Raw genomic sequence first — 87,587 nt, 5'->3', positions numbered from 1 at the left:
GGCACCAACGGTGCCGGGGAACATGCGCGCGCCGATCACGCACAGGATCAGCGCCGGACCCATGACCCCCGCCTCGAAAAGCCCACAGCGCCCCGCGATCGGCGGCGTCAGGCGCGTCCTCCGCCGCCCGCCGCATCTGCCCGTTGCCATCTATGTAGTCGACGGACAGCAGCGCCGAACTGGCCATCCCGTACGGGCGGGTCAAAAACCCGACCCCTCCCCCGAACGTGTAACCGGCGACGGCCACCGTGGGCGAGGTGCCGGCCAGTCCCAGCAGCCCGTCGCGTTCGGCAATTGCGTTGACCGCTGCCCAGGTTGCGCCCGCACCGACTCGGGCCACACGGGCTTGCGTATCGATGCGCACCGTGTTCAACCCGGAGGTGTCCACCAGCAACCGATCGGATTCGATCGGTGCGCCCGCCCCGTGTCCACTGGCCTGGACCGCGACCCCGAGATTGCGCTGGGCGGCCCACTGTACGGCCTGGGCGACCTCTTCGGTGCTGCGCGGGTGAGCCACGGCCGCGGGGCGCTGCAGCACCGTTGCGTTGTGCGGGTTGGTCGCGGCCCGGTATCCGGCGCTTCCCGGCGGTGAGAAGAGATCGGCTCTCATCGGGACACCAGCAGCAGCGCGGTGGTGACGAGCATGACGGCGGCGGTGCCGCCGTGGACGCCCCAGGCGATCGACTTGGAGCCGCCGTTGCGCAACACGATTGCCGCGTCGGCCAATGGAATGATGGTGGCGGCCAACATAACCCAGCCAACCAGGTGGGGCGTGCCCGCGACCATCAGTATGATGACGAACAGTCCTGTCGCGATGTCGCGCACGCCCTTGACGCTCAGGTAGGCGCCCGCGCCCGGCTGGTCGAGATCGGGCAGTACCCCATAGCCGGCGGCGGCGACGCGCGGTCCGAGCAGGAAACGCGCCCCGATGAAGATGATGCCCGCGGCGAGCAGTCCGGCGAGCGAATAGCCGATGATGGTAACGGTCATGTCGAATACCCCTTCTAGCGGATTGGTGAAAATGGCATTGCTTCAAGCAATTTCGTCTCGACATCGACGATGTCGCCGACGTCGAAGCCGGCCATGTCGGCGGCGAAGTCCGGGCTGGCCATGACGCGTCGAGTGAGGTCCTCGGGGTCGGCACCCGCTGGGTATTGGATCAACGCGACGAGTCGGTTGGCGCCACCGCTTCGCTCGGTCCACACGCCGTGGGTGGCGATCCCGAATCTCTCGAAGGTGGGCACGTGGCGTGCCCAGTGCACCGTTGCATACCGCTGCAGCGCGCCTGGTGATCGCAGCGTGTAGATCCTGAGCTGGAACATGTCTTGACTCCCTCTACTCGCACTGCTAGCGACGCTAACCCTCGGACGAAAGCGTGTCAATAGCGTCGCTAGTTTTCCTAGTCGTGCTACCATCGGGTATGGCTATCGAGGATCGGCGTGAGCGGGAGCGGGCCGCAAGGCGGAGTTTGATCGTGACGACGGCCCGCAGGTTGGCCGAGGCCGAAGGCTGGGATGCCGTCACCACTCGTCGGCTCTCGACCGAAATCGAATACAGCCAGCCGGTGCTGTACAAGCACTTCGCCGGCATGGAACAAATCGCCGACGCCGTGGCCGTCGACGGGTTTGGCGAGCTCGCCGACGCGATCCGCGACGCCCGTTCGGGAGCGGGAGCGGCCGGCGATGTCCTTACCCGAGTTGCGCAGGCATACCTTGACTTCGCCCGGGACAATCCGGCGGTATACGACGCCATGTTCACCCGCGCGACCACCTTGCGCTTCGCCGACGAAGAAACTCCCCCGGAGCTCACGGCAGGCTTTGCCGAACTGCGGCAAGCGGTACGCCTGGTCGCCGATGAGCAGCAGGCTGACGCGCTCACCGAAGTGTTGTGGGCTGCCCTGCACGGGCTAGTCACTCTCTCCCGTACCGGACGACTGCGTCCCGGGCAGGACGCGGAACGGCTCGAACTGCTCGTCGGGCGATTCACCGGCGGCGGGAAACCGTCACGCTGAGTCAAGCGGCGGACGCCGCGTGTCCTCGAGGACGAGCCGACGGGACTCTGGCGCCTGTGGTGGGGATCACGCCAAAACCGGGCATGCTTCGATGTCGAAGCGAGTTATGCCCGAGGGTAACTGCTTAGAACTTGAAGCATTTTAAGAGGCTTCGCCCGTATGACGTTGCATCGCAGCGTTTCTCGGCGCGAGCCGGCGATCGGAGGGCGTGGCGTTGTGCGCAACAGCCGCCCGGAAGGAGGCAGTGACATGACCAAGCTCGCACTCATCACGGGGGCCACCTCGGGCATCGGCAGGGCATATGCCGAACGCCTGGCCGCTGACGGGTACGACCTGGTGATCATGGGCAGGCGCGAGCGGCGCTTGGCGGCGTTCGTCGATGCTCACCCGGAGGTCAAGGTCCGAACCGTCGTCGCCGATCTTTCCAATAGCGATGACGTCGACCGGGTGGCCGAGATCTGCACCACCGAACCCCTGACCCTGCTGGTGAACAACGCCGGGGTCGCCCACTACATGCCGCTGGCCCAACTGCCCGCGAGCAAGGCCAGGGAACTGGTGAACGTCAAGGTCCTCGCCCCCACGATGCTCACCCGCGCCGCAATCAGTGGGATGCAGCAGCGCGGTACAGGCGCGATCGTCAACATGGCGGGGATGATCGCCTTCAGCGGTCCCGCGCCGCATTCCCAGATGCCCCGCCGCGCCGTCTATGCGGGGACGCTGGCCCACCTCGTCGCGATGTCCCAAACCCTCGCCGCTGAGCTCGAAGGGACCGGCGTCGTGGTGCAGGTGGTGTGCCCTGGCGTGGTGGCAACCGAGTTTCACGAGCGCCAGGACATGGACGTCAGCGCGCTGCCCCGGATGAGCGCCGACGACGTCGTCACCGCGAGTTTGCGGGGGCTGCAGTTCGGCGAGACCGTCTGCGCCCCAGGCGTAGAGGACACCAACCTGCTCGATGCCGTTTTTCAAGCAGACCTCGCGGCTTTCGCCGCACAAAGTCCAGAGCTGGCCACGCGATACCGCGGTTGAGCCGCCACCCGCCACGAAAGGATTGCGAATGAATGCACCCGCAACCCCGTTGCCCGGAGGCACCTGGACGTTGGGCGACGCGACCGTCACCCGCTTCGGCTACGGCGCAATGCAATTGGCCGGGCCGTGGGTCATGGGGCCGCCGGCCGACCGGGACGAAGCCATCGCTGTGCTGCGCGAAGCCGTCGAGTTCGGCATCACCCACGTCGACACCAGCGACGCCTATGGACCGCGGATTACCAACACACTCATCCGCGAAGGCGCTGCATCCCTACCCGCGCTCGTTGTTCATCGCGACGAAAGTTGGAGCACGCCGTGACGCGGAGGGCGGCTGGCCGACGGCAAGGCGGCCGGAGGATTTGCGCCGGCAGGTCCACGAAAACATCGACGCGCTCGGGGTCGACGTCCTCGACCTGGTGAACCTGCGCATGGGCGATGCCCAAGGCGTTCGACCCGAGCCGATCGCCGCAGCTTTCGAGACGCTGGTCGACCTGCAGCGGCAGGGCGTAATCCGTCACCTCGGCCTCAGCAACGTCACCGATGACCAAGTCGCCGAGGCGCGCGCGATGGCCCCGATCGTAAGTGTGCAGAACATGTACAACCTCGCCCACCGTGACGACGACAACCTGATCGACCGCCTCGCAGCCGACGGCATCGCCTATGTCCCCTTCTTTCCGCTCGGCGGGTTCACGCCCCTCCAGTCCGAGGCGCTTGCCAGGGTCGCGGCCCGGTTGGGGCCCCGCCGATATCGGTAGCGCTGGCCTGGTTGTTGCAGCGCTCTCCGAACATCCTGCTCATCCCCGGCACCTCCTCAAGGGCGCACTTGCGTGAGAACGTCGTTGGCGCGGGATTGCGCCTCACCGCCGAGGACATCGCCGAACTGGACGGTATCGCCGCCTGACCGGCACGCCGGGCCCCGAACGGTCTCCCGGAACGCCGGGGCAACGCTCGGGACCTCCCGCCGACACCGTGCTCGCGGTGACAACCGAACTTATTGACCGGCAACGGAATCGGATATCGGAGTCAACTCCGCATGGATCGTTCGGCCGAACTTGGACCGCATCAGCCGGTGCGCCGAAGGCACCAGCACGCCATGCAGGAGTGGATATTTCCGCCGGAGCAGACGCGCCGCATGCTGGTATTCGGCCCCCTCCAGCAGACGCGCGCGGCCGGCCAGCGCGGATCCCGTCGGCTTGCCCGACGCGGTCGCCGGGCCGAATTCGACATTTGGGTTACGGCGAATGCGGCGCACTTTGACCGCCCGTTCGAAACTGCGAAAGTAGGCGCGGTCCCCGTCCACCACGATGCTGACCGGGCTGGAGCCGGGCCTGCCGTCCTTGCGAAAGGTGGTGAGGCTGATGGTCTTTTGACGCACAAACGGCGCCAGCATCGGACTGGTCGCCGTGCTCACGGAGCCCAGCACGTGGCCGAGCTGGCGCAACCGCAGCACAAACGCCACGAGCAGGGCGGCCGACGTCCCACCGAGCACCCACGCTTGCGTGGTGGAACCACCGACGTCGAGGTCGACGATGTGGTTGACCGTGTGCACGGTGTTCGCCACCAGAAATGCGGCGAGCGCCGTCGCCAGCGCGTCCGCCCAGATCAGTGCGAGTAGCAGCGTGACGCCCAGGCCCAGCTGGAACGCACCCACGTCATGCAAGAAGTGCCGGTGCGTAGCGAAACCAACGGAATCGGCGAAGGAAGCCGGATCGACGAGGCACCAGATCCCGATTCCGGCCGTGACCGCCCCCACGGCCGCTGTCACCGCGATCAGATAGACCTGCGCAGGCGTACTCAAGCGATTCATCGTGTCGTCCTCCCGACATCCGTCGTACTCTCTGGTCGCTAGACGGGATAGGACAGCGATATGTGACGCGCGCCTACGCGCCTCAAGGATTTACGCGGAAGCGTTTGAGCCGTGACGCCGCTCCGGAGATCAATTCGACCCGGCTCCTGGGCAATTGGAGATGGGCCGCCAACAGCCGAGTGACGGCGTCGTTGGCCTTCCCGTCGACGGCCGGCTCGCGGACGTAGATCGTCAGCTCACCGTTGGGACCCACCTCGACGAGGGGTCCCTTACGGCTGCCGGGCTTGACCCTCACCACAACGGAGTCGTTCATGCGGCGAAAGCTACCGGCCGCCGTTGCACAGGCGCGAAGGCCGCGTTAGCCGGCCGGCGGTACCACCGGTGGGCGGCATTCGTTGGCGCCGGGATCCCACCACCAACCGTTGTCGCAAGCGAGCGGTTGTGGCCCGACCCCGAGGGGCCGGCACACATTCGCCGTCGGGTCCCACCATTGGCCCGGGTCGCATGCCAACGGTTGTGGCCCGACCCCGAGGGGTCGACAAACCTTGCCCGTCGGGTCCCACCATTCGCCGGCGCCGCAGTCGGCCGAACTCACGGCCGGCGTCGCGATCGTCACGGCTGCCATCGACGCGAATGCCATCATGGCGATGACCACAAGATGCCGAATGACCGTCCTCATCGCGGGCCTCCTCTCGTGATATGTGCATTATCGAACGAAGCCGGGGACAAAGGTCAATACCCGTCGTTGGGCCCGCAGCCGATCGCGCACGTCGGCGATGCGGTGTAATGCGATGCCGGAATGGAAAATGCGTCGTGTGGCGCTGTTGTAGCGTGACTCCGTGAAGTGTTCCCGGGCGCTGTTGACCATGCTCTGCACAGCGGCTGCGGTGATCGCTATTTCTCTGGCGGGCGGGCGATCTCACGCGGACAACGACGAGTTCGCCTACCCGTTCGCATGCGACAAGGCTTCCCTGACAGCGGATTTCGCGAGCCGCGACGGGTTGCCGCAAACGCAAGATCCTCCCGGCGACTGGTATCGCACGGACGCCGACGGGCATTACCTCAACCGAGGATGGGGCCCGCGGTCCGTCGCCCTGCCGCCGCCGGATATCCCGCAAGACGCGCGTTGTGATGCAAGCACCTGGAGACGGGAACGCGTCCTTGCCGTCGCCCTGCGCTACGTCTACTCCCCCGGCAACCCGCTGGGCCTGCAATACCGCCACCATCACATCCCCGGCTGGCAGCCACCAACATCGACCTATGCCGGCGCGCTCGGAGAGAATCCGGACCCCGACGCCCCGCAGGGGTTGACCGCCTGGGATCCCGGCCGCGGTCTGGACTGCTCGAATTTCACCGCCTGGGTCTACAACTACGGTCTCGGCATCAAGTTCGGCGGCGATGTCCACGAGCAGGCCGACGGCACCGCTGGTCCGATGGGCCGCCGCGTCCCGCAGGAAGGTCCGTTCCGGCCCGGAGATCTGATCTATCTGCACCCCAACGGAGATGCGAGCCGCGCCTCGCACGTCGTCATCTACGTCGACGACGGCCACATCATCGACAGCCGAGTCAACGCCCAAAACCGTCTCGGGGTCCAGGTTCGCAACCGATCGGGCTGGTACCGCGAGGCTGTCCTCGGCGGCTGGCGGCCGATCGACTGAGGCGCCCACGCGCCGGCTAGTAGCCTCGCGGTCGTGGCACTTCGCGACCATGGCGACCCCGACGGCGCGCCCTCCGCGCCCCCGCCGCTTCGGCCGCCGACCAACCCCACGCGGCCATCGGCGGCGGAGCAGGCCCGCACCATCGCGGCCGCCACCAACGCCGCCGCGCTGGCCTCGTTAACCCCCGACGGCGACCCCTGGGCGTCGCTGGTGGCCTATGGATTGCTGGGCGGGGCTCCGGTGCTGTGCGTGTCAAACCTCGCCGAACATGGTCGCAACCTGGCCGCCGACCCGCGGGCGAGCCTGTCCATCGTCGCGCCCGCCGCCGAACCTGACCCGCTGGCGGGCGGCCGCATCACCCTGGCGGGCAGGGTCGCTCCCCCATTGGCCGACGACCAAGGCGCGGCGCGGACCGCCTACCTGAACGCGGTGCCCGAAGCCCGCCATTACGTCGACTTCACCGACTTCACCCTGTGGGTGCTGAGCGTGCGCAGGGTGCGCTGGGTGGGTGGCTACGGCCGGATGGACTCGGCAACCGGCGACGAGTACGCGGCCGCCGCGCCGGATCCGGTCGCGCCGGCCGCGCCGAGGGCCCTGGCGCACCTCAACGCCGACCACAGCGACGCCCTGACGGCGATGGCGCGCGCGTTCGGCGGCTATCCGGACGCCGATACCGCGGTGTGCACCGGCATCGACCGGTACGGGCTGGACCTGCGCGTACACACTCCGCGCGGGGTGGCCTACACCCGCGTCGGGTTTCCGGAACGGCTGCATTCTGCCGACCAATTACGTTCGGCGACAGCTGATTTGGCCCGAAGTGCGGGGCGACCCGGATAACTGCCGGGCTCGGTTGCGCGGGGTCGGCAGGCCGGCCGAGGGAGCCGGTGGGTGGAGGTCCGCGGCGTGCAGCGATGAATTCTGCACGCTCCACCGGTCAGACCTTTCGGACCGACGAATTTCGAGCAAAGGTGGATCCCATGTCCGTACACACGACCCTGCCGCCCGTGGTCGATCGACAAACCTGGCGCGCGGCGCTCGACGAACTGCGCGAACGCGAGAAGGCGGCCACCCGCGAATTGGATGCGATCGCCGCCCAGCGCCGCCGTCTGCCGATGGTCGAGTTGCCCGACTACACCCTGATGGGCGCCGACGGGCCGATTCGCCTGGCGGACGTGTTCGACGGCCGCTCGCAGTTGATCGTCTACCACCACATGTGGTCCGACGGCGCGGAGTGGCAGTGCAGCGGGTGCACGGGCTTTACGTCGCAATTCACCCGCCTGGAGTTCCTGGACAACTATGACGCCCGGTTCGTCATCGTGACGAACGGCCCGATCGCAGAAGCTCTCGCCTACAAGCACAGGGTCGGCAACCGCATGGACTGGTATTCGTCCTCAGAGAGCCCGTTCGCCGCCGACATGGACGCGCCGCCCGGCGGCGGCTTCGGGGTCAACGTGTTCCTCCGCGACGGCGAGACCGTCTACCGCACGTGGCATACCAACGGGCGAGGCACCGAGCAACTGAGTCACACATTCGGGCTGATCGACATCCTGCCGTGGGGCCGCCAAGAGGAATGGCTCGATTCGCCCGAAGGCTGGCCGTCACGGCCCACCTACTCGGGGTGGCTCGACTCGCCCGCCATCGCGGCCGCCTACGGCCCCCGGACAGGTGCAGACAACGATGAACGCTGAACGCTACGTCGTTACCCGCACCATCGCCGCTACCCCGGCGGAGATCTTCGCCGTCCTCGCCGACCCGTCCCGCCACCAGAACACCGAGCCCACCGATTGGGTCCGCGATGCGGTGGACACCGACCCCATCACCACCGCGGGACAGATGTTCGCGATGAACATGTACCTCCCACAGGCCGGCGGCGACTACGTCACGCACAACCTGGTCGATGTCTTCGATGCGGAGCGCTCGATCGGCTGGAAGCCGGGCGTACGCGACGACGCCGGCAACCATACGGCCGGCGGCTGGTTCTGGCGCTACGACCTCGTCCCCAACGGCGATGGAACGGACGTCACCCTCACGTACGACTGGAGCGGCACATCGCAGGATTTTCGGGACCGCGTGGGCAAGATTCCGATCTTCGCTGAGGATTACCTCGCCGAGTCGCTGGCCTCGCTGGAGCGCTCGGTGGTGGGCTGATGACTCGGGGCGCCGATCGACTACTGTGCGGCCAGCGTGGAATTCGCTGAGACGCAGGAGATCTCGGAAGCGGGCAGCGGGCTGCAGAAGAAATTTCCTTGTACTGCATCGCATCCGTAGTCCTTGAGCCGCTGGGCGGTGGCGCTGTCCTCGACACCTTCCGCAACGGTGGCGATGCCGAACGCGGATGCCAGCTCGATGACCGAGCGTGCAATGGTGGCGGCCCGGTCGTCGTGCACGATCGGCGCTATGAATTCCCGGCCGAGCTTGATCTCGTCGGCCGGGAGTTCGCGCAGATAGGTGAGAGTGGCGTAGCCGCTGCCGAAGTCGTCGATCGCCACCCGGATGCCGTTTTCACGAAGACGATTGAGCACCGTTCGGGCCCTCGCAAAGTCGGCCACCATCAAATCCTCGGTGATCTCGATCGTGAGGCAACTGGGCGGCATCCCTCGCTCCGCGAGCACGGACATGATGCGGTCCGGCAGCGCATCATTGTCTAGAGACGGCGCCCCCAGGTTGATTGCGACCGGGATCGCTGTGCCCGCCGCGTACCACGCGGCAGCGTCGGAGACGGCCCGCGTCAGCACCAGATCGGTAAGCACATGTATCAGCCCGTGCTCGCGGACCAGCGGTAAGAACTCGTCGGGGCCCAGCACGCCGAACCGCGGGTGCTGCCAGCGCACCAGCGCCTCTACTCCGGTCACCGAACCGGTCGACATGGAGAATTTCGGCTGGTAGAGCAAGGTCAGCGAATCGTTCTCAATGGCCCGTCTCAGTTCGCCGAGCAGTTGCAATCGCGCGATGGCACCGGCATGTGGCGGCAACCCGGCGAGCTGCGCGTCCATCTCAGAGTTGAACGTCCGCACGTTGGTGGAGCTGGGCAGCCGGGCGTACGACCGTGCGGCATCGGCCTGTTTGAGAAGATCGCCCGGCGTCAGGGCCTGTGTTCCGGCCGAGGCCACGCCGATGCTCAAACGTACGTCCAGCCGGTGATCCTCGACGGCGACGGGTTCCTCGAAAGACCTTGCCAGTCCGTTGGCAACCTGCTCGGCCACGTCGGGACGGTCCTCGACCAACACCGCAAACTCGTCGCCCCCCATCCGCGCAACGGTGTGGCTGTCGCTGATGTTGGCCTGGATCCGCTCGCCGACGTCGCGTAGCAGTTCGTCGCCCACGTCATAACCCAGCGTGTCATTCACCAGCTTGAAATCGTCGACGCCCACCGTCATCACGCTGACGGGCACGTCGTGCTGAACGTGGAGGCGAAGCGCATGCGCCAGGCGATCGTTGAACAGGCGGTGATTTGCCAACCCGGTCAGCGGGTCCCGCAAAGCGGCGTCGGATACCGCGGCGAGGAGGCGTTGCTTTCGGTCCAGGAGCAAGATGTGGCGGGCCACGGTGGTGACGAACAGCACCACGCAGACCGAGAAGATGAACGCCTCACCCCGGTACGCCGGCCAAAAGTGCACGGCGGCAACGGCAATGGCCAGCAGCACGGCCAGGTACGGCAGCCAGAGCGCCGCTCGCGACGACGGTTGCGAAAACCCGAAGTCGGGCTCCGGTCCCGGCCGAGAAGTAAGACCGGACAGCGAGAAAAAGTACATGCCGACGGCCCAACCGAGAACGACGAGGTCGTTCGGTGCCCGGTCAGCATGATCCTGATAGGCGTGGACCACCCCGGCGGCGGCGATGATTCCCCATCCCAGCATCATCAGCGTCGGGGAAAGCTTGCGGCCCGGCTCGGCCTTGCGCACCACGATGAAGGCAGTGGCGACAAGCCCTAAATACACGCCGGCGGCGGCGGCCAACACCACTTGCGGGACGCTGAACGTCACTGCGAGTCGAGCCGTCCGCCCCAGCGGCAGAATGACGAGCACCACCAACAGCGACGCGGTGATGAGGATGCCGTCGAGGAGGAGGCCGATCCCGAATCGGGAGTCGTCGCGGCTGGGAATCGTGATCGCGGCGCCCAACGCGCACAGCGGCAAAATCAGGTAGCCCAGGTTGGCCGGAGAGAGGTCCGCGACCGGAAGAGCGCCTCCCAAGGCGACGTAGCACCACACCGCTTCGCCCGCGGTCCAACCGACCAATCCGGTAGACATGGCGGCCCAGGCCAGGCGCTGGCGGCCTCGAGAACCGTGGGCGGCTATGACCGCACACGCAATGGCGAGTATGCCCGCAACGACCGAGCCCGCCGGGGCGAGTACCGCCCGGCCCGGGGCGCTCGAGGTCAACAACGTCGCCGCGAACACGACGAGCCCGACGGTTGCCAACACGACCAGCACCAGTCGGCTCCGTGTCAGTGACAACATTCCCCTTACTCTGTCGGGCGTGGTTCGCAAGCAGGATAAGACACACCGCGAAAGTACTTCTGCGGATTTGCTTACCTGTTTCTCGGCCATTACGGAGCTGAACATCTCACCCGGGTCGAGTCGATTCGGCTAGCCGAAGGCCGCCTCCACGCGCTTCGCGCCGCGCGACAGGGCGCGGCCTGCGCAGCGCTGGGCGATGAGGCCCGCCCGGATCTGACTTCGACGAGAACCTTCTAGGGCTGCGGATGCGTCGGGCGGTGCCCCGGGAGCGTTGTCAGGTGCAAAGGGACGGGGCGTCGCACACATTGCCGGGGCAATAGATCGAATGTGCGGCATCGACCATGGTTCCGACGTCTAACAGGGTGACGCCCCGCGCGTTCAGGTGGGCGTGCACGTCGTCGGCGATCTGTTGGGGCGTCCAGCCCCAGGTGAGGTCGTAACAGATCAGGTGCGCCTCCCCGATGAGCGCCTCCTCCGTCTGCGGTGGCCAGGTCAGGCCGACGGCGTGCAGCTGTGCGAGGTAGGCGTCGTCCTGGGGGGTATTGGCAGTTGCGGTGGCGGCGCTGCCGACGAGGGCAGCGCCGGCCATCAACGGAATGCTCAGTGCGGCCAACCAGCGAGGTGAGGGCATTCGATTCGCTCCCTTTCTGCCGGGCCGCCATACCTGCGGGGCTCAAAGCAGCACGGATGAAGAATATCGAAAGCTCCGGAAGCTGGCTCGCTGAAATGACAGCGCGTTTGACGACCCGTGGGCCGGCTGCGCGCGATGCAAGGGGCGGTCGGTAGCGTGACGGCCGTGAAGTCTTCCGTGGTGTATTCCTGTGTCGCGGCCTGCGTCGCGGCGACCGTCTTTGCGATAGCCGCGCCGGACACCGCGCTGGCAGCCGGTTCATGCCCGACGGCGCCACCGCAGAGCGGTGGAACGCCCGACTGGACACTGACCGGGACCACCGGCAGCGTCGCGGTCACCGGATCCACCGACACGACAGCTCCGCGCGTGGACGTGACGCCCCCGTTCAGCGTGACCCAGACCCAGGTGCACACCCTGCACGCCGGAGACGGACCGGTGGTCTCACCCACGGCCACGGTGTCGGTCTGCTACATGGGGGTTAATGGGCGTGACGGGTCGGTATTCGACAGCTCCTACCAACGCGGCGCCGCCATCGATTTCCCGCTCAACGGCGTCGTGCCCGGCTTCCAGAAGGCCATCGCGGGACAAAAGGTGGGATCCACGGTCGCCGTCGCGATGACCTCGGCCGATGGCTACCCCAACGGTCAGCCCAGCGCCGGCATCGGCCCGGGTGACTCGCTCGTCTTCGCGATCAAGATCCTGAGCGCCTCGGGCTAGCTTCGCGCACCAAACCCCTTGGCGCTCAACTGTTCAGCGGTGCGAACATGAGCGCGGGATCGATGCCGAGCTGCTGAGCGACGTGCGTCGTGTCCCAATACTCCCGCCAGTACGTGATCGCGCCGTCGCGGACTCCGAAGAACGCCGTGACGTAGAACGTGACGGCGACGCCGTTCATGGCGTTCACATCGACGCGCTCGACGACGACTTCGTTCCTTGCGCGTCGGTGTTTGCCGAACTGTAGACGTAGACGCTCGTCTGCGTTCGGCTTCGCGAGAAAGCTCAGGGACGACGCAGGGCGACGATGGTGACGTCGTCTTCGATGTGGCCCGACGCCATCTCCGTCCAGATCCGGGACGCGGGTGGCTCGCCGGCGCGGCTCAGGGTCGCGGCCAACCGGTCGAGGCCATCGTCGATCGCCTCCCCGCGACGCTCCACCAGTCCGTCGGAGTACAAGACCAGCCCGTGCCCGGGCTCGATGGTGAACGTGCTCGGCGCGTAGGTCACGCCCTTGATGCCGATCGGTGGTGACAGCCGTATGGGCGCGGCGACGGCCGCCGGCACCCTGTTGGTCAGGAACGGCATCAAGTGGCCGGCCGACGCGGCCTCCACATGTCCCGAGGACAGGTCGACCCGGGCGGCGACGACGGTGGCGAATGCGCCGGGCAGCATGTGCAAGCAGAAGTCATTGAGCTGTCCGAGGGCCTCGGCCGGTTGCGCCCCGGCGAACAGCTGGGCGCGCAGGGCGTTGCGCAGCGCCGCCATGATCCCGGCGGCCGCGATGCCGTGTCCGGCGACGTCGCCGATCAGCACGATCAGCCTGCCGTCGCGCAGCTCGAACGCGTCGTACCAGTCGCCGCCGACGTTGTCGCCCGCGGCCGGCTCGTAGTGGGCGGACAGGTGCCAGCTCTCGAGCGTCGGGATCGCCTCGGGCAGCAGGCTGCGTTGCAGCGTCTCGGCCACCCGCAGCGCGCCCCGCGTGCGGCGATACAGCGACTCCACCAGATGGCGGCGCAATGCTCCGGCGGATTCGGCATCGTTCGGCGTCCACGGCTCGCAACGCCGGCGAACCACCTCGCGCCACCGCTCGAACGACTTGCGCGGGCTCAGCCTGACCGCCGCGCCCTCGCTGACCGCTATCGCCTTGTTGTGCGGGTCGCCGCCCCAGTCCACCGAGCGCAGCACCTCGCGCCGAAACCAGACGGCGTGCTGGCCATCGGGCAGGTTGATCGCGAGCGCGCCGGCGGCCAGTTGAGGATCGAGGCCGAGCCCGGGCAACTCGCGCGACAAGCAATCGGTCACGGCGACCTCGTCGTCCGCGCCGCGGGCCCAGCCCATGACGGCGGCGACCACCTCCGGCGGCGGAACCGAGCCGAGGGCCCGGCGATCGCCCTGAATCTCCACGACGACACCGTCGGCGGGCACGAGATCGAGCAGGTCGGGCGCCCCGAGCAGCGCCCCCGTCAGGGACTCGGCGTCGTTGAGCGTGGCGGCGGTCAGCTTGCCCAGCACCGCCTGTGCGGCCAGCCGCCTGTGCAGCTGCTCGTCTTCGAACCGGTCCACGAGCCGCAGCGACAGGGTGGAGCCGAGGAACTCCGCCGCCGCTCGGGTGCCGAACGGCGGCAGGTGGGCGCCGGCGTAGTGGTGGCAGGCGATGAGGCCCCACAATCTCCCCTGCCGTAGCAACGAGATCGACATCGAGGCGTGCACGCCCATGTTCTGCAGGTATTCGATGTGCATGGGCGAGACGCTGCGCAGCGTCGCGTACGTGAGGTCCAGCGGCATGCCGCTCGCCGGGTCGACGGACGGCACCAGCGGCGCCGGCGTGTAGTCGACGTCGGAGATCAGGCGAATCCAATTCTTCTCGTACAGCGCACGCGCCTGCGCCGGGATGTCGGTGGACGGGTAGTGCAAACCGAGGAAGGAGTTCAGGTCCTCCCGCTTGGATTCGGCGACGACCTCGCCGTTGTACTCCTCGTCGTAGCGGTACACCATCACCCGGTCGAACGCGGTCAGGTCGCGAACCGCCCGCGCGGCGGTGTCGTAGAGCTCGGGCAGCGTCTCGGCCCGGTTCAACTCCTCCACCGCACCCCGCACCGCCTGGTAGGTGTTCGGAAACGACACCGGCCGCTCGCCGTAGGCGATCTCGAGCTCCACCAGGAGCACACCGCCGAAGTCGTGGTGCACGATGGCGTCGAACGCGCGCGGCTCGCCGCCGACGTCGATCGAGCACTCGATCGGGTTGCGATGTCGCAAGTCGCCGTAGGTCCTGGCCGTCTGCTCGATGCGAGCGGCCTGCTCGGGACCGATCAGTGCCGACAGGTGCCGCCCCAGGACGGCATCCACTGGTCGACCGAGCAGGTCGCCGACGTTGGCGCTGACCTGCCGCACCTCGAAATCGGACTCGCGCACCACCGCGAGGACACCGCGCGGCTGGATGCTTCCCGGGACATGGATCGGCTCGCGCGCGCAGTTATCGAGGTCAATCGGCGTGCCGACCGGAAGGAGGTCGTCGCTCGGCGGGCTCTCCACCGTCCCCCGAAGGACACGGGAATCGCCGCTGTTCACGCAATCAGCTCTGTCGGTTCGCCGACGGGTGGCCGCCCGGGGCCCGATGTCAAAGCCCGATACCTAGAGCACCCAATTTATTTCCCCTCCCTACGCGCCGAGTCGAGATTCGACGACGACGCCGGTGGGGCCACCCCGTTGCTTGAGGCTCACCCGTTTCATCCGTGTCAATTACTCGAGCCTAGGCGTTGCGGTTGCCTCCGTCACCTTCATGCCCGCAATCGCCAAGGTAATCTGAGCAGGACATGCGCCCGATTGACAGTCCAACACGCGGCCGATTGTCGATCGCGATGAAGGAGGGGTCGGCGGCCGAACACGTCGCCGCCGAGCAGAGCGCTTTCATTTCCGAACTGCTGGCCGGCCGGGTGACCGCGCGCGGCTATTCCGAATATCTGCTTCGGCTACGCGTGGTGTACGCCGCCCTCGAGGACGCCATGCGGGCCTGTCGCAAGGACCCCATGGTCGCCGCCGTGTACGACCCGGCATTGGAGCGCGTCGCGGCCATCGACGCCGATCTGCGGCACTGGCGCACCGACGGCACGCGGGATGTCGACTCCCCCGCGGCGACCGCATACAGCGAGCGGATCGCCGCGCTGGCGTGGGGTGGCTCGCTTCTGGCCCACCACTACACGCGCTACCTCGGAGACCTCTCCGGAGGCCGGATCATCCTCCACGCCCTCGATCGCGCATTTGATCTTCGCGGCGTCGGGGTCGCGTTCTACGAATTCCCCATGCGGCCCAAGCCGTACAAAGACTCCTATCGTGCCCGCCTTGACGCGCTCCGCCCGAGCGCGCGCGACGTCGATCGCATCGTCGACGAGGTCAGAGTGGCCTTCGGGTTGAATCACGCACTGCTCGACGAACTCGCCGGCGACTAGCGCCCGCGGTGCCGCGATCGCGCGAGGCGCCTAGATGGGGCCCGGCAGCTCACCCAGCTCGGTCAATTCGGCGTGGACCGAACCGATAGCCGCGCGGTACTGGTCGTCAGTGAGCGTGTTGTTGTAGTAGCGGTTCATGCGCAGCTGGTATTGGAGATCCCTCAGCCGGCGAATGCGCTCCAGCCTGGCGGTGTCGCTCGCCGAGAACTTCAATTGCTCGGCGGTGATGCGGCCCGCCATGACCTGCTCGATGGGTTCGAGCCGGTATCCGCAGCCTTCGAGATACTCGAAATACGGCTTGAGGTATGGGCGTTCCCCGGCTCGCCAGTTGCCGCGGACGGCGTTCCACTCGAACGCGGAAAGAACCATCGCCAGGGTCACCACCGCCGGGCGGGTGTCGAAATCGGTTGATAGCTCGAGGTTCTCGTATCGCGCTTCGTCGGTCGTCAACAGTTGCGCGGCCACATCCATGCTGGCGGGGCAGTGCCGATCGGCCAGGTAGTAGAACTTCCGGGCGATGAACGCCTCGGTCCCGGGCGGCGGCGTGTGCCGCGAGAGGATAATCGTGCGAATCCAGTCCCGGCGCGCGGTAGCGATCGCGGCGGCGCGTCGATTCAGCTCATGCACCAGGGTCCAATCGGTATTGGCCTGTGCCGCGGCTTCGGACTGCAGCTTCGTCGGCTGGGCGCCGGTGTAGGTGGGGCCGGCCGTCAGTTCGCTGAGTGCCAGGGGGCGCGCCATATCCCAGGTCAGGTAGCGGACGTAGACGTCGAGGTCCGGGATTCGCGCCCAGCGGGCCAGCTCGCCCAACGTCGTCTTGCCTGACGCGAATCTGCAGATGTGGGGTTCTTGTTTGAGGTCATCGCGGGTGTAGATCGCGCCGAGCTCGCGTCGACGCCCCTGGTCCTCGGTGTCGACCTCGACGATCCACCCGGCCGGGCCGGCGATTCCCGGTACATAGCGGGTGATCTCAACCAGCAGGTCGTCGACGGTGGCCGACTCGGGCATGACCCAGAAGACCCGATGGGACTCGACGTCGTCGCCCATCGCCACGCTGTCGCGATCCAGCGTCACATTTACCGTGTCGGTCATGCTCGGGATTATGTCCCGGCGTCAGACGCGTACGCCATTCACTAGAAGTTGAGCCCCGAGAACATGATTCGGCCGGGATCGTACTTTTGGCGCACGGCGGCCAGCCGGGACAGGTTCGAGCTGAAATAGCGTGAGGCTGGTTGGTTCGCCTCGATGTAGTTGACGTATCCCCCGACCGAGTGCGGTTGCACGGCCTGGTGCGCGGTGTTGAGCCAATTCGTCGCCGCCGTCGCGTCGCCGGTCTCGACGTACCACTGCACCAGCGCGTACTGCCGGCGCCACGGGAAGGCCGTCGCGCCCGGTGCCACATCGGCGAGGGCGCCGTCCAGCGCGTGCATGATCGCCAACATTCGGCCTGCCCCTCGGGGAAAGGCGTTGACCGCCTGGGCGATGCCCTGGGCGGTGGCCGCATCGACGACGGGCAGCAAGTCGGATCCACCGACGTATCCCAGTGGTGCCGGGTTGAGGTTCCCGACGGCCAGGTACCTCACCAGGTCCAGGTAGTTGAACGTGTGATTCTCGGTCCCCGTCGGTTGGACGCCAACGGCTTTGGTGATGTTCGCGCCGACGGCGGCGCCCGAACCGGCCGGGCACGTCGCCATGATGCGGCAATGCGTTCCCATCGGGTCGACGGTGGCATCCGCCAGCGCCCAGCTGTTCCGGTCGGCGGTGCGAAGCCAGTTCTGCCAGCCAACCAATACCTGCGCGAGCGCCTCCGCCGGGAAGTTGAGGTTGACCACGTCGAGATCGGTGGTCGGAAACGTCGCGAACGTCAGCGCCGTCGTGACGCCGAAGTTGCCGCCGCCGCCACCGCGCAACGCCCAGAACAGGTCGGGGTTGCTGGCGTTGGACGCGGTCACCGCCTGGCCGCCGGGCAGCACCACCGACGCCGACACCAGCTGGTCGCAAAGCAGCCCCGCGTGCCGGGAGTTGGCGCCCAATCCCCCACCCAGGGCGTGCCCGGACGCGCCGACCGACGGGCACGTGCCCGTCGGGATGCCCCGGCCGGCGCCGGCCAGCGTCTGGTGCATCGCGTACAGGCTCGTCGCGGGCGTCACCGTCACCTGCCCGGTGGCGGCGTCGTAGTTGACGCCCCCGGGCAGCTGACGCAGGTCGATCACCATGACGCCGTTCGCCGTGGACGCCCCGATGTACGAATGCCCGCCGCTGCGCGGGGCGACCTTCAGGTTGTGGGCCGCGGCGAACGCCATGGCCTTCTGCACGTCAGCCGCGGACGTAGGGGTGACGATCGCGGCGGGCGTCGAGCCGTTGTAGTTGGTGTTGAACACCTGCTTCGCCGAACCGAACGCGCCGTTGTCCGGTAGTAGCACCTGCCCGCCGATAGCGGTCGACAGGCCCTCCCAGCCGGTGGGATTCGGCGCGGCGGTGGCCCGGGCAGAGCCGAAAACCGCGCCGGCGGCCAAGGCTCCGGCGGCTCCCCGCAGGAACGTCTGGCGGGATATTTCACGCGCCATTGCCGGGCACCCACGTCTGCCTCATGCCCCGCATTGTCAAACGCGCGCCGACCAAAGCCGCGGTGCACCGTGCCGTGTGACCGGATCGAGATCGATACGAGCCGCCCCGGTGATGCACAAACGCGAGCGCCCCGGACCGCCTCGGACGGACACGCCGCCCAGCGACTCGTATTCTCTTGCAGCATGACCGCCGCCTCGATGTCCGCGCCCGGCAAGCGCACCCGGTAGGCGGGGTCCAAGCGCGTGGGTGCTCTCGTGGTGGCGCTTGCCGGTCTGGCGCTTCTCGACTCGTTGAACGTCCTCAACGTGGGCGTGGTCTCGGCGGTCGTCTTCGACAGCCGGTTGCGCCGCCGGTCGCCGGTTCCGGGCGCCCTGAGCTTTATCGCGGGCGTGTTCGTCGTGACCACCACGTTCGGGCTGTGCACGGTTCTGGGTCTCAGCTTCTTGACCCATGTCGTCGGCTTCCACCTGACACCGGCCATCCGGTTCGGCGGCGAACTGGCGCTCGGCCTGCTGCTCACCGGCCTGGCATATTTCCCGCTGACCGCACAATCGTCGGCGCCGGGTTGGGCGCTGGCGGCGATGCGGGAGCGTCCCTGGCTGCTCGGATTCCTCGGGCTGGCGGTCGGTAGTGGACAAGCGCCAACCGCCATTCCGTATCTCACCGGCTTGGCCATGCTCGCGGCTTTGCACCCGCGACCGCCGCTCTGGCCATTGGCCATCATCGTCTACTGGGCGATCGCGCTCTCGCCGCCGTCGCTGATCCTTGCGCTGTCGATGAGAAAAACTATGCGGGCCAAGCGTATTCAGCGTCGGCTGGTGCGCGTACTCACCCGTTACGGCCCGATGTCGGTGCGGCTGTTGTTCCTGGTCTTCGGAATCGGGTTGGTGGCCGACGCGCTCGTCAATCACAGCGCGCTGTGGTGAGGCACAACTCTTTCTCATCTGTTGCCCAGCGAGCGGGCTTACCTTGGCGGATATGACCGATCGCCAGGAACGCGCGATGTCCTTCGGCTCGATCGCCGAGGACTACGACGGCTTTCGTCCCCGACCTCCGGAAGAAGCGGTGCACTGGCTGGTGCCGCCCCGCTGCGAGGTGGCAGTCGACCTGGGTGCGGGTACCGGTCTGTTCACCCGGGCGTTGCTGAGCAGGGCGGCGGAGGTCATCGCAGTGGAGCCCGACGCGCGCATGCGCGCGGTGCTCACCGGGCGCTCGCCCGAGGTGCGTGCCGTCGAAGGCACCGGTGAATCGATCCCGCTCCCCGATGCGGCCGTCGATGCGGTGTTCGTCTCGTCGGCATGGCACTGGATGGATCCTCGGCGCGCCGTTCCCGAGATCGGCCGGGTGTTGCGTGACCACGGACGATTCGGCCTGATTTGGACCAGCCGAGATCGTGAGGTCGATTGGGTCCGCGACCTGGACCTGCTTCCGGGCGAGGACACACCCGAGTCGGAATCCCCCGACCGCTTCCGCCGGCGACACGAGAACGTCGTGCTCCCCGATCCGCAGATCTTTCACAACGTTTCCCGCGAGACGTTCACCTTCGTGCGGACCATGACGATCGACGATGTCGTCGCGATGGTCGGCACGTACAGCAGGGTGATCATCGCGTCTGCCGACGAGCGTGCGGCGCGACTGGCCAATGCCCGCGCCGCCTTGACCGCGCGCTTCTCCGGCGCCGAAGCGATCGAGGTCCCGATGAAGTCCCGCTGCTGGCGCGCGGACCGAATCCCCCGCGGCCGCCGATAGGCGCCGCGCCTCAGGCCTGGGGCCCCTCCGACGGGGGCCAGTGCGAACCCGGCGACGCCTCGCCGGGCGAATCGTGTTCGCCACGGGCCAACGGCACCCACCGCTCGCTGGGGGCGGGCTGCTTGGACGACGGGAAGTCGCGCAGCTTGCCCGACGGCTTGGCGTCCCACTTGGCGAACGTCAGTGGCGTCTGCAGCCAGGAGTGCAGCAGGCAGTACACCGCCTGCAACGAATCCAGATGAGTGCGCTCCCACCCATGGCTTCCGTCGAGCCCGAACCCGACGAGTGCCGCGCGGGTGCCCGCACCCGCCTCGATCGCCGCGGCGGCGTCGGAGCGATAGAACCGGAATACGTCTCGCGCGCAACGGATGTCCTGCTCTTCGGCGAGCCGGCACAGTTTGCGCGTCAGGTGATAGTCGAACGGACCGTGCAGGTCGGCCATCGGTATCGTGACGCCGTCCTCGATGGAGTGTTGGCCCGGCGCGCACACCGCGTTGTCCACCGAGACCAATTCGGCGACGTCGGCGGGCAGGCCGTGGCTCGCCCCGTGGCCGACCTCCTCGGTGATGGTGATCATGACCATCGTGCGGTGCGGCAGCACCACTTTGTTCTCGGCGAAATTCTTCGCCAGCGCCAGCGCGATCGCCACGCCCGCCTTGCCGTCGAGGTGACGGGACACGATGTAGCCGTCGGCGGTCAGTTCCGGGCTGGCGATCAGCGCGACGAAGTCGCCGATCTGCAGCCCGAGACGGACCAGGTCCTCTCGCGAGTGCACCTGGCGGTCGACCCGGACCTCGACGTGTTCCCAGTCGGTGGGCTGCAGGTCGATCTCGTCACCGAAAGCGTGCCCGCTGGCCTTGAGCGGCAGGACGGTCCCGGTGATGAACTCGTCGGGATCGTCGGAAAAGATTCGCACCCGGGCGCCCGCGGCGAACCGGGCCGAAAAGGTGCCGACCGGTATCACCTCGAGACGCCCGTTGTCCTTGAGCCGACGGACCATGCACCCGATCGTGTCGGCGTGAACCACCAGCGCGCGGTCCGTCGTCGCCGACTCCCCCGGCAGCTCGGCGGTCAGCGCCCCGCGCCGCGTCAGCGAAAACGGGACGCCGAAGCCATCGAAGATGTCACCGATGAGCTGCATCACCGCGTCCGTCCGGCCCGCCGGACTTGGCGTCTGCAGCAGCGCGAGCAGCGTGTCGACCATCCACGTGCGGTCGGCCTCGGCCATGGCCGTGGTTTGGCGCACGGTATCTCCTCTCGAATCACCCGGGGACCGAATCAACCTACCGCGTGGCCGCCGTTGATCGACTGGCCCGGGCCGCGGGACCCGCGCCGTAAGAGGCGCGGCCGTCCTCCGCTGCCATCACGGTAGAGCACTTCGGATCCACGCGCCCGTTGGCGCAATCGGATTCGGCCACGCGAAGACGCGGGGCTTAGCCGACTACGCGCTGGACAGACGCGGCCGGCGTCAAGGGTTCACGTTGGGGCAGGCCTGCTTGATCCAGTTGGTGATCACGTCCCTGTTGCTGTTCAGATCGGCATCGTTGGGCTGTGCGCCGCCGGTGGTGACGAAGTGCTCGATGGCGGCCTTCACGCTGTCGGGTGGGCCGTACTTCTCCAGTGTGTCGGCGTACTTGCGCGCCTTCTCCGGGTTGTTGGCCACCATCAGGTTGTCCTTGGCGAAGGAGATGTCGAGGCAGGTGGATTGGTCGAACGACTGAGGCTGCGCGGAAGACGGCGCCGGCGACGTCGGTGACGGTGACGGCGCCTGCGAGCTCGGGGTCGCCGATTGACTGGTCGAGGAGGCCGTCGGCGACGAGTCGTTCGAGCATCCCGCTGCGATGATCGCGATCGCGACCAGTCCTGCGCATCTCATTCGGGCTCGCCGCATCGGACACTCCTCCGTCCCCCGAAGATGTGTTTGCTGCAAGCACCCTACCGGCCCGCGTATCGGATCGAAGCGGTTTGTGGGGTCTTCTTCACCTCATCGACACGTCGTGCGACAAGCGGACGGGCCATGAACCGCCCCTTTGTTGACCTAGGAAACCCTTGATCTGCGAACGCTTTCGTCACGCGGCGTCGTCCCGCGGGTGCGGTTCCGGTGTCAGATCGCCGAGTGTCCACGCGGGCTCAACCCGGAACAGCGGCTAAGTGCTGAACTGTTGAAGACTTTGCGACGAATCACGCAATTTGCTGTCGAAGCGGTTATGCTTCCGTCCACCTCTGAGCATCGGGCAGCGGATGCGCCGGTCGCGCGGGGGCCCGACGGCACGAAGGGTGAGCAACACATGCGCCAACTGACGACCGCGATGTCCGCCGCCGCCATCGGGATCCTGGTTGCCGCGTGCGGCGGCAGCAACGGCGGTGCTCCCGGCTCCTCGACCACGACGTCCACCAGGCCGCCGGTCGCGCAGGCGGCGCTGCCGGGCTTGCTGCTTACGTCCGCGGACCTCGACAGCGCCCTGGGCGCCACCGGATCGAAGAGCAAGGAAAAGAACGACAAGCTGAAGGACGACGCCGCGAAGCAGCCGTGGCCCGCGGGCTGGAAATTCCCCGACGACTGCGTCTACGCGATCGGCCCCGGGCAGGCTCCCGTGTATGCCGGTAGCGGCTACACCGCGGTGAGCGGCGACGACGAAACTGCGTCACTTCCCCCGAATTCCAACGAGCCGGACCCCGAGGTGGAACAGGTGCTGGTGCTGTTCCCGACCCCCAAGGAAGCCAACGCCTTCTACGCGACCTCGGCGCAGCGCTGGCCGGCCTGCGCCAACCGGCAGTTCACGACTCCGGCCGGGCAGGACACCCCGGAGACGGGCTGGCAGGTGGGACCGGTCTCCAACGACAACGGCACGTTGAGCACCACGCTGACGATGACAATCCGCGACAACGGCAACGTCCTGCTCACCATGACCGCTCAGCGGGCGCTGACGGTCCGCAACAACGTCGCGATCGATGTCAGCGCGATCCGCAAGGATCCCGCCGACTTGGCCGTCAAGCTCGCCGGTCAGATCGCGGGCAAGGTCGACAAGCAATAAGCCAGGACGGCTACGACGCGGATGCCACTTCCTCGATGATCTCGGCGAGGGCGAGGATCCGTTCGGCGTTGCGGACGTGCAGGCTCTCGATCATGCGACCGTCCACCGTGATGACACTCGTCCCCGCCGCCCGCGCCTCCCGGTAGGCCGTCACCACCTTGCGGGCGTCGGCGAGTTCCCGCTCCGATGGACCGAAAAGGTCGTTGGCGGGCCCGATCTGGGACGGATGGATCAAACTCTTGCCGTCGAAACCCATTTCGCGGCCCTGCCGCGCCTCGGCCCGAAAGCCGGCCTCATCGGTGATGTCGTTGAACACCCCGTCCAGGATCACCTTCCCTGCCGCCCTGGCCCCCAGCACCGCTAAGGACAACGCGGGGACGACGGGCGCGCGACCGGGCACGTGCAGGGCATGCAGGTCGTTCACCAGGTCGTTGGTGCCGATCACCAGCGCGGCCAATCGGTCACTGGCCGAGGCGATCTCTTCGGCCCGCAGGAAGGATCGCGGCGTCTCGATCATCACCCACAGCTGCAACGAATCCGGAGCGCCCAGCCTGCCCAAGGTCGCGGCCAGCGCCCGGACCTGCTCGCCCGACTCGACTTTGGGCACCAGCACGCCGTGTGCGCTCGTACCGGCCACCGCCGCCAGGTCCTCGTCGTGCCACTCGGTGTCCAAGCCGTTGATGCGCACCACGACCTCGCGGGGCGCGTAGCCGCCCGACGAGGCCGCTTCGCACACCGTCGCCCGCGAATCGGCTTTGGCGTCGGGCCCCACGGCATCTTCGAGGTCGAAGATGACCACGTCCGCGGGCAGCGATTTCCCCTTCTCCAAGGCCCGCGGCTTGTTGCCGGGCAGGTACAACGCGGAGCGGCGCGGGCGCAGGGTCGGTGCCATCGAGTGATTCGCTTCCTGTCGTCGGGCTCAACGGGTGCGTGGTGAGCGCGGCATAGGCAGAAAGTACCCTTCGGTCTTGGCGGTGTGATCGCGCAGGCGATCCGCGGGGATACAGGAGGGAGCGGCGAGTGTCATCACTTGGTTCGGCACGCACCGAAGGCGACAGCTGGGACTTGGCCTCCAGCGTCGGGGCGACCGCGACGATGGTCGCCGCGTCCCGCGCGCTGGCCTCCCGCGGGCCGGATCCGCTGCTCGATGACCGGTTCGCCGAGCCCTTGGTACGCGCGGTCGGGCACCCCTTCTTCGTCCGCATGCTGGACGGCGAAATCCCGCTCGACGACGACGATATGCCCTTCACCCTGCAGCAGCGTCGCGAGCAAATAGCCGTGCGCACCCGGTTTTTCGACGACTTCCTCACCTCCGCGAGCGGAGCCGGCATACGTCAGACCGTCATCTTGGCCGCCGGACTCGACGCCCGGGCATACCGGTTGGCTTGGTCGCCGGGCACGGTGGTTTACGAGGTCGACCAGCCCGAGGTCATCGCCTTCAAGAGCGACACGCTGGCCCGCCTCGGCGCCGAACCGACCGCCGAACGGCGGACCGTGGCTGTCGACCTGCGCGACGATTGGCCAACGGCGCTGCGCGACAACGGCTTTGACACGTCGGTGCGCACCGCCTGGATCGCCGAAGGCCTGCTTCCCTACCTGCCGCCGCAGGCGCAGGACCGGCTGTTGGACAACATCACCGCGCTGAGCGCGCCCGGTAGCCGGCTGGCCACCGAGAACATCAGGGACATGGCCGTGTTCACCGACGAGCGAGCCCGGGCGATGCGCGCCGCGTGGCGCAAGCACGGACTGGACATCGACGTCGCCGACCTGGTGTGGCACGGGGAGCGCCACCCCGCCGGGGAACGCCTGGCGGCCACCGGCTGGGTGGTCACCCCCTACCCCACCGAGCAGCTATACGCCGACCACGGCTTCGTCATGCCGGACAACGAGATCATCAAGCGGTTCCGGCACGCCATCACCTACATCAGCGCCGAGCTGGGCTGAATGCGCTCCTAGCGGTCGGGCTTGGCGTCGCGCCATTCCCGTTCGAACGGCAGCCGCCACGCGTTCGGCGCGATCAACTGGTGAATCGCGTTGGGGCCCCACGTGCCCGGCTGGTACATCTTGGCCGGCGGTGGGTCGTCGAGCAGCTCCTGCGAACGCTCCCACAGCGATTCGATGCCCTCGGCGGTATTGAAAAGTGTGTGGTCACCGCGCATCGCGTCCAGGATGAGCCGTTCGTACGCCTCCAGCACATCGACGACGGTGTCGATCTCCTGGGAGGAGAACTGCATGGACAGCTTGTCCAGCTTCATGCCGGGGCCCGGCCGCTTGCCGTAGAACGACAACGACACCTTGGAGTTGTCGGCCAGGTCGAACGTGAGGTGGTCGGGACCTTGAGTCCCCACCCCCGAGCCTGGCGGGAACATCGTTCGCGGCGCCTCCTTGAACGCGATCGAGATGATGCGGATGCCCTCGGCCATCTTCTTGCCGGTGCGCAGATAGATGGGCACGCCGGCCCAGCGCCAATTGTCGATGCCGACCTTGAGCGCGATGAACGTCTCGGTGTCGGAATCCTTGGCCACGCCTTTTTCGTCGCGGTATCCGCCGTATTGGCCGCGTACGACGTTGGAAGGCTTGACCGGCAGCATCGACCGGAACACCTTGTTCTTTTCTTCGCTGATGGCAAAGGGTTCCAGCGCCGTCGGCGGCTCCATCACCACGAACGCCATCACCTGGAACAGGTGGGTCACCACCATGTCCTTGTAGGCGCCGGTCTCCTCGTAGAAGTTAGCCCGCTGATCCAGGCCGAGGGCTTCGGGGATGTCGATCTGAATATGGTCGATGAAGTTGCGGTTCCAGATCGGCTCGAACAGACCATTGGCGAAGCGGAACGCCAGGATGTTCTGGGCCGCCTCCTTGCCCAGGAAGTGATCGATCCGAAAGATCTGGGATTCCTCGAACGTTTCGTGCACGAAGTCGTTCAGCGCGACCGCGCTCGCCAAATCGGTTCCGAACGGTTTCTCCATCACTACACGCGAGCGGTCGACGAGTTTCGCCTCACGCAACATGGAAATGACTTCTCGCGCGGCCTTCGGCGGCACCGACAGGTAGTGCAACCGCCTGACCTTGGGGCCCAGGTTGGCTTCGGCTTCGGCGACGGCCTCCGCCAGCGCCTCCGGCCCGCGGCCCTGCGGAATGTAGGTGATGATCTTCGCGAAGTTGGCCCATTGTTCGTCCGAGAGCTTGTGGCTACCGAACGAATCGATCGCCTCTTTCGCGATCTCCCGGAATTCGTCGTCGCTGATGTCTTCCAACGACGTCGCGACGATTTGGATGTCCGGTGCAAGCTCGGACTGGTCCAGATAGGCCAGCCCGGGGAGCAACTTGCGTTTCGCCAGGTCCCCCGTCGCGCCGAACAGGACGATGACGTGCGGGTCGAGCGATTCGGTTTCGTGACGGTGCGGACGCCCACCGGCCGCCGGGTACGAGATGGTCTGCGGTTTCTTATCGGCCACCCCTGCGATACTTCCATCGCCGCGGCGTTATGTCGCGTCCCTCACTCCCCGGGCCCCTTCAACGCGGCGTTTGGCGCCCGGGATGGCAGGATCACACTCCACGGCCGGTTACCGTCCGGCTGACGGGGTATGGGGTACCGGCGGGGCGGTACCCGACCACAGTCGATGGAAAGCGATATGACGAGACCGGACAAGGACCTACGGGGTCACTCGGAGGAGCTGGAAGACATCGTTGACAAGCTCGAGGAGAAAGTCGCCGACGATCGTGAGGCCGAAGGCGTCGCCGGCAAGCCCAGCGACCGCGAGCGCGCCCCCACTCGAGGCTCCACGGAGGAGCCGCCCGACTAAGGCCTGACCGCGGACGGCGCGCCGAACCAGGCGTCGAGCGCGTCCCGAAGCCCCGCACCGGTGGAACCGCCCACCCAGGCGACATGTCCGTCCGGCCGGATCAGCACCGCATCAGGGGCCTCGACCGCGCCGAGCGCCGGAAGCTCCCACCCACCGGCGTATTCCGCGTCGATCGTCTGGACCCGGCCGATATCGAATCGGCCCGGCTCACCGAGGTTGAGCAGCACCGGCCGGGCGCGGTGTAACAGCGAGTAGACCCGCAGCGGGCCGTCGGCGCTGACGACGTCGAGATCGGGCATTCGGCGTCCGAGCAGCGGGTGTCCGTCGCCGAGGTCGTAGCGGATGTCCAGGCCCGACATCATCGCGGCGAACCGTTTGCGTGGTTCGTCCATGCCGAGGACGTCGGACATGGTGTCGCGCAAGGCCTTGGTGCGGTCGTCGGGGCGCAGGAGCGCCATCTGCGCGACCGCGTTGCGCAGCACGCGCGCGGCGACCGGGTGCCGTTCGGCGTGGTAGGTGTCGAGCAGGCTGTCGGGTGACGTGCCGTCGACCACCTGTCCCAGCTTCCAGCCCAGGTTGACCGCGTCCTGTACACCGGTGTTCAGACCCTGTCCGCCCACCGGGTGGTGCACATGCGCGGCGTCGCCGGCCAGCAGGACACGCCCCGCGCGATAGCTCGCGGCCTGTCGCGCCGTGTCGGCGAACCTGGAAAGCCAAGCGGGACTGTGGATCCCGTAGTCCGTGCCGTAGACCGCGATGAGCCCCTCACGCAGGTCGTCCAGCGTGGGTTCGCTGTTTGGTCCCAGGTGCCGCTCGGTGACCATGACACGAACCGGCCCGCCGCCCTCGGACGCGGCCAGAGAATGGACGCCGAGCGCGTCGTGGCGAATGCCCCACTCGGGCGAATCGCCGGTGCCGTAATCCATTTCGACCTCTGCGAGCAGGTAGCTGGTCGTCGGCTCCCAGCCCGGGAAATCGATACCGGCGGCTTTCCGGACGACGCTACGGCCGCCGTCGCAGCCGACGAGGTATCCGCCTCGCATGGAACGGCCATCGGACAACGTGACGTCAACACCGCTGGCGTCCTGGGCGATGCCCGTCACCTCTTGTCCCCGATGCATTCGCACCCCGAGCTCGTTTGCCCAGTCGGCGAGGATGCTTTCGATCTCGTTCTGCCACAGGGCAAGACCGTACGGATGCCGGGTGGGAAAGTCGCTGATGTCCAGCCGAATCTGGGCGAACCCGGCGACCTGGGCGACCTGGCCCCGGGCGAGAAACCGGTCGGCGATGCCGCGCTGATCGAGCACCTCGATCGTGCGCGCATGCAGACCCCCGGCGCGCGCACCGATCAGATTCCGGTCGGGGCGCCGCTCGAGGATCGCCACATCGACCCCCGCCAACGCCAATTCACCGGCCAGCATCAGTCCCGTCGGGCCGCCTCCGGCTATCAGCACCGCATGTTCGACATTCCTGGGTGACAGCACTCCCAACCCCCTGCTGTAGAGCGAAAAATGGCTTCGGCCAGCGATTGTGCGGCATCACCCTGGCCTTGCCGCAAGCCCCCCAGTGCGCTATAGGTTGAGAGTGGGAAGGTAATTCACGGACTGTCGCGCAGCGCCTCGATGGCGCGGTAGATCCGCTGCTCGCTCACCGGCCGTGGCGTGCCCAGCTGCTGCGCCCACAGGCTGACCCGCAATTCCTCGATCTGCCGCGCAACGTCGCGGACGTCCTCCGCCGCCCGCCGCACGGGTGACAGCGTGTGCGCCAGTTCTTCGTAGGCGTGTTGGACGGCGTGCACCCGCCGCATCCGATCCCGGTCCGGCTCGACCGCGGACGGCAGCCGCTCGAGGCGCCGGCGGATTGCCGTCAGGTAGCGGACGAGGTCGGACAGGTGGGCGCGACCCGTGGCCGTGACGAACCCCGGCGGCAACAGCCGGCCCAGCTGAGCCTGGACGTCGGCGATCGCGTCGGTCTGTGCGGGCGCGGGCCGACCGGGCAGGAGCAGCCGCACGTCCTGCGCGGCCGCCAGCACCTGCTGCACACGGGCCACGATGTCGGCGGTCGCCGGCGCCAGAGCGCCGGCCGCGCCATCGCGCAGCGCGGCGAACTCGTCCCTATTCCACACCGGCCTCCGCAGCAGCGGGTCCGTCGCCGCGTCGGCGCAATCCTCGAGCAGCGCGGCCAGGGAGCCATCCGGGTTCGCGCCGAGGACGAGCCGTGTGCGCGGATCCAATTGCCGCTCAATGGCTTTGACCGGAGACGGCACGCTCAGCCGCACCAACCGGCGCATGCCCGGGCCCATCGCGCCGTCCCGCTCCGCCTGGTTCGCGAACACCCGCAGGCCGACGGCGCCGCCGGCGTCGACGAAACCGGGAAAGCCGCGGACGGTGCGTCCGTCGACCGTTCGCTCGATGACGGGTGGCACCGCGTCGAGGTTGTCGGGCCAGCCGCGCAGGCCGGTCCGTTCCAGCTCGGCGGCGACCGCCAGGGCGACGGCCCGGCGGGCGGGCGCGGCCAGCCGTTGTTGCAACGCGGCCAGGTCCTTCCCGCGAGCGACCTCGGTGCCGTCACCGGACTCGACCGCGAAGGTCACCCGCAGGTGCGCCGGAAGCTTGTCCGGATCGAAGGCGTCGACCGGGACCGAAACCCCGGTGCGTCGGCGTAGTTCGCGCCGCAACGCCTCCAGCAGCGGCTCCCCCGCCGGGTCGATCCCAGCCAGCACGGCACGCGCGGTGTCGGGGGCGGGAACGAAGTTGCGGCGCAGGTCCTTTGGCAGTGAACGGATGAGCGCGGTCACCAGCTCCTCGCGCAGCGCCGGCACCTGCCAGGCGAACTCGTCACCGCCCAACCGCGCGAGCACGTCGATCGGCACGTGCACCGTGACGCCGTCGTCGGGGGCGCCCGGCTCGAACCGGTAGGTCAGCGGCAGCGCGACATCACCCGAACGCCAGACGGTCGGCCGCTCGGCGTCGGCCGTGTCGCCAGTGCGCAACAGGTCGTCACGAGTGAACGTGAGCAGCTGTGGTGTCTTGTGGCGCTGCTTGCGCCACCACGCGTCGAAGTGGCGCGCCGACACGACATCCGCGGGCACGCGCGCGTCATAGAACCCGTAGACCTCATCGTCACCGACAAGTAGGTCGCGGCGGCGGGCCCGCTCCTCGAGCTCCTCGAGCTCGGCGCGCAGCCGCGCGTTGTCGCGGAGGAAGCGGTGGCGGCTCTGCCAGTCCCCCTCCACCAGCGCATGCCGGATGAACAGCTCCCGCGCCACCGCCGGCTCCACGTGGGCATACCCGACGCGACGGCGCGCGACCAGTGGCAGGCCGTAGAGCGTCACCCGCTCGTAGGCCATCACCTCGCCGCGCTTGGCGTCCCAATGCGGCTCGCTGTGGGTGCGTTGCACCAGATCGCCCGCGACCCGCTCGACCACCTCGGGCTGGATCCGCGCGGCGGTGCGCCCGTAGAGGCGGCTGGTTTCGACCAGTTCCGCCACGACCACCCAGCGCGGCGGCCGTTTGGTAAGCGCCGAGCCCGGCGCGAGCAGGAAGCGCGAGTTCCGCGCGCCCAGATACTCGCGCCCGTCCTCTCGGCGCATCCCTATATGCGACAGCAAGCCGGCCAGCAGCGCCGCGTGCACCCGCGCCGGTTCGGCCGGCTCCGCGGATGCGGCGTCTTCGACGACGCCCAGGTCACGGGCGATGCTGCGCAGTTGCCCGACCAGGTCCTGCCACTCGCGGATGCGCAGGTAGTGCAGGAACTCGTCTCGGCACATCCGGCGAAAGCCGTTGCCGGTCAGCGCTTTTCGTTTCTCTTGTAGGTATCGCCAGAGGTTGAGGTAGGACAGGAAGTCGGAACCGTCGTCGGTGAAGCGGGCGTGCTTCTGGCGCGCCGCCTCCTCGCGGTCGGTGGGACGTTCCCGCGGGTCGGGAATGGTCAGCGCGGCGGCCAACACCAGCACCTCACGCACGCAACCCTCGGCCTGGGCCTGCAAGATCATCCGGCCCAGCCGGGGGTCCACGGGCAGCCGCGCCAGTCGGCGCCCGAGGTCGGTGATGGCGCCGTGGGCGTCGAACGCCCCCAACTCCTGCAGCAGTTGCACCCCGTCGCGGATGCTGCGCCGGTCCGGCGGGTCGAGGAACGGAAAGTTCTCCACCTCGCCGAGCCGCAGCGCCGCCATCTGCAACAGCACCGCGGCGAGGTTGGTCCGCAGGATCTCGGGCTCGGTGTACCGCGGACGGGCCGCGAAGTCCTCCTCGGAATACAGGCGGATGCACACCCCGGCAGCGACGCGGCCGCAGCGGCCGGCCCGTTGCGCGGCGGACGCCTGCGAGATGGGTTCGATCGGCAGCCGCTGCACCTTCAGGCGGCGGCTGTACCGCGAGATGCGGGCGTTGCCGGGGTCGACGACGTAGCGGATGCCGGGCACGGTCAGCGACGTCTCGGCCACGTTGGTCGCCAGCACGACCCGGCGCCCGGTGTGGGGCGCGAACACCTTCTGCTGCTCGGCGGTGGGCAGCCGGGCGTACAGGGGAAGCACCTCGGTATTTCTCAGTCCGCCCAAAGCCTCTGCCGTATCACGGATTTCGCGTTCACCCGAGAGGAACACCAGGACGTCGCCGGCGGGCTCGGCCTCCAGTTCCCCGACCGCGTCGACGATCGCCTCGACCTCGTCTCGGGTCTCGGTGCGCACGACCTCGTGATCGGGGTCGTCCGGGTCGTCGCCTGTACCGCTCGACACCGGAACCTCCAACGGCCGGTAGCGAATCTCCACCGGGTACGTCCGTCCGGAAACCTCCACGATCGGCGCGCCGCCGAAGTGGTCCGCGAACCGCTGCGGCTCGATGGTCGCCGAGGTGACGATGACCTTCAGGTCGGGACGGCGCGGCAGCAGCTCGTGCAGGTAACCCAGGAGGAAGTCGATGTTCAGGCTGCGCTCGTGGGCCTCGTCGAGGATCAGCGTGTCGTAGCGCAGCAGCCGGCGGTCGCGCTGAATCTCGGCGAGCAGGATGCCGTCGGTCATCAGCTTGACCAGGGTGTGGTCGCTGACCTGGTCGGTGAACCGGACGGTGTAGCCGACCGTCTCGCCCAGCGGGCTGCCCAGTTCGTCGGCGATGCGCTGCGCGACGGTGCGCGCGGCCAGCCGCCGGGGCTGGGTATGCCCGATGGTTCCCCGGATTCCCCGGCCGGCCTCAAGGCAGATCTTGGGCAGTTGGGTGGTCTTGCCCGAGCCGGTCTCGCCGGCGACGACCACGACCTGGTTGGCGCGCAGCGCGTCGGCGATCTCCTGCCGCCGCTCGCTGACCGGGAGGTCGGGGAAGGCGATCGCCGGCACCGCGGCCCGCCGGGTGGCGACGAGTGCCTCGGCGTTCGCGATCTGCTCGGCGAATTGCCGCCGTACGTCGGGTTGCGCGCCCCGCAGGTTCCTCAGGCGCCTACCCAGGCGTGCGGCGTCGCGGGTGGTCAGACCGTCGAGGCGGGCGCGCAGTTCCGGGACGGACAATTCGGCCACTTTGGCCAGGATAGGCGCGGGCCGCATCGACCGTCGGCCGCCCTAGGGTGAACCCATGAGCCTCGTCACCTATGAGCTGGCCGACCACATCGCCACCATCACCCTCAACCGGCCCGAGGCTCGCAACGCCATCAACGGCGCCCTCCGCCGGGACTTGAATGCGGCGTGGGAGCGGTTCCGCGACGATCTGGACGCCTGGGTCGCGATCCTGACGGCCAACGGCGACGTGTACTGCGCGGGCGGCGACCTCAAGGACGGCGAGGGATCGGTCGGTACCTTCGGCGGCACCTTCTGGGAGAAGCCGACCATCAACTCCTTCGAATCCGGGATGGAGCTGTTCAAGCCGACCATCGCGGCGGTACACGGGCCGTGCATCGGCTACGGCGTGACCGGGGTGCTGTTCTGCGACTTCGTCATCGCCAGCACCGAAGCCAGCTTCTCCTTTCCCGAGGTGTCGATCGGGGTGCCGACCATAGTCGGGGCCATCCGGCTGCCCCAGCGGATCGGCTGGGCCAATGCCATGGAACTCCTGCTGACCGGTAAGCCGATGAGCGCGGCGCGGGCCAAGGAGGTCGGTCTGGTCTGGAAGCTGGTGGATCCCGACGAGCTGCAGGCCGAGGCCCGGGCGTGGGCGCGGACGCTCACCGAGGCCGCTCCCCTGGCGCAACGCGCCACCAAAGAGGTGGCGTGGCGCACGGCGAACATGGGCTGGATCGAGGCGGTCCGCTTCGGCGAGACCATGCGCAAGGTGGCCGGGGCGACCGAGGACGTCGCCGAGGGGCTGCGGGCGTGGGCCGAGAAGCGCAAGCCCCAGTGGCGCGGCCGCTAGCCGGCACAACGCGGAGCGCAACCGGCAGGACGGCAGTTCGGCCGCGAGCAGATCGGTCAGGTCCTGCACCCAGCGGCTGCACCGGCGCGCACGGACCGAGGTTTGAGGACGTGGTGGCGGACACCGCCGCGTTGCCCTTCACTGGTTGGGTGGGTGAGCGATTGCGCGCCGAACTCGGCCGGGTGCGTGATGGTGGTGGTCGCGGCGCCGACCACGCCGAGATCGCTCTCGGAGCGGGGCCGATCGGGCGGCGGCTGGAATCGTCGATCCGCGCGTTGACCGAGCATCGAGGCCCGCGGAGCAGCATCTGCCCGTCGGACGCCGCCCGGGCCGTGGGCGGCGAGAACTGGCGCGACTTGATGGCCGACGCCCGTGACGCCGCGCGGAAGCTGGCCAGATCGGGCGACGTGCAGATCACGCAGCGCGGCAACGTCGTCGATCCCGACGACGACTGGAGCGGCCCCATCCGCATCCGGCTGCCGCAGGCCGACAACCCTTGTGCTGCAAGATGATTCGGCGCGCCGAGGTGGTGGGGGCGCGGTAGCGCCAACCGCCGGGACCGCCGGGACCGGCGGTGTGACAGGATTTCCGCCATGAGTGCACGCAGATTTGGTCGTATTGTCGGTGTCTCGGTGGCGACGACCTGGGCAGCGCTGAGCGTCCCGGTCGCCCTCCCCACCGCCGCCGCCGATGCCTGCTCCGACGTCTCGGTGGTCTTCGCCCGGGGCACGCATCAGGAGCCCGGGCTGGGCAACATCGGCCAGGCTTTCGTGGATTCGCTCACCTCGCAGCTCGGCGGGAAGTCCGTCGACGTCTACGCGGTCAACTACCCGGCCAACGACGACTACCACAACAGCGCGAACGCCGGCTCCAACGACGCGAGCACCCACATCCAGGACACCGTCGCCAGCTGCCCGAACTCGAGGATCGTGCTCGGCGGGTACTCCCAAGGCTCAACGGTGATCGATCTGGCCACCAACGCGATGCCGCCGTCGGTCGCCGATCACGTCGCCGCCGTCGCGCTGTTCGGGGAGCCCAGCAGCGGGTTCTCGTCCATGCTGTGGGGCGGCCAGCCGCTTCCGACGATCAATCCGGCGTACGGATCCAAGACCCTCAGCTTGTGTGCCCCCGACGACCCGATCTGTTCCGGCGGCGGCAACATCATGGCGCACGTCTCCTACATCGACGCCGGGATGACCAACCAGGCCGCCACGTTCGCCGCCAACAAGATCAACCAGGGGCCGCCGGCGCGCGCCTGAACACGCCAGCCTTTCGCGCGCTCCCCTCGGCGCCGTTGCTTCTCGGCGCCCGCCGGCTGCGCGACGCGCTCCGCCTCGGTGCGCGTGTCGGCCCGGGCCGACTGCGTTGCCGCACGGTTGCGTTGCTCGGCGGTCTCGCAGGCCTCTTGATCCCCCGCCGGGCGGCCGCCTGCGCTTTCTTGGCGGTCCTCGACCGCCTCGTCGCGGACGCCCTTCAGCCTGGCGTCGGCCTGTTCCTTCCTGGTCGCGTCTTCGCGTCCAGGTGCGCGGCGCGGCCCAGCGCGCCGCTGCGTTCGGCGGGCGCCGTCCCGCGCTCCACCAGGCCACCGATATCGCCGATCAAACCCGGCTGTGACCTGGGTCACCACCTGTTGGTTCGCCCGGATCGGCGCTCTCGGCGAGTGAATTGCCCAGCAGCTCAACGGAAGTCGCGCGCCGGACGGTATCGCGCTGCGCAGCGCGTTTCCGATCGGTTACCGTCGAAGGCATGTCCAAAGTCTCCGGTAACGACCCCATCGACGACGTCACCCCAGGCGACATCATCGCCGTCGACCGCGGCTCTGGTGAACAGCCTTACAAGGTGGTGTTCAAGGACGCCACCGAGGGCGGCTACCTCCTCACGTTCGAGGCCGGCGACGGGGAAACCTTCCAGCTCCACCTGGCCGCCGGTACGACGGTGACCCGATCGCTCGAGTCGAAATGGGAATCGGCGCAGAGTCCCACCCCGCGCACCGACGCGTAGACGGCGGCCCCTGGCGCCGCAATTCCTCGCACACCCAACGCGATCGCGGCGGGATGTGCCGCCCATCGGCGGAGTAAACGCGGCCTCCCGTTTTGGGCCCGTCCTGGGCGGGAATGCAACGCCCCAACGGAGGGAGCGGCGTGAGCTATCTGGGTTTCGCCAAGGAACAGCGCTGCGCAATCTGGGTGCCTGACTGACGCGCGCCGGACCCGGTCGCACTGGGCGCGAATCTTTCGTGAACCCTGTGGCGGGCGCCCGCCGCGAAGTAGTCTGCCCTCAAAGAATGCTGGTAGCCGACGGGCGGAAGGTCGGGGCATGCGGCTGGTCGTCGATCTCAACAAGTGCCAGGGCTACGCGCAGTGCGTCCCGCTGGCGCCCGACGTACTGCAGCTCGTCGGTGAAGAAGCGCTCGCCTACGACCCGAATCCCGACGATTCCGCGCGGCAGCGGGTATTGCGTGCGGCGGCTTCCTGCCCGGTGCAGGCGATCATCCTCGAAGTGGATCCGCCGTCGGACCGGGACACCGTATGAGCACGGGTTCGTTGGTCAGCCAGCTGGTCGACACGTTCAGAGCCGAGGGCCGGATCGTCATCGTGGGAGCCTCCCTGGCCGGCTTGCGCGCCGCGGAAGCGCTGCGCGAGACGGGGTTTCGGGGCCAGTTGACCATCATCGGCGACGAGCCCCACGAACCCTACGACCGACCGCCGTTGTCCAAGCAGGTTCTGAAGGGCTGGGTGCCCGCCGACCACACCAAGCTTCCCCGCCTGCGTCCCGTCGACGCGCAGTGGCGGCTCGGCGTGGCGGCGGTGGGGCTGGACCGGTCCAATCGCCAGGTGTTGCTGGCCAACGGCGAGAAGGTCGACTACGACCGGCTGCTGATCGCCACCGGCACCAGGGCGCGGCCCTGGTTCAACCCCGAAGAGGCAGCTCTGGAGGGGCTGTTCACCGTGCGCACCTGCGACGACGCGGCGAAGCTGGCAGCGGCCCTGAAGGCGCGGCCGCGCCGGGTGCTCATCGTCGGCTCGGGTTTCGTGGGATCGGAGATCGCCTCGGTGTGCCGCGATCTCGATCTACCGGTGAGCGTCGCCGAGCGCGGCAAGGCACCCCTGACGGGCGCCCTGGGCGGCGTGATCGGCGACATCGCCGCGCAGATGCAGATCGAGGCGGGCGTCGACCTGCGCACCGGTGTCGCGGTCGACGGCCTCGACGGTGACGCCGACGGCCACGTCCGCGCCGCCCGCCTGTCCGACGGCACGGTGCTCGAGGTCGACGTCGTCGTGGCCTCACTGGGCTCGATCCGCAACGTTGAATGGCTCGAGGGGGCGCAGCTCGCGAGCGGATTTTGGGGGGTGGCCTGCGACGCCGGCTGCCGCGCGTTCGACATCAACGGCGTGGTGACCGACAACATCTTCGTCGCCGGCGACGTGGCGCGCGCCCCGCACGTGCTCTACGAGTACCAGTTCATGTCGCAAGAGCATTGGGACAACGCCGTTTTCGGTGCCGCGGTGGCGGCCAACAACATGATCAGCGTCGAGACGGGACGTCGGCCGCACCTGCCACTGCCCTCGTTCTGGTCCGGGCAGTTCGGCGTCAACATCAAGAGCGTCGGCGTGTGCTCGTTCGGCGACGAGATCGTCTTCACCCAGGGCTCGGTCGAGCAACGCCGCTTCGCGGCCGCCTACGGTCACCGGGGCCGCGTCGTCGGCGCGGTGACGTTCAACCACGGCAAGTGGCTGCCCTACTACGCCTCCCTCATCGAGCGATCCGCCCCGTTTCCGCCGCCGCCACCGGGCTACGACCGTCCCGCCATCTTCGAGCCGATGCCGGCCCGATTCCCCGACCCGCGCGAACGGACGGACATCCCCGACGTGGTGCTCACCGGGCACGACCCGACCTCGCGGGGCGCCGAATTCCGGCCCCGGATCCGCTGACGGGAGACGACATTGGACGCCGCGACCGCCTGGGCCGAAGCGATGAAGTTCGAGAACCGGCCGAACCCCTACCCGTATTTCGAAGAGCTGCGCAAGGCGCCGGTAGCCAAGGTCGCCGACAAGACCTACGTGGTCACCGGCTATCCCGAGTTGCTCATCCTGGCCCACGACCCGCGAATCAGCTCCGACATTCGCCGCAGCCCAGCGGATTTCGGCGTCGAGAAGCCCGACCCCGAGCCCGGCAGCGGACACATGCAGGCCTACGGCCGCGAGCCGAGCATCATCGTCTCCGACCCGCCCGATCACGACCGGGCCCGGCGCCAGGTCATGCGCCACTTCGGCCCCCCGCATTCCCCCGACGTCATTCCCGACATGGAACCGCTTGTCGTGCGGCTGGCCAACGACCTCCTCGACAAAACCAAGGCGCGCGGCGCCACCCGCGTGGACGTGGTGGAGGAATTCGCCTACCCGATCCCCGTCGCCGTCATCTGCAAGATCCTTGGCGTACCCGTCGAAGACGAGCCGATGTTTCACTCCTGGATCTTCGACTTCATGATGGGCCTCGACCTGGGTCCGGAGGGCGCCACCGAGGAAGGGCGCGCGCTCGCCGAGCGGGGCCGCGCGGGCACCGCCGCCTTGCTGGCGTATCTGGGCGACCTGGTGCGCAGGTATGCGACGAACCCGGGCGACGGCTTGCTGTCCAGTTTGCTGCACGATGACGGCCCGGACGGCCCGATGTCGTTGCAGGAGGCGACATCCAACGCGATGCTGCTGCTCGTGGCCGGTCACGACTCGACGGTCAACACCATCAGCAACTGCGTGATGACGCTGCTGCGCAATCCCGGCTCGTGGGAACTGGTTCGGCGGCGCCCCGAGCTCATTCCCCGCGTCATCGAAGAGGTGCAACGGCTGCAGTCGGCGGTGCAGTTCTTTCCCAGCCGCAGCGCGACCGCCGACATCGAGGTCGGCGGAACCGTGATCCCCGCCGGCTCGGCGGTGTATCTGATTTACGCCGCCGCCAACCGGGACCCGCGTCGGTTCGACAGCCCGGATCGCTTCGATCCGCTGCGGCCCGACAATGAGCATTTCGGTTGGGGCAGCGGCATTCACACCTGCATGGGCGGCCCGCTGGCGCGGCTGGAGGTCAACCTGGCGCTGGAGGTCTTCGTGCGTCGCGTCGACTCTCCGAAGCTGGTGGTCGACCCGCCGCCATACCGGCACAATCAGGTGTTCCGCGGGCCACGCCATCTCTGGGTGGACTTCGCGGCGATCGGTGATTGAACGGCCTACCGGCCGATCGTGACGGATTCACCGACGTGGATGACGCCACCGGTCACCACCGCCAGATATGCACCCGCGCACGGCTGAGCGCCGTGACCGCCCGTATCCCAACGGTTTTCGGCGGCGGGGGTGCGGAGCGCCTGCGCGGCGCGCGGCAGTGGGCCGTGCTCGAGCGTCGGTACGACGCAGCGCGACGTTGCCGTCAGGACATGCAGCCTCGCCTCGCCGACCGCGATCTCACCGCCGACCCAGTCGTTCTCCACATAGGGCGGGCAACCCGGCGGCGTCGCGACCACCAGGTTCGGGCGATACCGCAGGGCCTCGACGCCGATGTGTTCGAGCGTGGCGGTCGTGATCGCGTGCAGCGGGGCTTCGTCGGTGAACGAGTCGCCCGGCGTCGCCTGCGCGATCTCCAAGATGCGGCCGCCGACTTCGGCGTCCAGGCCCAGTTCGAGCAGCTGCTCGGGGTCCGGGCGCACCAACGTCGCGCCGTCGGCGCGCTGGGTGACCAGCCGGACCGATCGCCCCAACAGCTGCGAGAGCCGATCATCGATGCCAGGGTCGTCGGCCGCCACCCTCGTCCCGTCGGGCAGCTCGATGTGCACCCCGCCGTCGTGGCGGCTGGCCGTGCACTTCAACAGCTCGCGCCAGAGCCGGGCGTTCTTGGCGCTGGCCACGTGACCGGTAGTGGTGTCGAGGAGGGCAAGCCGGCGGTCCCCCTCGGCGCCGTGTTCGTCGACGAACATGCTCGGCACGGTCTCGCCGAGCATCGACTTCACCGGGTAGCGAAGCAGGCTCTCAACCCGCATCTCGCCCGCGGCTTGACCTGAAAAGGCCGTCGGCTGCTCCACTGGCTGTCCCCACCTAGCGACCCTGCCCGCATTGTCTGGATCAGACTATGCGGGCAGGGCGCGGAACTCAGGTGGTGGGTCTGAGGACGATCAGCCCGGGCAGTAGGTCGACTCCGCCGCGCTGACCCAGCCGGTCATGTCCGCGAACGAGAAGCCCTTCGCGCTCATGCCGGAATGCAGGTCGGCGGCGATCGCATCCGGCGTCTTGCCGGCCATCCGGTCGGCGCACACCGCGTGTCCCAGCGCGATCATGTCCGAGTCACTCGACGAGGGCCACGTGAACCCGAGGTTGTGCAATTTCGTCAAGTAGGCGTCGTCGGTGCTGTCGGCCGAGGCAATTGCGGTGCTCGCGGTCAGGGCAGCGCCAATCATCACGGGAATCGTCAGTTTGGCCAGCAAACGCGGTGCAAGCATTTCACGACCTTCTTTTCTTGTCGGTGTTGAGGGTGGGGTCAGTATATGAGTGGGCGGCGTGAACAGATATTAAAACTAAGAAAATTGCGGTGCCCGCACTACAGGTTGCCGGACCACTATTCCGTGGTCGTATTGCCAGCCCGATGGCGCTGTCCTGCAGCTGAACCGGCTTGGCGAGATCCAAAGTGAAAGGCACCTAGAGAGCGAAAGGCTGGCATTTCGGGTCGCCGATATAGCCAGATGATGCCGTGTTGGTGACGCGAGCGTTAGCGGCACGATAATTTCGAACTTCCTACCGACACCGACCCTAAAATGACGCACCAGCATACAAATATCATACGAAACAATTGACCGCGACATCTGTCGATATCGGACGCGTTTGTCGCCACGGAAAACGGGTGCACGACACCGTCAGTGTGGGAGCAGCCGCTGCTTCTGTTCGAGGAACTCGTCCTCCGTGATGATCCCCGCGTCCCGCAGGGAGGCCAGCTCGCGCAACTCGGCGGCGATGCTGGTGATCGGGCCACCGGCCGGGACTTGCGGCGCCGCGGGGGCACCCTCGGTCGCCTTCTGCGTGGAGGCCCTGATTCGCTCCGCGCGACCTGCGCCGCCCGTGCCGGCTATGGCACGCCCGGCCATGCTCGCCGCGGCCATCTCGCCGAACAAGCTCCCGGTGCCTGCGGACGAGGCTGGAGCGGCGGCGCCCACGTTGGTGGCGGGCAGGGCCAGAGCGGCCGGGCGCACCGCGGGGGCGGCGGCCGCCCAGGCCGGCGGCACCGACATTGCGCCGACCGTATTGGCCTCGCCCAGGGAAGCCGTCGCCGCCGAGCCCCCCGCCAGGTTGGTGATGACCGGGAAAGGCGTCGGGGGCACCGGCGCCGAGCCGGGCCAGGACTGGACCCCCGCCCAGCCGCTGACGATGTCGTCGGTGTGGAAACCGGTCAACGCCCCGGAGACGTCGTAGGGAAGCGCCACGATGGCGGCGGCGAGCCCCGCCGTGCCGACTTCTGGGTCGACGAACACCGCGCTCAGGTCGGCTGCCAGCCCCAGCAGGTCCCGCCCGCCGAAGCCGAAATCGAGGGGGCTCGCGAGGTTGAGCAGCGCATTGGGCGCCGCAGAGAAGGCTTGTGCCGACGACAGGGCGTTTTGCACCTTGCCGGCCGACGTGCCTGCGGCCTGGGTCAGGGCGGCGGCCTGCCGCACCGATCCGCCCGAATCGGTGCTCGTTTCCGGCGGGGCGAACGGCGTCAGCCTCGCCGCCGCCGCCGACGCCGCCGCGTAGGCGTACATGGCCCCGGCGTCTTGGGCCCACATCTCCGAATATTGCGCCTCCGTGGTCGCGATCGCCGGCGTGTTCTGCCCGAAGACGTTCGTCGCGATCAGGGACATCAGCAGGCTGCGGTTGGCCGCGATCACCGGCGGCGGCACCGTTTCGGCGAACGCCGCCTCGTACGCCGCCGCGGCGGCTTTGGCCTGGTTGGCGGTCTGTTCGGCCTGCGCCGCGGCGCTGCGCGTCCAGGTCACGTACGGGGCGGCCGCGGCCGCCATCGCCTCCGCCGCAGGCCCGAGCCACGACCCGCCGGTCAGCGCCGTGACCTCCGCCTGGTAGGAGGTCGCCGCGGAATGCAGGGCGACGGCCAGCGCGTCCCAGGCCATCGCGGCGGTGAGCAGCGGCGCGGCACCGGGGCCGGTATACATCCGCGCGGAGTTGATCTCCGGAGGCAGTGCTGCGAAGTCCATGTCGTCGTCTCCTCCGGACGGGTTAACAGTTAGCCACGGCGTTAACGGCTCGTTGCGGGCGGTAGGGGGATTGCCCAACGGGCAGCAAACAAATCTTGTTTCCTCTAGTAGTACAGGTCCGGCACCGGTGGATAACCGGGTGCTGCCCCCTTACCCCACATCGTCCTCCCTGAGAACACCGATAAATTACCCTCGCAGCGCAGTGGAGCCTGTCAACGCCACGGAGCGGCCTCGGGCTTTGCCCGTGCGGGCCCAGCCAATCAGAGCGGACCGGCGCGACATGGCGGGTCTGCTTGGATCGATATCGGATACCGCGAGTGAGGGCGGAGCGGATGAAGTTCGTGATGGCGAGCTACGGGGGGCGCGGCGATATCGAGCCCTGCGCCGCGATCGGCCGGGAGCTCTCCCGCCGAGGCCACGACGTCAGCCTGGCCGTTCCGCCGGACAAGGTGGGTTTCGTCGAGTCGGCGGGGCTGGCCGGGATCGCTTACGGGCCCGACACTCAACGCGCCATGATCGCGGCGAGGGAACTCCTGGGCCACTTCCATGGCATTGGCGCAGCGCCGCAAGTGGCTGACCGGGTCCACCGAATCTGGTTGGAGAAGAGCACGACCCTGACGGCACTGGCCCAGGGAGCGGACCTCCTCCTGGGGCACATGAACGACCAGGCGCTGGCGGCCAACGTCGCCGAATATCACGGGATCCCGTTCGCCGCGCTACACGTCTTCCCGGCTCGGATCATGCCCTCAAGTGATGTGTATTCGCGGATCGCCGGGGATGCGGCGGACGCGCAACGTCGTGAACTCGGATTGCCGCAGGCGGCCGCGCCGGCGCGCTCGGAAAGCGGATTGCTCGAACTTCAAACCTATGACGAACTCTGCTTGCCGGGGCCCGCGGCCGAATGGGTCGAGCCCGGCGGTCGGCGGCCCTTCGTCGGCTCCTTGACGCTGGAGTTGCCAACCCATTTTGACGACGAGGTGCTGACCTGGATCGCCGATGGGACGCCGCCGATCTACTTCGGTTTCGGCAGCACCCCGATTGATTCTCCCGCCGAGACGGTCGCCGTCATAAGCGCGGCCTGCGCGCAGTTGGGTGAGCGGGCGTTGATCTGCGCCGGCGCCAACGACTTTCGCCGCGTTCCACGGTCGCCTCACGTCAAGGTGGTGGATGCGCTGAATTACGCGGCCATCTTTCCCGCCTGCCGCGCAGTGGTCCACCACGGGGGCTCGGGCACTACGGCTGCGGGTCTGCGCGCCGGGGTTCCGACGCTGATTCTCTGGACGGTGTGGGACCAGCCGATGTGGGCAGAGGGTATCGAACATTTGGAAGTCGGTGCCGGGCGGGGCTTTTTCGATAGCACCCTGGACTCACTAGTCGCCGACCTGCGCTCGATCCTTACTCCGGAATGTGCCGCCCGAGCCCGAGAGGTGGCCGCGCGGATGACCAAACCCGCCGAAAGCGTCGCGAAGGCCGCCGATTTGTTGGAAGACGCCGCGGGGTCGGGGTGATCGGCGGGTGGATCCAATCGGTGGTGCAAAGCCGCCGGGTCGTGTAGAAGGTTCTGGTGCAGGTTCCGCCTTCTGAGCCTCTCGAGCCGTCGATCCTCTACGAGTCGATGATCAGGCGGTGGTATCGACGGACGTCGGCCGAGGGGCACATCAGAGTGCCGGCCGTCCCGAGCCTGATCGACGAGTACGTGCAATTGTGCGCCAACGTTTGCGCCACCCTGGGCGTCTGGCACACGCCAGAACAGTCCGCGCAGCTGCGGATCTCGCTGGAGGCCGAGCTGGCGAAGGGCTTCAAGGCATCCCCCCGCTCGGACGTCGTCATCTCGTTCAGCGCCCCCTTCGGGACGAGCGTCAACATCCGCGTCAAAGCCGAATGGCGGACGCTCGACGCCGCCTACGACGAATGGGTGGACGTGCGCCCGGGGCCACTGTTCGGCACCGAGCCCGACGCGCGGGTACTCGCTCTGGCCGCCGAAGCGGCTGATCCGACGACCTACCGCGTGCTGGACGTCGGGGCGGGGACCGGCCGCAACGCCCTCGCGCTGGCCCGTCGCGGCCACCCCGTGGATGCGGTCGAGATGGCCGCGAAGCTGGCCGACATCATGCGCGCGGAGGCGCAGAGCGAATCGCTGGCCGTGCGGGTGATTCAGAGCGATGTCTTCACGGCGATGGAAAGCGTCCACGACGAATACCAGTTGATGGTGCTCGCCGAGGTGGTGCCCGACTTCCGCACGACCCAGGAGCTGCGGGGCATGTTCGAACTGGCCGCCGAATGCCTGGCTCCCTCGGGACGATTGCTGTTCAGCACGTTCCTGCCCCGCGACGGCTATGTGCCCGACGATTCCACGCTGCAGTTCGGCCAGCAGTGCAACACCATGATCTACACGCGCGACCAGATGGCGACTGCGGTGGCGGGCCTGCCCCTCGAGCTGATCGCCGACGACTCCGCGTACGAATACGAGAAGGCCCACCTGCCCGCAGGCGCCTGGCCGCCCACCGCGTGGTTCGAGGGGTGGGCCAATGGCCTTGACGTGTTCGACGTCGAGCGCGAGCACTCGCCGATCGAGTTGCGTTGGCTCATCTACCGCAAGACGGACTGAGCGCCCGTTCTAGGCGGACAAGTCGCGGGTTGCCGGCCCCTCCAGCAGGGTGCCATCCGGGGCGAAGCGCGAGCCGTGCAACGGACATTCCCAGGCCTTGTCGGCGTCGTTCCAGTTCACGATCCCGCCGAGGTGCGGGCAGACCGGGGAAACGACATGTTCGGTGCCGTCTACCCGGCAGCGCGCCTCCAGATGCCACGGGGGCCCACTGACCACGCCGCCTTCGTCCGCGCCGGGGCTGCGGCGGCCGGTGCGCAGCAGCGGGGTGATCCAGCCCTTGGCCAGATCGAAGCCCACCTCGAGGTTGGCCTGCATGGCGGTCGGCAGCCCGGTCAGCTCATGGGGGCTCCAGCTGGCGAACGCCTTGGCCCAGTCCATTCGCCCGCCCAGGATGCGGCCGGACAGCGCCAGCGCCGCGGCGGCGCCGTTCGTCATCCCCCACTTGTTGAATCCCGTTGCCACAAAGATGGTTTCGGTCTTGGGCAGGATGGGTCCGACGTAAGGCAGTTGGTCGATGGGCGTGTAATCCTGCGCCGACCAGAAATGCGTCTGCTCGGCACCCGGATAGTGTTTGCGGGCCCACGACGCCAGTTCCCCGAGCGCCTGCGACGGGCTCTTCTTGCGGCCCACGGTGTGGCCGGCCCCGCCCACGATCAGCCGCTCCCCGTCCGCGACGGGTGCGTAACGCACCGATCGGGTCGGCGAGTCGGTGGAGATCATCATCGGCCGGGTGATGTTGCCGGGGACCTTGAACGCCATGCAGTAGGACCGGCTCGGCTTCACGCGCGCGAAGTATCCCCCGCGGTCCAGGATCGGGATGCCGGTGGCGAGCACCAGCTGCTGGGCCTCGAGTTCCACGTCTCGCTCGGCGGCGTCGTTGACGTGTACGCGCACGCGGTCGCCGCGGCTGGACACCCGCCGGACCCGGGTGTGCTCGACGAGGCGGCCGCCGCGGCCGAGCAGTTCCGCCGCCAGCGCGTCAAGGAATGGCATGGGATCGAACTGCGCCTGGTCGGGCAGCCGCACCCCGCCGTGGTAAGGGAACGGCACGTCAGGGTCGTCGTCCCAAACCGCGGGCAGCCCAACCGCCTGGCAGGCCTGGAGCTCCAGTCGCGCCGACGGCACGCCCTTGGCGGACTGGGCGTAGGTGTAGGCGTCCTCGCGCTGCACCGCGATGCCATGCGACTCGCAGTAATCGGTGACCCAGTCCTGGCCTTCGCGATTTCCGTCCACGTAGGCGCGGGCCAGGTCCCTGCCATGTCTGGGCAGGATCTTCGACAGGTGGGTGGCCTGCAGCAGGCTGATCTTCGCCGTGGTGTTCCCGGTGGCGCAGGCCCCGACGGTGCGAGCCTCGAGCACCAGCACGTCCTTGCCGGCGCGGGCCAACAGCACCGCGGTCATCAGCCCGGTGATGCCTGCACCCACGACGATGACATCCGCGGAGCGGGGGCCTTGGTCAAGCTGGCTTGCGGCCCAAGGCTGTTCGCCTCGGTTGGTCATCCATAACGACGTCACGGGTGGGCTAATACCCCTGCCGAACCCGGGGAAACACCGCCGCGGCCCGGCGGGCGGCGTCACGCCCGCCTCAGCTGCGCTTTCGCCTCCCTGACCGATTCTTCCGCGGCGCGGCCGGCCCGCGTGGCCCGGTCGAAGGCCGCTTCGGCGCGTTCGAGTTCGCGCTCGGCGGTCCGCAACGCGGCGAACGCCTCGTCGCGACGCCGCCGGGCCGCATCGCGCTCGGCGCGGCGGTCGGACTGCGCGGCGTCGGCGTCGGCCGCCTTGCGCTCGGCGGCCGTAACGGCCGCCGTCAGTTTTTCGAGACGCCGCTGCGCGGCGACGTCTCGCGCTGACCGCTTGCCGGATTGTGGCGGGGATTTCACCGGCCGCTTCCCGGCCTTCGCGGTGCGGGCGGAGGTCGTCGATACCGTGCTCGCGGCGCCGAGGTCGCCGAAACCCGACCACTGCTCGGGGCGCGCCAGCCGGCCGAGCCGCTGCCTGACCTCCGGTTCGGCGATGGCGGCTTGCAGCGTGCTGGCGATGTCGTCGCGGACGGCCGAGGACGGCTGTTTGACGCCGGCCGCGTCGAGTGCGGCCCGCATGAGCTCGCCGATGAGCCGGTGCTGCTGGGCCGACAAGTCCCGGATGCGTGCCCCGTCCATGGCGGCGTGCGCGGCGCGCAGCTCGTCACCCAGCGCCGCCAGCCGCCGCCCGGTGTCGCGGTGCCGCAGCGCCAGCCGATTGACGATCCACGCCGCCGTGGTTGGCTTGTTGCAAGCGGAAATTCGCTCGGCCGCCGTGTCGTCCCCGCGGCGTTTGGCCGCGGCGGTCAATCTGGTGCGCTCCGCGGTGAACTCCTTTGGCGTTGCCCAATAAAGGCTGTCCAGTTCGTCGTCGGCCATGCCGCCATGATCCACGCGCCGGGGCTCGGTCGGTTTAAAAACCGCACCTCCGTGGCACCTGAAGGACAACCTCGTCGCGCCGGGAGGCGAGCGACTTCGGCCCGGCACCAACAGAAGGCAAGGATCCCTCAGCTCGATGACGCCCAAGACCGGTGATCGGCCCGCTCCCCGGATCCCCCGGGATCGCCGGTTATTGGTCGCCGTTTCGGCGGCCGTCGTACTGGTGGGCGCCGTCGTGATCGCGGTGTCCCTCGGTTGCTTCGGCGGCGGTGGGTGCGGTCACCGCAGTGCCTCGTCCAAGGCCTCGGGGCCGGCTCGGGTGACGATCACGCCGGCCCCCGACGCGCACGACGTCGATCCGGTCGCGCCCGTGATGGTCAAGGCCGACACCGGAACGCTGACCGACGTCCGAATGGTCAACGAAAGCGGCAAATCGGTGCAGGGCGTGACGACACCCGACAACACCGTGTGGAAGCCCACCGTCCCCCTGGGCTACGGCCGCACCTATACGCTGACGGTTACCAGCCGCGGTCCCAACGGCGTTGCGTCCACCCAGGTCTCGTCCTTTTCGACGGTGAAGCCGTCCAACCAGACCAAGGTGTCGTTCACCACCACGTCGGAGGCCACCCTCAAAGATGGCGGCACATATGGGGTCGGGACGGTGATCGTCGCGCACTTCGACGAACAGATCGCCGACCGCGCCGCCGCCGAGCGCCAGCTGGCGGTGACCACCAACCCGAAGGTGGAGGGTTCGTGGTACTGGGTCGACGACCAGAACGCCCATTGGCGCCCGGAGCACTACTACGCCCCGGGAACGACCGTCACGGCCGAAGCCAAGATCTATGGAATCTCTTTGGGCAATGGCCTATTCGGGCAGGACGACACCAAAGTCTCGTTCCGCATCGGCGACGCCCACGTATCGATCGCCGACGACGCGACTCATCAGGTCAGCGTCTTCGACAACGGAGCCCTGGTCCGCACGATGCCCACCTCGATGGGGATGGGCGGCACCGAAAACGTCGGCGGCAAGAGCATCTCGCTGTGGACTCCCCCTGGCGTCTACACGGTGCTCGACAAGGGGAACCCCGTCGTCATGGACTCCTCCACGTTCGGGCTGCCGAAGAACTCCCGCCTGGGCTACCGCGAGACCATCAACTGGGCCACCAAGATCAGCACCGACGGCATTTACCTGCACGAGCTGGACGCCACGGTGTGGGCACAGGGCCATCAGGACACCTCGCACGGCTGCCTGAACCTCAACGCCGACAACGCGAAATGGTTCTACGACTTCTCCGTGCCCGGCGACGTGGTCGAGGTCCGCAACAGCGGCGGCCCGCCGCTGACGCTGGCGCAGAACGGTGACTGGACACTCAGCTGGGACGACTGGCGCAAAGGCAGCGCCCTGAAGCCCCAGACGTGACGCGGTTCATTCGTCACCGCCGGTTGTGCCCCACTTCACAGTAAAGTCTTGACTCGATCCAAATAAGTGCGTCATATTGGTGCGGTGTCATCGACGGCCGATTACGCGGAACGACTGCGCATGGCCGATCTCCGGGTGACCCGACCCAGGGTCGCGGTGCTGGAGGCCGTCGACGCCCACCCGCATTCCGACACCGAGACGATCTTCTCGGCCGTCCGCGTGGGCCTCCCCGACGTGTCCCGCCAGGCGGTTTACGACGTCCTCAACGCGCTGAGCTCGGTCGGTTTGGTGCGTAGGATCCAGCCCTCCGGGTCGGTCGCCCGCTATGAGTCGCGGGTCGGCGACAACCACCACCACGTGGTGTGCCGGTCCTGCGGCGTGATCGCCGACATCGATTGCGCCGTCGGCGAGGCGCCCTGTCTCACCCCGTCGGACGACAACGACGTTCTGGATGGCTTCGTCCTGGACGAGGCCGAGGTCATCTACTGGGGCGTCTGCCCCGATTGTTCGACTGCAGGTTCCTAGATCGCAGCCCCATCACCCCCTAAGAAAGGAATGCTGTGTCCTCCGATATCTCCCAAGGCCGGCCGCCCCATGAGGACAGCAACACGGCTAGCGCCAGCGAGAGCGAAAACCCCGCTATCCCGTCCCCCAAGCCGAAATCGAATGCGCCGCTGACGAACCGGGACTGGTGGCCCGACCAGGTCGACCCGTCCATGCTGCAGCCGCACAACCCGAAATCGACCCCTTACGGCGAGGGCTGGAACTACGCCGAGGAGTTCGCCAAGCTCGACGTCGACGCGCTCAAGGCGGACGTCATCTCGGTGATGACCACCTCACAGGACTGGTGGCCCGCCGACTACGGCCACTACGGCGGCCTGTTCATCCGGATGAGCTGGCACGCCGCGGGCACCTACCGCATTTTCGACGGCCGCGGCGGCGGCGGACAGGGCATGCAGCGGTTCGCCCCGCTCAACAGCTGGCCGGACAACGTCAGCCTGGACAAGGCCCGCCGGCTGCTGTGGCCGGTCAAAAAGAAGTACGGCAACAAGATCTCCTGGGCCGACCTGATCATCTTCGCCGGTAACTGCGCCCTGGAATCGATGGGCTTCAAGACTTTCGGCTTCGCCTTCGGCCGCGAGGACGTCTTCGAGCCCGAGGAAATCCTGTGGGGTGAGGAGGACACCTGGCTGGGCACCGACAAGCGGTACTCGGGCAAACGTGACCTCGCCCAGCCCTACGGTGCGACCACGATGGGTCTGATCTACGTCAATCCCGAAGGCCCGGAAGGCAAGCCGGATCCCATCGCCGCGGCCATCGACATTCGCGAGACGTTCGGCCGCATGGCGATGAACGACGAAGAGACCGCCGCCCTCATCGTCGGCGGGCACAGCTTCGGCAAGACCCACGGCGCCGGTAGCGGCGATCTGGTCGGGCCCGAGCCGGAGGCGGCCCCGATCGAGCAGCAGGGCCTGGGCTGGAAGAGCTCGTACGGCACCGGCGTGGGCAAGGACGCGATCACCAGCGGCCTGGAGGTGGTCTGGACGCCCACCCCGACCAAGTGGGACAACACCTTCCTGGAGACCCTGTACGGCTACGAGTGGGAGCTGACCAAGAGCCCCGGCGATGCTTGGCAGTTCGTCGCCAAGGACGGCGCCGGTGCGGGCACCATCCCCGACCCCTTCGGTGGGCCGGGCCGAGCGCCGACGATGCTGGTCACCGACATCTCGATGAGGGAGTCCCCGATCTACCGGGACATCACCCGCCGTTGGCTCGACCACCCCGAAGAGCTGACGGAGGCGTTCGCCAAGGCCTGGTACAAGCTGCTGCACCGCGACATGGGACCGATCAGCCGCTACCTCGGGCCGTGGATTCCCGAACCGCAGCTGTGGCAGGACCCGGTTCCCGCCGTCGACCACGAGTTGGTCGACGACAGTGACGTCGCCGCGCTGAAGAGCAAGGTCCTCGAGTCGGGCCTCTCGGTTCCCCAGCTGGTCAAGACGGCCTGGTCGGCGGCCGGCAGCTATCGCAACACCGACAAGCGCGGCGGCGCCAACGGCGCGCGCCTGCGCCTGGAGCCGCAGCGGAACTGGGAGTGCAACGAGCCGTCGGAACTCGACAAGGTGCTGCCCGTGCTGGAGAAGATCCAACAGGACTTCAACGGCTCGTCGTCCGGCGGCAAGAAGATCTCGTTGGCCGACCTGATCGTGCTGGCGGGATCCGCGGCGGTCGAGAAGGCGGCCAAGGACGCCGGCTACGAGATCGCCGTGCACTTCGCGCCGGGACGCACCGACGCCTCGCAGGAGAACACCGATGTGGAGTCGTTCGCGGTGCTCGAACCGCGGGCCGACGGTTTCCGCAACTACATCCGGCCCGGCGAGAAGGCACCGCTGGAACACCTGCTGATCGAGCGGGCATACCTGTTGGGAGTGACCGCCCCGGAGATGACGGTCCTCATCGGCGGGTTGCGTGCCCTCGGCGCCAACCACGGCGGCACCAAGCACGGGGTGTTCACCGACCGGACCGGCGCGTTGACCAACGACTTCTTCGTCAACCTGCTCGACATGGGAACGGAGTGGAAGCCGTCGGAGACCACCGAGAACGTGTACGAGGGCCGCGACCGGTCCTCGGGCGCGGTCAAGTGGACGGCGACCGCGAATGACCTTGTGTTCGGGTCGAATTCGGTGTTGCGCGGGTTGGCCGAGGTCTACGCCCAGGATGACAACCAGGGGAAGTTCGTGGAGGACTTCGTCGCGGCGTGGGTCAAGGTCATGAACAACGACCGGTTCGATCTGAAGTAAGACCGCCATAGCAAGCGGCGCCCCGCGGGCCATCGGGTCGCGGGGCGCCGTGCGTCAGGTGAGTGATCGGTCGATTCGCGACACATAAACGGCGCACACGACACGCCGCGAACACTCGCCGTGGTTTATGTCTCGTGGTCCTCGGGCGCCGGCCGACCGGCTGAATCAGCGGGTGCTGGTGCGGTCACCATTCGCCGCGGGCCACGAGCACCTCGCGGAGCACATCCGCCCGATCCGTGATGATGCCGTCGACGCCGCTATCGAAAAGTGCGTGCATGGTGTCCCGGTCGTCGACCGTCCAGGCGTGCACCTGGCGTCCGGACTCGTGCAGGGCGCGGACGAGTCCGCGCGTGATGATCGGTATCCGACCCAGCCGTGGCGGCAGCTGCAGGCAGTCACTGTCCCGCAACAGCTGCCAGGCATAGGCCCGGCTTGCCGGCGTTTGGGCCGCCGGCAACGCCAGGAACGCGCCGATACCCGCCGAACTGGCCACCCGCCTGGACAGCAGCCTCAGCGCCCGACGCCGACGGCGTTCGGAAAACGAGGTGATCAACACCCGGTCGTGCGCCTTCATTCGCTCGATCACCTCGACGGTGGGAACGACGGCGGACGCGGACTTGATATCGATGTTGACCCGCATGTCCGGCAGCGTGGCTAGGAGCTCCTCGAGGGTCGGGATCGATTCTCCCGCGCCCAGATGCAGGTGGCGGACGTCGCGCCAATCCCAGCGGTCGATGGCGCCGGTTGCGCCCGCGTCCGACCTGAAGGCGCGGTCGTGCAGGATCACGGCGACGCCGTCGCGTGTCGCCCGAACGTCGGTCTCGATGTATCGAAACCCAAGCTTGCCCGCCTCGCAGAACGCCCCCATGCTGTTCATCGGCCACTTGAACGACGTAAACCCCCTGTGCGCCATGGCGATTCGCCCGGCACTACGCAGAAACTGCACGGTGGGCACGCCGCGATCAGCCATCAGCCGCCTGCACGGCTCACCGATCCAGGCCCCATTGGCCGTAGTCGGCCGCCAACACCTCGTCGATGTCGACGTTGATCCCGCCAAGGAGCGGGCTTGGGTTGCTTGGGCTGTTGACCACCGACTGGTAGAGCACCGCAGCGGGTTCGCGCGCGCCGTGCGACCACGACTTCGTCTGCCAAGCCCACCGGTGCCCGGGTGTGGTCGAGTTCCCGACGACGCCGTCCCGAATCGCCCAGCCGCACGCGTTGGCATGCCCGTAGATGCCGGTGCGGCCCACGCCCAGCGCGGAGTTGATGCCCCGAAACCACTGCACCGCAACGCTGTTCCAGGTGTTCTCGTCGATGTCGTCGTCGACGCTGAAGAATATCGGCGCCGAGCCCGGGCCCCCCGCCGCGGCGTGCAACCGTTGCGCCGTCCGGGCATCGGCCACCCCGCCGTCGTAGCCGCGGGTGTAATCCGACGGGTCCGGCCACCCGGGTTTGCCGTACTGGAAATTGCTGACGATCTGCAGACCCGCCGCGCGCAGCGCGTCCGCGTACTCGCGGGTAATCGGCTTCGCCTCGAAATTCGCGCCCGGCCGCGACTCGGAAACGTAATTCACCACCCCGGCATAGCCGGCCGATTTGATCTCGTCCGGCGAAATCCTGCGCTCGGCGAAATCGATCAGCCGCAGGTCGGCGGCGAATGCCGTCGGCGCGGCGGAGTTGGCGGCCGACGTCACGAAGCTGAGGAAAGCCGGCGCCACGGCAAGTTTCAGGACGTCGCGTCGCGACGCCGATCGCCGACCGCGGCGTTCGCCTGATGCAGCCGAACCCTGCACCGCGCGATGGTAACAAACAGCTCAGGACCGGTGCTGCGACTGCGCGGCACCGACCACCGTCGGCTTGGGCCCCCCGCGGTGCGCCGGCGGAGGTGAGGAACACCCATCGCCGATTGCCGCGCGGCTGCGCAGGCGCGCGCGCATTCTCCGCCGAGTGGCCGCTCGGACTCTGGTCAACCCCGTTCGGGGCCGGGTGGCATGATCCTTAAGTGCCGGATTTCCGTGGGATCGTTTACGCGGGTGCCGGTGATGTTCGAGCTCGTTGCGCTCGATTAGGTGATCGAACTATAGTCTGGACACATGTCCAGTTTGCTGTCACGGAGTTCGGGAGTCCGTTGACCGCGATGGGTTCGGCGCTGTTCCGCGGTCATTCACCAGCAAAGAAGAGTTGAGTATGCGAATTGCCCTGCTGTCCTACCGTAGTAAAACTCATTGCGGCGGACAGGGCGTCTACGTGCGCCATCTCAGCCACGGACTGGTGGAACTCGGTCATGACGTCGAGGTGTTCTCCGGCCAGCCCTACCCCGACCTGCTCGATCCGCGGGTGCGGCTGACCAAGGTCCCCAGCCTCGACCTCTACCGCGAGCCCGACCCGTTCCGCGTGCCGCGGCCCAGCGAAATCCGTGACTCGATCGACCTGTTGGAACTGCTTACCACCTGGACCGCCGGGTTCCCGGAACCGCGGACGTTCACCATGCGCGCCGCCCGGTTGCTGGCCGGCCGGACCGCCGATTTCGACGTCGTCCACGACAACCAGAGCCTGGGCACCGGACTGCTCACGATCGCCGGCGCGGGCCTGCCGGTGGTGGCCACCGTGCACCACCCCATCACCCGTGACCGGGTGCTCGACCTGGCCGCCGCGCGGTGGTGGCGAAAACCGTTGGTGCAGCGATGGTATGGATTTCTCGGCATGCAGCAGCAGGTCGCACGCCAGATTCCCGACCTGCTGACGGTCTCCTCGTCGTCGGCCGCGGACATCGTCAGCGACTTCGGCGTCTCCCCCGACCAGCTGCACGTCGTGCCGCTGGGCGTGAACACCGAGCTGTTCAAGCCGGCGTCGCGGCCCCGGCAGGCCGGACGGATCATCGCGATCGCCAGCGCCGATACGCCGCTCAAGGGGGTGCGCACGCTGCTGCACGCGGTGGCCCGCCTGCGCACGCGCAGAGATCTCGAGCTGCGCCTCGTCGCCAAGGTGGAGCCCAACGGTCCCACCCACAAACTCATCGCCGAGCTCGGCATCTCCGACATCGTCCACATCACCAGCGGGCTTTCCGACGCCGAGCTCGCGGCGCTGTTCGCGTCGGCCGAGGTCGCCTGCATTCCGTCGCTCTACGAAGGGTTCTCGCTGCCCGCGGTGGAGGCCATGGCCAGCGGGACGCCGATCGTGGCCAGCCGGGTGGGCGCACTCCCCGAAGTCCTGGGCACCGACGGCGCGTGCGCCGAGCTGGTGCCGCCCGCCGACGTCGACGCGCTCACTCGCGCGCTCGGTGACCTGCTGGACTCGCCGGAGAAGCGGCGGAGCCTGGGCGAGGCGGGACGCACCCGCGCGGTCAACGTCTTCAGCTGGGAGGCCGTGGCCGCGCAGACGGTTCGGGTGTATGACCGCGCGATCGCCCGTAACACCGCTGCGTCGGCGACCGAGGGGGAAGCGCGATGCTGACGGTGGATTTCGACCGGCTGCGGATCGGGCCGGCCACCAAGGTCATCGACGTCGGTTGCGGGGCCGGCCGGCACGCATTCGAGGCGTATCGGCGCGGAGCCGACGTGGTCGCGTTCGACCAGGACGAGGCCGAATTGCGTTCGGTGGACACCATTTTGCGCGCGATGGCGGAAACCGGGGAGGCGCCCGCCGCGGCGTCGGCGAGGGTGGTGGTCGGCGACGCGCTGAAGTTGCCGTATGCCGACGAGACGTTCGACTGCGTGATCGCGTCCGAAATCCTCGAGCACATCCCGCATGACGACGCCGCCATCGCCGAACTGATCAGGGTGCTCAAGGTGGGCGGCACGTTGGCGGTCAGTGTGCCGCGCTGGCTTCCGGAGCGGGTGTGTTGGTTGCTGTCCGACGAATACCACAGCAACGAGGGCGGCCACGTGCGTATCTACCGGGCCAGTGAATTGCGCGCGAAGATCCTCGATGGCGGGATGCAATTGACGCATGCCCACCACGCGCACGCGCTGCACGCCCCCTTCTGGTGGTTGAAATGCGCCGTGGGAGTGTCGAACACCGAGCACCGCGCCGTGACCGCGTACCACAAACTCCTGGTGTGGGACCTGATGCGGCGACCGAGGGTGACGCAGTTGGCCGAATCGCTGCTCAATCCGCTGGTCGGCAAGAGCGTGGCCATGTACTTCGTCAAGCATCCGGCGGCAGAAAGCCAAGCGACGGTGGGATATTCAGTTGCGTCGGGTTAACCCACCCTCGGTCGCGGGCGTCCTGTCCCCCGAGCAATGCCGGCAAACCGCGCGGTCCATCGCGGCCATCCAGGAACCCTCCGGAGCCATCCCCTGGTCCGAGGGCGGCCACACCGACCCGTGGGACCATGTCGAGTGCGCGATGGCGCTCACCGCCGCCGGACTGCTGGAACCGGCGCGCGCCGCGTTCGACTGGAGCCGGCGGACCCAGCGGGCCGACGGCTCCTGGCCGATCCAGCTCCGCGGGGGGGTCGTCGAAGACGGCAACAGCGACAGCAACTTCTGCGCCTACATCGCCACCGGTGTGTGGCACCACGTGCTGGTCACCGGTGACCGGCGCTTCGCCGCACGGATGTGGCCGGTGGTGCACAAGGCGATCGACTTCGTCATCGACTTGCAGGTCGGCTATGGCGAGATCTGTTGGGCCCGAAGCGAAGCCGGTCTGCTGCAGGAAGCGCTGCTGACCGGTTGCGCGAGCGTGTTCCACAGCATCCGGTGCGCCCTGGCGCTGGCCGCCCTGGTCGGCGAGCCGCAGCCGGAGTGGGAACTGGCGCTGGGCCGGCTCGGCCATGCGATAGCCGCGCATCCCGAGGCGTTCACCGAGAAGGACCGCTACTCGATGGACTGGTACTACCCCATCCTGGGCAGCGCGCTGCGCGGACCCGAGGCGGCCGCGAGAATCCGAGAGCGCTGGGACGATTTCGTGGTCGGCGGCCTGGGCATTCGCTGCGTGGCCGACCGGCCGTGGGTGACCGGCGCCGAGACGTGCGAACTGGTGATGGCGCTGGACGCGATCGGCCAGCGGTCGGCAGCCCATCGGCAGTTCGGCGCGATGCAGCACCTCCGTGAGCAGGACGGCTCGTACTGGACCGGTTTGGTGTTCGCCGACGGGAAGCGCTGGCCCGAGGAGCGGACGACGTGGACGGGTGCGGCGATGATCCTCGCCGCTGATGCGCTGTCTAACACCACCGCGGGCGCCGGGATCTTCCGCGGGCAGGGACTACCGATAGGCCTGCAGACCGACTTCGACTGCGAATGCGTTGCCACCGGCCCCGGCTGGTGACCTGAGTTCGGTCAGATCAGCGCGCCCGGTTCGCCGCTCACGCGTTCGAGCACCCGCAGCGATCCGGCCGCCGAGACCTCCCGGAATTGGCCGGAATCGATTGCGCGGCAGTAGATGTGATACGGGGGCCGCCCCCCGTCCCGGGGATCCGGGAACACGTCATGGATGGCGAGCGCCCCGCCGACGGCGACCCACTTCGCCCAGCCGTCGAAATCCTGGTTCGCCGCGGCCTCGCTGTGGCCGCCGTCGATGAACAGAAACCGCAGCGGCGTGCGCCATCCGGCGGCCACGACCGGCGACTTGCCCACGATGGCGACGACGTGGTCGTCCAGCCCCGCGGCGTCGAGCGTGCGACGGAACGTCGGCAGGGTGTCGAACAAGCCCGTGACCTCGTCGACCAGCGAGGCGTCGTGGTACTCCCAGCCGGCCTGGTGTTCCTCGGAGCCGTGGTGGTGGTCGACCGTGTAGAGCACGCTCGCGGTTTGTCGGGCGGCCGCGCCGAGCAGCAGCGTGGATTTGCCGCAGTAGGTGCCGATTTCGACACCGACGCCGCCGCCGAGATACCGCAGCGCGGCGTCGTGAAGTGCGTGCCCCTCGTCGGCGGGCAGGAACCCCCGCACCTGCTCGGCCAAAGCGAACAGGCGCTCGGTCGATCCGACGTCGGTGTGACTCACACCGAAGAACCTATCGGCCACCCGCGGCGCCCGATCGGGGTGGTCCAAGGCGGCCGGCAACATTGACCAGCGGCGGCCGCGGGATCGCTTTACGATCATGCTGTGCTCGCCCGCAGACTCGGTGACATCGGCCTGGCCGCGGTTCTGACCGCGGCCGCGCTGGCGCTGCCAGCTGCGCTGCCGTCGCCCGCGATTCCCCGCGCCGCGGCCGCCAACTGTCCCCCGGTGCAGGTGGTGTTCGCCCGCGGCCGGATGGAATCGCCCGGAGCGGGCGCGCTGGGCAACGCCTTCATCAGTGCGCTCCGGTCCAAGGTCAACAAGAACATCGGCGTCTATGCCGTCAATTACCCCGCCGACACCGAGGTCGCTCAGGGCGCCAACGACATGAGCCGCCACGTGCAGGACATGATCACCAGCTGCCCGAACACCAGGCTGGTGCTGGGAGGCTACTCGCTGGGCGCGGCGGTGACAGACGTTGTGCTTGCCGCCCCCATCGGCGCGTTCGGCTTCGACAGCCCTCTGCCGTCGGGCGCCGACCAGCACATCGCCGCCGTGGCGTTGTTCGGCAACGGCAGCCAGTGGGTGGGCCCGATCACGAACTTCAGCCCGGTCTACAACGACCGGACCATCGAGTTGTGCCACGGTGCCGATCCCATCTGTAACCCGGCCGACCCGAACACCTGGAAAGCCAACTGGCCCCAGCACCTGGCCGGTGCCTACATCGACGCCGGGATGGCCAACCAGGCCGCCGACTTCGTCGCCGGCAAGCTCTGACCCCTCAGGCGGGGCTCCGCGCCGGCGCGTCGGCAGTCAGGAAAGCAATTGTTGCCCATCGCTTTTCGCGACCGACTTCGCTTTGTAGCGCGAAAGGCGACGGTTGCAATGCGAAAGGTCAGGAGGGTGGGGCCCGCGAGGGGCCCGATGGTCGGCGTGCCGGACGCGCAGAGTTATCGGATCGTTTTTGCGGGGCGATTAGCTCGGCCGGGCGAGTAAGACCGCTTGCCACCTTTGGCGCAATTTGCGCCCGGAAATTCTCAGGCCGAAGTGTTTGTGCTCGAGTACAGCTTGAAGTCGCGGACGAGCGGGACCACCTCGCCGCCGGATACCGCGGCGCGCTGACGGGCGTGGAAAGCGGGGTGGCGGCGCATCGCCTCGCTGCGCTCGCGCTCGTGCCGCTGGGCCGCAGTCCATCGCGGATGGGACTGAAGGAAAATAACCGTCGCTCCCGTTGTATTAGCCACGATCGTTAACTCCTCTCAGCGCAACCCGCAAAAGCTCTACGACTTGTGGTTATCGGCTTGTGATCCAGAATGCCCGGACGATCCTGAGACCAAACCACCCACAAAGTTGAGAATTGGCCGTGAATTTTGATTAATCCATCAGCCGCTTCACGCCGACGTCCGCGCTGGCCCGCCTGCGATCCGAAACGTTAGCGGCAGCCACCGACAACAATTCCGGCTTCGGCCCCCGGGCCGGCGGCTGCTATGGTCCCTTGCGTATGCCCAAGATGGATCGCCGCCGCATGATGTTGACGACCGGGATCGGCGTGCTGGCAGCGGCGCTGCCTGCGCCGGAGGCCCGGGCCCGTCCCTCGGGACGGGGCCTGCCGGCGGATCGCCCACCCGCTCCCGAAGCGCCCAGCGGCCAAACCGGCACCTACATTTTCCAGGACGAATTCGACGGTCCCGCCGGCTCGGCGCCCGACGCCTCGAAGTGGACCGTGGCCAAGGCCCGCGAGACGATCAAGGACCCGACGTACTGGGAGCAGCCCGATCGCATCGGGCAGTACCGCGACGATCGCCGCAACGTCTTCCTCGACGGCAACTCCAACCTGGTGCTCCGGGCGGCGAAGGACGGACCCACCTACTACAGCGGCAAGGTTCAAAGCCTCTGGCGGGGCGGGGTCGGCCACACCTGGGAGGCCCGCATCAAGCTGAACTGCCTGACCGCTGGCGCCTGGCCGGCTTATTGGCTGGGCAACGACGACCAGGGCGAGATCGACGTCATGGAGTGGTACGGCAACGGCAGCTGGCCCTCCGCCACCACCGTCCACGCCAAAGCCAACGGCGGAGAGTGGAAGACCCACAACATCGCGATGGACAGCGGCTGGCACACCTGGCGAACCCAGTGGGACGAGGCGGGCATCCGGTTCTGGAAGGACTATGCCGACGGCGCGCAGCCCTACTTCGACGTGCCGGCCAGCTCGCTGCCGGATTGGCCGTTCAACGCGCCCGGCTACACGGTCTATCCGGTGTTCAACCTCGCGGTGGCGGGTTCCGGTGGCGGCGACCCAGGGCCAGGGTCCTATCCCGCTGACATGCTCGTGGACTGGATGCGCGTCTGGTAGCTCACGGGGTGAGCAGCACCGTCGCGCTCCAGGGCCTGCTACCGGGATGACGCGGATCCGGCTGGGGCAACCAAGCGAGCGGCCGCATGAAAATCGGTAACCGACGGAACCGGTTCGCGGCGACAAAGAGCGACTGCGCCTGTGCGACGCGCCAGCCGAGGTCCTCGAAGAACGCCAACCCGTTCTCCGGTGCGAACTTGAACGGTGCGTTTTGGCGCATGCCGGCCATCTTCTCGTTCATCATCTTCTTCAAGCCGGGGCCGCCGAAATCAAGCATCCACCAGGCCACCTCGGGCCGCTTGAGCGCCGCGGAGAGCGCGACGACGTCGCTGGTATCCAGATACATCAACAATCCCTCGGTCAGCACCAGCGCTTTGGTCGCGCCACGCAGGGCGTCGTCAAGGAAGGCAGCGCGGGCCTGCGGTTCGGCCAGGTCGACGGCAACCCGGGTCAGCCGGCAGTGCGGTGTCTGGTCGGCGAGCGACTGCGTTTTCTCCTCGAGCAGCCTGGGCAGGTCCGCCTCCACCCACGTCAACTCCGGCGGAAGCTGCAACCGGTACGGCCGGGTATCCAGGCCCGCGGCCAGGTTCAGCACGCGGTCGCAGCCCTCGGCGATCGCTTGGGCGATGGTGTCGTCGATGATCTTCGTGCGCGCGACCAGCCACCATCCGTTGCGGCTCGACCGCGGGACGTCGGCGACGATCTCACGGCCGTGTTCGCCGGCGAGGCGCTCGGCGAGTGGGTCGTTGAACAGCGCGTCGCGGCGGGCCGATTCGGTCGCCCGGTGCAGCGCGGTCCAGCGGGCCGTGTCCGAGACGTGGGTGATCGTGTGCCTGGGGGTGGACATACCTGCGTTATAGCAGCAGCCGCGCCAGCCTATTGACCGGCCTTGCCCCCCGCGAACCACGCTTCCGCCACCGTCCGGGTTTGGGGCGGCGGCAGGGCGGCCTCCCCCGTGCCGAGCTGACCGACCTTGACGGTCCACGTCGCCGACGAGCGGTCGATGCAGCTTCCGGCGCCCTGGCTGGGCAGCCACAGCACCGAAAGGTTGGCATGTGGGTCACCGCACCAGTAGGCGCCCTCGTAGCCGTCGGCGCGCCAACCCCAGGCCCCGCCGTTTCGTAGCCGGCAACGGGTGCCATCGTCGAGCGTCAGCGCAAACGGGTCCGGGGTTGCGGGCGCGGTCACGGGCGGAAGCGGACGGTCATACGTCACGCGATGCATGCTCTTGTCCCAGGGATTATCTACGCACAGCAGCGATCCGGCCGTCGACGGCCAGCAGGTGCCGGCGCCCGCCGCGCTCGGCGAGCAGGAGTAGACGTTGTCGGCCACGGCGGACGGCGACGCCGTGCTGCAGTCGCTGGCCTCGCCGACATTGCCCGGTCCGGACGCGACCCGGTAACCGTTGATCGGCTGGCCATCGGGGCCGACGGCCACGACGGTGATCTGCTGGGTGGGCGGCGGGTCGGCGGCGGCCGTCGCGGACAGCGAGAGGACCGCGATCGGCAGCGCGACGACGGGGACAACGACGATTCGCGACATCACGTTCACCGCGCAAAACCTTTCGTTCGGCGGGCTCTTGTTGAAGGGTACGGTGCGCATATGACCGATCGAAACCGTCGTTTCCTGCTCCGCGAACGCCCCACGGGCCGCATCGGCCCCAACACTTTCGAATTGACCGAAGAGGCGATCCCCGAGCTCAACGACGGGGAGGCGCTGGTGCGCGTCGGCTGGATCTCGCTCGACCCGACGAACCGGATGTGGATCAACGACACCCCGACCTACCTGCCCCCGGTCGGGCTCGGCGAGGTCATGCGCGCCGCCGGGATCGGCGAGGTGGTCGCGTCCAAGAGCCCCTCCTACGCGGTCGGGCAGCAGGTGCAAGGGCTCCTCGGCTGGCAGGAGTACGCGGTGCTCACGGACACGGCGATGGTGAACCCGGTGGAGGTGGCACCCGGCATCTCGCCGAGCGCCTACCTGGGGGCGCTCGGGATGACCGGGCTCACCGCGTGGATCGGGATCCGCGACATCGGCAAGCCCCGGCCCGGCGAGACCGTCGTCGTCTCGGCGGCGGCCGGCGCGGTGGGCTCGGTCGCCGGGCAACTGGCCAAGGCGGCGGGCGCCCGTGTCGTCGGGATCGCCGGTGGTCCCGAGAAGTGTGCGCTGCTCACCGATCAGCTGGGCTTCGACGCGGCGGTCGACCACCGCGCCGACGATTGGGCCGCCCAACTGGCCGCGGCGACACCCAACGGCATCGATGTCGACTTCGAGAATGTCGGGGGCGACCTGATGGACGCCATCTTCGCGCGCCTCAACATCGGCGCCCGTGTCGCGCTCTGCGGCCTGATCTCCGGCTACAACGCCGAAGACCCCCCGCCCGGTCCGCGCGCGTTCGGGAACCTGCTCATCCAGCGGGCCACCGTCCAGGGCTTCATCGTCCTCGACCACTTCGGGCGCGCGGCCGAAGCGATCGGCGAGATCGCCGGCCTGATCGAAGCGGGAAAGCTCACGCCGCTCGAGACCGTCGTCGAGGGGTTCGAGCAGCTGCCGACGGCGATCAACATGCTGTTCGACGGCAAGAACGTCGGCAAGCTGGTGGTCAAGATCGGCTGATTTCAGCCGAATTCCAGGAGGGCGTAGACCCCGCGGTAGGGCTTCGCGGGCGGGAACCGCCAGAGCGCGGGGTACAGCGTCCCGAAGAACACCCCCCGCCCCGCGGGCATCGGTACGTCGTGCACCGCGCGGATTCCGGGCGTCGTGCGCGCCAGCTGCGCAAGTTGACGCACCGACAGGCTGAACGGCATCGGTGGCACCCGGTAGCGCTTGGAGGAGCGCAGCCCCTTTCGTGCGACCTTCTTGACCACCGTTGGCGGTAGGTCGAAGAACATCTGGCCGCCGGGGAAGCTCTTGGCGCACTGGGAAATGAGCCCCAGCGCCGCGTCGGGCTGCAGGTACATCAACAGGCCTTCGGCGGTGATGAACACGCCGTCGCGGGCGTCGACCTCGTCGATCCAGGTGTAGTCGAGGGCGGATTGGGCGAGATAGGTCATTCGCGGCGGATGCGGCAGCAGCCGCTGACGAAGTTCGACGACCGGAGGCAAATCCACCGAGACCCAACTGAATTGCGGGTCGGGCAGCGCGCGGTCCAAGCGCCAGAAGGACGTCTGGAAGCCCTCCGCGAGCGCGACTACGGTGGCCCGGGGGTGGGCGGTGAGGTAGTCGATTGCGCATCGGTCAACGGCCAGCGAGCGCAGCGCCATCTCCTGGCCGCGGCGGCCGAACTTCTCGAAGTCGAAGTCGATGGAATCGACGAGCTTGACTGCCATCGGATCGTCGATGATCGCGTCGGGGCGCGCCGCCTGGTGTGCCCTTCCGTAGAGCGTCAGCAGCGCCGTCTCGGAAACACCGGTGAGCAGCCGCGCGTCCACCTTCTTGTGGTCATCTCCCATCACGCGAAGCCGTAATCGCTGGGCAATGCGCCGGCCAGCAGCCCGGCTACCACGGCGCCGAGGCCGCGTCGATGGGGATTGCGATCTCGTTACGGCGCCGCAGCGGCACCGTCCAGGGCGGGTCGTAGAACCAGGCTTCCGCGTCTCCGGTGGGCTCAATCCCCTTGTCTTGCAATATCTTCAGGAGTTCCGCGGTGCGGGAGGCGACTGCCTTGGGGCTCCGGTCGCCGGTGAATCGCAGCACCGCCACGGTCGCGGGCGGCACCGTGACGAGCCGGACCTGATCGTCGTCGGGCGCGGGCAGCGTCTCCATCGTCCACTTCGCGGGCATGAAAAAGCGGATCGCCCAGCCGGCCTCGTCGCCGGCGGACTGGACGACGGGCGCGGTCATCGCGATCTGCCGGCCGCGCGGGCTCGACTGCTGGCTGACGGGCGCGGTCATCGAGATCGATGAATTGTCCCGATTGCCGCCGAATATGTAGCCCGCCAGCCGCCGGAACCCGACGTCGCGAGCGCGGTTCTCGTCGGCGTCGACGATCGTCTCGGCGGCAATCCGCGGACCGTAGCGCCGTATCTCGACGGTGTCGGTGATCCGTTTATGTGTGTACGCCGGCTCCTCGAGGCCGACCCGCACACCACCGACCGCCAGCAGCGATTCGGCCACCTGCGCGGCGATCTTGATCGGGTTCATCATCTGGTCGATCTCCTTTTGGCGTCGCGACGGCACCACGTCCGATGCCGGTAGCGCAGGGGCCGGCGCGTGCCCTGACCGCATCGACCCACCTACGCCATGGTGCCGCACGGCGGGTCCGCCCGAGCGCGACGCCGACCCGCCCTCGTCTTTCACCACGAGATGGGCGTGCGCCCGTGCCTCCGTCGTGCGGACAACGTTGGGATCGGTAGCCCGCGCCGCGATTTGTACTTGACGCAACGACGACGCCACTCCGGCGCCGCCTCACGAAAGGAAGTCAGAAATGAAGATCGTCCCGGCCAGCATCGAAGACCAGATCAATCGGGTCGACCGGCAGCGCAGCCTCTACATCGGACTCAGCGCCGGCGCGGTCGCGCTATGGAGCGCGTACCGGCTCATCTGGGCCCTCTACATCGGGATGACGTTCGGCTGGCTCTTCGGGTCGATGGTCTTCCAACTGGTGCTGTGGGGCGTGATCGGCACGGTCTCGGCGGTGGCGGCCTTCGGGTTCCTGACCCGCTACTCCAAGGGATCATGACCGCAGCCGTGAGCTGAGGAAAGCCCCGAATCCTGATGCGGTTCGGGGCTTTCCCGCGTCGAGGCGAAGTCGGTATCCGGCGGCTAGCGCAGTTGTTGGATACGGATCAAGTTGCCGGCGGGGTCGCGCACCGCGCAGTCACGGAGTCCGTACGGTTGGTCTGTCGGCTCCTGGACGATGTCGACGTCGTCGGCCTGCAACCGTTCGAAGGTGCGGTCGAGGTCATTGGTGGCCAACAGCAACGTGGCGTAGCTGCCCTTGGCCATCATCTCGGCGATCGTGCGCCGTTCGTCTTCGGTGATGCCCGGGTTGGCGGCCGGTGGGTTCAGGACGATCGAAGTGTCGGGCTGGTTCGGGGGGCCCACGGTGATCCAGCGCATCTTGCCCTTGCCGACGTCGAGGCGGACCTCGAAGCCGAGCGTGTCGCGATAGAAAGCGAGCGAGGATTCCGGGTCGTCGTGCGGCAGGAAGCTCGAGTGAATCGTGATGTCCATGGGGTCAGGCTAGGTGCGGCCCAGTGACCGGTGCTTCTCGATTCCTGACCGGTCTGGTCACCTGTCTGGCCACGCACGGCGGCATTCCGGCCAGCGCGTCCACCGCCCGGCGCCGGTAGGTGCTCGGCGGCACGCCGACCAATTCGGTGAAGCGCGTGCTGAAGGTGCCGAGCGAGGAGCAACCGACGGCGAAGCACACGTCGGTGACGCTCAGGTCGCCGCGGCGCAGCAGCGCCATCGCGCGCTCGATGCGACGGGTCATCAGATAGGAGTACGGCGACTCGCCGTAAGCCCGGCGGAATTCGCGGCTCAGGTGGCCGGCGGACATGTGCACCTCGCGGGCGAGCGCCTCCACGTCGAGCGGGCGCGCGTACTCCCTGTCGATCCGGTCACGGACGCGCCTGAGCAGCGCGAGCGTCCGCAGCCGCGCGTGGTCGGATCCTGGGCGCACCTGTCCGCCCCTAAGCGCCGACCAACTCCGGATGGAACTTGGCGGCCATGCGGCGCAGCCCGTCCCGCCAGTCGACCGTCGTGCCCCCGATGAGTTCGTGCATCCGGTCACTGGTGGTGGGATTGCCGCGCAGCGCCTGCGCGCTCACCTCGAATACCGGCTCCTTGCCGACCAGTGAGCCCAGGTGGCCACACCACTGTTGAATGCTGACCGTCTGGTCGCCACACCAGTTGACCGTCGTGGCCGGGACCGACGCCACCTCGAGCAACTTCGGGATGGTCGCGATGATGTCGTCCTCGTGAATAGGGTTGTACTGCGCCGATTCACCAGGGGGGACCGGGATCGGGATGCCCGCCAGCATCATCTCCATGTGGTAGAACGGCCACCCGCCGTTGTCGCCATAGGGAACGTTGAGCCGGGCGATGGTGGTGGGCAACCCAAGAACCCGCGCCGTAGACCGGGCGACGACCTCCCCGGCGATCTTGGAGATGGAATAGGTGGGAAACAGGCACTTGTGGTTGTCGCCCAGGGCGGAGCTTTCGCTTCGGGGAAGGTCGTCCGGCGGGTCGTAGACGGCGGCGGAGGAACAGTGCAGGAAGGCCTTCGCGCCGCGGCAGTGCGCCATCAGCAGCCCGACCGATTCCGCGTTGGCCGCGAGATCCTTGTCCCAGTTCCCGCTCTTGGCCACCGCGAGGTTCAGGACGTACTCGAAATCGCTTGGCAGAGCTGTGAAGTCGCCGGCGGCCAAGTTGACCGTCTGGCAGTGAACGCCCGCTTTCTCCAGGCCTTCGCGTGCGGCCGGGTCGGTGAAGCGGGCGATGCCCCACACCTCGTTGTCGACCGCCAGCGCCCGCGCAATGGGGGTTGCGATTTGTCCGGTCGGGCCGGTGATCAGGATCTTCGAACCGCGCATGCGCTGATAGTAGGCGACGTTGCGACAACGCCCGGGCTTTCAGGGTTCATCGGGATGGGGGCCATCGCCGGGCCGATGAAAAGTGTGGGCAGCACCCCGCCGGCGCCCTTAGACTTGTTGCATCGCCCGGCTCAGCTGGTCCTTTGACGTACCGGCGCTGAACGCCCGCACAGGAGCAGTACGCACATGGAATCGATGTCCCATGACCCGGCCGCCGGTGCCATCGGGTTGCACGTCGTCGACATCGCGACCCGCGGTTTGACTTCCGGCGCGACGGCGTCGGCGCCGGTGACCGCGCTGGTCCCCGCCGGGGCCGACGAGGTTTCGGCGCTTGCGGCCGCGGCGTTCGCCGCGGAGGGCGCCGCGATGCTGACGTTGAACACCGCGGCTCAGGAGGAGGTCGCCCGCACCGGCGTGGCCCTGACCGACATCGCCCGGATGTACACCCAGGTCGACGTCGAGGCGGCCGGTGCGTTGGACGTCAGCGGAGCCCGCATCGCCGGCCAGACCTTCGTCGGCCCGACCGGCGGCGGACTGCTGGGCGCAGAGGCGCCGGTCGCCGGCGGCCCGGTCCCCCGCACGCCGCCGCTGGCCAGCCCGGTCGCCGGAGTGCCGGTTGCCAACCCGTCACCGACGGTGCCGACCACCCCGCCGGTGACGCCGAGCCCGGTGGCGGCGATGCCCGGCGCGACCAACGCCGCGTCGACTTTGCTGGGCGCGGGCGCGGCCCCGCTGAGTTCGCTCGGCTCGGTGGCTCAGGGCGCGTCGGCCGGTAGCACCGCCGGACCGGGTCTGGCCTCGTCGCAGACCGGCGCCGAGGACGACGGCCGGCGCGACGAGCCGGGCGAACGCCTGGTGTAGGCGGGACCTCAGCGGGTCACAACCCCGGCTGGTCCTCGATGATGCCGAGCCAGATCTGCGCGACGTCGATGGCGACCTTCTCGCTGATGAAGGCGTGCTGCGTGCCGGTGTAGATGTCGCGGAAGGCCCGCTCGAGCCGGCTGCCCTCCCGGATCGAACTGGTGCCCGCGACCAGGTGCGCCCACTCGGCGCAGCCGCGGGCCGTGTCGGTCGCGAAGACCGCCGCCACCCGCATGTCCGCGCGCAGGGTGGGCGTCAGGTCCTCCCCCGCCGCGACCGCGGCCTCGGCGGTGGTGAACGCGTCGAGCACCAGCAGACGCGCGGCGCGCCAGGCCGCGCGATGGTGCGCCAGCCCTTTCTGGAAGGTCGGGCGGCTGGCCAACGACGCCATGTCGCTCATCCGGAACTTCGTCGCCGCCAGTTCCTGAACGTCGTCCAGCATGCTCTTGGCGACGCCGAGCGCCCAGGACGCGTGACCGGCTGCGGTGACCGGCATCAGCCCCATCCGGGTGGCCGGCGAAGCCCCCCGGTACGGCTGACGCACGAAGAGCTCGAAGGTGCGGCTCGCCGGGACGAACACCTCTTGGGCGCTGTAGTCGTATGAGCCAGTCCCCTTGAGTCCCTGCACGAACCAGCCGTCGTTGAAGCTGATCTGATCCCGGGGAATCACCGCGACCCGCATCTCGGGGAAGCCCTCACTGATCCAGCGCATTTCGCCGTCGTCCATCGGGAGGAACCCGGCGGCGACGTACTGGGAGTGCCCGATGCCCGAGCCGAAATTCCACGACCCGCTCACCAGGTAGCCGCCGTCGACGGCGGCCCCTTGCCCGTTGGGAAAGAACTGGCCGCCCATCGTGACACGGTTGTCGTGTGCGGTGAACACCTCGGCGAAGCCCTCGTCTGGCAGGTATGCTGCCGCGGCGAACGAGGATGGCAGGTTGGCGATGCCCACCCAACCGAAAGAGCCGTCCTGCCAAGCCATTTCGATCCACGTCTCGATCATTTCGGTGAACGAGGGCTCGACCCCGCCGGCCTCGGCCGGGTTGAACGCGGACATCAGCCCGGTCGCCCACATCTCGTCGACGATCGCCGGGGTCAGCGTGCGCGCCCGTTCGGATTCGGCGGCCTCGGCGAGCACCAGCTCGCGCATGCCGCGGGCCAGTGAGACGACCCGGTCATCGGTGTCGGCTATCGAGGTCATTCACCTGTCCCATCGTCGCGACGGCATCACCTGGTGACCGTACCAACCGCTCAGAGTCGAAAAGAATGAAATTCGCGGGTGAGCGCGAGCGCGCGCGATCGGTCGCCCTAGCGTAGGGAGCGTGCGGTGGATCGTGGACGGGATGAACGTGATCGGGAGCCGCCCGGACGATTGGTGGAAGGACCGCGCCCGCGCCATGGCCGCGTTGGTCGACAGACTCGACCGCTGGGCCGCCGCCCAGGGAGACGACGTGACGGTCGTGTTCGAGCGGCCGCCCTCGACGGCCACCCCCGCATCCGTGGTCGAGATCGCCTACGCGCCCAGGGCGGCCGCCAACTCGGCCGACGACGAAATCGTCCGTCGCCTCCGCGCCGACCCCCGTCCGCGCGACGTACGCGTGGTGACGTCGGACAAGGGGCTGAGCGAACGCGTGCTGAGCCTGGGTGCGTCCGTGCACCCCGCCGCCGGCTTCCGTGACCTCATCGAGCCGAGGGGAACATGAACACGACGACCAATCGGGTCTGCGGGTTGGCGCGGATCGACATCCCGATCATCCAGGCGCCGATGACGTACATCGCGGGCGCCCGGCTGGCCGCGGCGGTGTCCAACGCCGGGGCGCTGGGCATCATCGAGACCACCTCCGAGCAGGGCCGAGCCGATCTGCGGCGCGTGCGCGACCTCACCGACCGGCCGGTGGGCGCGAACATCGCGCTGATCATGAACCGCGACCCGGCCACCGTGGATCTGCTGGTGGACAACGACATTCGCTTCGTCACCACGTCCGCGGGCGATCCGGGACTGTTCACCGGCCGGCTCCACGATGCCGGCATCACCGTCTTCCATGTGGTGGGCACCCTCGCGGCGGCGCGCAAGGCCGTCGACGCCGGAGTGGACGGGCTGGTGGTCGAGGGTGTCGAGGGCGGCGGGTTCAAGAACCGATTCGGCGCGTCGACGATGGTGCTGCTGCCTTTGGTCGCGGCGCACGTCGACGTGCCGATCGTGGCCGCGGGCGGGATCTGCGACGCACGTTCGATGGCCGCCGCGTTCGTTCTGGGCGCCGAAGGCGTGCAGATGGGCACCCGGCTGCTCGCCTCGGCGGATTCCCCGGTGCACACCAACCTCAAGCGGGCGGTCGTCGCGGCCGACGAGACGGCCACCGTGCTACTACCCCTCGACGGCAAACGCATGATGCGCGTCATCCGGACGGCGGCCGCCGAGAGGCTCGACGCCGCAACGTCTTCCGGCGAGGGCGCCGCGGCGCTGCAGCGGGTGCAGCGGCTCTACTTCGACGGCGACATGGACGCCAGTGTCGCCAACACCGGTCAGGTCGCCGGACGGATTTCGGACCTCCCCCCGGCCGCCGACATCATCGAGCGGATGTGGGTGGGGTGTCGCGAAGTGCTGGCGGACACCGCGGGCCGGCTGGGGCAGCCGGGGCCTAGCTCGGGCGGCTCCTGACGTCGAAGACGACTTGTTCGCCCTCGACTTTGGTGATGCGCATGTGCGCGGTGTAGGGCTTGCCCTCCGGGCCGGTGAAGTGGCAGTCGAACTCCTGGCCGACCTTGGCTTCGACGCCCGACGGACAGTTCACGTCGGCCGGGTGGAATCCGGTTTGGCTCGAGACGACGTCGACGACGGATTTTGCCGCGCCGTCGGGTTTCACCGTCGTTTTCGTGCCGCACCCGGTGAGCTGCAGGCTCACCACGCCCACCAGCACCCCAGCGATAACACCGAACTTGCCGCCATTCACCGCCGGTACTCCTTTGCCGCCGAGCGTTCCACCGCCCGTCCGGCGGAACGGCCAGGCTAACACGGAAGCCGCACGATGGGACAGCTCAACGCGGCGAACGTCAGCACGTCGCAAACAGGCGAGTGGTGCGGACGGCCGCCGCTGAACGGCTTAGCTGGGTCAGCCCGCCGCGGCCAGCGCCGCGTCGTAGTCCGGCTCCTGGGCGATCTCCGGGACCAACTCGGTGTAGGTGACCTTGCCGTCGGGGCCGACCACCACGATGGCCCGCGCCAGCAGGCCGGCCATCGGGCCGTCGTTGATGGTGACGCCGTAGTCCTCGCCGAAGCTGCTGCGGAACGCCGAACCCGTCTTCACGTTGTCGATGCCCTCCGCCCCACAGAACCGGGCGAACGCGAACGGCAGGTCTTTGGACACGCACACCACCGTGGCGCCGCTGGCGGCCGCGCGCTCGTTGAAGGTCCGGACGCTGGTCGCGCAGACCGGGGTGTCCACAGACGGGAAGATGTTGAGCACCAAGGCCTTACCGCCGAGCTGGTCGCTACTGACCTCCGCCAGGTCGCCGCCCGTCAGGTTGAAGGCCGGCGCCGGGGATCCGACGGTAGGCAGCTCGCCGACGGTGTTGATCGGGTTTCCACGCAACGTTATCTGTGCCATGTCGCACAGTCTGCCAAGCCCGCCGCGGACCCGACGGGTCAGGTCCCGTGTCCTAATTGGTGGGGTGCGCGGCGTAGACGACATCCCGGGGTGTGCCGAACACTTAGATGCATGACTCGCAAGGTGGTCATCGCCGGTTTTCCCGGCGTACAGGCGCTCGACGTGGTGGGACCGCACGAGGTCTTCACCGGCGCGTCGCTGCTCACCGGGGGCGGGTACGAGGTCGCACTGGCCTCCATCGACGGTCAAGCCGTCACCACCCCGACGGGACTGGCCTTCGTCGCGGCGCCGCTGCCGGACCCGGGCGAACCCGTCGACACGGTGGTGCTGCCCGGCGGCGGCGGTGTCGACGCCGCGCGGTCGGACGCCGAGCTGATCGGCTGGATCAAAGCCGTCGCCGCGACCGCCCGCCGCGTGGTCACGGTCTGCACGGGCGCGTTCCTGGCGGCCGAGGCCGGGCTTCTGGACGGGCAGCGGGTGACCACGCACTGGGCCTTCGCCGGTCGGCTGGCCCGCGAGTTCCCCGCGATCGACGTGGACGCCGATCCGATCTTCGTCCGCAGCTCGGAAACCGTGTGGACCGCAGCGGGTGTCACCGCGGGCATCGACCTGGCGCTCTCGCTGGTGGAGGACGACCATGGCACCGAGGTCGCGCAGACCGTCGCGCGCTGGCTGGTGCTGTATCTGCGCCGTCCCGGCGGGCAGACGCAGTTCGCGGCGCCGGTATGGATGCCGCGGGCCAAACGCAATTCGATCCGCACCGTGCAGGAGGCCATCGAGGCCGAGCCTGGCGGCGAGCACAGCATCGACGAGCTGGCCCGTCGCGCGGCGATGAGCCCCCGGCACTTCACCCGCGTGTTCACCGCCGAGGTCGGCGAGGCGCCCGGCCAGTACGTCGAGCGGATTCGCACCGAAGCCGCGCGCCGGCAGTTGGAGGAGACCGACGACACCGTCGTCGCGATCGCCACCCGCTGCGGGTTCGGCACCGCGGAAACCATGCGGCGCAACTTCCTTCGCCGGGTCGGCATTCCGCCGGACCAATACCGCAAGGCCTTCGCCTGAAAGGAAAGGACGACACCCATGACCCAAATCGCGATTGTGACCTATCCGGGCTTCACCGCGCTCGACATGATCGGCCCGTACGAGGTGCTGCGCAACCTGCCGGACGCCGAAGTGCGGTTCGTCTGGCACGAGGCGGGGCCGATCACCGCCGACTCCGGTGTGCTGGTCATCGGGGCCACCCACTCCCTGGCCGAAACCCCTTCGCCCGACGTGGTTCTCGTGCCGGGTGGTCCGTCGACACCGGTGCATGCGCGCGATGAGGCGTTGCTGGACTGGCTGCGCAGGGCGCACCGAAGCGCTGCGTGGATGACGTCGGTGTGCTCGGGGTCGGTCATCCTGGCGGCCGCCGGCCTCCTCGAGGGCCGCCGCGCGACGTCGCACTGGCTGACCGTCCCGGCGTTGAAGGCGTTCGGTGCGGTGCCAGTGGGCGACGAACGGATCGTGCACCAGGGCAACGTCGTCACGTGTGCGGGAGTGTCGGCGGGACTCGACCTGGCGCTGTGGCTCGCCGCCGAGATCGGCGGCGAGGGCCGCGCCAAGGCGATCCAGCTGGCGATCGAATACGACCCGCAGCCGCCGTTCGACTCCGGCCATCTGTCGAAGGCGTCGGCGACCACCAAGGCGGCGGCCACCGCGCTGCTGTCCCGGGAGAGTGTGAAGCCGGCCAACATGAAGGCCGCCACGATGCTGGCGTGGGAGCAGGCACTGGCGGCCGTTCGGTCGCGGCGGCGGGTGCGACAGCCGGTGACGAGTTAGTCCGATGGTGGCGACACGTCCCCCGGCTTCGCGGGGGACGGGCCGCCACTAGCCTGGCTGGAGGATCTCGTCTGACGCGAGCTGTCCCCCGGCCTGCAGCCAAGCCGTCACCACGCCGGGCGCGTCCCGGTTCGGGTTGTAGATGTCCTCCTCGCTGGAGAACAGGCCGTTTCCGGCGTAGACCAGCCGCGTCCAGTTCGGGAACCAGAACGGCTCACCATTCGGATCCGTCGGGTGGTCGAGCAGGTTCTTGATCATCACCACGACGGCGTCGTTCTCCTCGTCGTAGGCAGTCCAGTCGGACGGAAATCGCATGTGCGGGAACGGCGCCATGACGGCCACGATCCAGTCCCGCACCGCCTCGCGGCCGTGAAACACTCCGTAGTGATGTTCGGTGTAGACGACATCCTCGGTGAAGAGATCGGCGAAGGGTCGCCAGTCGCCCGAGGCGCTGCACCCCTCCACCACCCGCGTGTAGTTCTCGACCGCTTGCTCGATTTCTGCCCTGGTGAATTTGCCCATGGCGGACACACTAGAACTTGTTTCGGTTCTAGGTCGCTCGTCTGGATAGGGATCTCGCATGAACGTCTTGAAGTTGTTTGATCTCCGCGGCAAACGGGCGTTGGTGACGGGGGCGTCCAGCGGCATCGGCAAGAAAGTGGCGCAGGCCTATCTGCAGGCCGGCGCCGACGTGGCCATCGCCGCGCGGCGTGCCGACGCTTTGGAACAGGTCGCCCGCGAGATCGCCGCGGACGGCGAGGGCAGGGTGGTGCCCATCCCCTGCGACGTGACCCGGCCCGACCAGGTGACCGCGCTGCTGGACCGGGTGACCGCGGAGCTGGGCGGGATCGACGTCGCCGTCTGCAACGCCGGCATCATCACCGTGACACCGGTGCTGGAGATGTCCCCGGAAGAGTTCGAACGCATCCAAAGCACCAATGTCACCGGCGTTTTCCTCACTGCCCAGGCGGCCGCCAGGGCGATGGTCCGACAGGGTCTGGGCGGCAGCATCATCACCACGGCCTCGATGTCGGGCCACATCATCAACATCCCGCAGCAGGTCGGCCACTACTGCACGTCGAAGGCGGCGGTGATTCACCTGACCAAGGCGATGGCTGTGGAGTTGGCGCCGCACAACATCCGGGTCAACAGCGTCAGCCCGGGCTACATCCTCACCGAGCTCGTGGAGCCGATGACGGAATATCACCGGCTGTGGGAGCCGAAGATTCCGCTCGGGCGGATCGGCCGCCCCGAGGAACTCACCGGCCTCTACGTTTACCTGGCCGGCGAGGCCTCCAGCTACATGACCGGATCCGACCTCGTGATCGACGGCGGGTACACCTGCCCGTAGGTCACGCGACGACGACGCGGCGGCCGAAACGGGTTCGCACACCCGGCGAGAACAGCGCGCGCAAGCGCTCGCCGGCGGGCCGCACCATGCTGGCCGCCACCAGCTCGTCGTCCAGCTCGACGACCTCGGCGGCGCACAACGGCCAGGGTTCGTGTTCGTTAGGTACCCACCAGGTTCGCCCGGCCCAGCGGGTGTGTGCGCCCCACCGGGCGGTGAGCCAGACCTCGAGCGGCGTCGGGTCCACCGGGGCGCCGACGGTGACCTCGACGCGGCTGCGCAGTCCGCGCCGCGGCCATCGGCGCACGCTGTGGTACGTGACGCGGTCGCCGCGCCGGCTTGTCCGCATCCTCGCCCAGGTGTAGGGCACGCCGAGGCCGGCCCGGACGACCGGGACGACCGCCAGCCGCGTCGTTTCCAGCGACCGGAACAGCACCCCGTGCCGGCCGGAGTCGTCGACGGAATAGAGCCGTACGTTGGTCTCCGGGAAGCGGCCGAAGTACGGAAGCGGAAGGGAGGAGCCGACTTTGGTGCTGTCCATGACGAACGGAACCAGCCCGACGTAGGTCATCCCGTCGGCGAAGACGTCGGGGCGGGTGCCGGGCGGATACATCGTTTCGACGGTGGCGGGCCGGACCGGCCAGTGGATGAACGTCAGGTCCCGCCACCGCTGGTCGAACGTGACGGGGCCGCGAAGCGGCGGTGGTGTGACCGCGAATCCCGCGACGGGTTGGCTGCCGCCGGGCTCGGCGACCGGCGGGCCGGGCACCGTGGTCATCCCTCCAGCTCCCCGAAGACCCTGCGTTCGATGCCAGCTTGGGTGGTGGCCGGCAACACGACGAGTCCTTCGAGTTCCTGACGCGCCAACTCGTAGGCGCGCCGGCGTTCCTGCGGTGCCGCGGCGGAGTCCGACGCGACCCGCAGCAGGTTCTGCGCGCGCGCAATTCGCTGCTGGTCGGCGCGGGAGAAGTCGCTGCGCCGCCTGCGCATCGCTTCCGTCTCCGCGGTGTTGAAGGCGGTCACGTAATCCTCGACGGCGGTCCGGTATTGCGCGGCGGCCTCCCGATCGTCGAGGAGATCTTCGGCTTTGCCGGGGCGCAGGAAATCGGCCCGCAGCTTGGCTTTGTGGAACGCGACCGTCAACGGATCGCGCATATCGGTCATGAGCGGGAAATCCAGGAGCTTGGCGACGTCGAGTTCATAGTCGAGCCATCGCGTGTCGGTGCGGCTGTGCTCTTCGAGGACGCGGCGCAGCGACCGCCACTGGGCGACGTGGTTGTCGCCGGTGTCCGGTGGCGTCTCCGGCCGGTCGGCGACCGGCGGTGGCTCGGCCCGGCGCCGGTTGGCGCCGAACGAGCGGGCCACGGCGACGGCGGCACCCACCAGGGGCAGGACCACGATCAACAGCTCCGCCAGCCGGATGAGCAAACCCACACGGCCAGGATGCCATCACTGTCGTCGTCACGTCTGCGGTCGCACGCCGAGGACGTCGCGAAACAGCGCCTGGCGCAACGCGAGTTCGCGCGGGTCGCTCCAGAGGTGAAACCCCAGCCGGTTCATCACGTAGGCGAACCCGACGCCGGTGTCCGGGTCGGCGCAGCCGAATGACCCACCGAAGCCCGGAGTTCCGAAAGCCCTGCCCGACGATCCGAATTCGAAGTGGGGCACGGGTTTACAGAAACCGAGGGAATACGCCACGTCGACGTTCATCACCTTGTCGCGAATGCCCCGGCTGGGCGGGAGCGCCGGCGCCGCGAGCGCCTCGACGGTATCCCCGCCCAAGCCGAGTTCGGCGCCCCCGGTGGCCGCGCTGCCGTACATGCGCGCAACCGCCCGGGCGGTGCCGATGCCGTTGGCGGAGGGGATCTCGACCGCCCGAACGTCCTCGCGGTTGTAGTCGCCGTTGAACGGGTTGACGCCGCGAGGCACCGCGATCATGCGGGCCGTCAGTCCGACGGGGTTCAGCGAGGCGCCCACGAACCCGGGCGGCATCACGTTCAGGTGCAGCAGCGATTCGGCGCGCACCCAGTGGTGGACGTGCGCGACCCGCTCGCGGTCGACCGAATCCGGCAGGCCGATGTGGAGGTCGAGCCCGAGCGGCCGGACGATCTCGTCGGCCATGAAACGGCCCAGCGTGCGGCCGGCCGGGTCCGTCCGTCGGATCAGCTCGGATTCGTACCAGCCCAGCGTGATCCCGTGGTAGCCGTGCCGCGAACCAGGTCGCCACGCCGGTGCCTGGGCCGCCAGCATGGGCGAGAGCCTGGCCGGATCGGCTACGTCGGCCAGCGTCGGCTTCGGCTTGAGCGCGCAGACCCCGGCCTGGTGCCCCAGGAGCTGGCGGACGGTCACATCGCCCTTGCCCGCCTGCGCGAACTCCGGCCAGTAGTCGGCGACCTTGGCGTCGTAGGAGATGAGCCCGCGGGAAACCGCGACGGCCACGACCAGGGCGGCAACACCTTTGGTCGTGGAGAACATGTTGACCATGGTGTCGGGCTGCCACGGCTGTTTCGCCAACCCGTTGCGGTAGCCGCCCCACAGGTCGACGACCTTGACCCCGTCGCGGTAGACGGCGACGGCCGCGCCCACCTCCGCGCCGTCGCGGAAACTCGCGCGAAAGGCGTCGGCCACCTTTCCGTAGCCGGCCTCCACGTCGCCGCCGATCAGGTCAGCGGGCACCGCAACCTTGAGAACCATTGTCCTGCCTCCGAAAGGGAGACTAAGTCAGCCGCGGCGGCCGGGGCCGTTTTTCGGGCCGTCCGCCCGGGTCAGTGTGCGCCCAGGCCGCCGCTCAGGTATTGGGCGCGGCAGGCCCGGCGCGCCAGCTTGCCGCTGGTGGTGCGCGGGATGGCGCCGGCGGGCAGGAAACACACGTCGGCGACCGGCAACCCGTGGCGGCGCGAAACGGCGGCCCGGATCGCCTCGATGGCCGGCTGCGGATCGGCCCTGCTGGTGCCCGTCGCCCGCTCGGCGATGACCACCAGCTGTTGATCGGAGTCTCCGGCCGGGACGGCGAAAGCCGTCACGTATCCGCGCCGGACGATCGGGGAAGCTTCGGCGACGGTCGCCTCGATGTGCTGCGGGTAGTGGTTGCGGCCGGCGACGGTGATCGTGTCGGCGATCCGGCCGGTGACGTACAGCTCGCCGTCGAGATAGGTGCCCAGGTCCCCGGTCCGCAGCCACGCGCCGTCGACGGCGGATCCCGCCGCGTGACTGCCCTCGGCCAACCGGCAGTGCAGCCGACCGCCGAACGCTCGCCGGGTGTCCTCGGGCAGCCCCCAGTAGCCGCGGCCGACGTTGTTGCCCTGCACCCAGATTTCGCCGACGTGACCGTCGGGCAGTTCGGTCCCGCCGTCCGGGTCGACGATGACGGCCCACTCGCTGCGGCCCACCTGGCCGCAGGACACCTGCGCGACGGCCTCCGGGGCGTCGGCCGGCACCCGCACCGCGCGACCGGCGCCCAGCTCCGCGCGGTCGAAATACGCGGCCGTCGCCTCCGCTTCGGGCGCGATGGTCGCGACGAACAGCGTGGCCTCCGCGATGCCGTAGGAAGGCTTGAACGCCGTCGGCGGCAGGCCGTATGGGGCGAACGTCTTGTTGAAGGCGTTGATCGCATCGATGCTGACCGGTTCGGATCCGATGATCAGCACCACGTTGCTCAGGTCGACGGCGTCACCCGGCGCGGGCAGCCCCCGCTGGGCCGTCCATTCGTAGGCGAAGTTCGGCGCCGCGGTGACGGCCCGGCCCGCCTCGGCCGACAGGGCTTTGATCCAGCGCTGCGGCCTGCGCACGAACGCCGCGGGCGACATCAGCGTGGAGTGCCCCCCGTACACCGCGGGGAAGCCGATCATCGACAGTCCCATGTCGTGGTACAGCGGCAGCCAGCTGACACCGTGGGTGTTGCGGTCCAACAGGTCGATCGAAAGGATCATCTGCACGAGGTTGGTGCCCACCGCCCGGTGCGTGATCTCGACGCCGACCGGGGGCCGCGTCGAGCCCGACGTGTATTGCAGATGCGAGACGTCGTCGTGGCGCAGCTCGGTGGGGGTGAACGAGTCCCGCGCCGAGTCGGGTATTTCGTCGATGACGATGACCCGCGGCCGCTGCAGCTGCGGGAGCGTGCCCAGAAATTCCTCGACCGCTCCCCTGGCCGCCGCCGTCGTCAGCACGGCGGTCGGCCGCGAATCGCGCAGGGCCGTGTCCAGACGTTCGGCGTGGCCGGGCAACTCGGGCGCGAACAGTGGCACCGCGATAGTGCCGGCCTTGATCGCCGCGTAGAAGCCCGTCACGTAGTCCAGGCTCTGCGGCGCCAGGACGGCGACCCGTTCGCCAGGGCCGGCGGCTTGCTGGACCCGCGCGCCGATCGCTTCCAGCCGCACGCCGAACTGGTTCCACGTCACCTCTTCGGCCACGCCGTCGGCGGAGCGGTTGTAGTCCAGGAAGCGGTATGCCACCGCGTCACCGACGTTGGCGATGTTGCGGTCGATGAGGGAGATGAGCGTGACGTCCGCCGGGGGCATGATGTTGCCCTCGGCATCCAGACAGTCCTCGATCTTGAGCATGCCGGGGACACCTGGGGCGTGCTGCCCGGAACCGAACTCCATGGACCCCACTGTAGGCAAGGCGGCGCGGCAACCCGTCGTGCCGCGACCGTGACGATCGGCACGGCGGCTCGCGAAGGGTGTTGTCTGCGAATCGAATCCGTCAGCTACATCCAGAGCTTCGCCAGCGCCTCGGCGAGGGCCTCCGGATCCTGTTTGTCGGTGTTGCAGGTGATGGCCACCGACGTCGCCCGGTCCTTGCTGACCCGGAAAGCCGTGACGAATCCGCCCCACGAACCATTGTGATCGAGTGCGCCGTTGGCCAGCAGGTAGATCCCGGCGCCGTAGCGGTCCCCGCCGCCCGGTTCGGTGGGCACGGCTCCGGCCAGTTGGGCACGGAGGAGCGCGGGACCGCCCACGCGGCCGGTGCGGTAGTTGTCCGCCCAGCGGACCAGTTCGCTGGGTGTGGTCTGAATGCCGCCGTCACCGACCTGCCCCCAGCCGGACGCGACCGCGTTGCCGTCCTTGTCGTAGCCGACAGCCTTCCCGGGAATCGGCCCGGTGGGATCGACGACCATGTTCAGCCCGAGGGGGCGAAAGATGTGGCCGGAGAGGAATTCCGCCAACGGTTCGCCCGAAGCGCGGTGCACGATCTCGCCGAGCAGCAGGTAATTGGAGTTGGAGTATTCGAATCGCGAACCGGGCGGGAACTCGAGCTGGTCGACGCCCGCCAGCGCCCGCAGGGCCTGATCCTCGGTCGTGCGGTCGCCGACCTGGGCGCCCTGCGCGTCGAGCAAGCCGACGTAGTCGGGAATTCCGCTCGTCTGGTGCATCAGCTGCTCGAGGGTGACGGTGTTCGCCCACGCCGGCAGCTCGGGCGCGTGCCGGGAAACGGGGTCGCCCAGCGTCAGCTGACCGGCGGCGACCAGCAGCAGCACCGCTCCGGCGGTGAATTGCTTGGACACCGACGCGATGTCGAACACCGTGTCGGGTGTGATGGCCTCGTGCGTCGAGACGTCCGCCAGGCCGCGCACCCCGGTCCAGACGATTTTGCCCTCGACGCCCGCGGCGGCCGAACACCCCGGATCGCGTGCGCCGATTGCGTCGTCGAGCACCCGTTGACTGCGGACGTGGGCGTCGGCGCGGCCGGTGGTGGAGGTGGCGCGGACGCCGTCGTGGCCGCCGCCGCACCCGCCGAGCAACAACGTGACGGCAAACATCAACAACGCCTGCCGCATTCGCCGATTGTAGGCACCACCCGATCGACGGCCGGGTGCTTTCGCCGCGCCGCCGGCGGAGGGGCCGGCGAACCCCGTCCGGCCGGGGCGCTGCGCGGGCGGTAGCCTACGCGCGAACGGCCGCCAGGGTCGGCGTTGGATCTCCCGGGGAGTGGGTCATGTCAGGCAGGACGTATTCGTTCGAGGTCACCGGTACCAGCACCGCGCCCGCGGCGACGCTGTTCCGCCTCGTGACCGACGGCGCGAACTGGTCGAAATGGGCCAAGCCCATCGTCGTCCATTCGAGTTGGGCGCGGCAGGGTGATCCCGCGCCGGGCGGGATCGGGGCGGTCCGCAAGCTCGGGATGTGGCCGGTGCTCGTGCAGGAGGAAACCGTCGAATACGAGCAGGACCGGCGGCATGTCTACAAGCTGATCGCGCCGTCCAACCCGATCAAGGATTACGTCAGCGAGGTGGTCCTCACGCCGAACCCGGCCGGCGGCACGGACATCCGCTGGACCGGCTCGTTCGTCGAGGGGGTCCGTGGCACGGGTCCGGCGATGCGGGCCGCCATGGGCGGCGCGGTCCGGTATTTCGCGCGTCGGCTGGTGGAGACGGCCGAGCGCGAGTCGACCGGCCAGCGCTAGCCGCGCCCGCGTCCACGGCAGGCGCTACGGGTTGTTGGCCTGCTGCTCGTCGAGCTGCGCCTGCTGCATGCTCTGTTCGAACTGCTGCTGCGCCTGTTCGTTTTGCTGTTCGGCCTGCTGCATTGACTGCTGCAGCTGCTGCTGAGCGAGCTGCTGCTGCAGCTGGGCTTCGTCGTCGTCGTCATCGGCGGCGAAACCGTTCCCGCCGGAAAGGTCGGGCGGTGCCTGTGGGAATGCCGCCACGTCCGTCGGGCGCGCCGATGCCTGCGCCGCGTCGAACGTGGTGAGGAGAGCGACGGCCGCGGCCGCCGCGAAGACGAGCTGCGCGATGTGTCGCCGCGGGTGGTGAGGGGTTCCGGTGGTCATCCCTCAGTTGTGCGCCGAAACCCTAGCTGCCACCTGGGAAGCGGCTGTCGCCGGAGTATGAAGCCCCCGGATCGCTACTTCGAGTCGACCTCGTCCTGGTACTTCTTCGTCATGTGCGCGACCGCATCCAACTGAGATTGCGCGAGGCTGTCCCGCGCCTGTCCGGCGCGCGCGGCGGCGTCCAGGGTCGGCTGCGCCTGGCCCTGGAAATGCGGCATCACTTCGGCGGCGAACAATTCGGCGGACCGTCTGGTGGCGGCGGGGTTGGCCCACTCGTGGCCCATCTGCAGCATGCAGCCGAATCCGCCGGATTGATCCCACAGCCGCTGGACCTGTTCCCGCGCCCGCTCCGGCGTGCCGATCACGCCCGCCCCGTTGTCGTTGATGACGTCGATCATCTCGTCGAGCTGCTCACCGGGCATCGTCATTTGCGGGAAGGCGGCCACCTTCTGGAAGTAGCGGAACCACGGCTCGATGCCGAACTTGACCTCTTCGCGCGCCTGCTTCTCCGTTTCGGCGAGGTGGAACAGGCCGACCAGGCTCCAGTTCTTGCGGTCGACCTGCGTCCGGAAGACCGCCGCGCGCTCCTCGACGATGCCCCAGTGATAGGACAGCGCGTTGAAACCCTCGACGGTCAGCGTCGCGCCGATGGACAGCAACCCGATGCCGTGCTTGCCGGCCAGCCGCGCGCCCGTCGGTGACGCGACCGCGGCCACCGACAGCGGGATCCCGCCGTCGGAATAGGGGGCGAGCTGCAACTTGGCGTCGAACAGTTGGTGCGTGGCCGTCTTGGCGCTCACGGTTTCGCCCGCGAGCAGGCGGACAACGATGTCGAGGTTCGTTTCGAGCAGCTCGCGCGTGTCGGTCGGGGTGAGTCCGATCATCGACGAGTCGCTGGGCAGGGAGCCCGGCCCCACGCCGCCGATGATCCGGCCGTGGGTGAGGTGATCCAGCAGCATCAGCCGGTCGGCGACCCAGAGCGGGTTGTGGTACGAGAGGGAAATGACCCCGGTGCCAAAGCGAATCCGCTTGGCGCGCTCGGCCGCCGCGGCGATGAAAACCTCTGGCGAGCTGATGATCTCGCTACCCGCCGAATGGTGTTCACCCAGCCACACTTCGTCGAAGCCGAGGGCGTCGAGGTGCTCGATGAAGGCGAGGTCACGCTGCAGCGCAAGCGTCGGATTCGTGCCCGCCCGATGGAACGGCGCGATGAAGTATCCAAACCTGAGCTTCGCCATCGAAGTCCCCTTGCAGCCGAGTAGGCCAGAACCATAACTCGAATGCGGACTCCCGCCTAGGCCGTCACGCCAGAAAGCCAGGTGGGCGAGAGGTTTTCAGCCGGCGGGGCCAGGTGATCCCGGCCCCGCCGACTAGGCGAGCAAGTTCGTGTTGTCGGGCGGTCAGCGCTCAGCGACGTGTCAGTAGCCGCCGCAGACGTTCCCGACGCAGCCGCCACCGCCACCCGGGCCGCCGCCGCCACCCCCGACACCGGGGATGCTGCCGCCACCGCCGCCGGGGCCGCCGCCACCTGTCGGACCGCCGGGGACGCCGCCGCCACCGCCGCCCGGGCCGCCGCCACCCGTCGGACCGCCGGGGACGCCGCCGCCACCGCCGCCGGGGCCCCCACCGCCCGTGGGGCCGCCCGTGGTGCCACCGCCCCCACCCGGGGTGGACGGGGCCACGGTGGACGACGGCGTGGTCGTGGGCGTGGTCGTGGTGCTGTTCGTCCCCTTGTTGCCGCCGCCGCATCCGACCGCGAGCACGAGCATGGCCGCGCCACCGAAGAGCGCGACCGAGTTTCTGGCTGCAGATCTCATCTGGAAGTCCCCAATCCCCACTTGCACCACGGCAACTGGTCCACTTCTCCTTACCCCGGCACACGGCCGGGCAAACGGGTCGCGGCGCGGGGGCTCCAACCCGCGGAGACGCCGATGGCCCATCACCGGGATGGGCCATCGGAGAAAAGGAGTTCGGGTTAGCAGTCGAGACCGGACACGCAGCCCGCCAGGGTGGCCGGGTGGGCACCGGACGCGACCGTCGGTGCCGCCGTGATCCCGGATGTCGCGTGCGTCGCCGCGCCGGCGGTCGGGCTGACGCCGAAACCGCCGAATCCGACCGCCAGGGCCACCGCGGCCATCCCGCCGAACACCGCAACCGCCGTCCTCATCTGCGCCTTCATCAGCCACTCCCTTCCCTTTGTGCGCGTCCGGGGGGTGGCGCGCATCCATACCCAAATTCTACACCTGTGCAACTGTTGCTCCAGACAGGTTTTTGCCGTCACCCATGCGCGGTGCACCCCGTTGGCCGCCATTAGCGGTAAGGGCTGAGGAAACGGGACTTGGCGTGACGAGACGCTTGCGCGGAACCGGGGCGCGTTAGGAGCCGATGGCCCATCTCGGGCTAATGGACCATCGGCGAGTCAAATCGTATCCGCGGACAACTGTTGCTATGCGGGATTCTGGTTATGCGCCGGTAAGAAACTTTCTTATTCGTAAATTGGATAGTCCGCTCGCGGCATGACGCCAAAGCCCCGCTCTGAGCGATGGCGTAGGCAGAACTCGAGCGAACCGCGGTTCGCTCGAGGGCCGCTCCTTAGTCTTCCTTGGTGATCAGCTTCCGTAGCGCCACGCGATCGGGCTTCAGCAACTCCTCGATGCGCGGACGGTTCACCTCGGCGACGATGATCTCGCCGACCTCCTGGTTCACCTCGGTGAAGATGCCGTGGGACTTCATCTTCGACGTTTGATACTGATTGTCCTCGGTCGGCGTCACGTAATACACCGCGTCGGCCTTGAAGCGGTGCACCAGCCATAGGTGAATCAGCGTCATCAACCGCTTCTGGCGCAGCTTTTCGGCGAACGTGTTCTGGTCGCGCACCGTGAGGATGCTGCGGCCGTGCCGATCCTTGATCGGGTCGAACACGACGTTGGCCAGCTGCTCGTCCCCGTTTCCGTGGATCCCCAGCACCAATACGTCCGAGCCGGGCCGGCGCGGCCGCAGCTGCACGCGCAGCTTCTCGCCGAGCTGGTAGTGCTCGCTCCACAGCGCCAGCCACTCCTCCAGCAGCTTCTTGGGCACCTCCGTCTGCACGAGGTGCTGGTGCTGGGTCGAACCCTTGCCCATCGCCTTGGTGGTCGCGGTCCGGCCCGAGGACGCCTGCAGCGCCGCATCGCTGCGCGGCCCGCCGACCAGCGTCTGCGGCGTGCGATACGGCGACTCCACCAGGCGCATCTTGCGCTGCAGGCGAGCCAGCGCCAGCATGCCGTCCTGCCTCAGGGACGCCGCGAACTCCTCGGCGGCGACGCCGTCGATCTGGTGGCCGCCGTAGGTGATGAAGTTGAAGACGAAGCCCATCTTGCCGAGCTCCTCGGGGAAGCGCTTCATCTCCTCATCGGTCATGCCGGTGGTGTCCCAGTTGAACGACGGGGACAGGTTGTAGGCCAGCATCTGCTCGGGGAACTCGGCGTGGATCGCCTCGGCGAACTGCCGGGCGTCGGCGAGATCGGCCGTCTTGGTCTCCATCCAGAGCACGTCGGCGAACGGCGCCGCGGCCAGCGACTTGGCGATCGCATAGGGGATGCCGCCGCGGATCTGGTAGTAGCCCTCCGGCGTCTTCGCCAGCTCGCAGTCCCACGGCGGGTCGACGCCCAGCTGCTTCGCCTTCTCCCGTGCGGCGTAGAGCGACGCGCGCTGCGCGAATTGCCGCCAATCCGCCGGGCTCATGCCCACCGGCTCGTCCTCTTCGCTCTCGCTGAATTCGAGCACCTCCGCGACGGCCTCGCCGTAGGTCATCAGGCCGGCGTCGTCCTCCCAGGCCGCCACGAACCGCGACTCGACCTGGTCGAAGAGGTCGTCGATCGAACCCTGCCCGTCTTCGCGCCGGGCGTTGACGGCCTCGGAGATCAGTCCCTGGATGCCCTGGCGTTCCAGCCACGCGCTGGCCGCGGCGTACTCCGAATCCGCGAGGGCGTAGAGGAGATGGCCGTTGAGTTCCTTGACACCCAGCTCGTAGAAGCGGCGGAGTAGCGCCAGGAAACAGGCCTTGTACGACGGGATGTTGAGGTTGGTGGCGCCGAGCAGGAACGGCTGGTCGCGCTCGTCGGCGCGGCTGTCGATCAGGTTGGCCGCCTCGGCGTCGGTGCGGGCGACAATGATCCCCGGCACCCGCATGACGTCGAGCTGGAAGCGAGCGGCGTTGAGCCGCTTGATCTGTTCGTCTGAGGGCACCAGCACCTTGCCGCCCTGGTGGCCGCACTTCTTGGTGCCGGGGCGCTGGTCCTCGATGTGGTAGCCGGCGACGCCCACCTCGACGAAGCGGCGGACGAGGTTGCGCACGTGCGGATCGCCGCCGTGGCCGGTGTCCGCGTCGGCGATGATGAACGGGCGGTAGTCGTAGGCGGGCGTGCTGGCTCGCTGCGCCTCGCTCATGTTGAGCCGTTGGTATTGCTGGTTGCGGTCGGCGGTCAGCAGGGCGCGGACGAGTACCGCGGCGTCGTCGGGCACCTGGCTCAGGGGGTAGCTCGCCAGGTCCGGGCCGGGGTCCTCGGTGGTGGAGCCTTTGGCCGACGTTGCCCAGCCGCCGAGGTAGATGCCCTCGATGCCCATCCGCTTCATCGCCACGGCCTGGCCCGGCGAGTAGGGCCCGAACGTGGTGATGCTCTTCTTGGTGGCGAACAGCTCGCGAAGCCGGTCGTAGAAGGCCGCCGCCGCCTCGCGCGCCACGATGTAGTCGGTGGGGATCGTGCCGCGTTGTTCCACTACCTGGCGGGCCGTGTAGAGACGAGTGATTCCGGCGAACCGCGGGCCGTCCATGTATCGCTGGGTGGCGGCGATGTCGTCTTCGTACGAGGTCCGGACTTCAGTGTCCGAGTCAATGATGGCCATGGCCCTACGCTCCCTGTTCGGCACGATTCCCTTGAACGTGAGTCTATCCCCGGGGGTGACGGATAAATCAGGGGTCGAAAGACCCGTGCCAAAACTGTTGCCAACTGCCCTACTCCGGCCCGCGCCGGCGCCACGAGGCCGCCGGGCACACAAGATCGTCGGTATCGCCGAAACGGCCCGAACCGGCGCTCGCATTTCGGATTCGATGAGAATCTTTGTGCTGCAATGGTTGTCGATAACATCCAGCTCTTGCCCCGACTGGCCGGAAGAGTTGAAATACGAAAGACCGGCGAATCCAGCAAACAAGAGGTAGGGTAATCGCCGTGCAGACGGAATTGCGCTATGACCGGTGGTATCTACCGCTTTCGGTTCCCGTCGGAATGGGACCCAAGCGCAGCGAGCTCAGGGTGGATGCCGGCACCCTACACGTCAAGATGGGTTGGGCATTCGACGCTCACGTACCGCTGGCGTCGATCACCCGGGCCGAGCGGGCGGACGACCGGGTCTTCACCTTGGGGGTGCACTATTCGGGTGGACGCTGGCTCGTCAACGGTTCGGGTAAGGGCCTGGTGGCCTTGACGATTGAGCCACCGGTGGAGGCGAAAGCCGTGGGCCGAACGATTTCGCTGCGCGAGTTATGGGTCAGTGTCACCGACCCGGATGCCCTGATCGCCGCCTGCACCGGCCCGCGCGTCTAACCCGGCTCGAGGCCCGCTCGTCGGGCCAGCCAATCCCGCTGGCGGCGGATGAAACCGGCGTCGACGACGCTTCCGTGGCCCGGCACGTAGATGGCTTCGGGTCCGCCCGCCGCGAGTATCCGATCGAGGGTGAACGGCCAGGCGGCCAGATCGGAATCGGCATCGATATCGGGGTCGGCGGACTCCTCGACGAGATCACCGGTGAAGACGACAACCGGGTCGTCTTCGCCGTCGACGCCGGGCGCGATGACGACCAGGTCCGCGGTGGTGTGTCCCCGGCCCAGGTGGGCGATCGTCACGAAGCGGTCGCCCAGGTCGACGACCGCGTCGTGGACGCCGCGCCGCGGTGGCTTCAGCGCCGCGACCGCGCGGTCGATCTCAGCGGCGTCCGCGCCATAACTGACGGCATCCGAACGAAGGTGATCGACGGCGGACGACAAGTATTCGACGACCTCAGGGGCGCAAAGGATTTCAGCTCCGCCGAACGCCGAAGAGCCCAGGACGTGGTCGAAGTGCTTGTGCGTCAACACGACATGCGTGACCGGTCGTCCCGCGAGCTCGCGGACGTCGGCGGCGATCGCGTCGGCTTCGACCAGCGTGGTGCCGGTGTCGACGAGCAGCGCGCCGGTGCGGCCCCGCACCAGGGCGACGGTCACGTCGCAGAACGCCAGCCGGCAGCGCTGCACGCTGGGTGTCAGCCGCTCCCAGGTGAAGTGCATAACCGGGAAGATAGCGGTCACCGCGGCCCGCTGCGGGCGCCCGGGATGGTTGACACGTCGGAAATATCCGACATATATTGCCGGGCGTGGCTGGCACCGACCGCGTCTTCCTCGCGCTGGCCAATCCCGTGCGGCGGGAAGTCCTGGAGATCCTGTCCCGCCAGCCGCTGTCCGCCGGGAAACTCTGCGAGCGGTTCGACCTCAGCCGCCCCGCGGTCGCCGAGCACCTCAAGGTTCTGCGCGACGCCGGGCTGGTGGCCGACGAGCCGCAGGGCCGGCATCGCATCTATCACCTGACCGCGGAACCGTTGGCGCAACTCGGTGAGTGGCTGCATCCGTTCGAGAAGTTCTGGCGAGCACGACTGGCCAAACTCGCCGAGACGGCAGAGGAGTGGGAATGACCGAGACGTCGACGCCCGCGACGATCCGGGTGGATCAGTTCGTGGCCGCCCCGCCTGCGAAAGTGTGGCGCTTGTTGACCGAGCCGGACCTGCTGCGGCTGTGGTGGGCCGAGTGCGACGTGGCCGCGGTCGTCGGCCACCAGTTCACCCTCGACATGCCGGGCTACGGCACGCAGCCATGCAAGGTGCTCGAGGTCGATCCCCCGCGCCGGTTCGTGTACACCTTCACGCCCGCGTGGACGCTCACCTGGCGCCTGGAGCCGGAGGGTGACGGCACCCGAGTGTTCTTGGAACACAGCGGTTTCGACTTGGACGACAAGAGGATGGCCGACGCCTTCCGGCGGATGGAGCCCGGCTGGTCCGGCGTCGTCCTCCCCCGCCTGGCCGACGCCGTCAACCGGGCCTGAGCCGCCGGGGAGGAAGTGCAATGCGTGCAGTCGTCATCACCAAGCGCGGCGATCCATCGGTGCTGCGGGTGCAGCAGCGGCCCGATCCGCCGCCACCGGGCCCGGGACAGCTGCGGGTCGCGGTGCGCGCGGCGGGGGTGAACTTCGCCGATCACCTCGCCCGCGTCGGCCTGTACCCAGACGCGCCGAAACTTCCGGCGGTGGTCGGTTACGAGGTCGCCGGGACGGTCGAGGCCGTCGGCGAGGGCGTCGATCCCGGCCGCGTGGGCGAACGGGTGCTGGCGGGCACGCGGTTCGGCGGCTACGCCGAGGTCGTCAACGTGACGGCGAGCGACTCCGTGCCGCTGCCGGCCGCGATGGGCTTCGAACAGGGCGCCGCCGTCCCGGTCAACTACGCGACCGCATGGGCCGCGCTGCACGGATACGGGTCGCTGCGCGCCGGTGAACGGGTGCTGGTGCATGCCGCGGCCGGCGGCGTGGGCATCGCGGCCGTTCAGTTCGCGAAAGCGGCCGGGGCCGAGGTGCATGGCACCGCATCACCCGCCAAGCATCAGAGGC

At 68.4% G+C, this 87,587-nt stretch carries 91 protein-coding genes and 1 pseudogene; 44 read left to right on the top strand and 48 right to left on the bottom strand.

Annotated elements, in window-relative coordinates:
• From A5701_RS08180 to A5701_RS08170, 3 genes are all read right to left on the bottom strand, one after another.
• On the bottom strand, positions 1-610 hold a 610-nt coding region (locus A5701_RS08180), incomplete at its 3' end, for an FAD-dependent oxidoreductase (RefSeq protein WP_156669984.1).
• Positions 607-990 carry a DUF4267 domain-containing protein gene (locus A5701_RS08175; protein ID WP_067750766.1) on the bottom strand — a complete coding sequence of 128 codons (384 nt, stop codon included), beginning with the start codon at positions 988-990 and terminating at the stop codon, positions 607-609. The genes A5701_RS08175 and A5701_RS08180, both read right to left, overlap by 4 nt.
• A gap of 14 nt (positions 991-1,004) precedes the next feature.
• Entirely contained in the window at positions 1,005-1,322 is a 318-nt protein-coding gene (locus A5701_RS08170; protein ID WP_067750763.1) for an NIPSNAP family protein, read from the bottom strand.
• 98 nt (positions 1,323-1,420) lie between these two features.
• Here A5701_RS08170 and A5701_RS08165 point away from each other — a divergent pair, with 98 nt between their 5' ends.
• The 3 genes and pseudogenes from A5701_RS08165 (at position 1,421) to A5701_RS08155 (ending at position 3,938) form a co-directional block, all read left to right on the top strand.
• Positions 1,421-2,011 (top strand): TetR/AcrR family transcriptional regulator, encoded by a 591-nt coding sequence (locus A5701_RS08165; RefSeq protein WP_067750760.1) that lies wholly within the window; start codon positions 1,421-1,423, stop codon positions 2,009-2,011.
• A gap of 249 nt (positions 2,012-2,260) precedes the next feature.
• The gene (locus A5701_RS08160) at positions 2,261-3,037 is read left to right on the top strand and encodes an SDR family oxidoreductase (RefSeq protein ID WP_067750754.1); all 777 of its coding nucleotides are present in this window, start codon (positions 2,261-2,263) and stop codon (positions 3,035-3,037) included.
• A 28-nt stretch (positions 3,038-3,065) separates the two neighbouring features.
• Positions 3,066-3,938: pseudogene (locus tag A5701_RS08155) on the top strand (oxidoreductase).
• Positions 3,939-4,028: 90 nt separating this feature from the next.
• Here A5701_RS08155 and A5701_RS08150 read toward each other — a convergent pair.
• From A5701_RS08150 to A5701_RS28785, 3 genes are all read right to left on the bottom strand, one after another.
• Positions 4,029-4,844, bottom strand: a complete 816-nt coding sequence (locus A5701_RS08150) for a PPOX class F420-dependent oxidoreductase (protein ID WP_067750751.1) — start codon at positions 4,842-4,844, stop codon at positions 4,029-4,031.
• Positions 4,845-4,926: 82 nt separating this feature from the next.
• Entirely contained in the window at positions 4,927-5,157 is a 231-nt protein-coding gene (locus A5701_RS08145) for a DUF167 domain-containing protein (protein WP_067750748.1), read from the bottom strand.
• Positions 5,158-5,202: 45 nt separating this feature from the next.
• A complete protein-coding gene (locus A5701_RS28785) occupies positions 5,203-5,523 on the bottom strand; it encodes a hypothetical protein (RefSeq protein ID WP_067750745.1) in 321 nt (106 codons plus the stop codon).
• Between the two features lie 160 nt (positions 5,524-5,683).
• Between A5701_RS28785 and A5701_RS08135 the strand changes: the two genes are divergently transcribed.
• From A5701_RS08135 to A5701_RS08120, 4 genes are all read left to right on the top strand, one after another.
• Entirely contained in the window at positions 5,684-6,502 is an 819-nt protein-coding gene (locus A5701_RS08135; RefSeq protein ID WP_156669983.1) for an NlpC/P60 family protein, read from the top strand.
• A 33-nt stretch (positions 6,503-6,535) separates the two neighbouring features.
• A complete protein-coding gene (locus tag A5701_RS08130) occupies positions 6,536-7,339 on the top strand; it encodes a HugZ family protein (protein ID WP_067750739.1) in 804 nt (267 codons plus the stop codon).
• A gap of 140 nt (positions 7,340-7,479) precedes the next feature.
• Positions 7,480-8,190, top strand: coding sequence for a DUF899 family protein (locus A5701_RS08125; protein WP_067750736.1), 711 nt, complete (start codon positions 7,480-7,482; stop codon positions 8,188-8,190).
• The gene (locus A5701_RS08120) at positions 8,180-8,650 is read left to right on the top strand and encodes an SRPBCC family protein (protein WP_067750726.1); all 471 of its coding nucleotides are present in this window, start codon (positions 8,180-8,182) and stop codon (positions 8,648-8,650) included. Before A5701_RS08125 ends, A5701_RS08120 begins: the two co-directional genes overlap by 11 nt.
• Before the next feature lie 20 nt (positions 8,651-8,670).
• Here the strand turns inward: A5701_RS08120 and A5701_RS08115 are convergent, their stop codons facing one another.
• Both A5701_RS08115 and A5701_RS08110 read right to left on the bottom strand, forming a co-directional pair.
• Positions 8,671-10,458 (bottom strand): bifunctional diguanylate cyclase/phosphodiesterase, encoded by a 1,788-nt coding sequence (locus A5701_RS08115; protein WP_197504936.1) that lies wholly within the window; start codon positions 10,456-10,458, stop codon positions 8,671-8,673.
• A 778-nt stretch (positions 10,459-11,236) separates the two neighbouring features.
• Positions 11,237-11,551: a DUF732 domain-containing protein gene (locus A5701_RS08110; RefSeq protein WP_082950318.1), complete on the bottom strand. Its 315-nt coding sequence runs from the start codon at positions 11,549-11,551 to the stop codon at positions 11,237-11,239.
• A gap of 198 nt (positions 11,552-11,749) precedes the next feature.
• On the opposite strand from A5701_RS08110, the gene A5701_RS08105 reads away from it, so the two are divergent.
• The gene (locus A5701_RS08105) at positions 11,750-12,310 is read left to right on the top strand and encodes an FKBP-type peptidyl-prolyl cis-trans isomerase (RefSeq protein ID WP_156669982.1); all 561 of its coding nucleotides are present in this window, start codon (positions 11,750-11,752) and stop codon (positions 12,308-12,310) included.
• A 25-nt stretch (positions 12,311-12,335) separates the two neighbouring features.
• On the opposite strand, the gene A5701_RS28025 is transcribed toward A5701_RS08105, so the two are convergent.
• Together A5701_RS28025 and A5701_RS08095 are read right to left on the bottom strand one after the other, a co-directional pair.
• Positions 12,336-12,596 carry a limonene-1,2-epoxide hydrolase family protein gene (locus A5701_RS28025; RefSeq protein ID WP_231972791.1) on the bottom strand — a complete coding sequence of 87 codons (261 nt, stop codon included), beginning with the start codon at positions 12,594-12,596 and terminating at the stop codon, positions 12,336-12,338.
• The gene (locus A5701_RS08095; RefSeq protein ID WP_067750717.1) at positions 12,593-14,842 is read right to left on the bottom strand and encodes a SpoIIE family protein phosphatase; all 2,250 of its coding nucleotides are present in this window, start codon (positions 14,840-14,842) and stop codon (positions 12,593-12,595) included. Before A5701_RS08095 ends, A5701_RS28025 begins: the two co-directional genes overlap by 4 nt.
• A gap of 281 nt (positions 14,843-15,123) precedes the next feature.
• Here A5701_RS08095 and A5701_RS08090 point away from each other — a divergent pair, with 281 nt between their 5' ends.
• Positions 15,124-15,756, top strand: a complete 633-nt coding sequence (locus tag A5701_RS08090; RefSeq protein WP_067750713.1) for a heme oxygenase (biliverdin-producing) — start codon at positions 15,124-15,126, stop codon at positions 15,754-15,756.
• Between the two features lie 30 nt (positions 15,757-15,786).
• On the opposite strand, the gene A5701_RS08085 is transcribed toward A5701_RS08090, so the two are convergent.
• Together A5701_RS08085 and A5701_RS08080 are read right to left on the bottom strand one after the other, a co-directional pair.
• Complete coding sequence (locus A5701_RS08085; RefSeq protein ID WP_067750710.1) at positions 15,787-16,848, bottom strand: hypothetical protein; 1,062 nt, start codon at positions 16,846-16,848, stop codon at positions 15,787-15,789.
• A 41-nt stretch (positions 16,849-16,889) separates the two neighbouring features.
• Positions 16,890-18,323 carry an FAD-binding oxidoreductase gene (locus A5701_RS08080; RefSeq protein WP_067750707.1) on the bottom strand — a complete coding sequence of 478 codons (1,434 nt, stop codon included), beginning with the start codon at positions 18,321-18,323 and terminating at the stop codon, positions 16,890-16,892.
• 243 nt (positions 18,324-18,566) lie between these two features.
• Between A5701_RS08080 and A5701_RS08075 the strand changes: the two genes are divergently transcribed.
• Complete coding sequence (locus A5701_RS08075) at positions 18,567-19,250, top strand: GAP family protein (RefSeq protein WP_067750702.1); 684 nt, start codon at positions 18,567-18,569, stop codon at positions 19,248-19,250.
• A gap of 52 nt (positions 19,251-19,302) precedes the next feature.
• Positions 19,303-20,073: a class I SAM-dependent methyltransferase gene (locus A5701_RS08070; RefSeq protein ID WP_067750699.1), complete on the top strand. Its 771-nt coding sequence runs from the start codon at positions 19,303-19,305 to the stop codon at positions 20,071-20,073.
• Positions 20,074-20,083: 10 nt separating this feature from the next.
• On the opposite strand, the gene A5701_RS08065 is transcribed toward A5701_RS08070, so the two are convergent.
• Together A5701_RS08065 and A5701_RS08060 are read right to left on the bottom strand one after the other, a co-directional pair.
• Positions 20,084-21,319 carry an osmoprotectant NAGGN system M42 family peptidase gene (locus A5701_RS08065; RefSeq protein ID WP_067750696.1) on the bottom strand — a complete coding sequence of 412 codons (1,236 nt, stop codon included), beginning with the start codon at positions 21,317-21,319 and terminating at the stop codon, positions 20,084-20,086.
• Between the two features lie 222 nt (positions 21,320-21,541).
• Positions 21,542-21,964 (bottom strand): hypothetical protein, encoded by a 423-nt coding sequence (locus A5701_RS08060; protein ID WP_156669981.1) that lies wholly within the window; start codon positions 21,962-21,964, stop codon positions 21,542-21,544.
• A 397-nt stretch (positions 21,965-22,361) separates the two neighbouring features.
• On the opposite strand from A5701_RS08060, the gene A5701_RS08055 reads away from it, so the two are divergent.
• The gene (locus A5701_RS08055; protein ID WP_067750691.1) at positions 22,362-23,108 is read left to right on the top strand and encodes a sensor domain-containing protein; all 747 of its coding nucleotides are present in this window, start codon (positions 22,362-22,364) and stop codon (positions 23,106-23,108) included.
• A gap of 10 nt (positions 23,109-23,118) precedes the next feature.
• Here the strand turns inward: A5701_RS08055 and A5701_RS08050 are convergent, their stop codons facing one another.
• Positions 23,119-24,000, bottom strand: coding sequence for a CoA ester lyase (locus A5701_RS08050; protein ID WP_067750688.1), 882 nt, complete (start codon positions 23,998-24,000; stop codon positions 23,119-23,121).
• A 128-nt stretch (positions 24,001-24,128) separates the two neighbouring features.
• On the opposite strand from A5701_RS08050, the gene A5701_RS08045 reads away from it, so the two are divergent.
• Positions 24,129-25,052, top strand: a complete 924-nt coding sequence (locus A5701_RS08045) for a class I SAM-dependent methyltransferase (RefSeq protein ID WP_067750685.1) — start codon at positions 24,129-24,131, stop codon at positions 25,050-25,052.
• 8 nt (positions 25,053-25,060) lie between these two features.
• Here the strand turns inward: A5701_RS08045 and zwf are convergent, their stop codons facing one another.
• A complete protein-coding gene (gene zwf / locus A5701_RS08040) occupies positions 25,061-26,566 on the bottom strand; it encodes a glucose-6-phosphate dehydrogenase (RefSeq protein WP_067750681.1) in 1,506 nt (501 codons plus the stop codon).
• Between the two features lie 165 nt (positions 26,567-26,731).
• Here zwf and A5701_RS08035 point away from each other — a divergent pair, with 165 nt between their 5' ends.
• Entirely contained in the window at positions 26,732-26,914 is a 183-nt protein-coding gene (locus A5701_RS08035; RefSeq protein ID WP_067750677.1) for a hypothetical protein, read from the top strand.
• Here A5701_RS08035 and A5701_RS08030 read toward each other — a convergent pair.
• A complete protein-coding gene (locus A5701_RS08030; RefSeq protein ID WP_304528221.1) occupies positions 26,911-28,398 on the bottom strand; it encodes an FAD-dependent monooxygenase in 1,488 nt (495 codons plus the stop codon). The genes A5701_RS08035 and A5701_RS08030 overlap by 4 nt on opposite strands.
• 113 nt (positions 28,399-28,511) lie before the next feature.
• On the bottom strand, positions 28,512-32,420 hold the full coding sequence (hrpA, locus tag A5701_RS08025; RefSeq protein WP_067750669.1) for an ATP-dependent RNA helicase HrpA: 3,909 nt from the start codon (positions 32,418-32,420) through the stop codon (positions 28,512-28,514).
• Positions 32,421-32,475: 55 nt separating this feature from the next.
• Here hrpA and A5701_RS08020 point away from each other — a divergent pair, with 55 nt between their 5' ends.
• The 7 genes from A5701_RS08020 to A5701_RS07990 all read left to right on the top strand — a co-directional run bounded on the left by A5701_RS08020 (position 32,476) and on the right by A5701_RS07990 (position 38,462).
• Positions 32,476-33,249 carry an enoyl-CoA hydratase/isomerase family protein gene (locus A5701_RS08020; protein ID WP_067750666.1) on the top strand — a complete coding sequence of 258 codons (774 nt, stop codon included), beginning with the start codon at positions 32,476-32,478 and terminating at the stop codon, positions 33,247-33,249.
• Positions 33,250-33,359: 110 nt separating this feature from the next.
• Positions 33,360-33,761, top strand: a complete 402-nt coding sequence (locus A5701_RS08015; RefSeq protein ID WP_231972786.1) for a DUF3253 domain-containing protein — start codon at positions 33,360-33,362, stop codon at positions 33,759-33,761.
• A gap of 81 nt (positions 33,762-33,842) precedes the next feature.
• Positions 33,843-34,508 (top strand): cutinase family protein, encoded by a 666-nt coding sequence (locus A5701_RS08010; RefSeq protein WP_067750662.1) that lies wholly within the window; start codon positions 33,843-33,845, stop codon positions 34,506-34,508.
• A 487-nt stretch (positions 34,509-34,995) separates the two neighbouring features.
• Positions 34,996-35,250: a hypothetical protein gene (locus A5701_RS08005; protein WP_067750658.1), complete on the top strand. Its 255-nt coding sequence runs from the start codon at positions 34,996-34,998 to the stop codon at positions 35,248-35,250.
• A gap of 315 nt (positions 35,251-35,565) precedes the next feature.
• Complete coding sequence (locus A5701_RS08000) at positions 35,566-35,781, top strand: ferredoxin (RefSeq protein WP_067750654.1); 216 nt, start codon at positions 35,566-35,568, stop codon at positions 35,779-35,781.
• The gene (locus A5701_RS07995) at positions 35,778-37,181 is read left to right on the top strand and encodes an NAD(P)/FAD-dependent oxidoreductase (RefSeq protein WP_067750649.1); all 1,404 of its coding nucleotides are present in this window, start codon (positions 35,778-35,780) and stop codon (positions 37,179-37,181) included. Before A5701_RS08000 ends, A5701_RS07995 begins: the two co-directional genes overlap by 4 nt.
• Positions 37,182-37,193: 12 nt before the next feature.
• Positions 37,194-38,462 (top strand): cytochrome P450, encoded by a 1,269-nt coding sequence (locus tag A5701_RS07990; RefSeq protein ID WP_231972785.1) that lies wholly within the window; start codon positions 37,194-37,196, stop codon positions 38,460-38,462.
• 5 nt (positions 38,463-38,467) lie between these two features.
• On the opposite strand, the gene A5701_RS07985 is transcribed toward A5701_RS07990, so the two are convergent.
• The 3 genes from A5701_RS07985 to A5701_RS07975 all read right to left on the bottom strand — a co-directional run bounded on the left by A5701_RS07985 (position 38,468) and on the right by A5701_RS07975 (position 41,467).
• A complete protein-coding gene (locus A5701_RS07985; protein ID WP_156669980.1) occupies positions 38,468-39,271 on the bottom strand; it encodes an MOSC domain-containing protein in 804 nt (267 codons plus the stop codon).
• Positions 39,272-39,403: 132 nt separating this feature from the next.
• Positions 39,404-39,727, bottom strand: a complete 324-nt coding sequence (locus A5701_RS07980) for a DUF732 domain-containing protein (protein ID WP_067750642.1) — start codon at positions 39,725-39,727, stop codon at positions 39,404-39,406.
• A gap of 411 nt (positions 39,728-40,138) precedes the next feature.
• The gene (locus A5701_RS07975) at positions 40,139-41,467 is read right to left on the bottom strand and encodes a PPE domain-containing protein (RefSeq protein ID WP_067750639.1); all 1,329 of its coding nucleotides are present in this window, start codon (positions 41,465-41,467) and stop codon (positions 40,139-40,141) included.
• Positions 41,468-41,799: 332 nt separating this feature from the next.
• Between A5701_RS07975 and A5701_RS07970 the strand changes: the two genes are divergently transcribed.
• Both A5701_RS07970 and A5701_RS07965 read left to right on the top strand, forming a co-directional pair.
• Positions 41,800-42,975, top strand: a complete 1,176-nt coding sequence (locus A5701_RS07970; RefSeq protein WP_067750636.1) for a glycosyltransferase — start codon at positions 41,800-41,802, stop codon at positions 42,973-42,975.
• A gap of 107 nt (positions 42,976-43,082) precedes the next feature.
• Complete coding sequence (locus tag A5701_RS07965) at positions 43,083-44,075, top strand: bifunctional 2-polyprenyl-6-hydroxyphenol methylase/3-demethylubiquinol 3-O-methyltransferase UbiG (protein ID WP_067750633.1); 993 nt, start codon at positions 43,083-43,085, stop codon at positions 44,073-44,075.
• 9 nt (positions 44,076-44,084) lie between these two features.
• On the opposite strand, the gene A5701_RS07960 is transcribed toward A5701_RS07965, so the two are convergent.
• Positions 44,085-45,575 (bottom strand): FAD-dependent oxidoreductase, encoded by a 1,491-nt coding sequence (locus A5701_RS07960; protein ID WP_067750630.1) that lies wholly within the window; start codon positions 45,573-45,575, stop codon positions 44,085-44,087.
• A 74-nt stretch (positions 45,576-45,649) separates the two neighbouring features.
• Complete coding sequence (locus A5701_RS07955) at positions 45,650-46,474, bottom strand: hypothetical protein (protein WP_067750628.1); 825 nt, start codon at positions 46,472-46,474, stop codon at positions 45,650-45,652.
• A 136-nt stretch (positions 46,475-46,610) separates the two neighbouring features.
• On the opposite strand from A5701_RS07955, the gene A5701_RS07950 reads away from it, so the two are divergent.
• The 3 genes from A5701_RS07950 (at position 46,611) to katG (ending at position 50,695) form a co-directional block, all read left to right on the top strand.
• Complete coding sequence (locus A5701_RS07950) at positions 46,611-47,894, top strand: Ig-like domain-containing protein (RefSeq protein WP_067750625.1); 1,284 nt, start codon at positions 46,611-46,613, stop codon at positions 47,892-47,894.
• An 84-nt stretch (positions 47,895-47,978) separates the two neighbouring features.
• Positions 47,979-48,419 (top strand): Fur family transcriptional regulator, encoded by a 441-nt coding sequence (locus tag A5701_RS07945; protein WP_067750622.1) that lies wholly within the window; start codon positions 47,979-47,981, stop codon positions 48,417-48,419.
• A 35-nt stretch (positions 48,420-48,454) separates the two neighbouring features.
• The gene (gene katG, locus A5701_RS07940; RefSeq protein WP_067750618.1) at positions 48,455-50,695 is read left to right on the top strand and encodes a catalase/peroxidase HPI; all 2,241 of its coding nucleotides are present in this window, start codon (positions 48,455-48,457) and stop codon (positions 50,693-50,695) included.
• 184 nt (positions 50,696-50,879) lie between these two features.
• Here the strand turns inward: katG and A5701_RS07935 are convergent, their stop codons facing one another.
• Positions 50,880-51,641: a glycerophosphodiester phosphodiesterase family protein gene (locus tag A5701_RS07935; RefSeq protein WP_197504937.1), complete on the bottom strand. Its 762-nt coding sequence runs from the start codon at positions 51,639-51,641 to the stop codon at positions 50,880-50,882.
• 40 nt (positions 51,642-51,681) lie between these two features.
• Entirely contained in the window at positions 51,682-52,488 is an 807-nt protein-coding gene (locus tag A5701_RS07930; protein WP_067750611.1) for a DUF1906 domain-containing protein, read from the bottom strand.
• A gap of 394 nt (positions 52,489-52,882) precedes the next feature.
• On the opposite strand from A5701_RS07930, the gene A5701_RS07925 reads away from it, so the two are divergent.
• The 3 genes from A5701_RS07925 to A5701_RS07915 are packed head-to-tail and all read left to right on the top strand — an operon-like array spanning position 52,883 to position 55,963.
• Positions 52,883-54,148 carry a glycosyltransferase family 4 protein gene (locus A5701_RS07925; protein ID WP_067750608.1) on the top strand — a complete coding sequence of 422 codons (1,266 nt, stop codon included), beginning with the start codon at positions 52,883-52,885 and terminating at the stop codon, positions 54,146-54,148.
• Positions 54,142-54,900: a class I SAM-dependent methyltransferase gene (locus A5701_RS07920; RefSeq protein WP_067750605.1), complete on the top strand. Its 759-nt coding sequence runs from the start codon at positions 54,142-54,144 to the stop codon at positions 54,898-54,900. The genes A5701_RS07925 and A5701_RS07920 overlap by 7 nt, the downstream gene beginning before the upstream one ends.
• Positions 54,887-55,963, top strand: coding sequence for a prenyltransferase (locus tag A5701_RS07915; RefSeq protein WP_067750602.1), 1,077 nt, complete (start codon positions 54,887-54,889; stop codon positions 55,961-55,963). Before A5701_RS07920 ends, A5701_RS07915 begins: the two co-directional genes overlap by 14 nt.
• Before the next feature lie 11 nt (positions 55,964-55,974).
• Here A5701_RS07915 and A5701_RS07910 read toward each other — a convergent pair whose 3' ends face one another.
• Positions 55,975-56,637, bottom strand: a complete 663-nt coding sequence (locus tag A5701_RS07910; protein WP_067750775.1) for a class I SAM-dependent methyltransferase — start codon at positions 56,635-56,637, stop codon at positions 55,975-55,977.
• Between the two features lie 102 nt (positions 56,638-56,739).
• Between A5701_RS07910 and A5701_RS07905 the strand changes: the two genes are divergently transcribed.
• Positions 56,740-57,411, top strand: coding sequence for a cutinase family protein (locus tag A5701_RS07905; protein WP_067750599.1), 672 nt, complete (start codon positions 56,740-56,742; stop codon positions 57,409-57,411).
• 724 nt (positions 57,412-58,135) lie between these two features.
• Positions 58,136-58,984 carry a family 16 glycosylhydrolase gene (locus tag A5701_RS07900; protein WP_067750596.1) on the top strand — a complete coding sequence of 283 codons (849 nt, stop codon included), beginning with the start codon at positions 58,136-58,138 and terminating at the stop codon, positions 58,982-58,984.
• A gap of 1 nt (position 58,985) precedes the next feature.
• Here A5701_RS07900 and A5701_RS07895 read toward each other — a convergent pair whose 3' ends face one another.
• Positions 58,986-59,831: an SAM-dependent methyltransferase gene (locus tag A5701_RS07895; RefSeq protein ID WP_067750593.1), complete on the bottom strand. Its 846-nt coding sequence runs from the start codon at positions 59,829-59,831 to the stop codon at positions 58,986-58,988.
• A 29-nt stretch (positions 59,832-59,860) separates the two neighbouring features.
• Positions 59,861-60,586: a hypothetical protein gene (locus A5701_RS07890; RefSeq protein WP_231972783.1), complete on the bottom strand. Its 726-nt coding sequence runs from the start codon at positions 60,584-60,586 to the stop codon at positions 59,861-59,863.
• Between A5701_RS07890 and A5701_RS07885 the strand changes: the two genes are divergently transcribed.
• Entirely contained in the window at positions 60,587-61,597 is a 1,011-nt protein-coding gene (locus tag A5701_RS07885; protein ID WP_067750590.1) for an NADP-dependent oxidoreductase, read from the top strand.
• Between the two features lie 2 nt (positions 61,598-61,599).
• Here the strand turns inward: A5701_RS07885 and A5701_RS07880 are convergent, their stop codons facing one another.
• Positions 61,600-62,433 (bottom strand): class I SAM-dependent methyltransferase, encoded by an 834-nt coding sequence (locus tag A5701_RS07880; protein WP_067750587.1) that lies wholly within the window; start codon positions 62,431-62,433, stop codon positions 61,600-61,602.
• Between the two features lie 46 nt (positions 62,434-62,479).
• Positions 62,480-63,127, bottom strand: a complete 648-nt coding sequence (locus A5701_RS07875) for a heme-binding protein (RefSeq protein ID WP_067750769.1) — start codon at positions 63,125-63,127, stop codon at positions 62,480-62,482.
• A 280-nt stretch (positions 63,128-63,407) separates the two neighbouring features.
• On the opposite strand from A5701_RS07875, the gene A5701_RS07870 reads away from it, so the two are divergent.
• Positions 63,408-63,662 carry a hypothetical protein gene (locus A5701_RS07870; protein WP_067750584.1) on the top strand — a complete coding sequence of 85 codons (255 nt, stop codon included), beginning with the start codon at positions 63,408-63,410 and terminating at the stop codon, positions 63,660-63,662.
• An 83-nt stretch (positions 63,663-63,745) separates the two neighbouring features.
• Here the strand turns inward: A5701_RS07870 and A5701_RS07865 are convergent, their stop codons facing one another.
• Genes A5701_RS07865 through A5701_RS07855 form a run of 3 tightly spaced genes read right to left on the bottom strand, consistent with a single transcriptional unit; the run spans position 63,746 to position 65,520 of the window.
• The gene (locus tag A5701_RS07865) at positions 63,746-64,156 is read right to left on the bottom strand and encodes a VOC family protein (RefSeq protein ID WP_067750581.1); all 411 of its coding nucleotides are present in this window, start codon (positions 64,154-64,156) and stop codon (positions 63,746-63,748) included.
• A gap of 4 nt (positions 64,157-64,160) precedes the next feature.
• Complete coding sequence (locus tag A5701_RS07860; RefSeq protein WP_067750579.1) at positions 64,161-64,607, bottom strand: helix-turn-helix transcriptional regulator; 447 nt, start codon at positions 64,605-64,607, stop codon at positions 64,161-64,163.
• A 10-nt stretch (positions 64,608-64,617) separates the two neighbouring features.
• A complete protein-coding gene (locus tag A5701_RS07855) occupies positions 64,618-65,520 on the bottom strand; it encodes an NAD(P)-dependent oxidoreductase (RefSeq protein WP_067750576.1) in 903 nt (300 codons plus the stop codon).
• Positions 65,521-65,706: 186 nt separating this feature from the next.
• Between A5701_RS07855 and A5701_RS29195 the strand changes: the two genes are divergently transcribed.
• Positions 65,707-66,381, top strand: coding sequence for a PE domain-containing protein (locus A5701_RS29195; RefSeq protein WP_067750573.1), 675 nt, complete (start codon positions 65,707-65,709; stop codon positions 66,379-66,381).
• Positions 66,382-66,397: 16 nt separating this feature from the next.
• Here the strand turns inward: A5701_RS29195 and A5701_RS07845 are convergent, their stop codons facing one another.
• Positions 66,398-67,582 carry an acyl-CoA dehydrogenase family protein gene (locus tag A5701_RS07845; RefSeq protein ID WP_067750570.1) on the bottom strand — a complete coding sequence of 395 codons (1,185 nt, stop codon included), beginning with the start codon at positions 67,580-67,582 and terminating at the stop codon, positions 66,398-66,400.
• A 121-nt stretch (positions 67,583-67,703) separates the two neighbouring features.
• Here A5701_RS07845 and A5701_RS07840 point away from each other — a divergent pair, with 121 nt between their 5' ends.
• Positions 67,704-68,084 (top strand): NYN domain-containing protein, encoded by a 381-nt coding sequence (locus tag A5701_RS07840; protein WP_067750566.1) that lies wholly within the window; start codon positions 67,704-67,706, stop codon positions 68,082-68,084.
• The gene (locus tag A5701_RS07835; protein WP_067750563.1) at positions 68,081-69,040 is read left to right on the top strand and encodes a nitronate monooxygenase family protein; all 960 of its coding nucleotides are present in this window, start codon (positions 68,081-68,083) and stop codon (positions 69,038-69,040) included. Before A5701_RS07840 ends, A5701_RS07835 begins: the two co-directional genes overlap by 4 nt.
• Here the strand turns inward: A5701_RS07835 and A5701_RS07830 are convergent.
• Positions 69,021-69,332, bottom strand: a complete 312-nt coding sequence (locus A5701_RS07830) for a DUF4333 domain-containing protein (protein WP_231969120.1) — start codon at positions 69,330-69,332, stop codon at positions 69,021-69,023. The two genes, A5701_RS07835 and A5701_RS07830, sit on opposite strands and share 20 nt — an antisense overlap.
• Before the next feature lie 159 nt (positions 69,333-69,491).
• Positions 69,492-69,986 carry a thiol peroxidase gene (gene tpx / locus A5701_RS07825; RefSeq protein WP_067750551.1) on the bottom strand — a complete coding sequence of 165 codons (495 nt, stop codon included), beginning with the start codon at positions 69,984-69,986 and terminating at the stop codon, positions 69,492-69,494.
• Positions 69,987-70,097: 111 nt separating this feature from the next.
• Between tpx and A5701_RS07820 the strand changes: the two genes are divergently transcribed.
• Together A5701_RS07820 and A5701_RS07815 are read left to right on the top strand one after the other, a co-directional pair.
• Positions 70,098-71,048, top strand: a complete 951-nt coding sequence (locus A5701_RS07820; protein ID WP_067750544.1) for a GlxA family transcriptional regulator — start codon at positions 70,098-70,100, stop codon at positions 71,046-71,048.
• A gap of 18 nt (positions 71,049-71,066) precedes the next feature.
• A complete protein-coding gene (locus A5701_RS07815) occupies positions 71,067-71,804 on the top strand; it encodes a DJ-1/PfpI family protein (RefSeq protein ID WP_067750539.1) in 738 nt (245 codons plus the stop codon).
• Positions 71,805-71,852: 48 nt separating this feature from the next.
• On the opposite strand, the gene A5701_RS07810 is transcribed toward A5701_RS07815, so the two are convergent.
• Positions 71,853-72,326: a nuclear transport factor 2 family protein gene (locus tag A5701_RS07810; protein ID WP_067750535.1), complete on the bottom strand. Its 474-nt coding sequence runs from the start codon at positions 72,324-72,326 to the stop codon at positions 71,853-71,855.
• Positions 72,327-72,384: 58 nt separating this feature from the next.
• On the opposite strand from A5701_RS07810, the gene A5701_RS07805 reads away from it, so the two are divergent.
• A complete protein-coding gene (locus A5701_RS07805; protein WP_067750530.1) occupies positions 72,385-73,155 on the top strand; it encodes an SDR family oxidoreductase in 771 nt (256 codons plus the stop codon).
• Position 73,156: 1 nt separating this feature from the next.
• Here A5701_RS07805 and A5701_RS07800 read toward each other — a convergent pair whose 3' ends face one another.
• From A5701_RS07800 to A5701_RS07780, 5 genes are all read right to left on the bottom strand, one after another.
• Positions 73,157-73,930 (bottom strand): YqjF family protein, encoded by a 774-nt coding sequence (locus tag A5701_RS07800; protein ID WP_067750525.1) that lies wholly within the window; start codon positions 73,928-73,930, stop codon positions 73,157-73,159.
• Positions 73,927-74,586, bottom strand: a complete 660-nt coding sequence (locus A5701_RS07795; RefSeq protein ID WP_067750521.1) for a hypothetical protein — start codon at positions 74,584-74,586, stop codon at positions 73,927-73,929. Before A5701_RS07795 ends, A5701_RS07800 begins: the two co-directional genes overlap by 4 nt.
• Positions 74,587-74,613: 27 nt before the next feature.
• Positions 74,614-75,846 carry a serine hydrolase domain-containing protein gene (locus A5701_RS07790; RefSeq protein ID WP_067750518.1) on the bottom strand — a complete coding sequence of 411 codons (1,233 nt, stop codon included), beginning with the start codon at positions 75,844-75,846 and terminating at the stop codon, positions 74,614-74,616.
• Between the two features lie 71 nt (positions 75,847-75,917).
• Positions 75,918-77,753, bottom strand: a complete 1,836-nt coding sequence (locus A5701_RS07785) for a fatty acyl-AMP ligase (RefSeq protein WP_067750515.1) — start codon at positions 77,751-77,753, stop codon at positions 75,918-75,920.
• 104 nt (positions 77,754-77,857) lie between these two features.
• Positions 77,858-78,928, bottom strand: a complete 1,071-nt coding sequence (locus tag A5701_RS07780; RefSeq protein ID WP_067750509.1) for a serine hydrolase — start codon at positions 78,926-78,928, stop codon at positions 77,858-77,860.
• A gap of 158 nt (positions 78,929-79,086) precedes the next feature.
• Here A5701_RS07780 and A5701_RS07775 point away from each other — a divergent pair, with 158 nt between their 5' ends.
• Positions 79,087-79,554, top strand: coding sequence for an SRPBCC family protein (locus A5701_RS07775; protein ID WP_067750504.1), 468 nt, complete (start codon positions 79,087-79,089; stop codon positions 79,552-79,554).
• Positions 79,555-79,578: 24 nt separating this feature from the next.
• Here A5701_RS07775 and A5701_RS07770 read toward each other — a convergent pair whose 3' ends face one another.
• From A5701_RS07770 to aceA, 5 genes are all read right to left on the bottom strand, one after another.
• Complete coding sequence (locus A5701_RS07770; RefSeq protein WP_067750502.1) at positions 79,579-79,920, bottom strand: hypothetical protein; 342 nt, start codon at positions 79,918-79,920, stop codon at positions 79,579-79,581.
• 74 nt (positions 79,921-79,994) lie between these two features.
• A complete protein-coding gene (locus A5701_RS07765) occupies positions 79,995-81,158 on the bottom strand; it encodes an LLM class flavin-dependent oxidoreductase (RefSeq protein WP_067750499.1) in 1,164 nt (387 codons plus the stop codon).
• A gap of 180 nt (positions 81,159-81,338) precedes the next feature.
• A complete protein-coding gene (locus A5701_RS28015) occupies positions 81,339-81,737 on the bottom strand; it encodes a hypothetical protein (RefSeq protein WP_067750496.1) in 399 nt (132 codons plus the stop codon).
• 158 nt (positions 81,738-81,895) lie between these two features.
• On the bottom strand, positions 81,896-82,099 hold the full coding sequence (locus tag A5701_RS28010) for a hypothetical protein (RefSeq protein WP_067750493.1): 204 nt from the start codon (positions 82,097-82,099) through the stop codon (positions 81,896-81,898).
• Between the two features lie 413 nt (positions 82,100-82,512).
• Positions 82,513-84,804, bottom strand: coding sequence for an isocitrate lyase ICL2 (gene aceA / locus A5701_RS07750; protein WP_067750490.1), 2,292 nt, complete (start codon positions 84,802-84,804; stop codon positions 82,513-82,515).
• A gap of 323 nt (positions 84,805-85,127) precedes the next feature.
• Between aceA and A5701_RS07745 the strand changes: the two genes are divergently transcribed.
• Positions 85,128-85,502, top strand: coding sequence for a hypothetical protein (locus A5701_RS07745; protein ID WP_067750487.1), 375 nt, complete (start codon positions 85,128-85,130; stop codon positions 85,500-85,502).
• Here A5701_RS07745 and A5701_RS07740 read toward each other — a convergent pair.
• Positions 85,499-86,221: an MBL fold metallo-hydrolase gene (locus A5701_RS07740; protein WP_067750486.1), complete on the bottom strand. Its 723-nt coding sequence runs from the start codon at positions 86,219-86,221 to the stop codon at positions 85,499-85,501. The two genes, A5701_RS07745 and A5701_RS07740, sit on opposite strands and share 4 nt — an antisense overlap.
• 74 nt (positions 86,222-86,295) lie before the next feature.
• On the opposite strand from A5701_RS07740, the gene A5701_RS07735 reads away from it, so the two are divergent.
• The 3 genes from A5701_RS07735 to A5701_RS07725 all read left to right on the top strand — a co-directional run.
• Positions 86,296-86,622, top strand: coding sequence for a helix-turn-helix transcriptional regulator (locus A5701_RS07735; RefSeq protein ID WP_067750483.1), 327 nt, complete (start codon positions 86,296-86,298; stop codon positions 86,620-86,622).
• Positions 86,619-87,029 carry an SRPBCC domain-containing protein gene (locus tag A5701_RS07730; RefSeq protein ID WP_067750478.1) on the top strand — a complete coding sequence of 137 codons (411 nt, stop codon included), beginning with the start codon at positions 86,619-86,621 and terminating at the stop codon, positions 87,027-87,029. The genes A5701_RS07735 and A5701_RS07730 overlap by 4 nt, the downstream gene beginning before the upstream one ends.
• Before the next feature lie 20 nt (positions 87,030-87,049).
• On the top strand, positions 87,050-87,587 hold a 538-nt coding region (locus A5701_RS07725; RefSeq protein ID WP_156669978.1), incomplete at its 3' end, for an alcohol dehydrogenase catalytic domain-containing protein.

The organism is Mycobacterium sp. E3305, from assembly GCF_001666785.1.
Taxonomy (GTDB): domain Bacteria; phylum Actinomycetota; class Actinomycetes; order Mycobacteriales; family Mycobacteriaceae; genus Mycobacterium.
The sequence above is the reverse complement of the archived record's forward strand: the minus strand, read 5'-3'. Positions and strand labels throughout refer to the sequence as shown.

Bases quoted from the DNA above. Each gene is read 5' to 3' on its own strand.
- A5701_RS08175 (WP_067750766.1), bottom strand. From the start codon at position 990: ATGACCGTTACCATCATCGGCTATTCGCTCGCCGGACTGCTCGCCGCG.
- A5701_RS08170 (WP_067750763.1), bottom strand. From the start codon at position 1,322: ATGTTCCAGCTCAGGATCTACACGCTGCGATCACCAGGCGCGCTGCAG.
- A5701_RS08165 (WP_067750760.1), top strand. From the start codon at position 1,421: ATGGCTATCGAGGATCGGCGTGAGCGGGAGCGGGCCGCAAGGCGGAGT.
- A5701_RS08160 (WP_067750754.1), top strand. From the start codon at position 2,261: ATGACCAAGCTCGCACTCATCACGGGGGCCACCTCGGGCATCGGCAGG.
- A5701_RS08150 (WP_067750751.1), bottom strand. From the start codon at position 4,844: ATGAATCGCTTGAGTACGCCTGCGCAGGTCTATCTGATCGCGGTGACA.
- A5701_RS08145 (WP_067750748.1), bottom strand. From the start codon at position 5,157: ATGAACGACTCCGTTGTGGTGAGGGTCAAGCCCGGCAGCCGTAAGGGA.
- A5701_RS28785 (WP_067750745.1), bottom strand. From the start codon at position 5,523: ATGAGGACGGTCATTCGGCATCTTGTGGTCATCGCCATGATGGCATTC.
- A5701_RS08125 (WP_067750736.1), top strand. From the start codon at position 7,480: ATGTCCGTACACACGACCCTGCCGCCCGTGGTCGATCGACAAACCTGG.
- A5701_RS08120 (WP_067750726.1), top strand. From the start codon at position 8,180: ATGAACGCTGAACGCTACGTCGTTACCCGCACCATCGCCGCTACCCCG.
- A5701_RS08110 (WP_082950318.1), bottom strand. From the start codon at position 11,551: ATGGCCGGCGCTGCCCTCGTCGGCAGCGCCGCCACCGCAACTGCCAAT.
- A5701_RS08090 (WP_067750713.1), top strand. From the start codon at position 15,124: ATGCGCCCGATTGACAGTCCAACACGCGGCCGATTGTCGATCGCGATG.
- A5701_RS08085 (WP_067750710.1), bottom strand. From the start codon at position 16,848: ATGACCGACACGGTAAATGTGACGCTGGATCGCGACAGCGTGGCGATG.
- A5701_RS08080 (WP_067750707.1), bottom strand. From the start codon at position 18,323: ATGGCGCGTGAAATATCCCGCCAGACGTTCCTGCGGGGAGCCGCCGGA.
- A5701_RS08070 (WP_067750699.1), top strand. From the start codon at position 19,303: ATGACCGATCGCCAGGAACGCGCGATGTCCTTCGGCTCGATCGCCGAG.
- A5701_RS08060 (WP_156669981.1), bottom strand. From the start codon at position 21,964: ATGCGGCGAGCCCGAATGAGATGCGCAGGACTGGTCGCGATCGCGATC.
- A5701_RS08055 (WP_067750691.1), top strand. From the start codon at position 22,362: ATGCGCCAACTGACGACCGCGATGTCCGCCGCCGCCATCGGGATCCTG.
- A5701_RS08050 (WP_067750688.1), bottom strand. From the start codon at position 24,000: ATGGCACCGACCCTGCGCCCGCGCCGCTCCGCGTTGTACCTGCCCGGC.
- A5701_RS08035 (WP_067750677.1), top strand. From the start codon at position 26,732: ATGGAAAGCGATATGACGAGACCGGACAAGGACCTACGGGGTCACTCG.
- A5701_RS08020 (WP_067750666.1), top strand. From the start codon at position 32,476: ATGAGCCTCGTCACCTATGAGCTGGCCGACCACATCGCCACCATCACC.
- A5701_RS08010 (WP_067750662.1), top strand. From the start codon at position 33,843: ATGAGTGCACGCAGATTTGGTCGTATTGTCGGTGTCTCGGTGGCGACG.
- A5701_RS08005 (WP_067750658.1), top strand. From the start codon at position 34,996: ATGTCCAAAGTCTCCGGTAACGACCCCATCGACGACGTCACCCCAGGC.
- A5701_RS08000 (WP_067750654.1), top strand. From the start codon at position 35,566: ATGCGGCTGGTCGTCGATCTCAACAAGTGCCAGGGCTACGCGCAGTGC.
- A5701_RS07995 (WP_067750649.1), top strand. From the start codon at position 35,778: ATGAGCACGGGTTCGTTGGTCAGCCAGCTGGTCGACACGTTCAGAGCC.
- A5701_RS07985 (WP_156669980.1), bottom strand. From the start codon at position 39,271: ATGCGGGTTGAGAGCCTGCTTCGCTACCCGGTGAAGTCGATGCTCGGC.
- A5701_RS07980 (WP_067750642.1), bottom strand. From the start codon at position 39,727: ATGCTTGCACCGCGTTTGCTGGCCAAACTGACGATTCCCGTGATGATT.
- A5701_RS07975 (WP_067750639.1), bottom strand. From the start codon at position 41,467: ATGGACTTCGCAGCACTGCCTCCGGAGATCAACTCCGCGCGGATGTAT.
- A5701_RS07970 (WP_067750636.1), top strand. From the start codon at position 41,800: ATGAAGTTCGTGATGGCGAGCTACGGGGGGCGCGGCGATATCGAGCCC.
- A5701_RS07965 (WP_067750633.1), top strand. From the start codon at position 43,083: ATGATCAGGCGGTGGTATCGACGGACGTCGGCCGAGGGGCACATCAGA.
- A5701_RS07960 (WP_067750630.1), bottom strand. From the start codon at position 45,575: ATGACCAACCGAGGCGAACAGCCTTGGGCCGCAAGCCAGCTTGACCAA.
- A5701_RS07955 (WP_067750628.1), bottom strand. From the start codon at position 46,474: ATGGCCGACGACGAACTGGACAGCCTTTATTGGGCAACGCCAAAGGAG.
- A5701_RS07950 (WP_067750625.1), top strand. From the start codon at position 46,611: ATGACGCCCAAGACCGGTGATCGGCCCGCTCCCCGGATCCCCCGGGAT.
- A5701_RS07925 (WP_067750608.1), top strand. From the start codon at position 52,883: ATGCGAATTGCCCTGCTGTCCTACCGTAGTAAAACTCATTGCGGCGGA.
- A5701_RS07920 (WP_067750605.1), top strand. From the start codon at position 54,142: ATGCTGACGGTGGATTTCGACCGGCTGCGGATCGGGCCGGCCACCAAG.
- A5701_RS07900 (WP_067750596.1), top strand. From the start codon at position 58,136: ATGCCCAAGATGGATCGCCGCCGCATGATGTTGACGACCGGGATCGGC.
- A5701_RS07895 (WP_067750593.1), bottom strand. From the start codon at position 59,831: ATGTCCACCCCCAGGCACACGATCACCCACGTCTCGGACACGGCCCGC.
- A5701_RS07890 (WP_231972783.1), bottom strand. From the start codon at position 60,586: ATGCGCACCGTACCCTTCAACAAGAGCCCGCCGAACGAAAGGTTTTGC.
- A5701_RS07885 (WP_067750590.1), top strand. From the start codon at position 60,587: ATGACCGATCGAAACCGTCGTTTCCTGCTCCGCGAACGCCCCACGGGC.
- A5701_RS07880 (WP_067750587.1), bottom strand. From the start codon at position 62,433: ATGGGAGATGACCACAAGAAGGTGGACGCGCGGCTGCTCACCGGTGTT.
- A5701_RS07875 (WP_067750769.1), bottom strand. From the start codon at position 63,127: ATGATGAACCCGATCAAGATCGCCGCGCAGGTGGCCGAATCGCTGCTG.
- A5701_RS07870 (WP_067750584.1), top strand. From the start codon at position 63,408: ATGAAGATCGTCCCGGCCAGCATCGAAGACCAGATCAATCGGGTCGAC.
- A5701_RS07865 (WP_067750581.1), bottom strand. From the start codon at position 64,156: ATGGACATCACGATTCACTCGAGCTTCCTGCCGCACGACGACCCGGAA.
- A5701_RS07855 (WP_067750576.1), bottom strand. From the start codon at position 65,520: ATGCGCGGTTCGAAGATCCTGATCACCGGCCCGACCGGACAAATCGCA.
- A5701_RS29195 (WP_067750573.1), top strand. From the start codon at position 65,707: ATGGAATCGATGTCCCATGACCCGGCCGCCGGTGCCATCGGGTTGCAC.
- A5701_RS07845 (WP_067750570.1), bottom strand. From the start codon at position 67,582: ATGACCTCGATAGCCGACACCGATGACCGGGTCGTCTCACTGGCCCGC.
- A5701_RS07835 (WP_067750563.1), top strand. From the start codon at position 68,081: ATGAACACGACGACCAATCGGGTCTGCGGGTTGGCGCGGATCGACATC.
- tpx (WP_067750551.1), bottom strand. From the start codon at position 69,986: ATGGCACAGATAACGTTGCGTGGAAACCCGATCAACACCGTCGGCGAG.
- A5701_RS07820 (WP_067750544.1), top strand. From the start codon at position 70,098: ATGACTCGCAAGGTGGTCATCGCCGGTTTTCCCGGCGTACAGGCGCTC.
- A5701_RS07815 (WP_067750539.1), top strand. From the start codon at position 71,067: ATGACCCAAATCGCGATTGTGACCTATCCGGGCTTCACCGCGCTCGAC.
- A5701_RS07810 (WP_067750535.1), bottom strand. From the start codon at position 72,326: ATGGGCAAATTCACCAGGGCAGAAATCGAGCAAGCGGTCGAGAACTAC.
- A5701_RS07805 (WP_067750530.1), top strand. From the start codon at position 72,385: ATGAACGTCTTGAAGTTGTTTGATCTCCGCGGCAAACGGGCGTTGGTG.
- A5701_RS07800 (WP_067750525.1), bottom strand. From the start codon at position 73,930: ATGACCACGGTGCCCGGCCCGCCGGTCGCCGAGCCCGGCGGCAGCCAA.
- A5701_RS07790 (WP_067750518.1), bottom strand. From the start codon at position 75,846: ATGGTTCTCAAGGTTGCGGTGCCCGCTGACCTGATCGGCGGCGACGTG.
- A5701_RS07785 (WP_067750515.1), bottom strand. From the start codon at position 77,753: ATGGAGTTCGGTTCCGGGCAGCACGCCCCAGGTGTCCCCGGCATGCTC.
- A5701_RS07780 (WP_067750509.1), bottom strand. From the start codon at position 78,928: ATGCGGCAGGCGTTGTTGATGTTTGCCGTCACGTTGTTGCTCGGCGGG.
- A5701_RS07775 (WP_067750504.1), top strand. From the start codon at position 79,087: ATGTCAGGCAGGACGTATTCGTTCGAGGTCACCGGTACCAGCACCGCG.
- A5701_RS07770 (WP_067750502.1), bottom strand. From the start codon at position 79,920: ATGACCACCGGAACCCCTCACCACCCGCGGCGACACATCGCGCAGCTC.
- A5701_RS07765 (WP_067750499.1), bottom strand. From the start codon at position 81,158: ATGGCGAAGCTCAGGTTTGGATACTTCATCGCGCCGTTCCATCGGGCG.
- A5701_RS28015 (WP_067750496.1), bottom strand. From the start codon at position 81,737: ATGAGATCTGCAGCCAGAAACTCGGTCGCGCTCTTCGGTGGCGCGGCC.
- A5701_RS28010 (WP_067750493.1), bottom strand. From the start codon at position 82,099: ATGAAGGCGCAGATGAGGACGGCGGTTGCGGTGTTCGGCGGGATGGCC.
- aceA (WP_067750490.1), bottom strand. From the start codon at position 84,804: ATGGCCATCATTGACTCGGACACTGAAGTCCGGACCTCGTACGAAGAC.
- A5701_RS07740 (WP_067750486.1), bottom strand. From the start codon at position 86,221: ATGCACTTCACCTGGGAGCGGCTGACACCCAGCGTGCAGCGCTGCCGG.
- A5701_RS07730 (WP_067750478.1), top strand. From the start codon at position 86,619: ATGACCGAGACGTCGACGCCCGCGACGATCCGGGTGGATCAGTTCGTG.